Raw genomic sequence first — 115343 nt, 5'->3', positions numbered from 1 at the left:
TAGAACTAGAAATAATACTTGATGCTAAACAAATAATTGATAGTGCTGAATATAGGAAATAAAAATATAGTCAGCTCATTATAAGTATTAATAATCGAGTAAATTAGTCTACTTGGGGGACTATGAAATATATTCTGTATTTGGGCACCTGGAATATATGGAGTCAATGGTGCAACCCACCCTTAATAATATACGAGGGGGAAATTATTATGAACAAATTTATGAACAAAAAGACTATTATGGGTATCGCTTTAGCAGGAGTTATAGCTGCTGGAGCAGGAACAGCTACAATGGCTGCCTACAAAAAGAACTTTACATCTGCAAATACCATTACTTCAGCAAAGTTTACAGTTAACTCTGATAAATTAACTGATAAACGAAGCACTACTGCACAAAAAGAAGCAATATTAACTTTAACGGGCTCTGCTCTAAGGCCAGGAATCGGTGGAGAATCAAAAACATTTAACATTACTAAGCAAGGCACAGAGTTACCTGTTAAATATGACATAAGTATCACTGGTACCGGAGATTTATTTGCAGCAAATACTCCAATACAACTTAAATTACTAAGATGCACAAACCCAACTGAAACTGTTGAAAGCAACAGACAGTGGCAAGTAATGCCTTCATTAAACCCTACTTTGCAAAGAGATGAGGTAAAAGATACAGAAATATTTAAGCTAGCATGGAATTGGGTTGAAAATGATAATAATGATATTTTATTTCAAGGACTTTCAGGACTTGTTAACGTTGGTTTGGTAGCCACAGGATTAAATCCAACTCAGGAGGCTACTATAACTGATAAACATGAATTAGCCAGTGCCCAATGTACTTTTACATGGGATAACAGATTAGGCGGCTTTGGAAAATTCCCTAATATTGAATACTATAAATCCAATGGAGTTAAGACTTTAAAAGTTGGGGATATGCGTATAGTAGGAACTAACGCTGCTACTCATAAAGATTCTATATTTGAAGTTAAAAACCTATTGCTTACAAAAATAGAAGGTACAAATCAATATAAAGCCTCCTGTGAAGGTATGTGGGATGGAAAAATATTCACTTATACTAATAATAGTGGAGGTATGGGAGTTTACTATGCTGACTTTAAGGTAGACTATGATCATAGCTTAAGAATTCAAACAAATAACGATGTTGCTAGTTGGTTTCAAAATTAATAAGCTAAACAGTAACATATAGAATTATTGGGGGACTGTGAAGTATATTCTATATCTGGGCACCTGGAATATATGGAGTCAATGGTGCAACCCACCCTTAAATAAAAAGGGGGAAAATATCATGAAAAAGAAAAGTGTTGTTGGTGTTTTACTAGTAGGAGTACTTGCCTTTGGAGCAGGTTCCGGAACTATGGCTAAGTATGTTAAAAACTTTAATAGTCAAAATAATACAGTAAAAGCAGCAAAATTCAATGTTAAGGTAAGCGGAGATGGAAAAGAGTTTAAAGACAGCGCCTTTGCTCTAGTTGGCGCAGATTTAAAGCCTGGTACAAACAAAAAAGTCTATGATTTTGAAATCACCAAAGAAACTGAGGTTCCAGTGGAGTATAACGTAGTGCTTGCAAAGGAGGGTGAATTATTAAAGCAAGGTTCCCCTGTTAATATCACATTGCAAAGATATATTGATAATAAATGGGAAACTGTTGATCTGAATTATAAATGCAACCCAAAATCAGATAATGATAAATTTCAAGTCCTACTTAACTGGCCAGAAGAAACAACAGGCATAAACGATGTAGATTTTGCCGGCAAAGAAGGTAAGATAAATATTTCAGTTACTGCAAGTCAAGTTATTGAAAAAGTAGGTCCTACTGCCCCATTAGTAATAGAGGATCTTTTCTTAACAGTTGGACCTCGTTGGTCATCTGCGGTTAAACACGCAGGTATATATCATAATACTCTTAAATATTATAAAAATGACAAGGGGTTAAAGGTTGTTCAAATAAGCGATTTATACAATGATTTATTCTCAGTAGATTTGAAAAATGTATTATTGACACAAAAAGAATTAAATTCTAATGAATTTATTTTAACTTGTCAAGGAACCGTCAGCGAAATTGAATATGCTGTTAAGACATTGAAGGTCACTGTAGACCAGCACACATTCGAATTTAAAGGTGTAGAAGATTCAAAATACGCTTTAGAGATAAAAAGTTGGAATATATTAAATAAAAAAAATGGTCCGGAACTTCTTAATTGGCTAAGTAAATAATTTATACTATTAGATTTATGATACCCTCAAAAGAAATTAAATCAATTGTTTTTGAGGGTATTTAAGTGCAGATAAAAAAAATAGTAATCATTATGGACACCCTTTAGGGTAGTCCAAAACATACAAGGGGGAAAATATTTTGAAAAAGAAAAGTGTTGTTGGTGTAATGGTGCTGAAGGAACCCCTGTTACTGTAACCGCAATTAAAGAAGGCGATTTTATGGGATATCTAGATCAAGGAAAGGTAAAAAATGGTAAGTGTGAGTTTAAAACTATATTAGATACGCCAGGTAAATATGTTGTTACAATGAACGGTTCTAAGGGAAAAGTTGTTTTTGAGGCTTTTGAAATAAAATAATTGAGCACCTGTAACCTATTAAGCTAGTGATGCAACCCACCTAATTTATTAATGGGTGGGTTTTTATCTTAACGACATACACTTATGATTAGAAAGGGGATTATTAAAATGAAAGCTTTAAAAACTATTTTAAAATGGATGGGAAATATATTTTTGGGGTTACTTGTTACCTTTGTACTTATTTCAGTTTATTTAAACATCCAATCAATAAAAAATCCAGATAAAATCCCATCAGTATTTGGTTTAAGAAATTTTACTGTTTTGACAGGTAGCATGATGCCTTATATTTCCCCAGGAGATATGATTGTTTCAAAAGAGATTACACCCTTGTCAATAAATGTAGGCGATATTATTACATATAAAGAAAATGATACTATTATAACCCATAGAGTTATAGAAAAAAAACTTGAACTTAAAAATTATGTATTTAAAACAAAGGGAGATGCCAACAATATTGGAGATGAAAATTTTATAAAAGAAAATCAGATAATTGGTAAGCAAGTATTTAAAATCCCTTTCATAGGCCATGTAGTAAGCTTTATGGGAAGTAAACTAGGGATAATCTTCATAGTAATTATTCTAGCTCTAATGTTTGGACTAAGTGAATTTAAAAGTAAACCAGGCATAGAAGATAAAATTATTAAAGAGTAAATTCTTATAGGACATTTTTCTTTATTATATTAAAGTGATATTACCAATAAATACAAAAGGTGGTAGATAACAAAATGATATCAAAAAAATTGAAGAAGGTAATAATTGCAAGCATGATACTATCAGCTGTTATTTGTTCAGTAAAAATTTTCACTCCTACTAATAGAGAAACATACTGTAACTTTAATGCTAGAGCAACCAGTTCTGGCAGTGTATCAGTAATTGCTGCAGAGGACATGTTAGAATTTAAAATAGAGGAATATAAGTACAATTTTAACCGTAGCTATGGAAAAGATCAGTTTATTGTAATTACCCCAAAAAAAGAATTAAAGGATAATTCAATGTTTTATTTTGAAGTTGAAGGAGAGATAGAGCCCTATATCTTGCACATAGATCCTGTAGAGCTTTCAAAATATTCCACTGAAATACAGCTTAAATCCTCAGCCCAGCAGCTAAAAATCAATGGTGAAAAATGTTTTATATCTTCAAATGAACAATATTTTGTTTCAGAGAAAGAAGAAAAATACTATGTACCAATATCCGCAGAGGTAAACTTAATAAATAAATATTTTAACTTAACATCTAAGCAGGATTTCCTTGGAAATATAACATTAAAATATTTAAATCAATTTATTGTAGATAAAAAACCCATGTCATTAGATAAAAACTATTTAATGCAGACTGGTTTATATGGAAGTAACCAAGACACATGGAAATATATAAAGGAACAAATGTTTAAAAATAATAGGTTGTTTTACTCTTTAGACAGTGCAGCAAGCAAAATTAATTTTGAAACTGTAGACATAGCTCCCAATATGACGGATAAACCATCTTATATGAATTTCGACTCAGATACCACTATTCTTAATGGTCAGCAGCAAACTATTATAGATATTATAGCAAAAGGATATACGGGTTATGTGAGCAACCTAAAAGAGTACATTCTAAAACTAGAAAACAATAAAAAAGAATTAGAGTATAAGAATAATCAATTAGATGCGAAAAATAAAGAATTAGAAACTATGGTTTATGAATTACAAAATAGATCTATGGAGTTTGAGAATAACACAAGTAATATTCAGTCTGAAAATAATAAACTTAATGTAGAAGTATCAGAATTAACTAAAAAAATTAATACTTTAATATCAAATCAGAATAAAGTCCCAAAAGTAGATATTCCAGCTCCTGTAGCTGATACAAAAGCAAAAGTAGAGCCTGAACCAAAAACAGAAATACTTATACCCCTTCCAACTGAGATTCCAAATAAATAATTAACCCCAGCGGTGCATAACACCCCTGGGGTTAACCCATTTCTTAATGATTAGTTGTTAAACCAATTTATCTCCGATTCTGTTGCCTTAAAATGAACATTTAATTCGGAATTGTTGGAACAAGTAAACGTGATATTCATAAATCGATTACCACTAGGTTGACTTATACTATCTTTTACAATAATTTCGAATTCTTTACCCTTCCAATCTCCAGCTGTGGAAGAAACCACATATGTTTTGGAACCAGCTTCTTTTTCAGTAAATATTACATTTTTCATATTCACTTTTTCTTTTGTACTATAGTTATAATTGAACTCGTAATCAACATCTCCTAATTCAAATACCTTAAGATCTTTTTCGTTTTTATAATATTTTATTTCCTTATTTTTTAAATTAAACACTGGATTTACGTCTGTCCCTCTATAAAAAACCTGACTATGCATATTCCAAGTTAGTGATATATCTTTATTTGCTTTTATTTCTTGAGGAACAAATGGTGGTTTAATCGCACCTTTTACTTGTTCAGCAGCAAATGCTACATTAAAATCACCTGTTAAACCTTGATATGCTGTATCATTTTCATCATTCTTGCTATCCCATGAACATACTAATTTAAATTCTTCAACTGATTTTGGTTTTAATGATGTATCTGCTTCATTTAAATCATTGAGTTCAAATGGTTTATTTTTGAAATCTTCTACTACTGTTATATATTGCTCTCCTACTTTTCTTTGAAGTTTAAATTTTATTGGAGAAGTATATTTATCTTTATCCATAAATATTGCATTTTTAGTTGCATCAGTTTTTAATGAAAGTGTATATTTTGTATCCACGTTAGTTTTATTTTTGTTTACTACTATTGGAAATTCCATTACCTCGCTCATAGGATTAAGCTTGTCCACATTAAATTTTGAATTAGCAAATGAATCTCCTGTAGGGCTGATATCAAAATACGATGCACAAATTGTGCTTACAGCCTCATGCCTTACTGCATATTTTGCATATGTTCCAACTCCTGCTGTACAAATTACTGAAGCTGCTAGTACAGCCGCTAGCATGGTTTTCATACTTACCTTTTTCATATAAATTCTCCCCTTTAAATTTATTTTTTGGTAGTTAATGTTTTTTGTTATATTCTATATTTATATTTTAAATAGATATATTTTTTATCTAAGGCTATTTATAAAATAAATTAGACCCAACCTTTTTAATAATAAAATTCTATAACAGCAAACAATTGTAAATAACTTCCATAACTATTATAACCCTTTTACCATTTATTGTAAATTAGTATTATATATTATTTACCGCCACTTTTCCCTATATATTTAAACATATATTCTCAACTTATTTTATTTCTATTGCATCATATTCTTTTTTATAGTGAACGAAAAAAGAGAAGAACAGTTTAAACAACTGTCCTTCTCTTTTTTCCATATTTAATTGTATTCTAACTCTTTCACTTTGACTTTTGAGGTTACCCCTGAGATCTATTTTACACAAAATATTTCATTCTAATATGAAAAAAATACCTCATGATGTCAACCATAAAGTCAACACATGAGGCATCTTCCCACTTATTTCACTATAATTCTAGCTTATAAGGTAACGTTTCGTTTGTTTTTATTAAAGGGCTGCTAATGCTGCTTGAGCAGTTGTTAATGTTGTTGCTGCTGTTGCTGCTGTTGCAGTCGCAGTTGTTAAATCAGTAGCTGCTGTTGCTGCAGTTGCAGTTGCAGTTGTTAATGTTGTTGCTGCTGTTTCTGCTGTTGCAGTTGCAGTTGTTAAATTAGTAGCTGCTGTTGTTGCTGCTGTTGTTGCAGTTGTTAAAGCAGTAGCCGCTGTTGCTGCTGTTGCTTCTTTTGCTATTAATGCATCTGGATCAGTACCATCATCATTTGTTACAGCTGTATCAGCTGCAGTTTTAGCAGTTGTAGCTGTTACTACTTCCGCATCTGCAGCCGTTTTAGCAGTTGTAGTTGTTACTACTGCTTCATCCGCAGTTGTTTTAGCAGTTGTAGCTGTTACTACTGCTGTATCCGCAGTTGTTTTAGCAGTTGTAGCTGTTACTACTTCTGCATCTGCAGCTGTTTTAGCAGTTTGAGCATTTGTTACTGCTAATTGTGCTGCTATACCTGCAGCATTTTCTACTGTTAAGTCATCAGTAGTAATAGTAACTATATCATTAGCATTATTTCCAGCGATATCTTTAAGAACTACGTTATCTGCTAATGTGATTGTATAGTTTCCTACATAATCAACTGTTGCAGGAGCAGTTAATGTAATAACTACATTTTTACTTGGAGCTGCAATAGCAGTAGCAGGTACTGATACAGAATATGCAGTAGTTGCTAAACGAACGCCATCTTTATTCTTAATTACTAATGCAGATTTGATTTCATTAGCATCTGCATAAACATTTTCATCAAATGCTAATGTAATACTGTTATTAGCATCATTTACATCAGCTTTTCCATTAACAGTAGCAACGCCAGCTGTTAATGCATCTGTTAATACGAATGAAGCCTTAGCTTTATCAGTAATGCCACTAACGAATGAACCATTTGTTAATGCTTGAATTTGACCTTGTACATTCTTAACTCCATCAGCTGTTAAACTAAATCTTAAAGCAGAACCTATAGCTATATCTGTTCCAACTACTTCTTTAGCAAGAGTATCAGTGTTTAAGTCACGGCTCATTTCAACTGTTACTGAACCATCTGTATTGTAAGATACAACACGAGTTGCTTGTGCGTATACTGTTGTAGTATCTGTATCAATTACTTGAATGTTGTTCAAGTTAACTGAAGCAATTACATTTGTTCCAACTGGCATAATCTTAACTTGATTTTTAGCAACTAATTGTACAGTATTTATAATTGTATTAGTAGCAACATAATTAGAAGCTGGTAAAATTGTGTTGAATTGATTTACCATATTACCTGCAACATCTTTTAAACCTAATACTTGAAGTGTACTTTGACCAGTTACAAACGTTAATTGTGCACTTGGAGCTGTTCTATTAATAACTAACTCTACTGATTTTCCGTCTTGAGCAGGATTAATTGTAACACTTGAATCAATTGGTGCATTATTTATTAAGTAGTTTCCAGAGTTTTGAAGTGTTGCTCTATCCATTACTTCATCAAAGAAAATAGTTAATTTTGTATCTAAAGCATCAGAGTCACTATTAACAGTAACTACACCATTTTCTAAAACTTGAACAGGATTAGTTGCATTAGGCTTAACTGCATCTAAAGTAGAGAGTGCAAATGTTTGCTCTATATTTGTATTTTTACGAATTGAAAAATCATTCACAGATTCTTTTTTAAGTTTCAAAGAATAGTTTCCACCAACATTTACACTTGAAGCTAAAGTAACATCGTAAGCTTTTTTACTAGCTACGTTATTTACAACTACAGGCGCTAAACCAGTAATTCCTGATGATACAAGTTTGCTATCCTTATCATAAAGCTCTAAGTCTGCAGTTGTTAATCCTTCAATATCCTCAGAGAAAGTTAAAGTAACAGTGTTATCATGATTAAGAACACTAGAAGTTACAGTTGGAAGTACAGTTTCATCAATAGCTTTGAATGAAAATGTTTTTTCAGTAACAACAGAGTTATTGTAGAAATCTTTAATATCTTTGTATTTAAGAGAAGCATCTACAACAGCGCCTAGGCCTAAAGCAGAATTAAGTGTTAAATCATAAGATTTTTGATCTCCTGCTACTGCAGCAACTGAAGCAACAGTTATAGTAGAACCACCAATAGAAAGTGAGAAGTTTCCAGCTACTGGAGCATTTATTACTTCATCAAATGTAACACGAACTTTATCATATTTTATAACTGAAACAGCTGCAACTGATGGTGCTATTGTGTCAGTTGCTAAAGTTGCTGTAAATTCTTTTTCTGCAATTGGGAATCCAGCGATATCTTTAAATCCCATTACTTTAATTGTATGTGTACCTGAAGTAAGTGCATTGTTAAGTCTTAATTGCATTTTACCAGTAGAGTAATCCATTGTAATGTCATCAACATAAGCATTTACTCCATCAATTTGTACTAAATTTGTCAATACACCAGCAAAGTTATCCATTCCTGATGAAAACATGCTGCTTGTTACAGTTTCATTGAATCCAATTTCAATAGTCTTTGGTGAAGTAATACTAGCATTGCTAACAACAGGAACCATAGTATCTAGTGCTGTAAACTTGCTATCATATTTTGTAACCGCTAATCCGGCTACTGATTTAGCTCCTTCAATTTTTAATGAATATTCTGCGCCTTGTGTGAATTGTCCAGCAGCAGCAAGAGTTAATACTTTACCGTCTGCAGATAATACAGTACCTTGAGTTGCATCTAGAGCAACTGTGTTAAGTAATGAATCTTTAAGAGTGATAGTTCCTAGAGCATCTTTATCAACAGCTACACTGAATGTTATTTGTACAGTTTTAAGGTTAATAGCACTTACTGATGTAACCGCTGCAGTAGTTACTACATCTGCATCTTTAGCATCAAATTTAGTTTCTACTCCAGTAGCACTTTTATAAGTCACAGCTGGTATAACACTTGCATTCACTATTAATCCTGTAGTATTGTCTATCCAATTACCTTGGAAATCTTTAACGTAAACTACTCCACTAGCAACTATTGCATTAGTGATTTCTTGAGCATTTGTTGGATCATTAGCATAAGCTAAATCAAAAGCTTTATTTCCTATCACCACTGTACCATTAGCCATTGCAGCAAAAGCTGAGAAAGATGTTGTTCCTGCTATCATTACAGCAGCAAGAACTGAACTTGTAATTTTCTTGTTCATATATTTATACCTCCATCTAATTTAGTTTTTTTAAACATTATTTTATTAACTACCCTTAATCAAATATTAATTAAGGAAAAAGTTCTTTTAAAAGTTATTATTATTACTCAGCAGCTACTAAAGTTGCTTCATTTGTACCAATTATTGTTCCAGCTGCATTAAATGCTTTAACTGTAATTTTTTCTCCAACAACTTTTCCTGGGAAAACTGTTGTAGTTTTTCCTAATTCAACTATAGATGATATAGCATTTGTGCCATCAAATACTTGGTATTTAACTGCATCCTTTTGTGTTGAAGTAACATTAACTGATGCTCCAAATGTAGCAGCTTTTACTGTAGCTTTAACTTCTACTGTAGTTGGATCTACTGGTACTATTGGTGCAACTTCAATTGTTCCTGATTGTCCTAAAGCAACTTGAATTACTTTAATTTCTTGTGTATTTGCATCAAATAATTTAACATTAACTTTATCGCCAGAAACTTTAGCTGGGAAAACTGTTGTAGCAGTTCCTAAATTACTCATAGCTGATATAGCGCTTGTACCATCAAATATTTGATATTGTGTAGCTGTAGCAAAGTTTTTAACGCCATCTGCTGTCATAGTTACATTTACTGCTGCTCCAAATGTAGCTGCTTTAACAGTAGTATCAAATACCTTTACTGTATCTTCTGCTTTAACTTCTACCTTTATTGTTTTCCAAGCCTCATATGTTCCATATGTTGACTTTTGATTAGCTACTGTTTTATCTTCTGCAAGATAGTTTTTCCAAGTTGTTGATTTTGCTGTATTGGCATGTACAACAACCATGTAAGTACCTGGTTTTGTAAATTTGTATGAAGGATTTTCAGTATACTCTGTTACTCTTTTTGTCCATCCATCATTTGTTGCTGATACTGCTGTTGGATCAAATATGTGTAGTCTGTATGAGTATGGGCCTGCGATTCCGCTCATTCCTTCTACTCTATTGAATGTTAAGTTCATTCCATTAACTACGTAAGTTGCTTCTCCGTTTGCATATACTCTGTTGTCATTGTCTTTAGCTACACAATTAAGTGCTGATACTAAGTAACTATCAAAGTCACCGTTTTTGTTTGATTTAATTCCTGTTTCTCCAGCTCTTTTTACCCAAACTGAAAGTTTGTATTTACCAGCGTCAAATTTTGCTGTTTCTGGTAATACATATGGTGTATTAGCACTTACTGCTACTTGGTTATATCCTTCTGTTAACTCGCTCCATTTATTAGCTTTTTCATTATAAAGGAATGCTCTGTATTGAACATCACCTGTATAAGTTGAAGTGATTGTAAATTTCTCAGTATCTCCTACTACTAGTGGTGAATGTTCTACTCCAATATAATTTATTACTGGAACAGTTACCTGTGCAGCTTTTACTGCAACATTACCTAAAACTCCAGCCATTACAAATATTGCTGCCATAAATACGCTTAGTGATTTTTTGATTTGTTTCATATGATTTATACCTCCCATTAATATATACTTTTTATTTTTTTAAAAATAAAAACATAATTATAATTGCAGTCTCCTTAAAAGAGTACAATTCTATCTTCTTTAACTACACCCCCTGGGGAGCTATTTTTTTGTTACTATAAAACCATGGATTTAGTTTTAAAGTAACATAGTAATTAAAGACTTGATTTTCAAGTTTCACAGTATTTTTTAATTAAATTATTATTTCCAATAGAATAATAATAGTAATTATAACAAATTTATATAATATTCATGTTATTATTCTATTATATACCATCTTTCGGCAAATTTCAAATTTCAACCATTTAATGAAATACTTTCTTTCAAAGAACAAAATAAATTTTAATTAGATAGTTTATTATTGTTTTACATGAAAAGTAAAATCGTTGCATGATTAATCGCAGAAAATCTTTCATAATAATTTAAAGCTTGTACCACTTAATAGCTTAAAAAAATTCTATTATTCTATTTCACTTTTCAAAGCTTGTCTTAACATTTAACCTTTCAACATTATATATCCTGTAGAATATTCTTCAAAACATTTTGTATTTAATTGTTAAACTAATTGTATTATACTGCTAATTTGTCGAATTGCAACAGGTAAGATAATACATATTTTAAGGTAATTTAATCCATTATTTCACAATGCATTAATCAAATTAACTATATTTAAAAACTTCTCCAAATACCGCTCGAACACTGTCGAAATAGCAAATTACGATTCCATTATTATTTTTTATATAAATGGGATGTCAATACTAAATTAAACTATGTTGTTAAAATATTGCACATGAATTTCAAAATGCTATTTTAATATTTGTTTTTATGAAAAGTAAAAAAAATACCATTATAGCTTTAATTCTAAACGGATTTTTCATGGCAAAATCTGAGTTTTTAAAAAAAAGTAGTAAGAAGCAATTTACAACCAATCTAATTTCTTCCTATAAATCTCTTATTTTATATTTTCGACACCATTCGCCTTTTGCCTACAGTAATTTAATTTAATTAAAAAAATAATTATATTTTTTTTTTTATATTTTGATTAATTACAGCTATTTATCTATATATTTTAGTTTTTATTTTTTTATCGTTAATATCTACAAAAATATTTGATTCTGATTTATGCTCTTTGTTTACAATGTTTATTTTTTTTGCAAATGATTATACTTGCATCAAATAGTATGAAAAAAAACCTACATAGTTTATCTATATAATGTACCCTAGTCATTCTGGATAAGTGAATTTTTATAGGCTGTAACATGAAATATAGTTATTCACCTGTAAATATGTTGCTTTTAAACCCTAAAACAATCAAGAAAGACTCTAATGTCTCCTGTATAGCTCTCTAAAGTTTTAGGTACTTTACATCTGAAACTAGTGTTTCTTCAATTTCTATTTATCTTAAATCTTAATTTTTCTCCACCAGATTCAGATTTGTTATAAAATTGTATTTAACGATTAAAAAACTACCCAAATATATTTGGGTAGTTCCTCTCCCTGGCTATCGCCAAGTTTTTTTCTTTTCTTTTCTCATTCCCTTGCTCCGCTTTGTTGTTCACATAATGTTCACAATACCCAGGCGTCCTTGCGAAAGGACCGTGAAGGACTTGAGCTTGCTAATTATAAACTTCGCAGATTTACTAATAAGCATTATGTGGTTTTACTTTTACAAATTGCTCTCCACCATTTTGTTTAAAGAAATTAATTACATCACCGCATGTATCATTATTAGTCTGATGACCTATACCTTTATATGTTACAAATTGTATTGGGTATGGAAGGTTTTTAAATATCTCTTGAGTTTTATTCCATCTATCAGGCAATTGATTTTTTCCAATTAACTTATATATAAGTTGCCTTTCTGGTTCATCATACCCATCGAAATAAGGAACATCATCGTTAGTATCTAATTCACCCATATATATGTACTGTTTTACTTTTTTATATGCTTCCAGGTTAATATCTCTTCCAAGTATTTTTTTAGCATCACCAATTCCTACAGGATATATCAAATTTTGTCCTTCAAGCATTTCTAAAGGTAGAATAGGATTTGAATTTATTCCTCCCGTAGCTACAGCTTGAACTAATTCTGGATGCAATAATGCAAACCTGTTAGTGAATCTTGCAGATGCTGAAAACCCTACCATGAACACTTTTTCTTTTACAGAAGTTATGCCCTCTTTATTTATAACACTTTTTGCATCTTTTATCATGTTTACTAATTGATCATCTATTCTGATCTTTTCATTATCATTCCCTAATATAGTGTCTCTATCCAATTCGTGAGTATAAAGATTTCCATTTTTCTTTCCTTCTGCAGTTACCCCTCTTGGAAAAACAGGCATTAAAATTATAGAGTTCAGTTGTCTATTTATATCAGCAGCTAAAGACCATTCATTTAAAATCTTCTCTTTAACCAAATAATCTTGAGCCTCTACATTTCCTGTTTTCCCACCATTATTAGGCTCTACAATTATGTTTACATTTTTTGAAGTCACTAAATCACTGGGAATACTTAAATAATAAGGATAAGAAAATCCACTATCTTTTCTTGGATATACCTTTATAACTTTATCTTTTGACCTCTCAGTAAATTCATATTCTATATTTGAGGCAGTAAATTTCATAAAATATTTTTTACCGTTACTTAATAATACTTTAAGTTTATACTCCCCTTCTAGAAATGGTTTTACTGGTGTTATATAAACATTACTTGAATCATAACTTATATCCACAGCTACAAATTTATTATTTTGTTCTATAACAATTGCATCAATATTTTTTTCTGCTATATCCTTTGTAAGTGCAACCGTAATAGTTTTATTAGCAGGAATGTTATCCATCCTTTTAAACTCTACCCACTGATTTAATGTGTCTGCTTTAGCTATAAATACTGGATTAAAACTTAGTAGAAATAATAATGTAAATGATACTATTTGCAGTATTTTTTTTTGCATATCTAATCCCCCTATTTCAATTAATATATTTAAAGTAATATAACAAACAAGCACCCACAATGCTTAACGTTATAACTTGCTTTTTAATTATAGCCACAATACCCATTGTTGTCAATAATGTCCAGTGTAAGAACAAGTAAGAGCCTCGCGGCTTTGGGTTAAACGTGAGTTTGCTAATTATTAAAATTGTAATTTAAGTCTATTAAATAGCTGTACAACCGCCCTATGAGCATCTTATACACGTTTTTGACTTTTTGTAATAATAAGATGTTAATATAAAATAGGTTTGTGCAAACTTGGACATAATACAAAAAAATGTTAGTTAGGTCATAGTAATTATTAGTTACTTATAGATTTTGAATTATATACTATGAAAAAAGAAGGGAAGCGTCAAAATGAAATTTTTTATAAATTTAAGTGTAAGAAAAAAAGTTATGTTGGTATTTTCAGTGGTTTGTATTTTTATAGTTTTAATAGGAGTTGAGGGTATATTAAGTTCTTCCAAAATAAGTAAAAGTGCAAACAAAATGTACAGTAATAACTTAATATCTATTAGGGATTTAGAAGAAATTCGTGGTGGTATAAATGAAACTAATGCTAGTCTGCTAAAAATCATTTTTGAAAGAAATAGAAATACTTTAGATGATGAGATAAAAACTATTGATGATTCAGATAAAAAAAGCGAAAAATTTATAAAGGAATATGATAGCCTAACTACAATATCAAAGGAAGAGGATGAAAGTTACGTTGATTTTAAAAATTATTTATTGAAATATAAAGAATTAAGAAGTAAAGCAATAGAAACTGTAAAATCTAATAATTATGATGAGGCCACTAAAATCTATAATTCGGATATAACTTCGATAACAAGTACTATGCTGGGAAAACTACAAGCATGCATTGACATAAATGGAAGATCCGCTGAGCAAGAAAATTTAAATAACATAGCTCAGTTTAACAAGATTAAAAATCTGATTATAATTTATACAGCTATAGCATTTTTACTTATAATTTTTATGGCATACATATTAAGCAAAAATATAATGAATCCACTAAACAAAATAAAAGATTTAGCTAGTAGGTTATCTTGCTACGATTTTTCAACTTCAATTACTATTTCAAGGAAAGACGAATTTGGACAAACAGGTTTAGCTTTAAATACCGCCCAGGAAAATATGAGTAGCTTAGTAAAAATAATCATGGAAAATTCACAGGATTTAAGTGCGTCCTCAGAAGAACTATCAGTAACTGTTGAAGAATTATCTTCTAAAGTTGTAACTATTGATGAAGCAATAAATGTTATTACTTCGGGCGCTGAACAGTCCAGTGCCTCCTCTGAAGAAATAAGTGCTTCTGTTGAAGAAGTAGATTCAAGTATTAATATGCTTACTTCAAAAGCTATGGAAGGAAACAATAATGCAATACAGTCTAAAGAAAGAGCTCTAGTAGTTCAGACCAGTAGTCAAAAAGCTTTAGATCAAACTCAAAAAATATATGTTGAAAAACAAAATAAGATGTTAAAGGCAATTGAAAATGGAAAAGTAGTAGACAGTATAAAATTCATGGCAGATACCATAGGAAACATAGCAGAGCAAACAAATTTACTTGCATTAAATGCTGCAATAGAGGCAGCTAGAGCGGGAAAACAAGGCAGCGGCTTTGCTGTTGTAGCAGACGAGGTAAGAAAACTTGCAGAAGAATCTTCACAAGCAGTAACAAGTATCCAAGAAACTATTGTAAAAGTTCAGCAGGCATTTAAGAGCAGTATAGATACAGGTACTGATATACTAGAGTTTATTAATACAGATGTAAAATCACAATTTGATGCCTATGTAGAAATAGCTAATCAATATTATAATGATTCGGATTTTGCAAGTAAAATATCCCAGGAAATTGCCGCTATGTCTGGAGAAATCACAGCTACGGTTGGACAAGTAAATGGCGCTGTTCAAAACATGGCGCAGACATCGCAAAGATCCAGTGAAGAATCAGAAACGATAAAAGAAAGCATAGATGAAACTACAGAAGCTATACAACAAGTTGCATTAACAGCACAAAGCCAAGCCGAACTTGCTGAAAAACTTACTGAAATAATTCAGAAGTTTAAGATATAGTCCTATTTTTCAACCATATGAATTGCTTGAAAGAATGCAGACTACTAATTTTCTTATTAATAGTCTGCATTCTCATAGTTATTCTGGATAAGTGAATTTTTATAGGCTGTAACGTGAAATATAGTTAACTTCACCTGTGAAGATGTTGCTTTTAAACCCTAAAACAATCAAGAAAGGCTCTAATGTCTCCTGTATAGCTCTCTATAGTTTTAGGTACTTTACCATCTGAAACTAGTGTTTCTTCAAAGTCACTTACTCTTTTTTTCGCTAATGTTAAATTATCATTCATGGCTAATCCGCTTTGGTCGTTCACGTTCTGTTCACTTTCACCGAGGGGCCTTGCGAAAATATATAACTTTTTCTAGTAATGTTAAATCATCACCTATCAATTCTGTACTATCCTTTTTAATATTTACTGCTAACTTACTCCTATGTTCTAATAACAGTTGTGAAGGTTTTAAATATATTTTAGCACCTTCTTCTATTAACCTATTTGTTCCTATACTTTCTTTACTATAAATACTATTGGGAGCCGCAAATACTTGTCTATTTTGCTCCTTTGCAAATGCCGCAGTCAAAAGCGACCCACTTTTTTCTCCAGCTTCCACCACTAAAAGTTTTTTACACCAAGCACTTATTAATCTATTCCTCATTGGAAAATGATTAGCGTCCGGCTTTGTTCCTGGTGGATACTCTGAAATAACCACACCTTTTTCTATAATCCTATGCATAAGTTCTATATGTTACTTATAGCAAAACTATTAACTACTGCTGCCATTTACACCACCTCCTTGCACCCCATCAACATTTATTTTTATAGCACTTTCTACAAATTTTCTGTATAACTCTTTATTGTTATCTCTCTTAAAGTAAGAAAGTATATTTTGTGAAACCGTAAATCGTTCCTTAACTAATCCTATAAATATACCATAACTGCTCCATTTATACTCTGCTGGTTTATTTACCATATTGGCTCTCACGGGGTTCAAATGAATGTATCTACTAGTAGTTAACATCTGTGCATCATTCTCAATAATTTCTGTATGATATCTGTCTTGATATAAATGTCCTATATGATTTTTTATAAAATTGTATTTAACGATTAAAAAACTACCCAAATATATTTAAATATATTTGGGTAGTTCCTCTCCCTGGCTATCGCCAAGTTTTTTTCTTTTCTTTTCTCATTCCCTTTACTTTTCAATCAGACTTCTCTTCTAATTAATCCGCATCAGATGTTTCATCTTCGCCTTGTTGTTCACGTAATATTCACAACCCCCGGGGGTTTTTGTTATTATTTACTCATATCTCGCCCTTCGCGCTTTGTTCACGCCCATTAGGCTTTTTCCGAAGTGACTTTGCTCATTGATTGTTTTTACATATTCCCCCAAGGGTCTGACCCTTTGCGAGGAAAATATGACTGAGCTTGCTTATTTTATGGCTCTATTTTCAATAATTACATTACCTATTTTGTTAATTGTTCCTTCTGTATGTGCAACTTTATAAGTAATATTATCAATCTCTGCTTTATGTGTAGTATTACTGTGTTCAATAGCCTTTACAACAGAAAATATTTCATCTTGCCTTATTTCCATGTTTTTTTGTCTTTCTTCCATGACCTTTTGGCTTTCTTTCATTTCCTTTTGGCTTTCTTTTATTTCCTTTTGGCTTTCTTCCATATTGTCTAATTTATTCATCAACATTTCAAACATTTTCTTTGTTTCATTATCCATCTCAAACCACCACCATTATTTAATCTTCAAGTAAAATAATTATAACATCTTCAAACTTCTTTATCAACCTATAAAATTTCACATCTTTCCAATGTCGTGCAACCTAACCTTCCCGACGAAAAAACTACTCAAACATATACTCTTCTATATGTTTGAGTAGTTCCCCGACCTGGCTATCGCCAAGTTTTTTTGTTTCTATTCTCTTCTCATTCCCTCTACTTTTCAATCAGACTTCTCATCTAATTAATCCGCATCAGATGTCCCATCTTCGCCTAGCTCCGCATTGTTGTTCACATTTCGTTCACGACCCCCGGGGGTCCTTGTGAAAGGACCGTGAGGGACTTGAACTTGCTACGCTTTTCTCTCAACAGAAAAAGAGAACCATCATTTCTGACGATTCTCTCTTTCTCAATTTGCTTGTCTTTCTTCGTTCGCGCTTTGATCACGCCCGTTAGGCTTTTCCCGAAGTGACTTTGCTTATTGATTACTACATTTCTTTCGTATCGGCACCTTTTAGGTTACCCCTGAGGGCTTTGCGAAGGAAGTGAGTTTTCTAGTTTTTAGCTACAGTAATTGGATCAACTCCTGTAACTGGTATAGTTACTGTAAATGTTTGAGTAAGAACTGTTGCTCCTACTGTAATTGTAGCTGTTAATGTTTCAGTTTGTACTGCTAATGTTCTAGCAGGAGTAGTATATACTATTCCTACTAAATTAGCAGGAACTGAACATGCCCAAGCTATTTTTGTATTAGCTGCAGGTGTAATTGTTGATGTAGCTGCTGCAGGTGTTGCAACAGTTAATGCAAGTGTTGCTTTAATGCCTGTTGCAGTTATAAGATCTTGTGCTGCTACTACTTTCGCATCAACTAAATCTGTTCTAACTTTGAATGCATTTATGTCACTAACTGTTAATCCTGTTGTAACTATAGTAGCTTTTGCTTTCGCTGCATCTACTAATGTTTGTGTTGTTAGTATTAGACCTGCTGATTCATATGCTGCTACTTTTGATTCTACTCCATTTTTTAATGTAGCATATGATGCTGCTTGGTCTGCTGTTGTTTTACCTTCTGTAATAGTTATATCAAAATCTCTTGTTAGTGTTGTAATACCTTTTTTAATTGTAGCTGTTAAAGTTACTACATCATCTTTATTATCAGCAACACTGTTTTTTATTGTTGCTACATTTCCACTTACACTAACTAAATCTAAAGTATCAACTTTTTCAGCCCAAGTTACTGTTGAATTATTTGTTGTAACTATTGGAAGTACTAGAGTAGATGCAACACCATTATAAGTTACTGATAAATCGGCTGCATCGCTTGTTATATCAAGTTTATCTTTTTCTGCTACTGTAACTATTCCACTTAATTTAACTTTTAAAGCTTCTTTAGATGGTGACTCTGGCAATGCAGTTACTAATAATTGTGCTGCATCTATATCAACTACTAATTTAGTAGAAACAGCTTTATTTACTGCTACTGTTGCTTCTAATAATTTAGCTACTGCTGCATCTGATATTAAATTTTTGTCAAACGCAACTCTAGCTGCCTTTATTGTAGTATTAGCTACATTAATTTTAGCAGTGTATAATATTTTGTAATCTCCAGCTACAAGTTTATTTACTGCAGCTGTTGCAATTATTACTTCATTTTCTGCTGCTTCTAAGTCAGCTTTTAATTTTAAATCTTTTGCTGGTGCTATTGTTGCTTCTAATTTGTTTACTGCTGCATTTGCAAGTATTACTAATTCTGCTTGAGTAGAGTTATCTACTGCTCCGTCAAGAACTCTGTTTTCATTATACATAGCCTCAGTATATAATACTTTAATTGTTTCAATTACTGGTTTACTATCAACCATTTTAAATGTAACTTGAACTGCTGCATCTTTTGCTAAAGCAGCTACAAGTTTTTGATTAGCTGTTTTTCCTAAAACATCGTTAGTTAATACTGTAGCTTGGTTAAAGTCATTAACAGTAAAGTCTTTTGATGTTGTTGTAACTAAACCTGATGAAGCAACGCCTGTACCAACACCTGTAGCAACTGAACTAATATTGAAGTTTATATATCTGCTTCCAGGAATGTTAAGTTGTACTTGACCTGCTTTATTAACAGTAGCATCCAATTTACCAACAAATGTACCTGCTGCTATACTTGCTTCTACACGAGTTACTGCATCAAATGTTGCTCTAGCTGAAGAAGTTGATGTGAATTTACTTAATAAAGTTCCATCTACATTAAATATTTCAGCACTTGCTGTAACAGTTGCTGCTGCTCCAGAAGTTGAATTTGTACTCTTAATTAGTAATGTTGGTTGTGCTGAATTAACATTACCAGCGATTGTTCTATATTGACCTGGTTTAACTATTACTGATGTATCTGCAGCTGTATCTTTTTGATCTACTACGATTTTACCTGCATTGAATACATTTAAGTTAACAGTTATATCATCACTACCTGTATTAGCTACAACATAATTCATTCTTGCTGAACCTACAGGACGTGGATTTGTTAAATCATTAGTTTGATCATATAAGTTGAAAATAAATGATGCGTTTTCAATTTTTGAAACACTATCACTAACTTCAGTGTTATCAGTAACAGTAAGTTTTCCATCATTGATAAATGAGTTTACAAAAGTTACTTTATTAAGCTTTTGAATTGTATCTAAAGTTGCATCATACTGTCCGTTAGTCTTTCCTGTATACATTGCTGGTGTATCTCCATCAATCCATACAACAGGAGTAGCTACAGTATTAATTCTATCACTTGCTAAAACAAATGTAGCTTGACCTTTAGCATCAAGTATTATAGATGTTTTAGTTGCTTTACCTTCTCCGTCATTAACTGTACCTGATAGAACATTATTTGAACCATTATTGAATGTTATTGGTGTTGTAGTTGGGTTACCTGTTGCAGTTGCTATTATACGAGCTCTTGAATCGTAACCATTTAACAATTCGTTTACTCCTACATTAATAGTTCCACCAGCAAATACTGTTCCATCTGCTTTATTTACAGTAATAACATATTTTTTTCCTCTTGTGAACGCTGTGCTTGAGCAGAAAGAATCAACTGTTACATCTGATGTAATTTTATAAGCAGAGTTAGTAAATGCTGCTGTTGGAGCTACTGCATTTAATTCTCTTGCATCAAATCTTTCATTGTTATTTCCAGCGAAAGAAGCTAAGTATTGGCTTGAATCATAAAGTGAATTTGTATAGAAAGTCTCTTTATCATAGAACACTATTGGAGTTACACTTTCATGGTTTCCTGTAACTGTAAACTTAGCGATTCCATCTGCATTAGTTGTAAGCAATAATGTATTGTTTTGACCATTAACGTCTTGGAATAATCTTTTTGCTTGGAAATCATTATTACTTGTTGCTGTTGCACGAGTTCCCTCTGCTCCAATGTTTTCCTTGAAGATTACTCTTAATTGTCTTCCAACCATTGCTTCGCCTATTACAGGGTTACTAAGTTTAGCTGTATAAGTTACTGTACCACCACTTACAGGAGTAACTGTATCTGCAGTAACTGTAAGTATTTGTTTAACACCCCAGTATACTTTAGAAATTTCTGTTCTGATTGCTGAATTTTCTTCAGCATATGCTACTATTGTATCAGCATCTGCTGCATTTCTTACATAAGCTTTTCCATCTTCGTTTGTAAGAGTTGCAACACCATCTTTATCAGCTACAACTGTAACTTTATATTGTTTGTTTTGGCTTTGAAGTGGTGTAGTTACTTCAAATACAACTTTTGCTCCTGGTACAACTTTGCTATCTTTATCAGTAGCTACTGCTGTAATTATACCTCTTGTACCAACAACTGCTTGAGATGATACTGAAGAAGTTAATTTAATTGAACTTACTGTTGAAGCTGCAACTACATCTGTATCTTTAGCATCAAAATTAGTTTCTTTTCCCTTAGCATCTTTATAAACTACTGCTGGTATAACTGATGTTTCTACAGTTTTTCCTGAAGTATTGTCTATCCATTTTCCGTCGAATCCTTTAACATAAACTACGCCACTTTCAACTAATGCTTTACCGATTTCTTCAGCATTTTTTACGTCATTTGCATATTCCATATCATAAGCTTTGTTTCCTATTACCACAGTACCACTAGACATTGCAGCAAAAGCTGAGAAAGATGTTGATCCTGCTATCATTAAGGCAGCAAGAGCTGAGCTTGTAATTTTCTTGTTCATATAATTTATACCTCCATTTTTTTGGTCAATTTTTTTTATTATTTTATTAGCTATCCTTAATCAAATAATGATTAAGGATTAAAACTCTTTTAAGTGTATTATTTAGCAGCTACTAGAACTACTTCGTTTGTTGCAACTACTACTCCAGCTGCATTTAACAATTTAACATTAACTTTAGCTCCTGCAGATTTTCCTGCTGGAATTGTTGTAGCTTTTCCTAATTCAGTTGGAGCTGAGATAGCTTTTGCGCCATCATATATTTGGTATTTAACTGCGCCTTCTTGAGTTGCAGTAACTGTTATTGCTGATCCAAATGCTGCTTCTTTAATTGTTGCTTTAACTTCTGATGTAGATGGTTCTACTGCTTTAATTGTAATTGTTCCTGATTTTCCTAAAGCAACTTCTATAGTTTCAATTAATTTATCAGTTGAATCTAATAATTTAACGCTTACTTTTTCACCCTCAACTTTTTTAGGGTAAACTGATGTAGCTGTTCCTAATGTAGCTATAGCTGATACAGCTTTTTCGCCATCAAATAATTGATATTTTGCAGCTGTAGCAAAGTGTTTAGCGCCTGCAACTGTCATAGTTACATTTGCAACTGGTGAAACTGTTCCAGCTTTAATTGTAGTGTCAAATACAGTTAATACTTCTTCTGCTTTAACTTCTACCTTTATTGTTTTCCAAGCTTCATATGTTCCATAAGTTGACTTTTGGTTAGCTACTGTTTTATCTTCTGCAAGATAGTTTTTCCAAGTTGTTGATTTTGCTGTATTTGCATGTACAACAACCATGTAAGTACCTGGTTTTGTAAATTTGTATGAAGGATTTTCAGTATACTCTGTTACTCTTTTTGTCCATCCATCATTTGTTGCTGATACTGCTGTTGGATCAAATATGTGTAATCTGTATGAGTATGGGCCTGCGATTCCGCTCATTCCTTCTACTCTATTGAATGTTAAGTTCATTCCATTAACTACATAAGTTGCTTCTCCGTTTGCATATACTCTGTTGTCATTATCTTTAGCTACACAATTAAGTGCTGATACATAGTAACTATCAAAGTCACCGTTTTTGTTTGATTGAATTCCTGTTTCTCCAGCTCTTTTTACCCAAACTGAAAGTTTGTATTTACCAGCATCAAATTTTGCTGTTTCTGGTAATACATATGGTGTGTTAGCATTTACTGCTACTTTGTTGTATCCTTCTGTTAACTCGCTCCATTTGTTAGCTTTTTCATTATAAAGGAATGCTCTGTATTGAACATCACCTGTATAAGTTGAAGTAATTGTAAATTTCTCTGTATCTCCTACTACTAGTGGTGAATGTTCTACTCCAATATAATTTATTACTGGAACAGTTACCTGTGCAGCTTTTACTGCAACGTTGCCTAATACTCCGGCCATTACAAATATTGCTGCCATGAATATGCTTAGTGATTTTTTGATTTGTTTCATATAGTTTGTCCCTCCCATTAATATATACTTTTTATTTTTAAAAAAAAATAAAAACTTAGTTATGATTGTAATCTTTTTAAAAGAGTACAATTCCATCTTCCTTAACTACACCCCCTAGGGAGCTATTTTTTTGTTACTATAAAACAGACTAATTCAGTTTTAAAGTAACTTAGTAATTAAGGACTTAAATGTGCTTGTGATATTTTTAGAATATATGGTTTTTGTTTACCATATTATGAAATGCCATGACATACTTGTGCTACTGTTAATTGTTTTACACAATATTCATGATATATGTATTATATAACTCTTTTGGTTAAATTTCAACTTTTTATTAAAATTTAACTGCATTTCATTTATTTTCACATCTTACACTTATATAACGTTTATGGATATATTTTAGTTGCAAATCTCGGAAAACTTTTTTACTTTTTCTTACTTGGTTTAATTTTCACATATAAAATAAAATTCCCCTTATTTCATATGTTTTCTTGTTTAACACTTATATAACGTTTATAATCTTATTTTAGTTGCAGTTTTTTTAATTTTTTTACTTTTTCTTACTTGGTTTAATTTTCACATATATATTAAAGTTTCCTCTAATTCATATGTTTTCTTGTTTTACTCTTATATAACGTTTATGGTTATATTTTAGTTGCAAGTTTTTGAAAACTTTTTTTACTTTTTTTACTTGGTTTAATTTTTACATATATAGCAAAGTTTCCTATACTTCATATGTTTTCTTGTTTTACTCTTATATAACGTTTATGATTATATTTTAGTTGCAGGTTTTTGAAAACTTTTTTATAAATAAAATTATAGAATACCCCTCTATACTTTAGTATATTTTTAGCCCTTTATATGTTTATTACAATTAAACATTACTTATTCCAATAAATTTTAGTAACCTTCTAGTATTTCTCTTCATATATTAATATAGTAGAAATATTTGAAGGGAGCCTTTTATGTTCTATTGTCCAGAAAATGTTTATAATCCTTATTCTCTATATAGGGAAAGCCCTTTGACTTCATATTTAAGAATTCTTCACGCTTCTCCTAAATCCCCTGCTGTTGATGTATACATTAATGATATGTTAAAATTTAAAAACCTTGCCTATGCTGATTTTACAGATTATATAGAGGTTATAACTGGTAATTACAATATAAAGCTCTATGCAGCTGGAACTAAAACTTCTCCAGTACTTAATAAAAACCTTTTTGTTCCCCCTGAAAAAATTTACACCATCGCTGCCATTGGAATATTGCCGAGCATTGATCTGCTACCCGTTCCTGAAACTAAAGTCATGCACCCTACTGATAATGTATATATTAAATTTGCTCATTTATCACCTAATACTGGCCCTGTGGATGTTGTATTACCTGATGGCACCATGCTCTTTAAAAATATTAGTTACAAAGCATTTACGGATTATATACAAGTTCCTCCAGGAACCTATACTTTAGAAGTTAGACCTACTGGCACCAAAACTACAATTTTATATGTTCCTAATATAAGACTAAAATCTCAACGTTTTTACACCGTTTACGCTATAGGTCTGCTCAAGGGTCAACCAGGCCTTCAAGCATTAATCCCACTTGATGGCAGTTCTTATTTAGAAGTACGAGAAGACTAATTTCAAGGTGGTGCCACCCACGTGGCAAGTGGCATGTTTAAAGACATTTCAAAAGGCTTCTATAATACAGCAATGTATTATAGAAGCCTTTATTTTCATGCCCCATGCTTTTTCTCTCCGCCTTATTGATGTCTTTATAAGGAGATGTTATAATGTTGTCAGTTTACACATGTATATACACCAGTATATATTTTATTAGGAGGAGATCTCATGGAAAAGTTTAAAATTTTTATAAAAAAAGCCCTTAAACGATATTTTCTAGATGCCTTAAGTGCCATGGCATTAGGGTTATTTGCTTCATTAATTATTGGACTAATACTAAGTCAATTATCAAAAGTCCCTGGACTAGCGTTCCTTAAAGAGTTTACAGCAATTATTTCAGCTAAATCCCCTGTAGTTGGCTCGGCTATAGGTGTAGCTGTAGCTTGGGGCCTCAAAGTTACCCCACTTGCCATGTTTTCCTCTGCTGCAACTGGCGCCTTCGGATATATGTATATGGGAGGTGGCCCTGTAGGAGCCTTTGTTGCTGCAGTAATAGGTGCAGAACTTGGAAACTATGTGTCGGGAAAAACAAAACTTGATATTGTTATAGTTCCCATTGTTACCATTGTTACTGGAAGTATAGTAGGTAAATTTGTTGGCCCTTATATTTCAGTCTTTATGACAGATTTAGGTTCAGTAATAAATTCCGCTACAACGCTTATGCCTATACCAATGGGGATTGCTGTATCTACTTTAATGGGCCTTGCCCTTACCGCTCCAATTAGCAGTGCTGCCATAGCAATTTCGCTGAATATGTCTGGCCTTGCAGCCGGTGCTGCCACTGTAGGTTGCAGTGCACAAATGATAGGCTTTGCTGTTGCCAGTTATAGAGAAAATAAGATGAGTGGTCTAATATCTCAAGGACTAGGCACCTCCATGTTACAAGTACCTAACATAATAAGACGTCCTCAAGTTTGGATACCCCCAACCCTGGCCGGTGCAATCCTGGGACCTCTTTCTACAACGATTTTCTCCATGAAAAACAATTCTCTAGGTGCAGGTATGGGCACCAGCGGCCTTGTAGGTCAATTCGGAACCCTAGCAGCCATGCAAGGAAGTGAACCTACTTCTATAATAGTTTTAAAAATATTACTTCTACACTTTATAGCCCCTATAGTTTTAACCTTAATCTTCTCAGAGTTTATGAGAAAAAAAGGCTGGATTCGCGAAGGAGACTTAAAGCTAAAGCTTTAAGTCTCTAGTGCCACCCACGTGGCAAGTGGCATGTTTAAGGTTTACAAAGCGTCTATGATACATAAGTGTATTGTGGAGGCTTTTGTTTTTCCCTTCTATTATAAGCGATACTTATTTTCAAATATATTTTAGGCGGTAGCCTGCTTCATTTTTATGATTCCAGGTCCTATTATCATTTTTCCTGCTAACACATATTCAACAACCCATAATATTATAATTGATATTAAAATAATGTGCGTCAGTGCCTCTCATACTCTCTGTTATCTATATTAGATGAATAAAGCATATAGTAAGTATTAAATTTCATTGGAGTGGCCTTCAATATGAAGTGCTGTAAGATTTTTCTGAGACAACAGAAAAATCTCTGCTTAATGCGGAGATTTTTTATGAATATGGTATACTATAATTACAATAATTCAAAAAATTAGAAGGTCTTGAATATCTCCTCATAAAAAATAACCTTTAATTTAAAAGGTTATTTTTTATTTTAGTAACTAATTTTCAATTAAAATTTCTTAGTGGAATTTCTAGTTTCAAGCCCCTTTGCAAGGCACCCAGGAGAAATCTAATAATTTGATTATCTGTTTGACCTCTAATTCTTCCCCTCCATATACTGTATAGATAATCTCTGGTTCCACCCACGTGGCAAGTGGCATGTTTAAAGTTTATAAAGCTTCTATGATACATAAATGTATTGTGGATATTTTTTTAGTTTTAACGTTATTTTAAAAACTAGTGTAAACAAAAAATTGATATGATATAATTAAAGTAATTAACGAAGTACAAGGAAGTGAATAAATCTTGGAAAAGAAACATGATTTTGATGCAGCGTGGAAAGCAATTTTGGAAGCATTTGAGATAGAAATAGTCGAATTACTTTTTCCAGAGATATTTAATAAAATAGCTTGGGAACTCGGAACAGAATCATTAGATAAGGAACTACAAGAAATACAAAAGGATATATTTGATAAAGATAGTAGTGAAAAAGTAATATCGGATAAAATAATAAAAGTGAGATTAAAAGATAAGAAAAGCAAGATATTATTTATACATGTAGAAGTCCAAAGTTATGGCAGTGGGCATGAAGTTTTTGGGCAAAGAATGTTTAGATACTTTTATAGGATATGGGACAAATTTAGATATAAGTATAACGATAACTCCGAAATAGTAGCTGCTGCAATTTATACCTATAAAGGTGACCGTGGAAAGGATAAAAGCTATGTATATAAATTACCAGAGATAGAAAATACCATACTAACATATAACTTTAAAACTATTGATGTTGAAAAAATAAAGCTTGAAAAAATTAATGATGATAACCCCTTGAAATTAGTTTTTAAAATGGCGAAAAATTTATTAGAAATAGGTGCAAGAGATGAAGATATATTAAAAGCAAAAATAGAATTAGGAGAAGAATTATCAACTTATGATAAAGTTAAAAATAGTGAACAAATAAAATCATTAGTTGATTTTTTAGAATACTTATTTTTAATCCAAGATCCGGAGTTAGAAAAGAAGTATGAAGATTTTAAAAAATTAAGAGGAGGTGCATTTAAAATGAGTATAGAAGAAATTAGGAAATTGCACTACAAGGAAGAGGGGAGAGAAGAAGGAATAGAAGAAGGAATAAAACAATTAATACTTAAACAATATAAAAAAGGACTTTCTATAGAATATATTGCAGAAATAAACGATCTTGATATTGAATATGTAAAAAACATATTAAAAAACAGTCACCAGTAGAATATCTCCTCATAAAAAATAACCTTTAATTTAAAAGGTTATTTTTTATTTTAGTAACTAATTTTCAATTAAAATTTCTTAATGAAATTTCAAGTTCCCAGCTCTTATTGCAAAGCACGCAGGAGAAATTTAATACTCTCGACTACCTTCTTACCCTCTAACTCTTCCCCTCCATATACTGCAACTTATATAAATTACTATACAACCCTTGCTTTTCAACTAATTCCGCGTGGTTTCCTATTTCTCGTATCCTCCCTTTATGCAAAACTATTATCTTATCCGCATTTTTAATAGTAGATAATCTATGGGCCACAATAATTGTAGTACGATTTATTGTAAGCTTATTTAATGCATCTTGAATTAAGCTTTCAGTTTCTGTATCTATATTAGAAGTAGCTTCATCCAGTACTAGGATTGGTGGATCAAAAGCTATAGCTCTTGCAAATGCTATTAACTGCCTTTGACCTTGTGAAAAGGTTGACCCTCTTTCATTAACAGGGGCGGAATATTTCTCTGGCAATTTTTCAATGAACTTATCAGCATTCACATATCTACAAGCTTTTACTATTTCCTCATCAGAAATCTTTTCATTGTTTAACCTTACATTGCCTTTTATATCCCCTGCAAACAGGAATACGTCCTGTAGCACTGTAGCTATGTTTTCTCTCAGTTGCTCTTTCCTCATATGCTTGATATTATGTCCATCCACCAATATTTCGCCCTTTTGAATGTCATATAATCTAGTTATAAGGTTTATAATAGAGGTTTTTCCAGCACCTGTAGCTCCCACAAAGGCTATTTTCTCACCTTTTTTAATGTTAAAACTAACGTCCTTTAAAACCCAATCTTCCTCTTTATATGCAAACCAAACGTTTTTAAACTCTATATTACCCACAAGTCTATCCACTTCTATTGGATTTTTAATATTATTAATTTTATCCACATTATCCAAAAGCATAAAAATTCTTTCTGAGGATGCCATGGAGGATTGAAGTATATCATACTTTTCTGTTAGGTCAAATATAGGCTGGAAAAACTGCATTAAATAACTTATAAAAACAAATAGCACACCTAGCTTTATATTTCCATCAATTGCTCTTATTCCACCAAACCATAGAAGTACTGCTAAGGTTAAGGAGGAGAACAAATCCATGGTAGGCCTAAAGATTGCAAATACTTTTATTTGCTCCATGGTGGCTTCTCTATAAGATTTATTTACCTGGCTAAATTCCTTATACTTTTTCTCCTGCTTGCCAAAGACCTGAACAGTTTTCATACCAGATATATTTTCTGATATGGAAGAATTTATTCTTGCAAGTCTGGCTCTTACTTTTCTGTAAGCTTGCCTATCATATTTCTTGAATAAATAAGCCGTGAAAATTACAAAGGGTAGTGCTCCTACAGTAATTAGCGCTAATTTAACATCTAGTATGAACATTGCTATAACTATTCCCACTAGCATAAACAAATCTTTAAATAAATTAACAAGGACAGCTGTATACATTTCATTTAGCGTTTCCACATCATTTGTTACCCTAGTCACAAGGCGCCCCACAGGGTTTTTATCAAAAAATGATAAAGATAAACTCTCTACTTGCTTAAATACCGCTTCCCTAATGCTAAACACAATCTTTTGCCCCGTATATTGCAATATGTATATTTGAATATAATTTAGTATAAAGATTAGAATAGCTATTATAACAATATATACTGCAGTTTTTATAACCTCCCGAGCATCGGTTTTTCTTAGTATTTTCAGATCTGCAGACTTTATAATATCTGCTTTATAGGTAATGCCTCCTTGCGTAAACTTATCAACTTTTATATTGAATTCAGTGTTTTCTTGTACTTTTCCATGGATTATATAGTAACTGTTATTAAGATATACCATAGAGCAGGGTTCACCATCTTTAATATCGCCTTGCACTAAATACTTATCACCTAGAAGAATACTATTATCCAGAGGTTTAGCTACAATGGTGTAGGCTTTATTGTAGCCCATTAGATTGTTATCTATAACATTCTTTATGAGGTATGGTCGAGCTAAATCCATAGCTGTTACTATTAGCATTATGAATATTACAAGTAAGATGTACCACTTGTATGGTTTTGCAAATTTTAGAAGTCTCCTCATAAGCTTTGAGTCATATTCCTTAGTTATACTCTCTTCTTCATTATTATAGTTTTCCATTAGTTTCCACCTCCTCTTCTGACTGGATGCGCTCCTCTATAAGCTGCTTTTCATAAATGTCTTTGTATATACCAACTTCATTTATTAGATCTGCGTGGGTTCCTCTTTGAATGATTTCTCCCTCTTCTAGCACAATTATTGCATCTGCATCTTTCACTGCAGAAATTCTGTGGGATATTATAATAGAGGTTTTTTCCTTCATTATTCTGTTTAGGTTTTGAAGAATTTTAACTTCCGTTTTAGCATCTACTGCAGATAAACAATCATCTAAAATCAATATGTCTGGATTTTTGATAAGAGCCCTTGCTATAGAGGTTCTTTGCTTTTGTCCACCGGATAGTGTTACTCCTCTTTCTCCAACAATGGTTTCAAAGCCCATAGGGAAATCCATTATATTATCATATATGTCTGCGTCTTTAGTGCTCTGAATTATTTTATCCATGTCTAGCTCTTCAAAAGCTAAATTTATATTCTCTGAAATTATATTAGAAAATAAGAAGGAATCTTGAGATACAAAGCCTATGTTTTCTCTTAATGTATTTAGTGGAATCTTATTTATATCTTCATTATTAATGAAAATTTTACCTTCTTCTACGTTATAAAGCCTTAGTAGTAATTCAACCAAGGTAGTTTTACTACTGCCTGTGCGACCTACTATACCTAAGGTTTGTCCTGACTTTACAGTTAAACTAATATTAGTTAAGGCAGGCTTTTCCATAGTTTTGTACTTAAAACTCAAATTACGTATAACAATATCTCCTTTGAGTGTTGCTGCCTCGTTAGTATTTACATCAAAAATTTCTGGCTTTTCTTTTAGAATTTTTTCTATTCGCTCCAGTGACGCAAATCCCCTTTGAATAAGATTAATTACCCAACCTATAGCCATCATTGGCCAAATTAGATTTGCAAGATACATATTAAAAGCTATAAAGTCCCCCAGAGAAATATTTCCGTAAATTACATACACTCCACCTAAAGCTACTAATAGTACCAGGCCTAGAGATGCAATAAATTCAATAAGTGGTGAAAATAATCCCCATATTCTAATAAGCGACATATTAGCTTTAAAATTATTAGTGTTTTCTACATCAAACTTTTGAATCTCACTTTCTTCTTGTGCAAAGGATTTAATAATTCTTATGCCAGAGAAATTTTCTTGAACCATATCCGTAAGCTTAGCGAAGGCTTCCTGAACCTTGGTAAATTTTTTATGCATTATCTTACCAAACTTAAGTGATACTATACTTACAAAAGGAAGTGGCAAAAGTGATAATAGCGTAAGCCGTACATTTATGCTAAGCATAATAATAATAGTGGCTATAGTTAGAACTACAGCATCTATAATCATAATTACACCCTGTCCTAGTGCCATTCTCACTGCATTAAGGTCATTAGTTGCTAGAGCCATAAGATCTCCTGTTTTATTTTCATCATAAAAGTCTGTAGATAGACTTTGCAAATGGGTGAAAAATTTGTTTCTTATATCGTATTCCACATATCTTGAACTACCAACAATAAAAATTCTCCACACGTATCTACCTATTGCCATAAGGGCTGCAACCAAAATTATGAACAATATGTATTTTAGCAGTAAACCTTTACTTGCTGTACCTTTCGAAATATTGTCTGTTATAAATCCTATTAATTTTGGTGGTATTAGCTGACATATATCAACTATTATTAAAAATACAATTCCAAACAAATACCTTTTTCTATAATCGTAGGTGTACTTAAAAAGTTCTCTGATTTTTTTCATCCTTTCCCCCTCTTTCTGGCTGGTGCCCTTACTTGGTTGTCGTGAGCGCTGGCCTGGTTGGCCCAGTCGCTCGCCTGGTGCCACCCACGTGGCAAGTGGGTGGCACCTATGACATTGAATTATGTTTAGACACTCTAATTAAATTTTATATGTAATATATTCTATATTTTTCTTTAAATTCCTTCTAATTTTGTAAAATTTACTATAAATTTCTTTTAGACTATATGATTAACATATATGCTGGATGTAGAACAAACTACCGAAGTATTTCGATAGTTTGTTCTTTGTTTATTTAGAATAGATAAATTAGATTTACTTTGAGTTATTTTCAAAGAAGTGCTTATTCCAGAAGCAGTTTATAATGTATTTAATTTCGATTTATTATATTATTAGTAAACTATTTCGTAACTAATATATAGAAAATATGTTATAATTTCCTTATAGACTATATATAGTTTAAAAATACGATACACACAGCATTGGATAAAATGTTATGTAAATATTATCTTATATTTGGAGGAGGATTAACTATGAAAGATATTTATTCATCGAAAAAAATCTCGATAATATGTTATGGAGTTTCTGCCTTAATTTTTTTGGCAATTTATACTTTTGGAGTATTTCTGTCTACGGGTGACGAAATGGGCTATTCTTTGCTTAATTTTTACATTGTAATGCCTTTAACAACGCTAATTGTTTCCCTTATCATTAGTATTAAAAAAGGATATCTATTTTGGTTTTATCCTGTATTTGTTGGTGTGTTAGGCATAATAATTCCGTTTGTAATATTTAGCACATTTGAAATGCTAAGTTTACTATTTGCTTTTATTCCTGCATTGATTGGACTTATAATTGGTAGGATTATCAGAGTTAAAACAAAAAAATATGAAACAAATTAAAGTTATTAACAGAATGAAAAGTTAAACACGAATATTCATAGTTTTGTTTAATAATTAAAGCAGAAGGTTATCTTAAACCTTCTGCTTTTTCTATTGTTAAAATACATGCTATTTGGTGTGATAATTGGTACATATGCACCTCAAAAGTGAACCCGTTGTCAAATTCACCTGCAACTCTTTATTTTAAAAAATATTATTTGTATAAATCATTATAAATTATCTTAAATACTTCTAAAGCTTCTTCTATTTTATCTTGCAATAGGTATTTCTTATTTTCTAATTGCATTATACCCACATCGGTGATTTTATAAATTTTCTGTGCTTTCTTCGCGTTACTCCATTGACCAACTACCAATTTTTCCTTTTCTAATCTTTTTAAAAGAGGATATATTCCGCCTGTACTAGGAACCCAAAGACCATTGGTTCGCTCTCCTATTTTATGAGATATATCATTTCCATTAGTTTCGCCTAAACTTAGAATAAATAATACGTACAGTGGCAGTAATCCTTTTGTGAATACTTGCCCCACCGCTTCTTTTTCCTTTTGAACTTTTCGCAGTTCTAAAAGTTTTTTCTTATATTCTTCATAAAGTCTCTTTTCTTCTGCCCTAATGTCTATCTCACTTGCTTTAACCACTGTATCATCCATTTATATTTAAGGTTCCTCTATACAAATCATTCCTACTAAACCTGGTCCACTATGAACTCCTGATACAGGGCTTATATATCCACCAAATTCTATAGACATAACGTTTGGATGAGGACGTATACTCTCCATTACTTTTTTAGCCTCTTCTTCTGCTTCACCGTGAACTATATAAACTTTACACTTCTTTTTATCCAAAATATTGTTTGTAAGTTCTACAAGCTTATTAAGAGATTGCTTTCTACCTCTTACCTTTTCACATGTAATATACTTACCATCAGTGTCAATGGCGATTATAGGTTTGATATTTAAAAGCTCTGCTATAGTACCTGAAACTTTTCCTATTCTTCCACCTCTTTTTAAGTACTCTAAAGTACCTACTACAAAATATAGGTGGATTCTCTTTTTAATAGATGGAATAGCAGCAACAACTTCTTCGAAGCTTTTTCCTTCTTCTATGAGTCTTCCACATTCAGTTACTATTAGTCCTTCGCCAAGGGCAATGGATTGCGAATCACATAAGTGAGTAATAATACTTGGGTGATTTTCACTTGTAAGTTTTATAGCATTAAATATACCCGATAACCCAGTTGACAGCGTTATTGTTATAGCATGCGTATATCCCTGCTCTTCTAATTTCAAAAACAGCTCCTCCATATCCTTCATTGATGGCAATGAAGATGTAGGTACTTCGGTTTCCATATTTTTATAAACTTCTTGTGGTGTAATATCTACATTATCTAAATATTCTCTATCAGAATAGATAATCCTAAAGGGTAATACATTAATATTATATCTCTCTATGACTTCTCTACTTAAATCGCTTGTAGTGTCTGTAATCAAGGCTATTTTGTTCAAATTAACTCCTCCTATATTGCATTATATTGTCATTATATCACTATAGATTATATGTATCAATAGTGATACATACAACAAAAATATTTATTTATGAGGTGTATGTGGGTTATGCGGGGACAGTTAACAACTAATTAACTTTTATATGTGGGGACGGTTAACAATTAATTAAAATTTATAGATTTACGCTCAAATTAGTGCGCCCAAATTAGCGGGGACTAGCGGGGAACTAGCGGGGACAGTTAACAACTAATTCAACTAGATACACAAATTGTGAGGACAGTTCAAACAACAAAGAACACATAAAAAGAACCCACTTTAGCTACTATAACGCTAAGCAGGTTTATTTTTCAAAAAACTAATCTAACTCCATGTATTCTCCTATAATATCTAATAAATCTTCACACTCTTCTGCCTCAACTAATTTCCCATTTATTCTAGCAATTAGAGCATTCCCACATTTATCACAGGCACCTATGCATTTATTTATGGTAACTGTGCACTCTGGGTACTCATTTCTAACAGCTTCAACAACTTCTTCTATTCCTTCATTATGCTCACAAAAACTAATCTTCATCTGTGTAATCTCCTTCTGTAAATTTTACTAAATCTAAAATATTTTCTACTAATGTATTGTACCAAACAATTGGAATAAAAGGAATATAGTTATTCTTTTGCCTGTCACCTATTTAAATATCTCCTTAAACCATTCTAAGTTGCCAAAAAAATGCACATGTCCATAGGCTGCTAAGGTATTTTTCAAAGCATATCCACATTTCCAATTTTTCAAGCTACCATCATAAACCTGTTTAGAAAGTTTGAATACCTTTTCTGCCTCCAGCTCAACAGTAGATTTATGAAATTCCTGACAGTTTATGCTCATGTTTTTGGATATAATATTATTTTCTACCTCTACCTTGATTTCTGCATATCCAAAATTTTGGAGTGTTTTTGTCAAGGTATAATAACCTTCAAAAAAACCAACTGCATTATGTGATATTTGCTCTTCCACGCCTCGTTTTTCCTCTTGAGGTTTTTCTCCCTGCGTGAGGTACATTAATCCTCCACATTCCGCATAACAACACAGTCCATTATTAAGAGCTCTTTTTATACTATCTAGCATAGATGTATTTTGAGATAACTCTTTTATAAACACCTCTGGATATCCTCCACCTATATAAAGAAAATCAATATTACTTGGAAGCTGGACATCCTTAATTGGACTAAAGTATATGACTTCTCCCAGTTCCTCTAAAAGCTCTAAATTTTCTTTATAATAAAAACTAAAGGCTTTATCATAGGCCACGGCTATTTTTTTCCCCTTATTCTCCACATGAAAATTATCTACATACTTTTCACTTTTTTTAAATACATCTAACAATAAATTCATGTCCAAATGTTTTTCTAATAACTGGGCACATATTTCAATTTTCTCTTCTAAATCCTCTACTTCACTGCTTTGAATTAACCCTAAATGCCTACTTTTTAAATCTAATCTATCATCCCTCGGAAGATAACCTAAAACCTTCAAGTTACAGTTTTCTTTAATAGCGGCTTTAAGTAAATTGTAATAACCTTCTGTTACATTGTTTAGTATTATGCCCTTTATATTAGCGTCTTTGAAATTCACTATTCCATTTATTTCTGCACAAAAAGTTGCTACCTGAGCCTTTGGCGACAATACAAGTATTATAGGCAAGTCTAAAACCTTTGATATGTGATAAGTAGAATTGAATGTATCTATACCTTTCCCATCATATAAACCCATAACGCCCTCAACTACTCCTAAGTCCCCATCTCCCCTAGAAAAGCTAGCCTTTACTCCTGCCTCTCCCATAAGATATAAATCTAAATTCCTTGAATCACTACCGGTTATCTTTGTATGAAAAGCTGTATCTATATAGTCAGGTCCTACTTTATAGCCCTGTACCTTAAATCCTCTATTTTTTAGTGCTTTCATAATTCCCAGTGTTACTGTTGTTTTACCACCACCACTACAATTCGAAGCTATAACTATACTCTTCATTTTTGCTCCTCACTCCCTTATTTGCTAAAGTTAAAATAGTTGTTACCTGTCCCCACTTAATTAACCTTTAAATCTCAAACTTTCTAGCATTGCCACCAATTTTTCATTACTACTCCGATCCTTAATAGCCAGCCTTATATACTGTGTATCAAGTCCCCTGAAATTGTCTGCTTTTCTTATGACAAAGCCATGTTCTAGGCAAATCTTATAAAATACCTCTGAATTTAGTCCTTTTTCAAAGGCTAGTCCATTTAATTTGCAAAGCACATAATTTCCATAGGTTAAAAACACTTTTTCTATAAAGTAAATACTTTTCAATGATTTTAGGAACCTAGGTCTTTCCTCCCTTATCCACTCTTTGCTTTTTTCAATGTATGCACTATCCTTTAACACATGAAGTGCTGCAACTTCTGCAAAGCAGTTTATGTTCCAGGGGTTTTGTTTTTCTTTAATATTTTTTATTAAAGTAGCATTACTACTTACTCCATACCCAAACCTTATACCAGGCATTGCAAAAAATTTGGTTAGTGCCCTTATTATAAATAAACACTTGTACTTTTTAACTTCCCCTACAAAACTATGCTCAGAATCTCCCGTAAATTCAATAAAAGCCTCATCTATTATTATTACTTTATTATTACTCTCACAATACTCAAGAATTTTTTGAAACTCACCTCTATCAACGATATTGCCATTAGGATTATTGGGATTACCTAAAACCATGGCTTCTACCTTCTGTAATTTACTCAAAATATCTTCATAATCATAGGAAAGCTGAGCATATTCAATATTTAATGAGTCCTTGTAATTAATATCCTCTTTTAAATATGAATACTCTATATTACAACCCCACTTTTTAGCATCAATTTCATACTCTACAAACGAGGGCACAACAATCAGTAAGCTTTTATGACAAGCTATAACCAAGTCAATTATTTCTGCAGCCCCATTACCTAAAACAAAATACTCTGACCGGCAATTATTATATTCTTTTAAACCCTTTAAAACATTTCTATATTGAATATCTGGATATCTTGTTAAGGCATTTATTCCTTCATTAATATTATCAATGAAGCTTTTAGGAACCCCTAATGGATTTATGTTAGAACTATAATCTATTAATTCTCGGCCCTGAAGTAATCCATCAGTATAAACATCTCCACCATGTATCATTAAATACCTTCCTTTCTATATTATAGCTTTTCAGAAGTCGCCCAGCTTATTCCATATACTATTTTTTAAAAACACAAAAAAAAGTAGTAAGCTTAAGATAGCGACTACTTTTTAATTAATTCATAATTAAATTAACTATATTAAAAAGCTATTTCCCTCCGAAATCTTTGTTAACATCATTTAGGCAGGTCTCCTGGCTTTTGAAGAGCTATCCTCAATTACAGTAGCGGGGGCTGCTGCGGATTTAAACCGCATTCCCTTTTCACCTATTAAAAGGCACCTAAAATTCTATTCTATTTTAGCTATAGTTTATTATAATTACAACCTGCTGTCAATATTCTAAAAAGCTTGGGGACAAAAAGCATGGGGACAGTTAACAACTTTTTAACCTATGAATATCTTCATCATCCAAAGGCAATAATATAAAAAACTTTGTGTTGAGAGGTGATTTTTCATGGCAAGAAAAGCAAGATTAAAATCAAATGACTCTATATTTCATATTATGTGTAAGAGTATCAGCGAGGTAGATTTATTCAGGGATGATGAGGATAAGCAAATGTATTTATGCCTTGTTAAGAAGTATAAAAATCTCCATCATGTTAAAATTTACGGTTACTGCCTTATGGATAACCATTCACATCTGCTAATTGATGCTAATGGTGCAGATATATCTAAAGTCATGCATGGAATAAATTTTTCTTATGCAAGGTACTTTAATAGAAAGTATAAAAGAGAGGGTCATCTTTTTAAAGACAGATTCAAAAGCAAAATAGTTAATAGTGAAAGATACTTGAGGACTGTATCACTATATATACATAATAATCCTACAGATATAAGTGGATTTAAAGATTGTCCTGAAAAATATACTTTTTCTAGTTTGGGAATATATATTGGAAAAAGACGTGACCATTTCAACATAGTTGATTACGGATTTGTAATGGGCTTTTTTGGTAAGGATCTTGAACTTGCAAGGAATTACTACTATAGCCTTGTTTTTGGATGCACCGACGAAAAATTAAAAGAAGAATTTGAATTTAGAAATGAAGCAACAAAGTATAGCAGTGTAAGGACAATCCTAGTAAGAAACTTTAAAGCTGAAGATATCATAGAATTTATAGCAGTAAAGATGAATATATCAAAGTTTCAACTTCATATGAAATACAGTAGAAAACTTGTAGAAGCAAGGGCATTAACAGTTGTTTTAATGAGGAGTATCTGCAATTTTAATTTAAGAGATATATCCAACCTACTTGGAAACATTACACCAGCTAGAGTATCCAAATTAAGCACTATAGGTATAGAGTTAATTGGAACTAACAAAAACTATGAAAATATCCTTGAAGAATTTATTAAATGTTACACCCGATAAACTTAATCCTTGATTGTATATATTTTACTTTTTTAAAAAAATTACAAAATAATATAAAACCATTTTTAATTTTAAAATTAGGACAAGCCCCCTAGAAATTTAATAACTAATTAAGATATACAGTAAAAATACTGAAACCAAGTACTTAAAAAATCCTTAATTACTTAAAAAGTACAAGGCTTCATAAAAACCTTGTACCAAAATATAGTTCAATTAATTGTTAACTGTCCCCTCACATAGTTCAATTAATTGTTAACTGTCCCCTTACTCTCACCCTCACCCTCATCCCCACATATGCTTGCTTAATTCATAGCTACAAATAAAATCATAGTTAAAATTTCAACTAATTCATTATTAGCCCCTAAACTATCTCCTGTAAGTCCAGTAATTTTGCTTTCACAAAATTTATTAAATAATAAAGTTAAAATGAGCCCAGATGCTATTAATATAACACTTTTATTAAATCCTATTAGTAACGTCACAAGTATAATAGTTGTAATACCTGTAATTCCAATCCTTTTAACATCTATATTGCCAATAAATATATTACCTGAGCCCTTTTCTTTAGCATTTTTTCCAATAAAAGATAAAAACACTACAGAAAATCTTGCAATTATTGGTGTTGCAATTAATATAAGTGGCAAATTTAATTCTATTATAGTAAATACCGCAGCATATCGGGCTAACATATCAAATACTATAGCAATACTTGCATAAGTACCTACTCGACTATCCTTCATAACTTCTATTATTTTATCTTTATCACCTTTTAAGGAAAAGAAACCATCACAGGTATCTCCCAGTCCATCTACATGTAATCCACCAGTAATAACTATTGGTATAATAACTACAAATACTGATGTAATATTTATTGGTAGCGCTTTTATTAATATATAATAAACTAGCCATTGTACAATTCCAATAAATAATCCCACCACAGGAAAAAATATAGCTCCTCTCCTAAAGTTTTGTTTTTCACATTTTAAATTTATGTTTATAGGTATACGTGTAAAAAACTGAAAAAACAGTAAAAAATCATTTAAGTATTCTCTCATTTTATTTGCTTGCAAAGACTTATCCTTGCAAACTTCACCTCTTTCCTAAATATGCGTTATGCATAATGGTATCAATATATAAATTACCATATTCATATTTTATAACGCTTATATCTCCATTTTTACAACCAAATTTCCAAAATAAATCTATGTTCTCATTCATAACATAACAATATATAGCTCTTATGACTCCAGAATGAGTACAAATTAAAATATTATCACACTCTAATTTTTTAATATCCTCCATAAATCTCTTAACTCTTTCACACAGCTGAATATAACTTTCACCTCTAGGAGGTACAAATTCCATCCAATTATTTTGCCAGCAAAGACATTCCTTGGGATAGAACGTCTTAATTTCCTCGTAGGTTTTCCCTTCAAAATCTCCGAAATTAGTCTCATTTATTCTATTATCCTGTATAACCTGGATTTCCGCTTGTCCTAAAACTAAATTAGCCATCTCTGTGGTTCTTTTTTTATCGCTAACATATACTCTATCTAATTCTATATCATTAAAGAAAGCATTAGCTTTATTTCCCTGACTTATGCCAATTGCATTTAGACTTATATCCAAATTACCATAATAAGAACCTCTTCTATTTTCTTCCGTCTGACCATGCCTTAACAAATAAATATTCATAATTTCCCACCTAATCTTACCCTAGGGTATTATCCCTTATATCTATATACTTTTTGCTATCCAAGGTTGCCTCTTCAAATGTTCCCATATTATCCATTGTGAATAACGCCGCCTCAATTATATTAAAAGCAAGAGGGCATCCTGAGCCTTCTCCCAGTCTCATATTCAAATTCAGCATAGGTGCAAGACCTATTTCCTTCATTATAACCGCTGCTCCCGGTTCCGCAGATAAGTGAGATGCAAATATATATTCCTTTACTAGAGGGTTTAATTTATAAGCACAAAGTGCAGCTGCTGATGCAATAAAACCATCAATAACAATAGGCACTCTATTTTTAGCAGCTGATAGGAAGCACCCGCATAATCCTGCAATATCGAATCCTCCAACTTTTGAAAGTACATCAATAACATCATTTTTATCTGGTTTATTTACTTCAATAGCCTTTTTAACTACTCTTTTTTTATTAGTAAATTGCTCTTCCGTAATTCCTGAGCCTTTACCTACCGACATATCCACATCAAGTCCTGAAAGAACACTTAGAATTGCTGCACTTGTGGCAGTATTTCCTACACCCATTTCCCCTGTACCAAATAAATCGTAGCCTTTACCTGCCAAATCATCAATTGTTTCTATACCAATTTCTATAGCTTTAATTGTTTGTTGCCTAGTCATTGCGGGCCCCTTAATCATATTCATGGTGCCATATGCAATTTTTCTATTTATAATTTTAGGATTATTAAAATCCGCATCAACACCCACATCTACAACTGTTATATCGCTTCCAACAAATTTTGATAAAACATATACTCCGGTAATTTTTTTAGTAAAATTGTTAGTAACTGTAGCCGTTACGCTTTTAGGGCAATTAGATACTCCTTCTTCTACAACTCCATTATCGCTGCACATTATAACCACATTTTTTTTATTAATTTTGTTATGTATCTCTCCAGTAATACCTGCCATCTTGGCTATAATATTCTCTATTTCACCAAGACTTCCTATAGGTTTTGTTAAACTATCAATTCTATCCCAGGCCTTTTTCATAGCTTCTTTATTTGCTGGTTCAATGCACTGCAAAGTGCTTTTAAGAATTTTCATAATGCTTATCCCCCTGTTCTGATCTAAGTCTACCCTCTAATTTTAACACATAAACCTTAAATAGTGTTCAATAGTTACATTAGTTTAATTAGTTGTTAACCGTCCCCACTCGCCTTAGTTTAATTAGTTGTTAACTGTCCCCTTGGACTCACCCGACCTTAAAAAAGCAGGGACAACCTAATGTCCCTGCCTCCTAATAGATATCGTTATCGTCTATAACTGGTAAACTGTCTAAATTATTGGATTTCTCTCCATCAGGTAAACTTCGAAGGAATTCTTCCCCTCTTTTTGAAGTAGATATAGATACTCCGCCAATATTACCTTGCTTAGCCAAAAGGACTGCTTGTTCTTTTGAAACTATATCCCCATTTTCGAATTCATAGGCTGTTATTTCTCCACTATTGTCCTTAACTACTTTACTAATCATATGAGTTGAGCTTTCCCTATTATTCATAATTACACTTCCTTTCTTATTTCATTATTTAATATGTTTATATATATAAAGTATTCACCTACACATACAGTTTTACCAATTACATAATTATTTATGTATGGTGGAGTAGTGCCATTCACGTGGCAAGTGGCAAAAGTGACAAGCTCTAGCCTATAGATGTTATCCTCAGCCATTTGCGCAAGCTATTTTCTATATAATAAAAAAAAACTATAAAAGGTATTTATACCTTTCATAGTTTTTCTAGAAGTTGCACATATATATTCACACTTTTTTATAAAATCTTTACTTCGAGTAGCATCTTCTCATCATATTTTTTTCTTCCCATAAGCCTAAAAATAATATCCGCTTTTTTAATGCCTTTATCATTAAACTTGCATTCCTTAAAAAGTCTTTTAATCATACCCTTATTTATATTGAGCAGTGGTTCTAATTCCTCAATGAGATAAACTTCCTTTATTAAAATATTTTCAAGTTTTCTCTGCATATTGAGCTTATATTCTAAATCTAGTATTCTGTTTTTATGAGGTCCAGTGTTTCCTCTATGATGAAGCGAGCAGAGGTATCTAAAGTTAAGTGGAAATTCAATACCACCTTGGCTTTTATAAACTATATGATGTTTATCTGCTGGCTTTCCACAAACTTCACACTGAAACAAAATTTTACCCTCCTTATAGATTATGAGGCAAAACAATTATTAGTTGTTTTGCCTCATAGTCTTTACTAGAATATATAATTTTTATTCGAATTTAAAATCCTTAAATTTATCTTTTAATATATCTCCTAAAGTTAAGCCTTGTTCTTCACCATTATATTGTGAAAGATCACCATAACTTTTATCTAATGCTTCTTTAATACTTAAGCTTATTCTTCTATCTTTTTCATTTATATCACCAATTTTAACTTTTACAACATCTCCAACTTTTAATACATCAGAAACTTTTTCTATACGATCTTCTGATATTTCTGATAGATGAACAAGTCCATCTATACCTGAAGGTAGTTGAACAAAAGCACCAAAGTCCATTATTCTTACTACAGTTCCCTCAACTATATCATTTGTTTTATATGTGCTTGATATATTATTCCAAGGATTTCCTGCTGCTGCTTTAAGTCCTAGAGATATTCTTCCTTTTTCTCTATCAAGATCTATTACACGAACTTCCAATTCTTCTCCAACAGATACTACCTCTGATGGGTCTTGAACTCTTTTCCATGATAATTCTGAAATGTGAATAAGACCATCAACGCCACCTAAATCTACAAAAGCACCAAATTTAGCGAGTCTAGTTACAACGCCTTTTCTCATATCGCCTTTTTTAAGTTCATCCCATACTAAGTTTCCCTTAGCTTCGTTTGCTTCTTTTTCTATAGCTTTTCTAGATAGAACTAATTTTTTGTTTTCTTTATCTAATTCAATTATTTTAACTTCCATAGTTTTTCCTTTGAAATCTTGTAAATTTTCTATGTAGGCACTTGACATTTGTGATGCAGGTATAAATGCTCTAATTCCTTCTACATCAGCAGTAGCTCCACCTTTTACTATTTCATTAATTGTAATTTCTAAAGTTTTATCTTGATCTAAAATTTCTTGTAATTTACCCCATATTTCTTCAGCATTGTCCTCACTGTTAATTGGAACCATAGTTTCATCGATACTGCCCATTACGTCGTTCATTGTTACTTCTTCTGTATTTTCTGTTGTTAAATTTTCTGTTGTCATATAATACACTCCTTCTATTAAATAATTATTATTAAAACTATCCTTGAACTACCTATATAGACTAGTATTCATTCTATATATGCTTATTCAAATCATGGTTATTTTGATGATTTCATAGACCGTACATAAAATCAGTTTTGCTTATCTGATTTTCTTATCATTGTTACCATTTAAATATCACACTATCCATTATACACAAAAAAATCATAAAATACAAAGTTGTTTGAAATAATTCATAAAATAGTTGGGGACGGTTAACAACTTTTTGAACTATTTGCAATTAAAAGTGCATTAATTGTTAACTGTCCCCCCTGATTTCCCCCATGATTTCATGATTTTAAAAGTGCCAGCAATTTTAACTATTTTCTAAACAGTGCATCACTGGCACTTATCTTTCTTCCCTAAAATAAGCATTAGAAAGTCCAGCCGGCGGTGAATTTTTGCTAGATTTCCTCATAGACACTATTACTAATATAATTATTGTAACTACGTAAGGTAGCAAATCAATAAGATATTGAGATACTGTGAAATTAGGTAAGCCTTGAAGTCTAAAGCCTAATATGTCAAGACCACCAAAGAGATATGCTCCTATAAGTGCTCTGTGAGGCCTCCAAGTTGCAAAAATTACTAAGGCCACCGCTATCCACCCTCTGCCTGCAGTTACATTTTCTTGCCAGGCTGGTACATATACAAGAGATAGGTATGCCCCACCAAGACCACAAAGAGCTCCGCCTATTAAGGTATTAACATACTTATATAAATTAACATTTATACTAGCTGCGTCAGCTGCTGCAGGATTTTCGCCCACTGCCCTGGTGTTTAAGCCCTTAGCTGTTTTGTATAAATATATGTATATAAGTAGGGTTATAACATATCCAAGATATACAAATGCATCTTGATTAAAAAATATATCACCTATAAAAGGTATATCTCCTATTAAAGGAATTCTTTTAGGTACAAAAAACCTTTTAATTTTATCCGGGGTAACTTGCCCAATCAATATTTTACCTACCATACTTGAAAACCCAGTTCCGAATATAGTTAGTGTAAGTCCACATACAACTTGATTTGCCCTTAGTGTTATAGTTAAGAATGCATAAATAAGCGCCCCAAAGCCTCCTGCAATGGCTGCAGCTAACATTGCTATAATTGGACTTCCTGTACTTAAACCTGCCATAAATCCAATCACAGAGCCCATAAGCATCATACCTTCTACACCCAAATTAAGATTTCCTACTTTTTCAGTTAATATTTCACCTAAGGTAGCAAAAAGTAGAGGCGTACCAGCTACAACCGCAGCGGCTAAAAATGTTGTTATACTATTCATTTTTATTTGCCTCCTTTTTTTGAAAATTTACAGCTCGAAAGTTTATTTTATATCTTGTAAAGAATTCGCTACCTAATACGAAAAACAGTATAATAGCCTGTATTAGTTGTGCAGCCGCTTGAGGTATTCCAAATGCCGTTTGGATAAATGAAGCTCCCTCTAAAAGTGCAGCAAAAAGTATAGATACTATTACTATAATGGGTGCACTTAAGGCTGATAGCCAAGCTATAATTATAGCTGTAAATCCAGCACCACCTGCCACTTCTACAGTCAAGGTTCTACTTACTGCTGATGCTTGAATTACACCGGCAATTCCACATAGAGCGCCGCTTAAGAATATAGCTATATACATGGTTTTTTTAATTTTAATACCTGCATATATAGCCGTTTTTTCACTTTCCCCTAGCACTGCAATTTCATAGCCCTTTTTAGTATATTTCATGAAAATATAAACTAGAATAACAAGTATAATTGCTATTATCCATCCCATGTGTATACCAAAAACCTCTGGAAGAGTTGCATTTGGTGAGAAATTAGGTATTTTAGGGAAGCCCATTGCTCTTTTGTCCTTCCAAGGCCCATATTGCAAATAGGTAATAAATTTTAAGGCTATGTAATTTAGCATTAAGGTTACAATTGTTTCATTAGTTTTCCATTTTCCTTTAAGCAAGGCTGCAATTAATGCCCATAAGCCCCCACCGAGTATTCCTGCGCAAAACATTAGGAGTAATAGCGGCAATTTATCCATATGAGGAAATTTTAATGCAAAAAAGCTAGCAGCAAAAGCTCCCATTACTATTTGTCCTTCTCCACCGATATTCCAAAATTGCATTTTAAAGGCTATAGATATTCCAAGTGAAGTTATAATCAGTGGTATTGCCTTTATAAGTGTTTGCTTAATACTATAAGTAGAGCCCAGGCTACCCTCTATTATTGCAGCATATACGTCTATTGGATTAAGTTTAATTACTATCAAAAACATGCCTAATACCAAAAGGGATAGGAGGATTGCAATACATCTAATTTTAAAATTGTCAGTTTTACTTATTTCAGCTCTTTTAACAATGTGCATGATTATATCGCTCCTTCTTCAACTGTTTTTCCAACCATCATCATGCCAATTTTTTCTCTTGAAGCATCCACTGCTGAAACAATGCCAGTTACCTCACCATGACAAATTACCATAATCCTATCACATAATTGAATTAATACATCCAAATCTTCTCCAATGAATAATACCGCCGTTCCTTTTTTCTTTTCCTCACTTATCAGGTCGTAGATTGTATAACAAGTATTAATATCCAGACCTCTTACGGCATATGCCATAATAAGTATTTTCGGGTACATGCTTAATTCTCTTCCCACTAATATTTTTTGAATATTTCCACCGGATAAATATTTTATAGGATGATATATGTCTGGTGTTTTAATTTCAAACTGCTCTAACATTTTTTTCGCTTTATTTATGACTGGTTTTCTATCTATAAATAGTCCTTTTTGTTTATGGTAATCCTTTAATAAAAGGTTATCCACCATATCTAACGACGCCACAAGACCCATGCCTAATCTATCCTCTGGTATAAAACTCATGCTTATACCTTTATTAATAATGTCTCTAGGAGATTTGCCTACTAAATTCTCCCCTTCAAAGAATATTTCGCCACCAGCTACCTTCTCAATTCCTGCAATGGCCTCGCATAATTCCTTTTGTCCACTGCCCGCAATTCCTGCTACACCAAGAATTTCACCGCGTCTTAAGCTGAAACTCATACGTTTAATTATTTCTGCCTTTTCAGCATTTAACACTTTCAAATCTTTTACTTGTAGCAATATTTCTCCTGGCTCTTTATCTACACGATTTATAGATAAATCAGCCTTGCGCCCCATCATGAGCTCAGTTAACTCTTTTGGATTAGTTTTTTCTTTTTCCACGGTTTTTATAGCTTCACCTTTTCTTAAAACAGTAATCCTATCACAAATCTCCATTACTTCATCCATTTTATGGCTTATGAATATAATGGCACAACCTTGCTCTTTCATCTTTTTCATTATTTTAAATAATTTGGCTGTTTCACTTTGCGTAAAAACTGTAGTAGGCTCATCTAATACTAAAATGTCAGCACCTCTATATAGTACCTTCAATATTTCAAGATTTTGCCTCTCTCCCACTGCCATATCACAAACATATTTATTTATATCTATCTCTAACTGAAATTTTTCACATATATCAAGAATTTTTTTAATTTCCAACTTGTCTTTAAAAAATATGCCACTATTTTGACCTAGTAATATATTTTGCTTAGCAGTCATTTCCTCAACTAATTTAAAATGTTGATAAATCATTCCTACTCCGGCTTTTATAGCATCCTTTGGGCAAGTGAAATTCATATTTTTCCCATGAATAAAAATAGAACCGCTATCAGGGGTATATACCCCTGATAGCATGTTCATAAGAGTGCTTTTACCTGCTCCATTTTCACCTAAAAGCGCATGAATTTCTCCACCCTGCACCGTTAAATTCATATTCACATTAGCTATTACTTTTCCGAAGGTCTTACTAATATTTTCTATAAATACATAAGGGATTTTATCCATATTTTAGTTCTCCTGTCCTTAATATTTTCTTATTTTTCTATTTTTCCTTCTACACCTTTAACAAACCATTTAAATTGTAATAATTCCTCATCTGTCATACCTTTACCCTTTGCAACTTTAACCGCTCCACTTTGATCTTTTAGTGGACCTACAAATATCTTGTTTTTACCGCTTATAATAGCTGCCTTACCAGTTTCTACAGCATCCTTTGCTCCAGTTGGTGCATTTTCTGTTAGTGGTGCAAGAGAAACAATTCCAGACTCTAATCCCTTCCAATAACTTCCTGATTTCCATGTGCCTGCTTGAATAGCTTTTATTTGTTCAACATAATATGGTGTCCAATTCCAAACTGGTGATGTCATATATGCTTTAGGTGCTTTAGCTTTCATATCCGTATTATATCCAATAGCCGATATTCCAGCTTCTTCTGCTGCTTGTAATGGCCCTGCAGTGTCTTGATGCTGAGTAACTACGTCAACGCCTTCAGCAATTAGTGCTTTTCCTGCCTCTTTTTCTCTAGCTGGGTCATACCAAGTATTAGTCCATTTCACCTTCACTATTGCTTCTGGTTTCACAGATTGTACTCCTAGTGCAAAAGCATTGATCCCTCTTATTACTTCTGGAATTGGATGTGCTGCTACATATCCTATTTTGTTAGTTTTAGTCTTCATTCCAGCAACTTTACCAGAAAGATATCTTGCTTGGTACATCCTTCCAAAATAGTTTGACATATTTTCTGAAGTTTTGTATCCAGATGCATGTAAATATTTAACATCAGGGTGCTTTGCTGCTGACGCTTCCATTCCGTCCATAAAGCCAAAGCTTGTTCCTACAATAACATTCGCCCCTCCATTAATCATTTCTTCACATACCTTTTCTACTTCTGCTAAATCTTCTTTTACTGATTCTTTAGATAATGTCTTTACTCCTAGCTGTTTTTCAAGCTCTTTTCTTGCCACGTCATGAGAATAAGTCCAACCTTCATCCCCTATTGGTCCTACATATATAAATCCTACCTTTATTTCCTTTTTCGCAGTATCTTTAGTCTCAGTTTTTTTCTCACTACCACATCCAACTAAGGCTATAGACATAATTAGTGTAAATGCTATTAGTAAACTTCCTAATTTTTTCTTCATTATAAATTCCCCCTTTATTTTTCTTTTGTATATAAATAATAATCGGGGACAGTTAACAACTATTTGATGTTTAAAGCTGTCCCTGCTGGTTTAAAAACTACTTAAAAACTACCTTGCTATCTTTTATAGATTTTACTATGGCCAGTGACTCTACTTTAATACCTTCTTTTTCTATGCGGCTACGTCCATCTTGAAATGCTTTTTCAATTACAATTCCCACTCCAACAACTTCAGCGACCGCCTGACGTACAATTTCTACAAGTCCCATGGCTGCATTTCCATTTGCTAAAAAATCATCAATTATTAAAATTTTGTCTTCGCTATTTATGTATTTTTTACTGGCTCTTATTTTATAGTTCTTATTTTTTGTAAAAGAAAATACATCTGCTTCATATGTTTCGCTATCCATATTAGTGGCTTCGTGTTTTTTTGCAAATACTACAGGAACATTACCAAAATATTGTGAAACAATACATGCTATTCCTATACCCGACGCCTCAACTGTTAGTATCTTTGTAATTTCATGCCCAGCAAATCTTTCTTTAAATTCTTGTCCGATTTCATTAAAAAGATTTATATCAATTTGATGATTCAAAAAGCTATCTACCTTTAAGATTTCACTACCTATTATCGTTCCCTCAGATATTATTTTATTCTTTAATGTCTCCATATTTTTTCTCCTTTATTCATTAAATTTTTAACATGTTTAATACAACAAAAAAACTCCTTAGTTAAATTTAACTAGGGAGTTTATAATAAAAATTATAAACCTAAATTTACAAGTATAAAGAATATTTTCTTTATACTTTGAAATAAAGGCAAGTACAATAATCTTCTTAAAATTATTGCATTATTTTATTAAAACACCCATAGTCAAGTATTTTACGGTTACTTGGTAGAAACGCTTAGTCCATATCTCTAAGCATATATGAGTTTACGAATATTAAGTTTTGTTTTTTTATTAATCGTTCGTATATGTATTCTTTATAATAATATTACAACATTTAATTTATTAATTCAACATTTTTTTTATTGATTCGACTTATTAAGATAAAGTTAAGATAAATGGGGACAGTTAACAACTAATTAAAATTTTAATTAGTTGTTAACTGTCCCCACCTTGAATCCCCTCATGAACCCCCCAGAAATCCCTTCATGAATCCCATCATGCCCCCCCAGAATCCCGTCATGAATACCCACATAAATCCCCTCATAAAAAACAAATAACAAATCAAGTATGCCAGCTTATTGGTAGCTAACATAATGACTTGTTATTTGTTAAAATCCATAATTATAATTTAATGCTAACCGCTGGTGTATCCCAAATTTCTTTGGCATATTGTTTAATGGTGTTATCACTGGAGAACATTCCAGACCTAGCAATATTTATAATGGCCATTTTTTGCCAAGTAGACTTTTGTCTAAATAAAGAATCAATTTCACTTTGAGCTCTTACATAAGAATCGAAATCTTTAAGTACGAAGAACTCATCATTGTGTGGAATCAAACTATCATATATACTCATAAATTCCATTTTATCCGTTTGTAAAAATCCATTTACTAGCTGATTTATAATGGTATTTAATCTAGCATCGCTATTATAAATGTCAGAAGCTCTATAATTTTTATTTTTATAATATTCTATTACCTGCTGGGAGGTTAGTCCGAATAAAACTATATTTTCTTTTCCAACTGCATCAAATATTTCTACGTTAGCCCCATCTAAAGTGGCTATTGTTATAGCCCCATTCATCATGAATTTCATATTACCAGTTCCAGAAGCTTCTTTAGACGCAGTAGATATCTGCTCACTAACATCAGCACAAGGAATAATTTTCTCCGCCAGTGATACTCCATAATTTTCAAGGAATACTATCTTTATTTTACCACGGGCTATAGGATCATTATTTATCTTTTTAGCTAGTGTATTAATGAGTTTAATAGTTTGTTTTGCTAAATGATAACTTGGGGAAGCCTTTGCACCAAATATAAAAGTTCTTGGCACTATATCTAAATTTGGATTTTCCCGAAGCTGATTATATAAATGCATTATATTGAAAATATTTAAAAGTTGCCTTTTATAGGCATGCAGTCTTTTTGCGTGAACATCAAATATAGAATTCGGATCAATTTCTATTCCATAGTTTGTCATTATATAGTTTGAAAAAGTTATCTTATTATTTGTTTTTATATCTTGTATTTTCTCTTGGAAAGTAGCATCCTCTGCATAATCCATTAATTTGCAGAGTTCATTTGGAGACTTTATCCAGGTGTCACCTATAGTTCCAGTTATAAGATTTGCTAGATCTTCATTAGAATTTAATAACCATCTTCTATGAGTTATGCCATTAGTTTTATTATTAAATTTTTCTGGAAAGAATTCATAAAAATCCACAAGTTCTTGGTGCTTTAATAATTCTGTATGCAATTTTGCAACTCCATTAACAGAATGACTTCCTACAATAGCTAGATACGCCATCCTAATATATCCATCTTGAATAATGGACATTTTATTAACCTTGTTCCAATCTCCATTGTACCTATGGTAAATTTCATTACAAAAACGTCTATTTATTTCTTCTATAATCATGTAAATACGTGGAAGTAATTTTTTAAACATCTCTACAGGCCATTTTTCTAGTGCTTCTGCCATAATTGTATGGTTAGTGTAGGCCATTGTACCAGTTGTAATAGTGAAAGCCTCATCCCAAGTAAATCCATGTTCGTCCATTAAAAGTCTCATCAGTTCAGCCACAGCTACAGCTGGGTGGGTATCATTTATCTGTACCGCCACATGCTTATGAAATTCACTAAGTGAAATATTCATTTTTTTATAGCTTTTTATAATACTTTGAATCCCAGCACTTACAAAAAAGTACTCTTGCTTGAGCCTTAGGAGTCGTCCTTTTTCAAAGCTATCATCTGGATATAAAACCTGTGAAATAGCCTCCACTGAATATTTATCCTCACCTGCTTTTGCATAATTCCCTTGACTAAAGGATGAAAAATCAAAATCTTCTTCCATAGTCTCGGCACTCCAAAGCCTTAGGGTATTTACAGTATTATTTTTATATCCTTTTATTGGAGTATCATAAGGTACTGCCCTTACAGATTGATAATTTTCATGGATAACTTTCATTTTGCCATTTTCTTCCTTTAAATATATATCTCCAGAAAATCTTACTTCTACAGCCTTATTTTCTTTTCTTATTTCCCAAACATTACCGTTTTTCAGCCAATTATCAGGAACTTCTACTTGATAGCCATCTTCTATTTTCTGTTTGAATAGTCCATATTTATACCTTATACCACAACCATGACCGGGCACCTGCGTAGATGCCATGGAGTCTAAAAAGCATGCTGCCAGCCTTCCAAGTCCACCATTACCAAGTCCAGCATCCAGTTCTATATCCTCTATATCTATCCAACTAATTCCGAGATCTGCAAAGGCCTCCTGGCAAACATCCTTTATTCCTAGATTAACTAAATTGCTATTGAGTAACCTTCCAACTAAGAACTCCATAGAAAAATAATACACTTGTTTTGTTTTACTTTTCCCGTATTCTTTATTGGTTTCTATCCAAGATTTAGAACAATAATCTTTTATTAATGCACCTAGTGCAACATATTGATGCAGCCGTGATGCATCCACTGCCTCTTCTGCAAACATAGTCTGTAATTTTTCTATATAATCTACTTTGAATTCTTCTTTATCTATTACCACAATATTCACCGCCTAGAAGTTTTAAAATTTACTCTAATAAATCACTATATAAATCTATATAATTTTTAGCTGAATTTTCCCAACTATTGTTTGAATTCATGGCATTATTAACTAATTTATTCCAGGAATCTTTGTCCTTATATAAATCTAGAGCCCGAGTTATGGCATCCATCAATTCATCACTACTGTAATTTTCAAAAGAAAAGCCATTCCCATTACCAGTATATTTATTATATGGTGTAATGGTGTCCTTTAGCCCCCCTGTTTCACGTACAATTGGAATACTTCCATATTTTAAGGCTATAAGCTGACCAATACCACAAGGCTCAAATAAGGAGGGCATTAAAAATATATCTGAAGCAGCATATATTTTCTGTGCTAGCCCCGCATCAAAAACAATGTTTGTGGATATCCTGCTTGGGTATATAGACGCATAATATTGGAATATATCTTCATAGTAGCCATCACCATTGCCAAGCAAGACTATTTGAATAGGAAGGCTTAACAGTTCTTGGAGTTTCTCAACTATTAAATCTAAACCCTTTTGCTTCACTAGTCTAGTGACAATTCCAATCATTGGTATGTTTTCATTTACAGTGAAACATAGTTCATATTGAAGCTTTAATTTGTTTTTCACCTTTTGTTTTAAAGAGTTTGCATCAAAATTATAAAATATTTTTTTATCCACTTTAGGGTCGTAGAGATCATAATCTATACCATTTACTATGCCATATAGTTTTTCTGATTTTGAACATAATAATCCGTCTAGTCCTTCCCCATAAAATGGAGTCTCTATTTCCTTTGCATAAGTTTTGCTTACAGTAGTTACTGCATCTGCGAAAACAATTCCACCCTTCATAAAGGATATAGCATCATAGAACTTAAGTGCATCATCGCTAAAATACCCCTCATCTAAATTTAATAACTCACCGAGTATTTCTTTTGGAAATACTCCTTGATATTTTAAATTATGGATAGTGAATACACTTTTTATTTTACTGTACATTTCCTCCTCACTATAGGAATCTTTAAGGAGTGCTGGCAAAATTCCAGAGTGCCAATCATTGCAATGAATTATATCTGGCACAAAATCTCCCATGTGTTTTATAGATTCTAGTACAGCTTTTGAAAAGAAAGAATATCTCTCTCCATCATCATAACATCCATATATCTCAGGTCTATCAAAATAATATTCATTATCTACAAAATAATACGGGATGCCCTCATAAGCTAGATATTGCAAACCACAATATTGATTTCTCCATCCAACTGGCACAGTAAAACTAGCTACATTTTCTATACAATTTTTAAAGGATAATGGAATACCACTGTATTTGGGCATAATTACTCTTACATCAATACCCATATTTCTCAATGCTTTAGGTAGTGCATATGCTACATCCCCAAGCCCTCCTGTTTTTATAAAAGGATACGCTTCCGCTGCCACAAATAATACTTTCATACTAAACCTCCTTTAGCCTTTTTATTATTCCAAGCTGGATTTTTTCTCTATAACAACTGGGAAATCTTCATCCCCTTTTAATATTGTATTCTCATTTATAATAGTATTTTTATCAAGAATAACATTAGTTAATTTACATCCTTGTTTGATTTCACAATTTTCAAATATTATGCAATTTTTAAGTTCTGCACCAGCATGAACTGTGACCCTTCTTGAAATTATACTATTCTCTATACTTCCTTTTAAAATACATCCATTGGATATCAGTGCATTTTTAACTTTTGACTCATTAAAGTATTTAGTGGGTGCTCCGTCTTTACTTTTTGTATAAATTAACCCATTATTAAAAAATAATTCCTTGGTTACTTTTCCATTTAGCATATCCATACTAGTTTTGTAATAATTTTTTACAGAATTTACGCATTGAACATATCCTTTGAACTCAAATGCATTTACATTAAGCTGCGAAACACTATTATAAATAGCAGCTTTTATTGAATTATGATAACCTGTCTGAACCGCCTTGTTTATCATATTTATAAGAGTGCTTTTTTTCATTAGAAACATTTCCATAGATATATTTAGTTTATCCTCTGCTCCAATGTTTTTCCCTATGCTCAAAACTTGATTTTCCTCATTAATATATATAGTGCTACAATTCAAATAATGTTTCTTCCCATTATTTGTTCTTTTATATAGCAGGGTTATGTCGCTACCTGATTCTTCATGAAACTTAGCCGCCTCATTGTAATCCATGTTACATAACATATAGGAAGAAGATATTATTACATAGTCTTGCTTTGTTCTATGAATATATTCCATATTATCACTTAATATATCTATATCTCTTAATTGAGATCCATCTGTTGTGAAATTAAATAAAAATAGCCCGTTTATTTTTCTATCTAAATCCCAAGATTTACCTGAACCTAAATGATCTACTAGGGATCTAGATTTTGTGTTAGCGAATATACCTATATTATGGATACCTGAATTAACCATATTTGAAAGAACAAAATCAATAATTCTGTATCTTCCACCTATAGGTATAGATGCTATAGGCCTTGATTTTGTAAGACTTTTAATATTATCTTCATTTTCATTTAGCATTAATATTCCTATATAGTTTTTAAGCATACTAGCACCCCCTTAATTTATGATTTAGTTGATATTTTAGAATCAACTTTAATGTCTTTTCCTTGTTCTATAACAATAATATCTTCTCCATTGCCAATATGCGAATTACGTCTTATGCAAACGTCACTTCCAATAATCGCTTTATCAATAACCACATCATTTCCTATTTTAGTATTTGGCAGAATAACTGAATTGGTTATTTTTGTATTTTTCCCTATATGCACTCCTTGGAAAAGCACACAATTATTTATCTCTCCAAAAACAGTGCAACCCTCATTTACCATAGCATTACTTATCTTCGCCTCAGGTCCAATATATTGAGGTGGCAACATAGCATTAACTGTATATATTCTCCATTTAGTGTCATGTATATTCAAATCATTATCTTCAGATAGTAAATCCATATTAGCTTCCCAAAAGCTTTCAATAGTACCAACATCTCTCCAATATCCACTGAATGGATAGGCATATAACTTCTGATTATTTTTTATCATTTTTGGTATTATATTTTTCCCGAAATCATTATCGGAATTTTTATCAAGGTTGTCCTCTTTTAAAAGATGTTTTAAAGCAGACCATTTAAAAATATAAACTCCCATAGATGCTAAATTGCTTTTTGGGTTTTCCGGTTTTTCCTCAAATTCATAGATAGTATTATCTCCACGAGTATTCATCATTCCAAATCTACTAGCTTCCTCCTTTGATACTTCTAATACTGCAATAGTAACATCGGCAGCTTTTTCTTTATGATAATCTAGCATTTTGGAATAATCCATTTTATAAATATGGTCTCCTGATAAAATAAGCACATATTCTGGATCATAGCTATCAATATAATTTGTATTTTGATATATAGCATCAGCAGTACCATTGTACCAATTTCCACCATCTTCACTTTGATAAGGCGCAAGCATGCTCACGCCACCATTTCTCCTGTCCAAATCCCAAGGTGCACCTATTCCTATATGAGAGTTTAAAGCCAAGGGTTGGTATTGAGTAAGAACTCCTACAGTGTCTATATTAGAATTGGAACAATTACTTAGTGAAAAATCAATAATTCTATACTTTCCGCCAAAGGGAACTGCTGGCTTTGCTATAATTTTAGTTAATTGTTTTAATCTTGACCCTTGACCGCCTGCGAGTATCATAGCTATCATTTCTTTTTTTATCATGCTAGTTCTCTCCTTTCTAAACCCTAGTGTATGCCTAAATATCTCCTATCTCTTAATAAATAAAATTTAAAACCCATATCTATAAAAAATAAATGTTCTACATCCTTTAAATTTTTAATAATGAAAATCAAACTTCCTTTTCTATCATTTGTTAGAATATTTTTAATAATACATTTAATAATATGTTTAAAATTATAGCATATAAATATTGAAAAACGTTTAAAAAACCGGAAGTTTTTATTTTTTCCAATTATATTTAATTAAACCATTTTTTATTTAGAATATCCAGGTATTGTTTCGCATTTTTTGTAAAATTATAGTCTTAATAAGTTACTAGCTTAGAGCCCTTCAATAAGCTATAATTTATAATAGGAATACATATATAAACTTGGAATTTTACTAAAACTTTAACAGGAATAGGAGAATAAACTATGAACGATCTAAATATATCATCTAGATTTAAATTTATACCTTCACGTATACGCGCAATCATTAAATTAAATAGTAAAACCATTCTTAAAATAACTTTTTCTATACTTATAGTTCTTTTGATTTATTTTGAAGGTAAAAAAGAATTATCAAACCTTAATTTAGCAGATTCCCTTTCCCTATTAAGAAGTTTTAACCCTATAAAGCTTCTGTTATTTTTCATTGCAGGTTCTGCCGCTGTAACCTGTATGACTCTTTATGATTATTTTATAATTAAAAATTTAAAATACAAACTATCACTTTTAAAAACTTGGAAAATTTCTTGGATTTCCAATACCTTTAACAATTTTCTAGGTTTGGGCGGGTTAACGGGAGCTGGCATTCGTACCATGCTCTACAAAGAAGAAAATGCGTCTAACAAAGAGTGTCTATTTATAAATGTTTTAGTTGTTCCAGCAACTACAACTGGTCTATCAATACTTGCCTTACTTGGTATATTTAATATATTACCTATAAAGCCTATTTTATCGGAGCATAAATGGTTTTCCATAGCTGTAATTTGTTTTGCTATATACTTATTCATATACTTATTATTATTTAAAATTAAATGGATAAGAGATAAAGTATTACCTGAAGGCATCTCGGTTGCTTCTTCAGCTCCTTTAAGAATAGAATTAATTTTCGCTTCAATTTTAGAATGGGTTGGAGCTGGTTTATTCCTTTGGTATATAAGTTCAAACTTTATAAGTAATATTAACCCACTTCAAGTGTTTCCAATACTTACAGTTGCAGCTTCTGTAGGAATATTAAGTATGGTACCTGGAGGCCTTGGCTCCTTTGACTTAGTTACTATTCTCGGTTTTAAATTAATTGGTGCATCACCTAGTGAATCTCTTGCAATATTATTTATTTATCGTGTTTTCTATTATCTTATACCTTGGATTTTGGGAGTTATAATGATTATTATCGGTATGATTACTAAAAATAAACAGAATGATGTGTCAGTGCCTTCACTATTTAATAAGTTTCTTACCTTTACTAAATGGAAATGTTTTCTTAAGTGATTTAGGTGTATGGCTCTAAAAAAAGCTAATAAAATAATTCTTATTAGCTTTTCCCTCTTTTATTTTTTATCCTAGTGCATTTCTCTGCCTCTTGTCCAATTATAATTATACCTTTTTCGATATCTTCAGCGGATACTCTAGAAAACCCCAATCTTATAGTATCACTACCGCTATCATCCGTATAAAATATATCTCCTGGAGCAAATATAACCTCTCGCCTGTAACATCTATCTAATAATTCTCTTGCATTAATTTCATCTAATTTTATAAATATATATAGCCCACCATCACCTAATATGTATTTATGTGGTATGTATTCTTTAACAAGTCTTGTAATTAACTCATATTTTTCTTTATATATGTTTCTTGCTTTTTTTACATATCTTTCAAAACTTCCACTTTTCATATATTCATATAAAACTGCTTGATCTATTGATGAGGTGTGAATGTTTCTGCTTCTTTTTACACATTCTAATACATCTATTAGTTTTTCATCAGCAAGAATCCACCCTATCCTTATTCCTGGAAAAAGTATTTTTGATAAACTTCCTATATAAATCACTGAATTCTCCTCACCACTAATGGATACTATAGGAGCAATATGAGTCCCTAGATGCTGAAGTTCCTCATTGAATCCATCTTCAATTATTGGTATGCCCTGTGATTTCAATAATTTATAGATATCTTCTCTTTTTTTATAAGGCATCACCATTCCAGTTGGATTATGATAAGATGGAACAAGATAAGCAGCTTTTATATCCTTGCTTTTAAATGCTTCTTTTAACTTATTTGTGTTTATGCCATCCTTATCAACCTCAATACCTATTATATCTAACTCATGAAGTTTCATTAACTTTATGGCTGTATTGTGGGTAGGGTTTTCACATATTATTTTATCTCCACTTTCAGTAATTGAAGATAAAACAATATCAAAGCCTTCTGTAAATCCATTAGTTATTAAGATGCTTTTATTAGTTGTGTTAACTCCCTTTTGTCTCATATACTCCAATAAAAAATTAATTAGAGGTTTATATCCCTTTGCATAACCATAATTAAGAATTTTTTCACCTTCCTTTGAAATTGTGTTTAGGAAAGCCCTTTTAAATTCTTCAACATCAAACAAACTTTCATCCGGTGCTATAGTTTTAAAAGAAATCATACCTTTTTTATATAATTTTTCATGCTTCATAATATCTAGTTTTTCAGCATAACTGGCATACCTAGTAATATTATTTTCCCATTTAACATTCCACTCATTATTCTTATTTATATCTATCTTAGAGACAAAGGTGCCTATGCCATCTACAGTGTAAGCCAAATTAGAATCGCAAAGAAGTTCATAGGCTCTCATTATAGTAGTTCGGCTTCGCCTCATAAGCAACGCCATCTCCCTGGTTGAAGGTAGCTTGCTTCCAGAGGGAAGCATGCCATCTTCAATCATTTCCTTAATATATTTGTAGACCTGAACGTAAATAGTCTCATGTTTGTTAAGTTTTATATCAAAAAACATTAGTGCACCTTCCATCCATAAAGATATAACTTAATTGCTTTATTATTACTGGAAAATTTCTTATTTAATTAACGAGTACTGGATTATTTCATCTAAAAGCTGACTAAAATTTAGTCCATAAGCCTTAGCGCTTTTAGGAAAAAGACTGTTTTCAGTCATACCCGGGAGAGTATTTATCTCTAGCACATATACCTCTTCACCCTTTATTATCATATCTATTCTAGCATACACCTTTAGTTTAAAGGTATCCCAGGATTTCAAGCAAATTTGTTCAACTTTATCTCTTAGCGTTCTAGGCAGTTGAATAATTTTTTCTTCAGCGCCACCCCTATCATATTTTGAACTATAGTTAAAAATTTCTGATTTAGAATTTATAGAGATTATTGGAAGCACCTCCCCATTTAATATTGAGCAGGTTATTTCTTCGCCTTTTATATATTCTTCAATTATAATTTCATCATCATATTTTAAAGCTTCGTAAACCCCTTCTTTAAGTTTCTCTCTGGAATATGCCATTATAGTCCCAATACTTGAGCCTCCACTATTAGGTTTTACTATTATAGGGTATCCTATATTTTCTACTAAACTATAATCAATTTTATTTTCATCTTTTACTATTATCCACTTTGGGGTTTTTATGCCTTCTGATACCAACAATTTTTTGCTTATATTTTTATCCATGCATAATGCACTTGCTAAAACACCACAACCTGAAAAAGGTACTCCTAGACTTTCTAGTATGGCTTGAATACTTCCATCCTCACCGAATCTTCCATGAAGTGCAATAAATGCAAACTGCAGTGATTTTACACTATCTATAAACTCCTCTTTGCTATTTATTAGTATAGGTACAATCTCATATTTATCACTATCCAAGTTTTCAATAATCTGCTTTCCAGTCTTTCGTGATACTTCTTTTTCCGCTGATATTCCACCCATTATAACTCCTACTTGCATACACTCACCCCTAAATTTATTTTCTTAATATTATTGTATGTGATGTATGCTGTTAACGTAAGAACCACTACATCGTAAATTTCATGATGTAGTGGTATCTATGTTCAATATATTCATAATTTTGATCCTATGTATTTGAATGTTCCTTATATGCTTTTCTGCCGCAATATCTAGCAAACATCAAAATCAACATTTTCTTCCTCAGCAGTTTCAACTAATTTTATATTTGCACCCAATGATACCAAATCTTTAACAATATCCACATATCCACGTTCAATATGTTCCACCCCAGTAATATATGTCGTACCTTCTGCAATTAATCCAGCTAAAATAAGAGATATTCCAGCTCTTACATCTGAAGCATTTACCCAAGCTCCTTTTAAGGAGCGATTACCAGGAATTATTGCACTTCCTTCTTTTATAATAATATCTGCTCCCATGAGATTTAACTCATGGCAATGATTAAATCTTCCTGGATAAACAGTATCAATAATAACGCTATGACAGTTTGCTACTAACAGCATGGCAGTTAGTGGCTGTTGCAGATCCGTTGCGAATCCGGGATACATAGTAGCCTTAACATTTATACCCTGAATTTTTTCCTCCATATGCGCTCTTATAAAATCATTACCTTCTTCAATACATACCCCTGCTTCTTCAAGCTTTGCTGTGCAAGAAATCAGATGCTCAGGTATTATGCCGCAAACTTTAATATCCCCTCCGGTTATAGCCGCTGCCATTAGATATGACCCTGCAATTAATCTATCTGGTATAGCGCAGTGAGTACCTCCGCCTAGTGCTTTTACACCTTCAATAATAATTATGTCTGTTCCTGCACCCTTAACTAAGGCTCCCATTTCATTTAAAAATATAGCCACATCTACAACTTCTGGGTCCTTTGCTGCATTTCTTAATATTGTTTTGCCCTGCGCAAGTACAGCTGCAAGCATTATATTTATGGTAGCACCACTTGATATTACATCTAAATATATATCTGCTCCAATAAGTTTGTTTGCCTGGACCACATAATAATCTTCATAGAAATCAAACTTTGCTCCTAATGCTTCAAGTCCTTTGATATGTTGATCAATAGGTCTTGACCCAAAATCATCGCCTCCTGGATATCCTATAGAAACCCTTTTATATTTTGCAAGCAATGCTCCGGCAAAATAATAAGAGGCTCTAAAGTGAGCAGATTTATTATGGTCTATAAGTGAATTATTAATATTAGATGGATCTAGTATTAACCTATCTTTTTTAATTATTATCTTCATCCCAATATCCTTAGCAATATCACATACTAAGCTAACATCAGAAATATTAGGTATATTTTTTAATACAACCTCTTCATTACATAAACAGCACGCAGCCAGTAGTGGCAATGAGCTGTTTTTTGATCCTGGTATAGTGATACTACCTGTTAAAGAATTACCCTTTGTGATTTCTAACCAACGCATGCACGACTCCTACCTTTTTTGTTTTTTGCTTTCATTATATCATTATTCCTTCTATTTTGTTTATGTTTCTCCTTTATTTTCCTTAATATTTTCTTATATTTAAAATATAACAAAGAGTTTTATGACCTTTCTGATTAAATTCCTCAGTTTCTATAATTAGGGGCTCTGCTATCCACAAAATATCCCTACAAAGACACCATCTATGAAATTCATTCCCTGCGGTTCTGAAATGTGGTTAAAGCAAAAAAATAAGACTTCAGTGGGAGTATTAATACCCTTTTGAAGTCTTTAATTAAGCCATTTTAGTGAATTCTAAAAAAATCAACCATTAGAAATATCCATACCATAAAATATTTCCACCATTTCTTTTTTTAATTTCTTTATAATATCACATTTTTCATCTTGGTTTAGATCTTCTTCTTTAATCTCGAATAAATAATTATCAAGTTCAAAATCATTTAATATCATTTTTGTATGAAATATATTAGATTGATATATATTCATATCAATTAAATTGTATCTATTTATAGTCTCACTGGCAATATAATTTTGTATAGAATTAATTTCATGATCTATAAAATGTTTTTTACCATCCATATCTCTAGTAAAGCCACGAACCCTGTAATCAATAGTAATAATATCAGAATCAAAGCTACCTATTAAATAGTTTAGAGCTTTTAATGGGGAAATAGTTCCACAAGTGGCTACATCTATGTCCACTCTAAAGGTGCTTATATTATTTTGAGGATGGCTTTCAGGATAAGTATGTACTGTTACATGGCTTTTATCTAAATGAGCCACAATATTCTCACGAATCGGAGTTAAAACCCCTCTATTACAAGACGGATCTACCATATATAGTGGAATTTCTTCCTCTGAAATAAGTAATGTTACACTTGCTCCTTGAGGGTCATAGTCTTGCTTCGCAATGTTTAATACGCTAGCGCCTATTATTTCAGTAACATCAGTGAGGATTTTTGTTAACCTCTCGGCATTATATTGTTCATCAATATACTCTATATACTTCTTGCGGTCTTCTTCCGTTCTTGTATAGCAAATATCATAAATATTAAAACTTAATGATTTTGTTAAATTGTTAAACCCATATAACTTTATCTTATTTTTATCATTTTTAGCCAACTTTATTCCCCATTTCTCTTAGACATCTTCTAAAAAAATTATATATCTTATGGCACCATTGTCAAGCATAAATTTATGTACATATCTATTCTATATAATTATTTACTTGAAGTATATACTTTTTAACATTATAATCATTAATAATAGTAAGCTTTATATAATTTTATATTTATTACTATTACTATTACTATTACTATTAACTTTATGACTTAGATATGAATATATATAAATATAGCATTTATATTTTGAAACAAATGTATATCATTAAAATATGGAGGTATCAATACAATGGATAAAAAATTAAAAGTTGGTTTATTAGGTGGAACTGGATTTGTTGGTCAACGTCTTGTTACACTGCTAGCAGATCACCCTTATTTTGAAATAGCTGTTATTGCTGCTAGTGAAAACTCTGTGGGTAAAACTTATTTTGAAGCAGTAAATAATAGATGGAAATTAGATTTACCTATGCCAGAGTGTGTTAAAAATATAGTAATAAAAAATATAGATGAGGTAGATTTAATAAGCAGTGAGGTAGATTTTGTATTCTGCGCTGTTAATATGCCAGCAAATGAAATTAGAGAAATTGAAGAAAAGTATGCAAAAGCTGAAACTCCTGTAATTTCAAATAACTCTGCGCATCGACATACAGAGGATGTTCCAATGGTTATTCCAGAAATAAATGCTGACCATTTTGAATTAATTAAGGCTCAACGCAATCGATTAGGCACTAAAAAAGGTTTTATTGTTGCTAAACCTAATTGTTCAATTCAAAGTTATGTTCCTGCTATAAGTGCACTTATGCAATATAAACCTAAAAAAATATTAGTTTGTACCTATCAAGCTATATCCGGCTCTGGAAAAATATTTTCAGACTGGCCAGAAATTAGTGATAATGTAATACCCTATATAGGTGGAGAAGAAGAAAAGAGTGAGCAGGAGCCTCTAAAAATTTGGGGCCATATAGAAAATGATAGTATAGTTAATGCCGTGGATCCTATTATTTCAACTCAATGCATACGTGTTCCTGTATCAGATGGTCACTTGGCTGCAGTGTTTGTTTCCTTTGAAGATAAACCATCTAAAGAAACTATTTTACAGCATTGGGCAAGTTTCCAGGGAAAACCGCAACTTTTAAACCTCCCAAATGCCCCTAAGCAATTTCTAACCTACTTTGAGGAAAATGATAGACCACAAACTAACCTAGATAGAAATATTGAAAAAGGCATGGGCATAGCAATTGGTAGACTACGAGAAGATAGTTTATTTGACTATAAATTTGTTTGCCTATCTCATAATACTCTACGTGGTGCAGCCGGTGGTGCTGTGCTTACAGCTGAACTTTTAATGGCTGAAGGGTATTTGACTTCAAAATAGAAATAAAAATATAAATATAGGCCCCCTTATTATTTCAAGATAATTTTCATTTTGAAGTAATAAGGGGGCTTTTAATTTAAATGAATAACAACGAAAAAAGCAGGGGGACGGTTAAGAAAAGTACGGGGACAGTTAACAACTAATTAAAGTTTGGGAAAAAAGTACGGGGACAGTTAACAACTAATTCACTTTAAAAAAACATGTGAAAAAACACGGGGACGGTTAACAACTAATTCACTTTTAATTACTTATCCACCGTTAAATAAATAAATTGTAATTTTATCCACAAGTTGTTGTTAAATACTCACCAAAAGAACATTCCTATTAAGTATAATATTACTAAACAAAACATTGCCCCATACATTAGCTTTATTGTATCGATTATATGTTCCTTACCTAACTCTTTTATTTTATTTCCTATGGTGGGTTTGTACATTATTTCTCCAAAATATACATTTGTACCACCTAGTTGAACTCTCATAGCACCTGCTGCTGCACCTTCTGGATAAGCACAGTTAGGGCTTTTATGATTTTTTCTATCTCTTATCATTACTTTCATACTACTAGCAATATTCCCGCCAACCAGCGGTGCTGCTAAACAAATTAAAAATCCAGTTACTCTTGCAGGTATAAAATTAAACAGGTCATCTGTTTTCGCTGGAAAGAATCCAATATATTTATATTTTTCATTCATATATCCAAGCATTGAATCCATAGTGTTTATGCCCTTATACATCATAGCTAAGGGTGCTCCCCCCAATATTGCGTATAGGATAGGTGCTATAACACCATCTGCTGTATTTTCTGCAATGGTCTCCACATCTGCCCTTACTATTTCATATTCACTAAGATTTTTTGTATCCCGGCCTACAAGGTAAGATATTTTAACCCTTGCATCATCAATATCATTTTTAACTAAGGAGTCATATACTTTTTTGCCTTCTTTATGTAGGCATCTAGTAGCTATGGTTGTCCAAAGCAATATTATATTGAGGATATGGTATAACCAAAAAATCTCACTAGAAATCTTTAAAATTATAAAAGGCACTAAAAAACTAGCGGATGCTACTAAAACTACAATAATTCCTCCAAAGGATTTAATTTGCTTATTGGTTTTACATAGCTTTCTTCCCATCTTATCTAACGCAGATATAAGTTTTCCTATATAAATCACCGGATGTGGAAACCAATATGGATCTCCAATTAATAAGTCTAGGACAACTGCCAATATTAGATCTAATACATTCATCGCAAATAGAATTTCCATGTTAATTCCTCGCTATCTTATAATGTTTTAATTTTTGATAAAGTTGTTAACTGTCCCCAACTTTTTTAGCTTAGTTCAATTACTTGTTAACTGTCCCCAACTTTTTAGTTTAGTTTAATTAGTTGTTAACTGTCCCCAACTTTTTTATTCCCATGATTTTGTAGATTGAATCCATGTCTATACTATCTCTCACTATATCCGCTAGCTTGTCTATTTCTTTTTCCCTTAGACTTTCGTAGGGCTTAGATTTCTTAGGCTCCATAGCTTTTTTTATTCTTAGTGTATTTAGTATATATTCTCTAAATTCTACTCCATCTAAAATCCCATGAATATATGTACCCATGATATTTCTACCTTCATTAATTGCTCCGTCCAATAAAGATTCTTCACCTTCTAAGTAATCGGATTCACCATTCTTTTCATATATTTCAAAAAGTGGTTTTGCCTTATAACCGTATTTACAAATTCCCATATGTATTTCATAACCATAGACATCAATACCATCAATACTCGTATAGATGCTGCGAGCCTTTACTCTTGTAGTTATTTTTTCATCTTGGAACACTGTATCTATGTCTAAAAGCTTCATACCTTCTATTTTTTCTAAATTTGTTTCTACACCTTGAGGATCATTTAAGCTATTTCCTAGCATTTGATACCCTCCACAAATGCCTAATATGTTACCTTCTATGCTATATTTCACAATGGCATCCGCAAGTCCGGTGGCTTTTAAGCTCATTAAATCCTCAATTGTGTTTTTAGTTCCGGGTATAATAAGTAAGTCTGGATTTCCTAATTCTTCTTTAGTTGTAACAAATCTAACTGATACATCTTCTTCAACCTTTAATGCATCTACATCTGTAAAATTAGATATATGTGGAAGCCATATTACAGCAATATCAATAGGTGCCGTGATTTTTTTGTTAAATTCTACTGTGCCATCTTCATCTTCTAAATCTAATCTAAAGTATGGAACTACTCCTGCGCAAGGAATATGTATAATATCCTCAAGCATTGTAAGTCCTGGCTTTAAAATTTCTATATCCCCTCTAAATTTGTTTATAATAGTGGCTTTAACTCTTTTTTTCTCTTCATCATTTAATAAAAGTAGCGTTCCTGCAAGGGACGCAAATACCCCACCCTTATCTATATCTCCTGCCAGGATTACAGGGGCATCTATAAGTTCTGCCATTCCCATATTTACTATGTCTCTATCTCTTAAATTAATTTCTGCAGGGCTTCCTGCTCCTTCCATTACTATAATATCAAATTTTTTCTCTAATTCCTCAAACTGCACCTTTAACATATCCTTAAATTCCACTTTCATATTATGATATTCCATAGCTGTACTATTTCCAAAAACCTTTCCATTAACTATAACTTGGCACTTTTGATCTGAGGAAGGTTTTAATAAAATTGGATTCATAAATACCTCTGGCTCAAGACCCGCTGCATAGGCTTGAAGCACCTGCGCACGTCCCATTTCTTTTCCATCCAATGTAATATATGAATTCAATGACATATTCTGTGACTTAAAGGGACATACAGAAAACCCATCTTGTTTAAAAATTCTACAAAGTGCTGTTACTAATATGCTTTTCCCTACAGATGAAGCAGTTCCTTGAACCATTATTTTAGCCATTATTATTCCTCCTTTTATGCTTTTTTGTGCAAAATAAAAAACAGCAAGCTCTCGCACCTGCTGTTATGTGCAAAATTTCATCGCACTAACTTAATCTCTACAAGTTCTTTCCCGCCGAAAGTTTAATATTACTGTTTTAGGCAGGTCTCCTGACTCTTGAGTCACTCTCCCCTTTCCCTTCCCCTTGCAGGTGGTTATAAAAGGTTCGTCTTCAATTACAGTAGCGGGGGCTGCTGTGGAATTACACCACATTCCCTTTTCACCTTATTAATTAATAAAAGGCACCTAAAAATATCTATTCATTTTTCTACTAAAATATTTACATAAAATTAAATTTAACAATTCCAAGATTCAATGTATTTCTATATAATTAATTTTATAGTATTACATTAATTATGTCAATAATTAAGAATTTCATATGCGTTTCCTATTTAATTATATAAATACTCATTATTCTGTTTATCTGTTTTTTCTGTTTTATTTACTTTAATTATTGGTATTACAATAATTTCTCCACTTTTAACATCCTTATATTCTCGTTCCCCTAGTGTACCCTCTATATTTACCCAAGTGCCTTCAGCGAGTATTTCTCCCTTAGAATAATCACACAAAATACCAACTAATTGAGCATCTGCCGCACAACAACTTACAACAATTCTAGATAATATAAATTCAGCTTTATTAAGTCCTTTTTGATTATATATGAACCCCTTCATATTAATGGTTCTACCAACATACTTGTGGGGATTTCCATATATATCTTCATAAGTATTTATAAAATTTCCACTGGTCATATTTATATGGTTTTCTTTTAACAGTGATCTACTTTCTAAAGACTTTTTTAATGAGACATTAGCATTTTCAACAAAATGAGTATTTTCTTCGTTATGATCACATACCTCTGTTCCATCCTCTAAAACAGTATGTTTATGCTTTAGGGCATTAATTTTCAATTGTGAAGTTAATGAAAACCCCTTATTTATAGCGCCATCAACACTCACCCCCACCGGTTTTAATAGAAATCCTAGAGTAAGTGGGATTAAGAACATAATATATCCAAGCTTTAATGTTTTAGCTTTTTTTAATGTATAAATATTCTTTCCTTGAAAAATAACCAAAACAATAAAAAAATATAATGCAAACTTTACGTATTTAACCATTTTGGGATGTACAAATAAAGTCAATTTATTTGTGCTAATAATCCTGTAAAAATAACAAGTAAACCCAATGAGTATAAGAAACCATATTAATTCATTTAAATTTAATTTCTTTTTCAAACATCTCCTCCTAATAGCTCTCTGTAAATAGATAGGAATAATTAATTTTTAAACTCATAAACCAAAAGCATTACTTAACGCCGCAAGTGGAAATATGTTCGCTATTACAGCTAAAATAAAGCAAATAGTAATTATAAGAAAAACCAGTTTAGCTACAAAACTTAATTTAAAACTTCCACAAAGCATAATTGTATTTTTTATGTCTATCATAGGACCTAAGATTAAAAATCCTAAAATAGAACCGTTGGTAAACTGCCCTAAAAAACTTCTAGCTATAAATGCATCTGTTTCTGAACAAACTGATAATACAAAGGCCAGCATCATCATCACTATTATGGAAGATAAAACACCCCCACCTATAGATAAAATAAATTCCTTAGGTATGAAAACTTGCATACAAGTTGATAGGAATACTCCCATTATAAAAAATCTACCTATATCATATAACTCTGCACTAGTATGTGATATTATTTCCTCTATATTCCTTATAAACTTATTGCTATGATTGCTATGATTATGACTGTGTCCACAAGAACAGCTACCATTATTTTCATCTATGTGACTATGATTATGTTTAATAACATTGATATTTTTATTGCTTTGTACATTATGATGTCCATTACCACAACTTTCTTTATGTGCAGTGACTCTAGGCTTTTTAACTACTTGCCTCTTAAACGGACTATCTTTATGCAGCATCCCTATAAGAACACCTATTGCAATAGAACCAATCATGCCAAACATAGCTCTTGCTATTACCATATATGACATTCCCATGAACGCATAATGTGTTGACAATAAAACCACGGGATTCATTATTGGCACCGATAGCATAAATGTAACCGCAATACTTAACGGAACACCTTTTTTTATAAGTCGCCTAGTTATAGGCACAATAGCACATTCACATACTGGAAAAACAAGTCCAACTAAGGAAGCAATTAAAACCCCTACAAACTTATTTTTAGGTATTATTTTGGCAATTGCTTCCTCTGATACGAATATCTGAATTATAGAAGAAGCTAATGCCCCAATTAGAATAAAGGGTATACCTTCAAAAATTATACTAAGAAAAATTGTAGAAAAATCATTTATAACTCTGAAATCAAATTTAATAACCCCGGTACTCTGTGTAAAATATATTCCCAATAGTAAGACTATGATGATAATTAAAATTTTTATTAGGTTAATCTCACTATCATATAGTTTTTTATTTTCCTGGTTCAAGTGCCCAACTCCTTGCTATTAATATTTATACGTTCTGAACTATTATATTATCTTAAACTGGTTACTATGCTACTTATGCTATTGTACTTATTGATTTTTAAATTATCTTTATATTGTTATAACTGTTTTGAATTCTATTGATTTAAGTCGAGAAATAATTTATTATGTTATATGTTGGTTAAATTTAAAAGGGGCGATTATATGAATTTAAAAAATTTTAAAATGAACAGTATTCGTACTAAATTAATTATTAGCTTAGTAGGAATTTGTGTAATTCCATTATTAATAACAGGTTTTGGCTCTTACACTCAGTCAAAGGCAATCCTTAGTAAGAAATTAACACTTACAAGTACACAAACACTTACGGAAATAAATCATGGATTGGATGATTACTTTAAAGGATTTTCCAAAACAATTTCAATGACATCAACTAATTATAATTTCGTAAATGTGGATACAGGTAATAACTCTAAATATGTACCTGATATATTGAAAAGCGTAAAAGAAAGTGACAAAGATATATTTGATATATATTATGGCACTACCTCTGGTAAGTTTTTAACATATCCTATAGAACCACCAGACCCAAGCTATGATGCAACCACAACAACTTGGTATAAACAAGCTTTAGAACATAAGGGTCAAGTTATAATAACTCCTGCGTATAAAGATAAGGTAACTAAAAAAAATGTTGTTACACTTGCACAAACTGTAGAAAAAAGTGGACAAGTAGTTGGCGTTATTGGAATGGATTTACCATTAACTACACTTGCACAGCGAATATCTACAAAGAAGATAGGTAGTACAGGCTATGTGTTTATTTCGGAGGTATCAGGCAACGTTTTAGCTCACCCACAGAAAGAGCTTATTAGCACAAAAGCAGCCTCTATATTGTCTTTTTGGGATAAAGCAAAATCAGATAATAGTGGTTTTGTTAATTATGAAGATAATGGTACGAAAAAATTTGGAGTATATCAAACAAATGAATTAACAGGTTGGAAATTAGTAGCTACGTTAGCCGAAAGCGAACTATCCAGTGATACAAAGTCTATTTTACAAACAACTTTTTTAATAATATTAGTAATGGGATTAATTTCAGTATTTATGTCATTATTATTAAGCAAGGGGATATCTCATAATATCCTAAAGTTAAAAGAAGTATTTGCGAAGGCATCAAATGGAGACTTAACTGTATCAATTAGTGCTTCAACAAAAGATGAATTTAAAGATTTAGCCATATCCTTTAATTTAATGATAAAAAATATATCAGATCTTATGCATAGTGTTACAAAATCCTCTAAGACGGTACTAGACACATCAACAAATCTTGCCAGTATGTCAGAGGAGGTAACCTCTTCTATAAGTGAAGTAGCAAGCGCAATAGAAGAAGTTTCTGTAGGCGCAACGCAGCAAGCTCAAAATGCTCAAAACGGTGCTTCTCAAATGGAGGACTTATCAAACAGAATAGATAAAATTAGTATTAACTCTAATGAAATGGACAAAATTTCAAGTAATACTAAAGATTTAGGATCAAAAGGCCTAGTCATGGTAAATACCTTAATTGAGAAATCAAATAAAACTAAAATAGCTACTACAGAAGTTAACAATATAGTGCAAGATATGAATGAAAGCACTAAGCAAATAAATGCCATCTCTGAAACAATAGCCAATATAACAGAGCAAACTAATCTTTTATCATTAAACGCAAGTATTGAATCTGCACGTGCAGGTGAAGCTGGCAGAGGATTTGCTGTAGTTGCAGACGAGATAAGAAAACTTGCTGACCAGTCAAAAACTTCAACTGAAGAAATAAAGGCAATTATAGCAAGCATACAGAAAAAGTCAGACATAGCGGTAAATGCTATCAAATCCACTGAAACTGTAGTAAACGAGCAAGACTTAGCCGTAGTTCAAACTCAAGAGATATTTAGTGAAATTCTAAAATCAATTGAAATAATGATTACTAAAGTTGATGAAGTAAAAATATCTATTATTGATATAAATGAGAAAAAACAATCTACAGTATTAGAGATTGAGAATATTTCAGCTATATCGGAACAAACAGCCGCTTCTTCAGAAGAAGTTACAGCTTCTACAGAAGAAATAACAGCTACTATGGAAGAGTTTACAAAACATTCAAGTGAGCTCCAAATATTGGCGGAGGAGTTAGGGACTGAAATAAATAAATTTAAAATCAATTAATCCCACTCACTTTTCACAAATAAATTCATTGAAATTTTGCTGTAACTATGCAGATTAGACATAGTTATTCCTAAGTATCCCTAAAATAAAAATTATCCACACTAAAACCAAATTTTATGGTTCTAGTGTGGATAATTCTGTTCATAACTATAACTATATTTACATTTTCAAAATTTTATTTATTGTCTACAATTAGTCTAGCTCTCAAAAACATAGCCTTCATACCAAGGCTTGCAAATTTAGCTTCGTATTCTGTAACTACATTGTCTTTAAAATCACTATTGTGCAAGTCATAGGTTGAAAATAATATTTCAAATCCGCATTCTTTGAAATACTCTACTGAGTCTTCAAATAACTCTGTGTTATCTGTTTTAAACCAAACTTCAGATCCTATTTTTAAGAATTTCTTATAATTCGTCAAGAACTTAGTGTGTGTTAATCTTCTTTTATTATGTCTTTCTTTTGGCCAAGGATTACAGAAATTTATATAAATTCTACTTATCTCATCTTTTGAAAATACATCATCAATAAGCATAATATTTAAAGGCATAAGTCTTACATTTATATTTTCTGCCTCCTTAACTTCTCTTACGCTCATTACTTTTCTAAGGGCAAATACTAGCACCTCATCCTTTAAATCTATACCTACAAAGTTAATGTTAGGATTTTGCTTAGATCTTTCTGATATAAATCCACCCATGCCGCAGCCGAGTTCTAGATGTATTTCATTAGTATTTTTAAATTGGTCATTCCATTTTCCTTTATGAGCATAATGGTCTGTTACTACAATATGACTAGACTCCAGCTCTGGCCTAGCCCAATGTTTTTTTCTTAGGCGCATATATTTTCTCCTTTTATTTATAATATTAAAAAATTACTACATAATTTTTTTCTCAAATTCACTTTATTATTATATCACAGGAATTGCGCTAAACAAACTTTATACTTCTAAAGTTACATTAGTTATTGCCTGTTTCCACCCCTAAATGTCAATTAATTGTTAACTGTCCCCAACCTTTCCGTTCCTTAAACATCAATTAGTTGTTAACCGTCCCCAACCTTTCCGTTCCTTAAACATCAATTAGTTGTTAACCGTCCCCAACCTTTCCGCTCCTTAAACATCAATTAGTTGTTAACTGTCCCCAGCTAAATGAACCTTTCCACATTTCTATCCTTTTTCATTTTATAAACTGAGATTAAAAAAAATGTAACTGCGAAAGCTAATAATACTCCTATATTGCCTAATATATCTTTAAACTGCGCTCCTGTTTGAATCCTTCTTATAGCTCCTAGTGCCCAACTTTGTGGAATAAAATCTGATAGTCTTTGCATAAATGGTGGCATTACAGAAACTGGCCAAAAACAACCTCCTAGCATACAAGTAGGAGTAACAATTAAGGTGGAGAGGCTACTTGCCGATCCAGTAGAATTAGAGCATACTACTATTAAAAGCCCCATTGCTACAGCTACTATGCCAAAGCTCATTAGTATAATTAACAACTGCATAGCTGGTATATGAGTGTTATAGTTTAAAACTTTAGTAGTTAAAAACAGAACTATAGTAATTTGAATAAACACAATAAACAGGTTTACTATTACGTTGCCAAGTATATACTGTTTTGAACTTACAGGTGAAGCACATATCCTCTGGTAGGTGCCATCTCTTTTTTCTTTTAAAATCAATGTAGAAGTTGTACCTGAGGCAATTAGCATTACCATAATGAATAATCCCATTGTATTTTGAGTTGCATTTGTTCCCTTTGTATTATCTGTTACAAATTCACTTTGAAATTTTAATTCTCCATTTGAATAGCCTTTATATATTTTATTAAAAGTTACTTCTTCTCCATTTGAAGCTTTTGATATACTCATTAAATTTTTCATATACATGTCTATATAATTTTTTATCCATACAGTGGCATCTTCACCTTTTATAGATATTATTTGGATATTGTCGGTGTTTTTGCTTAATATTTTTTGTTTCATATTTTCAGGAATTATTAATGCAAATTGCACATCTCCACTGACTACACTATCCTCTAAATTCTCTTGGTTTATTGGTACAATTTTAAATTTCTTAGTAGACTCTAAATATTTAAGCATATCCGAAGCTATTTCTGTTTTGTCTTTATTAATAACTCCCATTGATACTTTAGACCCAGAAGAAGGACCTTGCAAACTCATAAAAATCGTAACTAGTGCTATAGGTAATATTATATATACTATTACATTAGATCTTTTCTTGAATATAAGCTTAAACATATTTTGTGCTATTAAAAAAATATTTCTCATATTATGCTCTCTCCTTTCTAAATATCAAAGTAGCTATAGTTAAAAATACTGTAGCTGCTATTAAATTAATAGCAATAGCAGTAAATACATCACTAAAATTCCCACCATATATTACTTTGAAAATAGTGTCATTTGCCCATTTCACTGGAGAAAGCACAGCTATCTTAAATAGAAGTTCACTATTGAACTGCTCTAATGGAACATATCCTCCACCAAGAAAAACCATGAGTGGTATTAGAATATTTAATACTCCTGACATCGTAGCTTCCGTTTTGAAAATAAAAGCAGCGCCTATTCCAAGGGATGTTGCCATAAAAGCTTCCGATGCCATTATTAAAAATACTACTCCTGGACTATTTCCCCAGTCTACATTTAAAACATTTCTACTGAAAATTATCACTATTAATAATTGAAATATTAAACTTACAAAAGCTCCAATATTCTTTCCTATAAAATATTCATACTTTTTTATAGGAGAAGTTAATATTCTATTCCCTGTTTTCCTTGTTTTTTCTCCATAAATGGCAAAGCCCCCTGAAAAACATCCATACATTATAATTAATGTTGTCATGGTTATCCCATAATAGTCAATTGCTCTTGGCTGTTTTTTTCTATCAATGGATTTTACTTCTACGTACTTTTTAGAATCTTCTTTTAAAACTTCTTTTACGGAAGCTGGATTAACCTTTGCTATTTCAGCTACAACATTATATTTTTGTACAAATGCTTGAAAAACTACTTCTACAAATGCGGCTTCAGAATTATATCTTTCATTTTTAAAAAGCTTTATTTTATTTTCCTTTTCATTAAAATCAATATAGCAAGCATACTCTGTTTGTTTAACACTATTGATTCCACTATCATATCCTTGTATCCTTGTAGCCTTTATCCCAAGTTTTTCTACTTCTTTTATAAACTCTTCAAAAGCCTGCACCCTTTGGCCTTGACCCTCAATAGAATAAGCTACCTTTGTATTATCAAACATTGATGAATTTCCATCCATTCCACCAGAGAACGCTGTTCCTAAAATCCACATAAGAACTATAGGAAGTGCTATCATTATAATCATTATTTGCTTATTTCTTATATTATGCTTTATTTCCTTCACTACTATATTAAAAATTCTCATTATTTCCCCCTTTTATGCCTTATAAGTACATAACTGTTATAAGCAAGTTATGCCCCCAGTATTCCTTATATTCACATAACTGTTATGAAAATTGCCTGCCTAATCCCTAAGTTTCCTTCCTGTTAAAGTAAGGAATACTGACTCTAAATCCGGATTTTTACTTTCTATATTCTTAATAGAAATATTATTGGAAGTAAAATATATTATTATCTTATCTAAATTAGTAACATCTTTTTTGCTTTCTATTTTAATTTTCTCATCCTGGACTTCTATTTTCACAACTCCCGCTATTGCCTTAAGTTCCTCTATATTCAACACTTCTACATCTTCTACAGTAATCTCAACGTAATTTACATCTGTAACTATAGACTTTAACTCCTCCACAGTTCCTTGTGCAATTACTTTTCCATGGTCCATTATAGCTATATTCCCACATATAGCTTCTACCTCTTCCATATAGTGAGTAGTGTAAATTATAGTGCATCCTAATGAATTTAATTTTTTTACAGATTGTAATATATGATTTCTTGATTGAGGATCAATTCCTACTGTTGGTTCATCCATTATAATTAACTTTGGTCTATGAGGTATAGAGCATGCAATATTTAATCTTCTTTTCATTCCACCGGAAAAACTTTTTGGGTACTGTTTTTTCTTGTCTAAAAGTCCAACAAACTCTAGTGCTTCCTCTACTTTCTCTTTAAGTTCAGACCCTTTTAACCCATAAAGACTAGCAAAAAACTTAACATTTTCATAGGTTGTTAAATCTTCATAAATAGCAATTTCTTGAGGCACCACACCAATATTTTGCTTAATATAGGTACTTCTAGTTTCAATGTCTTTTCCTAAAATTTCAATTGTACCCTTATCCATTGTAAGTAATCCACATAATATATTTATAATAGTACTCTTCCCTGCTCCATTAGGACCCAGTAACCCATAAATTTCGCCTTCTTCTATAGTCAAGCTTACATTATCTACTGCTATCACATCTTTGAATTTTTTTGTTACTCCATCAATTTTAACTATCTTCATATATAACACCTCTTTATAATTTTTATTATTTAAGTACATTTAAGTAACAAGTCAATAGGCTAATCTGTTTTCATGTACCTTATATTTCTATTATATAAAAAAAATGACTTTCTAATAAGTATTGAAAGTCACCTTTTCTATATGACTAAAGTCACATAAGACACATGAGAATAAATAGACTAAGCTGCTAGTCCATTTATTCTCATGTGCCTTATCCTATATTTCGCCTTTTAAATAATATATTGCAATTTGAGTTCTATGTTTCAAAGCAGTTTTATTCAAAATAGAAGTGATATAGTTCTTAACTGTCCCCTCTGATATATAGAGTTTACCAGAGATTTCTTTATTAGAAAGACCTTCTGCAATGGCTTTTATTATATCTATTTCTCTTTCGGTAAAAACATCTTCCTTTGGAGCTTTATCAAGCCTTGTCATTTTGAATCCTTGTGTAAATTTATCTAGTACAACATCTTGCATAACAATATTCCCACCAAAAACAGTCTTAATAGCATCTTTTATTTTATCCGGGGAATTATTTTTCAAAAGATACCCTCTTGCTCCATTTTTTAAAGCCTCGAATATATACTCATCCTCATCAAATGTAGTTAAAATCAAGGTTTTAGTTGTAGTCTTTATAGTTATTTCACTTACTGCTTGTACTCCATTCATAACTGGCATTCTAACATCTAATAATGCTACATCTACGGTTTGTGCAATACACATTTCTAAGGCTTCCAATCCATTTGAGGCGCAACCAACCACTTCAAATTCGCTATCCAAACCAAGTATAATTTTCAAGCCTTCTCTTATAAGTATATCATCATCAGCTATCAAAACCTTAATTGCCATACTCCTAACCCCTTATTTATTTTTTATTCCTTCTTCCTAATTAATAAATGTGCATTAGTTGTTAACTGTCCCCCACTTTTTCACTCTTCTAAATGTGCATTAGTTGTTAACTGTCCCCCACTTTTTTCACTTGGTCTAATGGAATAATTGAGATAACTGAAAAACCTTGGGCTCCGTCGACAATAACCTGTCCGCCTTCATTTCCTATCCGTTCTTCCATGCCAATAATACCTAGGCCCTTAATAACATTACTGCAGCCTATTCCATCGTCCTTAACTTCTAATTTTATGATTTTATTGTGAATTTCAATATTTACATTAACCTTGGAAGCTTTGGAGTATTTTATTGTGTTAGTTAAAGCTTCATTAATATTGTCGTATATTAGTCTCCACTGCCTTGTAGTTATTTTTTTTATGTTTCCATTATAAAGAAAATTAGACATTATACCACTATTAAAACTAAATTCCTCGATTAATAGTTTAAGTTTGTTTATGCCTAATTGTTCTGAGGGTGGTTTAATGTTTTTTAAAGTAATTCTTATATTGTCCAGGCCTTCACGTAGTACATTAATGGTGCTTTGAATCATTGTTTTTGATTTAGGTATATCAATGTCAAGCAAAAGCTTAGCTGCTTCTAGTTGCATAATACCTCCGGACAACGTATGTCCAATTTTATCATGTATTTCCTGGGCTATTTTATTTCTTTCTTCAAGCTTCGACATATATTTAAATTGTTTTTGGAACTGCACATCTTTATTTAGTCTATCAAATAGTATAGTATTCTTATTATTTAAGCTTTCATTTTCTTCTGTAAGCCTTTGAATTTTATTAAAGCTACTATTCACTAACATATATACTAAATAACCTAATGTGGCCACTAATATATATTCTTGTAAAATATCATGTTTTATAAAATGTACACTAATGATAATAGCTAATGCATTTGTCCACTTATGCTGGTTACTCTTACCTATTAACATATAAATATTAATAGGTAAGAGTAATATTATTAATTTATAAACATAAGCATATTGGAACAATATTAGTATTAAAGTCACTATCAATATAATACTCTTGAGTTTAGCTTTACTAAATATATAATAACAAGTCTTAAGGCATATATAGGATAAAATCATGAATATAGCAAAAGTGGAATTTTCCATTCCACTTTGTACGTAATTGCTTATACAATAAATCAAAATAGAAAATTCATAAAGAATAATCCATCTTTCCATTTAAATCATCACCTTCTGAATATCATTAAATCATCCTCTTCGAAGAAGAAATGTAGTTAAATCATCCATACAATATTTGTGAAAAAATTAAATAACGATGATCCTGGTACATGCACAAGATAATAAAAAACTGATTGCCCACCAAATAGTGGCAACATTAATAAAATAAATATTGGGAATTGATACCTAGTAATTGAATCTGATAAATCATAAAAAAACTTAGGAAATAAATCCCTAACTATATGAAATCCATCAAAACCTGGTATTGGTACTAAATTAAGAAAAAACAAAACACAATTCAAGGACCCTGTAATTGCTAGTATAGTATAAATTATTTTACCTAGTTCACCATGAATTGGTGAAAACTTTGCAAATAATACAGTGAAAATTGCAAATACAATACCTAGAATCAAATTAGCAATTGGGCCCGCCACAGAAACTTTCAAGTCATCCCTATAATAATTTTTATAGGCACTGGGATTTGTCTCAACGGGTTTTGCCCATCCAAATCCTACTAGTAAAATCAAAATAAATCCCATTGGGTCTATATGCGCAATTGGATTCAGTGTAATTCTTCCTTGGAATCTTGGAGTTTTATCTCCTAACCTATCTGCTGTGATAGCGTGCGCATACTCATGAAAAGTAAATGCTAATAAAATTGCTGGTATCATTAAAATTTTATATAATATTTCCTCTTTACTCAAATTTATACCTCCTAATATTCCTACAGGTTAGATATCAACTGCTAATTGTTACTTACAATGTAGGGCATCTTTAACTTTTATTTTTTTAGATGTCTAATATATCTATTATAGCAAAGTTTATTGTTATTTTGAATGCATTATTTTAAAACAAAAGAATATATTTCTTAAGTTGTATTTCTTATGCTTAATTTATATTTTTATGTAAGGCATCTTTTTTAAAGAAACTAGTGAGTATGCTAGTATGTTCTATTTAAAATGCCACCAAAAAAGACCTTATCTTTAACAGATAAAGTCTTTTTTAATTCAAATACTAAAGTATTTCTACAATTGTGCTGTTTCTTCTTCATCCACTGCTAAAGATAGTATTAAAATACCGTATAGACAATATATTACTATACTGTCTACACGGTATTTTATTGTAAGATTCTTTTTTAAGCCGCAGTTACCAGCTTAGCCGATGTTGCTTTTGTGTAAGCTTTGTAAATATAACCTACTTTGCCATTGTAAGTAATTTTATACCAACTAGCAGTTTCTGAAGTAACCTGAACTACTGTGCCATATTTAACTACTCCAAGTTTCTTTGAAGATGATGAACCTGCTACTCTGAAATTCAATCCATTTTTAGCTGTAGTCATAACATATTTTACCTTAACAGGTAATACTGGTAGTGTTACTACTGGTTTTGTTACTACCGGTTTTGTTACTACTGGTTTTGTTACTACTGGTTTTGTTACTACTGGTTTTGTTACTACTGGTTTTGTTACTACCGGTTTTGTTACTGCTGGTGCAGTACCTGAAACAAGATTATTATTGTTTTTAACTGATATAGCCTTAACTTGTTTTAATTCAGTTACTAACGCCTCTCTTATTGGAATCATTGTATCTAGTTTATTTGTTGCACCTGTAAAGTCAAATTTATCTCCGCCTGTAGCCATAAAATCATTAGTTACAACTGTATAAGTTTTGTCCATTTCAACTGGAGTTCCATTTTCTAAGACCATAGCTGTAATTCTATTACCAAACTCAGCTTTTTCATTATAGTAAACTTTAACTCCGCCTACTTGAACCCAACCAATCTCTTTATTGCCTATTCCATTTTCAATCACTCTCTTTAAATCTGAACCCTTAAGCTCCATTTTAAATAAGGTATTATCAAATGGCATAACTTCATACATATTTCCCATTGTAATGTTTCCAGCAGCTACTGGAACTCTTAGTCCACCACCATTGGTTATACCAATTTGTGTTCCAGCTACTTTTCTCATAACATCAGTTGTCCATTGTCCAAGTAATGATGTTCCAGCCACATTTCTATCATGAGGCAATTCTTTATCTGTTTTTCCTATAACTTCACTAAGTATAGGTTGTAAATCTTTAGTATATTTATCAGCTATTGCTTTTACAGTAGCATCTTCTACTAAAGTAGTTGGTCTCTTATATAAATCATCTACTGAAGGTACTATTCCTACTATTTTACCACTAACATCCATTTTAATTGTTAATCTTCCTAAAGTTCTTCCTGCATTATATGCCTGAATTACAGGAATCCCATTAACCATTCCACTTACAGTTTGGTGAGTATGAGCTGAAATAACTGCATCTATATTTGGAATTCCACAAAGCTGTGTGGCTTCTCCAGTAATTTTACCACCCTTATCTTGGAAAGCTCCTAGATGAGTTAATGCAATAACTACATCTGCGCCCTTATCTTTTGCAACTTTAGCCCATTCTTTAGCTGAAGCAGCGGGCTCCTTAAATTCTAAATTTTTAACATTTTCTGGTTTAGTTTTAAATTCTGTTTCTGGTGTTGCAATTCCCACAAGGCCTATTTTTACTCCACCCTTTTCAACTATCATATAAGGCTCAGCCCATGTTACTGGCTTACCAGTTGTTTTATCATAGATATTTGAAGCGAGGAATTTGTATCCACCCTCTTTTGCCCACTTAGCTATTTTATCAGTACCCCAATCAAATTCATGATTTCCTACAGCTGAGGCAACTACTCCAACTGATTTCATCATTTCATTTACTGGTTCTCCATAAGTTAAGTTAGACATTGCACTTCCTTGATAGCTGTCTCCACCTGATACTACTATAGTATTAGGATTTGTATTTTTTATTCTATTTATTTCTCCTGCAAATTTAGCTATGCCTGAATTTTTGTCTGTTGCTGATGACTGTACAACAGCACCATGGAAGTCATTAAATGTAAGAACATTAATTTCTTTTTCTCCTGTAACTTTTACAAGTTCACTATAATTTATAGATGATACGTTTGGTGTTCTTCCATCTTCAGATTTTGGTAAAGATAATTTACCATCATTAATAGCTTTTACAGCGTTAGCTCTAGCTTGTAGATCCCAATTATTTCCGATTATTTTCCAATTATTATCTACCTCCGGAGTTATAACTCCCTTCTTTTCTTCAACAATATATTTTCTTATTAAATCTCTTATACGTCCATCGTCTCCTAGAGTTTTAAATGAGTCATATAATGTTTCTACACCTTCACCCTTAAATAATCCTGATGTTTCATTAAGAAGTGTTGTACTGGCTCTGTAATTATTAACTGCTAATTTAATGACATCTGTATCTTTTATTTGTGTTCCATCCGTTCTAGTTAAATTAACAATTCTTTTCCCTTTTTCCTTTGATACATCAACATCATATTTTACTCCTGAGAACATATCATAATTATATCCTCTTACATTTTGATCAAAGGAAACTGTTAAATCTCCTGGTTTAAAAGTATTGTAATAGCTTGCTGACCATTCCATATATCTCTTTAACTGCTCTCCATTTACCTTAAGAGTTATTAAAGTATTATCAAATTTATATATATCAGCTGTACCAGCTTTATTTATTTTACCTTGTTTAATATTTGCATCATTTTTAAATGCTGCTGCTGAAGATACGTCAGCCCCACCATAGAACATTTGAACTTTGTTAATTAAGTCTATCATTGCTGTATCTTGCACTTGCGCTGCTGGTATCCCTTTAATCACATCGGCTGGAACTAAATCTCCGCCTTTAAGTTCTCCAATAACAATTTTAGCCTCTGCAATAGCTCTATCGCTATAAGGTTGTAATTTAGATGAAAGATCTGCATCTGCTACCGCTGCTTTTCCACCTTTAGGAGTTACATAAACTAAATCTGATTTAGCATCTACTACAGAATACTTACCATCAGCTTTTTTAGTAAGTTTAACATCAATTTTTGATAATTGAGCTGCTCCTTTATTAGGTTCAGTAATAATAACATTTCCTTCTTTAACTTGAGTTATAGTTGAGTGAGCATGTCCAGCTACAATAGCAGTTAATTCTGGGCAAGCTTTAGCTACTTCTCTAGCACTATCGCCATTTCCATACTCTGCATTTTCGCCTGCATGTAGAGTTACTATCATAACATCAACTTTGCCTTTAAGTTCATCAACAACTTTTCTAGTTTCTTCAACTGGGTTTTTCACTGTATATCCTACTAAATTAGGTCCGTCCCATTTTGTTATATGTGGACTTACCATACCAATAATAGCAATTTTAACTCCATCTTTTTCTATTATTTTATAAGGCTTGCCTAAAGACTTGCCATCTTTATCAAAAACATTACCACAAAGAACTGTTCCAGTGAATTTAGATGAAATTTTTTGTAATGTAGGTATTCCATAGTTAAATTCATGGTTTCCAAGTGACCAAGTATCATATTTCATTTCATTCATTGCAAGTACCATTGGATGTATTTCGTCATTGTTAAATAACGATGATGAATTATCTTGAATAGTATCACCATTATCTACCAAAATAGTATTTGGATTTGCTTTTCTTAATTCTTTAACAATTGTCTGAAGTTGAGCCATACTTCCTGATGTGTCTGCTGCATTAACAGCGTAGTCATAAGGCATAAATCTACCGTGCATATCACTAGTTGCCAGTATTTGTAAATTCATTTCCTTGCTTTCTGCTCCAAAAACATTAACTGGTTGAACTAAAGTAAACACCATCATTAATGTTAATACCCATGCTGTCAATTTCTTGCCCCTAAAATTATTAAACAAATTAACCCCTCCATTCTTTAAATACTAATTTCATCCTATAATTTTTATATTAATCTATATTATGCATTAACATGAAAATTTTAGGACAAGTCAGTAAACATATTATAATACTAAAAAAACTTTTTGTAAACGATTAATATTTTTTTTATAATATTTTAATTCACTATAATTTGTAAGTAACCAAAAAAAACCATGCCAAAGGCATAGTTTAAAATTATTATTAACTATTTATATGAAGATACCTACCTATTTAAAAGGAACAAAGGATATTTTAGTACCCACTAAAGATACAACACCTTCAGTATATATTTGTAAAAACTTTCCTTCATAACTAGTTTCTGTTCCAGAATTAATTTCTTTTACTACACCTTTTAACGTATCATTTTGATACACCTTACCATCAGTGGAAACGAATAAAGCATTTCTTTCACAAGGTGTTTGTAACTCAATAGATTTCCAGTCTGTAGTTTTATCTGCTGTTTTACCGTAATAAATTTTGCTTACTAATTTATCCTTTAATTCTCCAAGATACACATTATCATTATTATCAATACCAACTATTGTAAGCTTGTCCACACCTTCAACAGTTATAGGTTCTTCACGACCTATAGCATATATTTTATTATAAACTGATCCTTCGTACACCAGATTATCTTCATGACGTGCTAATACGATATTACTCACATAACTAGGTATTGTATCAACTTTTGTTACCTTTTCTTCAGTAACTGCACCCACCATTCTTTTAAACCTATATATATTGCTTCTCTCACCTTCACTTGCAACATTTACGTATAAAAATCCTGTTAAAATTGAGAATTGAATATCTTTTACTTCGGATTTTGCATTAGCCCAGGCTAAATCTTTAATCTTTACTTTTTCACCTTTTGATAAATCATAAGAATATAATACTAATTTACCAGACTCATCATCACTGTTTTTCTCTACTAAATACATTCTATTTCTATCTGGAAGCCACTTATAAAAACAAATTTTGCTTCCTTCTTTTGTCTCTATTTTTTTAACTTTTCCATCCTTACAATCAACAATTTTTAATTGCTCGTCTTCATAATAAGATAAATATTCAGCATCATAGGAGGCCAATATCTTTTCTGCGCTCTCTGGTACCGTAATATCGATTTTTTTTGTTTTTTCACTTTTATCTTCAACAATTTTTTTTGATTCCACTTTTGAATCAGTAGCTAAAAAATAATGATCTATATAAAAGAGGACTAAACATTGTAAAGATAAAGATACTATAATCCAAATACTTATTCTTTTCTTCCATTTCATAATGCTTTCTCCTTTAATTTAAAATGTAATACGCTAAGTTTTAACCCTATTATCTACTCTCAACATAAACAATTGAAGGTATAGATCTTTCTCCATAACTGTCACTAGGATTACTTATAACTTCATTTTTGTAAAACATTGTAGCAGAAGAACCTCCATCTAAGTTACTAGCATGATAAGCTTCATACTTATACAAAACGTCTTGAACATCTTTTAAAGTAGCCCCTAAACTACCTATTTGTCTACCGTCAATAACTAATAATATTATTGCGCCATCTAGCCTTTGTGCAATAGCTGTTCTAGGTGCAGGGCCCTGACCCCCATCATTCCCCTCATTAACTATAGTTTTCTTTCCATTAACTATAAGTGCCGGTCCAAAAGATACGGCTTCTGTTACCCCCCGTTCTTTCATTTCTTTAATGCTATGTTTTCCAACTAACAGGTCTCCAGCTTTAGTTATTGCAACAACATCTGTTTCCTTATTTTCATTTTTTATATCATTAAAAACATCTTTTCCATCAGTCCTTATAATTCCCACGGGCTTTGCTCCCGTTCCTGCCCATTCTGCTCCAGCCGCTTCATCTACGAAGGCGCCACCATTAACCGCCGCAATTGCATTATTGGTTTTAGCAATTTCACTAGTGCGCTCGCCTTCCTTAAGTTGCCCAGGTTTGTTAAGCAGTTTACTACTGTAACCTACTCTTATCCTAGTTGGATCCTTAATTATTAACACATATCCTTTGTATTTGCTATTCTTTACTTCATATCTTTCAATACTATTATCATTTTTACTTTCTACCTTTACACCACCATTTACGCCACCTGGTTTTTCTTGAGCTATAACAGCTACTGTTTGGCCCTTCAAAATTTCATTTATTTTCGCATCAGATAAAAACGCTTTTGCTAGCCACTGTACTGTGAGCGTACTCATTGCTGCACCCACTACTGCAGTCTTCGCCTTTTTAAATGGACCATAATAAAGCATATATGGGCCTGTAATGGTTGTGAAAACAAGTTCAAATACTATAAATAATATAACTAGCTTGCTTGTACTTATTTTTTTCTTCTTACATTTTTTTGTTTTTCTCATGCTTCCCATCCTTTTTCTTATTAGGTACTATCTTATTGTACAATAAAACTTTATATTTTAAAACAAATTTTTAATGTAATTTTTGTAAACTTAATTGATAATTTGATAATTTCATACAAAAAGAGAGTATAAATCCATATACTCTCTTCTAGAAATCAACATATTTATAGTTTTTTTGAGCCTTCATATGCTAGGGGCGATCTCTCACATTCATCATATTTTAAAGTCACCTGATAACACAAATCACTGCCCTTCATTTTTTCAGCGGCATAACACAACCCATTTGATCTTGAATCAAGAAAAGGATGATCTATTTGTTCAGGGTCACCTATAAGAATTAGTTTAGTACCCTCACCAACTCTAGTTATAATTGTTTTGACTTGTTTTGGTGACAAATTTTGTGCTTCATCAATAATCACCCAATTTTTAACTATGGACCTCCCCCTAAGGTAAGCAACAGCTTCAGTAGTTATAATTCTCCTATCAAATAAGTCTTTTATCTTATCTGTTAATTCCTTTTCATTTTTATAGCGTTCTTTTTCATCTGTATCCACAAGTATCTCTAAATTATCAAATATGGGCCTCATAAAGGGCGATATTTTTTCTTGCTCTGTACCAGGCAAAAAACCTATTTCCTCATCCATGGTAACATTCGGTCTACAGACTAAAATTCTTCTGTAATGCTCGCTATTCTCATTTAATATTTTTTGAAGTCCTACTGCCAGGGAAAATAGCGTTTTAGCTGTTCCCGCAGGTCCTTTAACAATTACTAAGGGTGCTTTTATTGCATCCAGACTTAGCGCTTCTAGCATAAATCTCTGCCCAACATTTCTTGGTATAACTCCTAAGGGTTTACTTTCCTTACTGTAAAGTGGCACTACATTTTTGCCATCATATCTACCCAATGCAGTTTGTTTAGGATTTTCCATAGAATGAATTATTAAAAATTGATTTGTATATAAAATTGGTGTTATATACTCTTGTAAATTCTCATCATAATTAAGTAAAGCAGCAACTTCCAAACTTTTTTTGCTATAAAACTCCTTAAGTTTTTCTGAAGATACCAATACTTCTGCTCTTCCTGTATATTGATTGTCATATTCTGGCACAAATTTTTCATAAAAATCTTCTACATTAATATCTACAGCATCTGCCTTGATTCGCTGAAATATATCTTTGGTTATTAACCAAACATCTTCCCCTTGCTCTTTAAGTCCTTTACATACCTGTATTATTCTATTATCAGCCTTTTCTTTGCTCCAAGAAGTAGGAATTTTGATATCATAGTGATTCATTTCTACCCTAAGTCTTCCCCCATTTGCCAGCTCAACACCCTCATTTAGTTTTCCCTCAAGCCTTAGTTTATCAATTAGTCTAGCTGCATATCTAGCATTAGCCCCTAAATCACTTTTATCTTTTTTAAAACTATCTAATTCCTCGAGTACCACTTCAGGTATTATTACATCATTATCTCCAAAAGATAATATAGCACTGGGCGCGTATAGAATAACATTGGTATCTAATACATAGGTTTTTTTCAAAATATCAGCCCTCCTCTCTATATTACTAATATATGTTTCTTATTCTATAAATGAATTAAAAATTCAATATAAAATTTAATTTTCATCAGTATTAGTAGTATTATTTGTATAATTTGCTTTGACAAGTAATAGTTTTTATTATATAATAAGTTTTATAACGATTAATTACATTATAGGATGGTGTATATGGATAACATTACGACAATTTTTAGAGAGAAAAAGTTAAAACTAACACCTCAGCGTATTGCAGTTTATAAATATTTAAAGTCCACAAAAGAGCATCCTTCAGCAGAAGTGATCTACAAAGCCTTACAACCAACCTATCCTACTATGAGTTTGGCTACAATTTACAAAGCATTAAAAACGCTTGTTGGAGTTGAATTGATAATAGAGCTTAATGTAGGTGAAGGTAACTTTAGATATGATGGCAACATGGCTTCCCACCCTCATGTACAATGCATAAGTTGTGGTAGAGTTGATGACATAGAAGGCATATGTTTTTCAAATCTAAATGAAGATGTAAAACAATATACTACTTACGAAGTTTTAGCAAATAAAATATATTTTTATGGATTATGTGAAAATTGCAAAAAATGATTTATTAAGTAAAAAAAAGAAGTATAAAAATATACTTCTTTTTTTTATTTAATAAATCATTTGTATGATTCTTTTAACAATTCTTCCCATTCTTTAGAGTTATACCCACCAGCTAAAATCCTTGTCAAAGCTATCGATACATTCTTTTTAATCTTATCAGGTAAATTATATAATATAAAAATACTATTATCATTAGCCTTATACATATGTTGAACCATTATTTTTCCGATACCTGATACTTTATTATTTGCAATTTTATTTCCACTTATAATTCCTTTTTGCACAATTCTTGCTTGAACCTCATCACTATATATATATTTAATAAAAGCGTTAGCATTATCCCCATTTTTTGCATTTAGAGGAATACCTACTAGAGAATTAATTATAATAGGCATATTAGAACCATAATTTGAGTTATTATCATAATCTCCTATTATACCAATATTTGTTCCATTAAGTTTAGAATTGTAATAGGAAATACATGCTAGAAGCGCCGCATCACCATTATTAAAATTAATAATACTTTGTTCATTCCCAAGTTCAAAAGACCCTTTAGCAATTCCACTACTTTTTGTTAGTGAATTAAATTGATTAAATATCTCTTGCATGGCTTTAATTTTTTTATATGATTCTATACCACTGTCATAACTTTCTTCAAGATCATGCATATTTACCACTTTGTTAGCTATTAATGAAAACAACAATCCATTAGTATCCATATCCTCAGTTAACACTATTGGAGTTTTTATTCCCTTACCATTAATTTGCTTCAAAACATTTAACCATTGTTCTAGGTTTTTAGGATTAGTTATTTTTAATTTTTCCAAATTAGCTTTATTATATAATAGCTCAATAGAATATGGTACCACCCCTATGCCATAGTATTTATCCCCTACTCTACCATAGGAACCTACGATATCATAATATTTTTCACTTATACCCAATTTTTCATAAACACTTTTCATATCACTAAGTACTCCCTTTTTGCTAAGCTCAATAAGAGTATTCCTATTAGTGAAAAGCAGGTCAATTTCAGTACCAAGATTAATACTCTCCATGATATCACTTTTATCACCTAATACATCATTTAGTTTTATTTCGGTATCTGGATTTGTTTTTTTAAAATCCTCAATTAAAAATTTAATTACACTAGAAGAATATTTATCAGTTGTATCTAGGAATATATTTATTTTTTTTTGCTTTTCACTTTTATCAGATTTACAGGCTGAAAGTGTAAATATCATAATTAAAATTATAATAAAACTTAATAGATTTTTTAGTGTTTTAAATGGTTTTTTCATAAGTTCACCTCTTAATAATAATAAATATGAATTTTTTATTTTTTTTTATATAAATTAATTAAATGTATAATTGTTACATATAATTTAAAGGGGGTGGAATATATGAAATTGCAGATATTTTTTTTAAAGAAGAAATTTATTTACTATACTTTAGCATTTGTTGTTTTTTCAACAACACTTATCTTATTCTTATTAATCAGAAACAAGTCATTAAGTACATTTAATATTATTACTGAAAACAAAATGATGCAGGCTGATTTAACAGGAGATGGCACTAAGGATATTCTCTACATAAAAACAGAAACAGATAAATATCATATTCAAATAAATTCACAGGATAAAAGTTATTACCTGGAACCTTCTAAAAAAATTAACACTGTGGGAAATTATTATACGGAGTGGCCAATGCGACTTACTTTAATGGACATATCTAGAAATAACACACCGGAAATATTTACCCAAGCCTCTGTAAAGGGTACATCGTCCATAAATAATAAAGCTGTTCAGCATATATTTCTTTGGAATATTGATAAATTTGATGATATATTTTGCAGCACCAATAATATTTTAGGTTTTGTAGATAGTAAAAATAATAAATCACCTAAAGTTTTATCTGGAACTATTAAAGATGGTAAAATGACTTTTATGAGTTATATTTTTGTTAAAAATTGTTTAAAATCTTTTGACTATAACTATGATGATAATTATATGGGTAAAAACACCATAACAAGTTTCATAAATCTTATGGCAAGCTCTCCACTATCAGAATTAGATATATCAAAAGAACTTTTCTCACCTAATTTAAATGGTAATGATATATCACTATTAAGCAATTTATGGAGCAAAAAAATATATTTTCAATTCCAAGATGCTGTTTTTAAAGATTATAACTGGGACAAAGAAGGCAATGCCAGTGAAATTCTTTGGACTATAAACTTTAAAGGAACTACTGCCAAGGATTTAAAAGACACAAAAAACTATACCATAGAACTAATTCTTAAACCTATACCTAATGTGGATAGTGTTTCTACATTGAAGATTAGTTCTATAAGTATTAAGTAATAGCATACATTTTTAATTAGATAGTTAATATATAGAATATTAATATAATTACGGATTAAAAAGGGACCGTATTATCGGTCCCAAGGGGGATGGGGGGGTTCCGCATAAAATAATTAATTTTATGCTAATGGAGATTTAACTCCGATTACATTTATAATATTAACCTTTTTGCATAGTTTTATTCATTATAAATGATATTTTAAATTTTTTTTAAGAAGTTATTACTATTTAGAAATATAAATTAATTTAACATTGGAGGAGTGTTCATATGTTTAATAATAAGGAGAAAGACGTAAATAGAATTGAAACTTTAATTGGAGACCAATGCTTTATAATTGGTTCTTTAAATGTTAATGGATTAATAAAAATAGACGGTTCCATTGATGGAGACATATTTTGTGAAGATGATGTAATACTCGGCGAATCCGGGCATATAAAAGGTAATACGATATGTAATAATGCCTCTATAAACGGAACTCTTAATGGAAATATCTGTTGTAAAAGCACATTGTCCATCGAAAGTTGTGGCAAGGTCAAAGGAGATATTTCGGTAAAAAAATTGATGATATCTGAAGGCGGAATTCTTGATGGTAAATGCACTATGGTAAGTTATGAAGATCCTAATAGTGATAGTGATAATTTATAAGACAAACACAAAAATAACAGGTCAAACATGCACGCATATTTGACCTGTTATTTTTGTAATGATTGACATAAAAAATATTATCATTGCAATACACCTGAATATAAGCCTTAATTATAAAAATTCTAATGCATCTAATTAGAATTTTCTTCTACAATCTTGTTGAGCAATTCAAGTTTCCTATCATCTACTAGATGAGCTAATATATATATTAACTGTCCCATATCCTCATCTTCTAAGTTTTTCACAATACTATGTGTTCTTTCTTTAGGGTCAGTATGTTTAAATTCAACATCATTGCTTTCAATAGAATCATTATTCAAGAGAGAATTATTATTAGACAATGAATTTATCATGTCACTAAGGTTTGCATTATTTAAATCTAAGTTATTTAGATCTATTCCGGCTAGCATATTTGAGATTTCACTTAAGTCTATACCGCCCATACCTGAAAATATATTTGATAAGGTGCTATCTTTATCATCAACATTAGAATTTATTGAATCACTATTTTCACTTAAATTATTTTTATTATTTTTTACAACACTTGATGTTGACTTTGAATTTGAATTTGAATTTGACTTTGAATTTGAATTTGACTTTGAATTTGGCTTTGAATTTGAATTTGAATTTGAATTACCCAGGTTTAAATTATTCGCTAAATTTCCTAGTATGTTATTACCCTGACCATTTAAATTACCCATCAAATTTGCTAACATATTGTTATCTTGGCCACCTAAATTACCCAACATATTTCCTAACATATTATTATTTTGACCGCCTAACCCTGAAAGTAAACCTTCCAGCATATTGTTGCCACCACCATTGTTGCCAGAAAGAAAACTAGATAATAATGCCATCATTGGATTGTCAGAATTCCCACCTAGCATTTGTGTTAATGGATTATTGTTAGAATTATTATTTCCGTTATTATTACCATTACCGTTACTATTACCATTATCGTTATTATTATTATTATTATTGTTATTTCCATCATTCATATTATTTCTATGGTTCTTGTGATGTTTTGACACATTATTCACCTCATTTATAAATGGGAGAGCATAAGCTCTCCCTGATTTTTATGACTAACAGCAACATCCATGTTTTTTAACTGGCATAACTGGTACAACTGGAGCGCTTCCACCTTTACAACAACAACAAGCCAAGTATATTAGTATTAGTAAAAATGCGTTATTGTTTTGAAGTAGACACGTTTTTTGAAGTATAATTAATATTATCACTGCACAAGCTGGATTTGCACATAAACTTTGAATCCCACATGAATTTACAGGTTGAACTGCGCAACATGAATTATTACAACGTCTTCTTTTTGACATATAAAACCCCCCTTTCTGGGCATGTTTCAATGCATTACATATTTTAACTAAAGGTAATTAATAATTTAATTTATCAAATGTTCACTTATAATCCACTACCTAGTTTATTCGTCACAACAGTCGTTATTGTTTGAGCAGCATCCTTTGTTTTGATTGCCGCAGAAGCATACAAGTAATAATATTATTATCCACCAGCAACCGTTTCCTGAACCTAATCCACCCAGTCCACCAAATCCACCGCATCCACCAACATTACTTGAGCCACATCTACATAATTCTTTGCAGTGTTTTGGGTCGCATCCACAAACAGTACCACAATTTTGTCCTTGACCACCAAATCCTCCACAGAAACATAATAAAATGATAATCCAAATTATTCCTCCGCCGAAGATTCCGTTGTTGTTGTTGTTGTTGCATCCACATTGGCCTCCGCCACCATGTCCGCTACCACCTGAGTTCCCTTGAGAACTCGCTAATCCGCTTAGTAAGCCATTCATATCCACTTTACTTCCCTCCTTTTATTTACTATTAGTTAAATAACAAATATTAATTGTTCTCTTCCTCTGTTTAACTCTTAATTTTAAAAACCTTTTTCTTTTGTTTTCTAATATATACTATTCTCATATAAATAAATTGACACTGAATTTTCAATTAAAATACAAAAAAAATAGACCTCATTATATCGTGCAATAAGTACTGTTTTGCACGATATAATGTAGGTCTATTTATTTATCACATTATTTTTATTCTATAGTTTCAGAGTGGCTAAATCATCATCTTCAGTGTCGTTAAATCATCATCTGCGATGCTGCAATTAACGACTTCAGAAGGAAATTTAGACTCCCACCGAAGTTTTCTTTTTGTTGTAACATGTACCTCCACTTATAGAAGTGGGAGACTTCCTTCTGAAATGTCGTTAAACATATTTCCGAGTAGCTCTTTGACACCTATTTTTTTTAGCGATGAAATATTGATAATTTCTTCACTATCCTCTAAATTCAATGTTTCTCTAATTAATTTATTATTTTTTACAAGTTCTGCTCTATTTAATTTATCTTTTTTTGTTGCAACTATTACAACTTCGTAGCCAAAATGTTTTATCCATCCGTACATTAGAAGATCATCTTTAGTTGGCTTGCGTCTACAATCCACCAATAATGCTACTTTTTGAAGCTGAGGTCTTCGGATTAAATAGTCCTCCATCATCTTACCCCATTTAGCTTGTTCAGTTTTTGATACTTTGGCATATCCGTACCCTGGTAAATCAACAAAATAAAAACTTTCGTTTATCAAAAAAAAGTTTATAAGTCTTGTTTTTCCAGGTGTACCACTAACTTTAACCAATTTACGTCTATTTGTTAAAGTATTTATTAAAGATGATTTTCCTACATTGGACCTGCCAACAAAAGCATACTCTACTCTATTATCTGTAGGATATTGAGCAGGTTTTACTGCTGAAATTATGAATTCAGATTGTTTTATCTCCATTATTTATCTCTCCAATTAATGCATTTTCAAGTACATCTTCTACTTTACTTGCAATTATAAATTTTAGTTTATCCTTAATACTCTTTGGTATCTTTTGTATATCCTTTTCATTATCTTTTGGAATTATAATTGTATCAATGCCTGCTCTATAGGCAGCTAAGGATTTTTCCTTAAGCCCTCCAATAGGTAACACCCTTCCTGTAAGAGTAATCTCACCTGTCATTGCTACGTTATGTCTTACTTTTCTGTTAGTTAAGGCAGATACCATTGCAGTAATCATGGTTACCCCAGCAGATGGACCATCTTTAGGCACTGCACCTTCTGGTACATGAATATGAATATCCTTATTTTTATAAAAGTCACTATCAATATTATATTTAACTGCATTAGCTCTAATATAGCTGTATCCAGCTTTGGCAGATTCTTTCATAACATCGCCTAACTGGCCAGTAAGTTCAAGCTTACCAGTTCCCTCCATAGCACTTACCTCTACAGGCAAAGTAACACCGCCAACTTCAGTCCACGCAAGGCCAGTCACAACGCCTACTCCATCTTCCACATCTGCTTTATCATAGGTATATATAGCAATCCCTAAATACCTTTTAACGTGGGCCGTTGTAACATTAACATTTTCTTTACTTTTTTCTACCATTTCTGTTATTGCCTTTCTGATAACAGAAGCAACTTGTCTTTCAAGATTTCTAACACCTGATTCCCTAGTATAATTTTCTATAATACAATTTATTGAAGAATCTGAAAAACTTATTTTGCTCTCCTCCATATTATGTTCTTTTAACATCTTTGGAATAAGGTGATTCTTAGCAATATGGAATTTTTCTTCTGATGTATACCCAGATACCTCAATAATTTCCATTCTATCTAATAATGGTCTTGGAATTGTATCTAATTTATTTGCAGTAGTTATAAATAAAATCTTTGATAAATCAAAGTCCAGTTCCAGGTAATGATCCCTAAAGGTTGCATTTTGTTCACTATCTAAAACTTCCAGTAGTGCGTCTGCAGGATCACCCTTAAAATCACCACTCATTTTGTCAATTTCATCCAATAAAAATAATGGATTTTTAGCTCCTGCTTGTTTCATTGCATATATAATTCTACCTGGGATTGCTCCCACGTAAGTTTTTCTATGTCCTCTTATTTCAGCCTCATCTTTTACTCCACCGAGAGACATTCTAACAAAATTTCTATTTAATGCATTAGCAACAGACTTTGCTATAGATGTTTTTCCAACTCCTGGCGGTCCTACCAAACAAAGTATAGGTCCTTTAAGGGTTTTGCTGATTTTTTTAACTGCTAAATATTCTATTATTCTTTCCTTAACATCCTCTAGACCATAATGTTCTGCTGCAAAAACTTCTCTAGCCTTGTTAATATCAATGTTATCTTTAGTGAATTTATTCCAAGGCAGTTCTAAAATCCAATCTAAATATGCTCTTATTACTCCACTTTCAGCAGAATAATTCCCTGCACTTTTTAACCTGTTTAGCTCATAAATCGCTTTTTCTTTTGCCTCTTTAGGAAGTTTTGCCTTGTTTATCTTAATTTCATATTCATCTGTTTCTCTTTTATTCTCGTCATCTTCTCCTAATTCTTCTTGTATAGCTTTTATTTGTTCTCTTAGATAATATTCCTTTTGAATTTTATCAATTCTACTTTTAACCTTTGTTCCAATTTTCTTTTCTATTTTTAATACTTCAACTTCATTTTTTAATATAAACAGTAATTTTTCCAATCTTTTAATAACGTCTAATGTTTCAAGCAATTTTTGTTTTGTTTCTGGTTTTAGTATTAAATATGAACTTACAATATCACAATATCTTCCTGGCTCTTTGGTCTCTTCCAAACTGAATAGTGCATCGGGAAAATTATTAGCTGACAAATTTATGTATTCTTCAAAAGCTTTATCTATAATTCTAACTAGTGCCTTACACTTCTTATTATCTACCCAATCTTCATCTTCAATAATTTCTACTTCTGCCCGTACAAAAGTTTCATCATCTTTGTACTCTGAAATCTTCCCTCTTTTTAATCCTTCAACTAGTACCCTAATTGTATCTCCTGGTAACTTTAATATTTGCTTTATATTACAAACAGTACCAATACTATATATATCCTTTTCCTCTGGTTCTTCAATTTTTGATATCTTCTGTGAAACCAGAAAAATCTCTTGATTATTTAGCATAGCATCTTCTAGTGCCAGTATAGATTTTTCTCTACCAACATCAAAATGCAACACCATATATGGAAATATATTCATACCTCTTAGTGGAATTAGCGGAAGAAGTTTTGTATTTTTATCCATTTTCTCCCTCTTTTCTAAATTAATATATAGAAACTATAAATATTAATTTATTATATTTTTATAAATTTTTAGCAAAACCACTATGCTTTTTTGCTTGTGGCTGAATGCTTTTTTAAAATTTAATACTTAACCTATTCAACCTTCTTGTCATGTTTACAATTCACTATCCCATTTGGACAATTGACAGCAACCATAATTATAGTTGCTATAATTATAGCACCATTACTATAGTATACCTATAATACGATTAATTTTCAATACTAGAAAATTTAAAATAAATTTTAAGGCACATAAAAACAAATAACAAGTCAAATATATTATCATACTTACTTGTTATTTGTTTTTATTAGATTTTTAATGCTTCCGCTGCTATAACATCAACATCTGACTCAAATGCAATTAAAATGTTTTTAGGGCTCTCCTGGATCAAAGCTTCGCGAATTACCTCCGTAATATTACTCACTGGTATAATCAAAAGGTTTTCAATATTTTTAAAGCTATCCTGCCAATTATCCCTGGGAATAATAACCCTTGTAGCTCCTGCTTTTTTTGCAGCAGCAATCTTAGCATTAACACCACCTATAGGCTTTACATTACCATGAATTGATATCTCTCCTGTCATTGCAACCATGTTATCAACTGGTATACCTTTTATCGCACTATATATTGCAGTTGTTATGCTTATGCCAGCAGATGGTCCATCCACAGGTGATCCACCAGGAAAGTTTACATGAATATCATAATCATCACAATCTATGTTAAAATACTTTTCCAGGACTGTAATCACATTTTCAACTGAGGATCTTGCAGTACTTTTTCGTCGTAGCTTTTTATTTGTACTACTTATTTCTTCCTCTTCAATAATTCCTGTAATTTTAAGTATACCTTTTCGGAGCTTTACTTTTTTAGCAGAAGCTTCAATCTCCATTACAGCTCCCATATTAGCTCCATAAACAGCTAGACCATTTACATATCCAATTTGTGGTTTATCTGATATTCTAGACTCGGACCTTGGCGAATACTGTCCATTTTCTATAACCCATTCAATATCTTCAATGCTTACTTCATTTCTTTCATCATTAATGGCAATTCCACTAGCTAACTGAATTAAATTAACAGTATCCCTTCCATTACTAGAGTATTTACCTACAAGCTTTAATGCTTTTTCACAAATTTTAAGTCCAATTTTATTTATTGCGTTTTCTGCAATTATCTGCAATTCTTCTGGAAGTAATTGTCTGAAAAATATTTCTACACACCTGGACCTTATTGCTGGAGTTATTTCTTCTGGGCTTCTCGTAGTTGCTCCTATAAGCCTGAAATCAGCTGGGAGACCTCCGTCAAATACCTCTTTTATATAAAGTGGCGTATTAGGATCTTCTCCATTATAATAAGCACTGTCTAAAAATACTTTTCTATCCTCTAAGACCTTAAGAAGTTTATTCATTTCTATAGGATGCAGCTCTCCAATTTCATCAATAAACAGAATTCCCCCATGTGCTTTTGTAACGGCTCCAGGTTTTGGTTGAGGCACTCCAGCTACCCCTAGTGGTCCGGCCCCTTGATATATGGGATCGTGAACAGATCCAATAAGTGGGTCTGCTATACCTCTTTCATCAAATCTCACTGTGGTTGCATCTATTTCTATAAACTTAGAACCTTCATTAAACGGTGATCGTGCTCTTTTTTTAGCGTCTTCAAGTACTAATCTTGCTGCTGCTGTTTTACCTATTCCTGGTGGACCATAAATTATGACATGTTGAGGATTAGGGCCACATATTGCTGCTTGCAGAGCTTTAATTCCTTTTTCTTGTCCTATTATATCTTCGAATTTTGTTGGTCTACTTTTCTCTGTTAGCGGTTCAGTAAGGCTTATGCTTTTCATTATTCTTAATTTTTCCATTTCTTTTTTGCTATCTAAATTAACAGACACCTTTCCATTATGGTGACTTTTTAATGCATTAAAGACATATATCCCAATAACTACTGTAAAAAAAAGTTGTATTATCATTAAAATTTGCATAGTCATATTATTAAAAGTTTAATACCCAATTGCATTAAACTAATCCTCCTTTCTAATTTTATATAACAAGTTTTAGTATGTATTCTATCATTTGATATTATGCTCAAGTTGTATTTAATATATTCTTTTTCTTCCAAATAATAATATCCTAATTTACCAAAAAATAAAAAAGACAGATACGTAATCCGTCTTTCTAATATATTTATATTTTATTTTTATGCTGTTTCTATACCTTTTTTACTTTTAATTTTTTTTGTTAACTTTAATTTTTCTCTTTTCCCACTTTCAGCTAAAATTAGTTGTGGGTTTCTAGTTTTAATAGTTTCTTCGTTAACTATTACTTTAGCTACTTCTTCATTCGATGGAATATCAAACATAATTTCCTTCATTGTATCTTCTATAATAGATCTTAGTCCACGAGCTCCAGTTTTTCTTTTAATAGCTTCTTTGGCTATAGCTTTTAAAGCTAGCTCTTCAAACTCTAACTCTACGTTATCCATCTCAAACAATTTCTTATATTGTTTAATAAGCGCATTTTTAGGTTCACTAAGAATTTTAACCAATGCCTCTTCATCTAAAGCTTCAAGAGTGACTACTATAGGAAGCCTACCTACAAACTCTGGAATTAAACCAAATTTCAGTAAATCTCCTGGCATTATAGATTTCAATAGTTCCCCTACATTTTTTTCTTCTTTAGATTGTATTTCAGCTCCAAAACCAACTGAAGTAGTTCTAGTTCTTTTTTCTATAATTTTATCAAGTCCATCAAAGGCTCCTCCACAGATAAATAAAATATTAGCTGTGTTTATCTGAATAAACTCCTGATGAGGGTGCTTTCTTCCGCCTTGTGGTGGTACTGATGCTGTAGTTCCTTCTAATATTTTAAGTAATGCTTGTTGAACACCTTCACCAGATACATCCCTAGTTATGGAAGGATTTTCTGATTTTCTAGCAATTTTATCTATTTCATCTATATAGATAATACCTTTTTCTGCCTTTTCTACATCATAGTCAGCATTTTGTATTAATTTAAGCAAGATATTTTCCACATCTTCCCCTACGTAACCTGCTTCAGTAAGTGTAGTTGCATCTGCTATAGCAAAAGGTACATTTAAATATTTTGCCAAGGTTTGAGCAAGAAGTGTTTTCCCGCAACCTGTAGGTCCAAGTAGTAAAATATTACTTTTCTGAAGTTCAACTTCACCTTCATTAATATTTGAATTTATTCTTTTGTAATGATTATATACTGCCACAGCCAAGGATTTTTTAGCGGTATCTTGACCAACTACGTAATCATCTATATACCTTTTTATTTCTGCAGGTTTTGGCAATGTACCTAGGTCTAATTCCACATCCCCCTGAAATTCATCTACAATTATTTCAGAACATAATTCTATACACTCATCACAGATATATACTCCCGGTCCTGCTATTAATCTTCTAACTTGGTCTTGGGTTTTACCACAGAAAGAACATTTAAGTTGTTTTTTTTCATCATACTTTGGCATATTTTCACCTCAATTAATGTTATTTCTTTTTACTTATAACTTCATCTATTAATCCATACTCCATTGCCTCTTGCGCACTCATGAAATAATCTCTTTCAACATCATGTTGAATTTTCTCTATTGATTGGCCAGTTCTTTCACACAATATGTTATTTAACGTAACTTTAGTTCTAAGAATTCGTTTTGCATGAATATCAATATCCGTTGCTTGACCTTGGAATCCACCCAGGGGCTGGTGTATCAAAATTTCACTATTAGGTAATGCAAATCTTTTACCCTTTTCTCCAGCTGCTAGTAAGAAAGCTCCCATGGATGCTGCCATACCTGTGCATATAGTTGAAACTTGTGGTTTTATATATTGCATTGTGTCAAAAATAGCCATTCCTGCTGTAATTGATCCACCCGGACTATTTATATATAAATAAATATCTTTATCAGGGTCTTCAGACTCCAAATACAATAATTGAGCAACAATTAAACTAGCAGTAGTATCATTCACTTCTTCACCTAGAAAAATTATTCTTTCTTTTAGTAATCTTGAATAAATATCATAGGATCTTTCTCCCCTATTTGTTTGTTCAACAACCATTGGTACCAAACTCATATAATTCCCTCCTCTTGTCTATTAATAGAACTACTTCCACCGGTAATTCACCTGTAATTCTATCCTATATAATTGATTTTTAACCATATAATTTTATCCTATATTTAAAATTAATTGCCAGAAAGATATCTGGCAATTAATTTCAAAGTATATTATGCAATAACTTTAGCGCTATCAACTAACATTTTTATTACTTTTTCATTTACAACATCAATTTTCAGATATTCTTTTTGTGCTTTCAGAATTAAATCTGCTGTTTTATCTATATCTTTTTGTCCATATTGCGTAGCAACTTCTTTAGCTTTTGCAAGCAATTCTTCATCAGTCGCTTCAACTTTTTCTATTTTTGCTATTTCTGTTATTATTAAATCTGTTTTAACCCTTTTTTCAGCTGCTTCTTTCATGAATTCTCTAACTTTTTCTTCTGTATTATTAGTATACTGATAATATTGCTCAAGATCTAACCCTTGATATTTTAATTTCGTTTCTAAATCTTTGAGCATTACATCAGTTTCTCTTTTTATCATAACTTCTGGAATGTCCATTTGAACATTTGAACAAACTGCATCTATTACTGCTTCTTCAAATTCTTTAACTTCTCTATCTTTACTTGATTTTTCAAGGTTTGTTTTAATGTCATTTCTTAGTTCTTCTAAAGTATCAAATTCTGATACATCTTTAGCAAATTCATCATCAATAGCTGGTAATTCTTTTACCTTCATGCTTTTAATAGTTACATTAAAAGTTGCAAGTTTTCCATTTAAGTCTTCTCTTCCATATGCTTCTGGAAAATTAACTTTAACTTCTTTACTTTCTCCTGCTTTGAGTCCCACTAATTGCTGTTCAAAGGTATCGATAAATGATCCTGAACCAATTTCAAGTTCAAAGTCTTTTCCTTCTCCGCCATCAAAAGCTGCCTCTTCAATAAATCCTTTAAAATCTATAACAGCTATATCGCCCATTGCAACAGTGCCATCAACCTTCTCTTCGATTCTAGCATTTTTTTCTTGCATACCTTTTAGTTGGTTTTCAATTTCATCATCTGTTACATTATATTCAGTTTTCTTAGCTTCAAGTCCTTTGTACTCTCCAAGTTTAACTTCTGGAATTACTGCTACAGAAGCAGTATATACAAAATCTTTTCCTTCGCCTATTTCAATAATATCAATTTTAGGATAATCCAATGGACTTATGTCATACTCTTTTAAAGCCTCTGGATATGTATCATCACAACAGAAATTTATAGCGTCTTCAAAGAAAACACCTTCACCATACATTTTCTTTATTATAGACATTGGTGCTTTACCTTTTCTAAATCCAGGTATGTTTATAGTCTTTGAGTTTTTTGCAGAAGATTTTTTCAAAGATTCATTAAACCTTTTTGCTTCCACTGTTATTTCTAATTTAACAATATTTTTTTCTAATTTTTCCATTTTAACTTTCATTATATTACTCCTCCTAATCACCACAAATGCTTGTTAACCTTAACATTATAACATAAATTTTAAGGTCTTTACAAATATTATTAAGCATCTATACTTATATAGTCTAATATTACTGATTATAACCAAATTTTTTATAATTTACAACATAATTTTAGTAATGTTATAATCTATTAACATTTTTCAATTACATAATACTCCAAATATTCTATTCTATTGCTTGCCCAGTGGGAGTTACATATAACACATTACCATCTATAAGTGTGGTAAGACCCTTAGGAGTGATATTTTTAAAAGTGATATTTTTACCAGATGCTGGTTTTACCTGCGTATGAACATTACTTTTCAAATTCACCTTCCATATATATTGTACTGCGTTTTCGTTTATCCAAGGTAATTCACTAACATATGCAATGTTATCTTCATCAATGAACTTAGGCGTAATTGACCAAATGTAGTTTTTATGTGTTTTAAATAGTCCATCCTTTGAAAACATTTGACCTTTGCTAGATTCATGTGTTTTTTTTGTAATGTCTTTGCTAACTTTGTTTACATCAACGTATAGCAAATCCTGATTGTTTTTACTCTGTATAACTATTGATTTCTTACTTGGACTTATATCATATGAAATATTTTTATCATCCGTTACACCTTTTATAGTTTTCTCTGCTGCCTTAACACTAAATTCAATACTTATTTTTTGCCCATCAGATAGGTTCACAGCAAACACTTCATTTTTCAAAGCTACTTCCGCTTGAACCGCTTTGCTCTTTTCTGAATCTAATTGTTTTTTAACAACTTGCTGTTTTTTTTCAACTTTCACTTCACTACCCTGCTTGTCTTTTGATTTATTTAATAGGATGTTATTTACACCCTTCTTAATACTTATCCCAGTATTTTTTAGCGCATTAAAATCTGTAATCAAAAATATAGTTAACCCCATTATAGGGACAATAATCAATAGTGCTATTTTCCTTTTTCTTTTTTTTATTTCTTTCTTATAATCCTTGCTAAACATGCTAGGTTTTCTCATATTTTTAAACCTCCATTATAATAATACATTATACCAATACATTATTATTATAACGCATTATAAATGAAAAGAATATTAATTTTTATAGATTTATTATGTCTTTCCCAAATACAATTTTTTTTCAAATTTCAATCTGAATATTTCCTTAAAATTAAAGTGGTATAAATTATTGTATCTTTAAATATTTTACATATGCCCCAATTAAAATCAATATAATATCCTGTTGTTTCGCATTAAAATTCTTCTGTTTCATTGTTTATTTTTATATTTTTTTACTGGTAATGCCTTTAATATCAGTGCTTATATAATTATTGTAATTTTCTAAATTTTGCAACTTTTATATAATCACTTGAACTGTTTCATTTTTAATATTACAATATATTATATTAACAGATTAAGTTTTAATAACATATATGGCTGTTAATTATTTTATTAATCTTATATGAATTTTACTTTTGTGCATTAACAAATATAATAAAATATTGTGTGATGTTTTAAAGCAGTATTCAATATCAACTAATATTCATTATTCGACATGTTTTACTCATTTAATTTTAAGGTTTAAGAATTAATCTAAAAAACGGCCTAAAATTAGTGTATTATAAGGAGGAAAAAAAATGTTTAAACAATGGAATGGCTTTAAAGGCGACGAATGGAAAAACGGAATTGATGTAAAAGACTTTATTCAAAAAAATTATACTTTATATGAAGGTGACGATAGTTTTTTAGTAGGAACAACAGCTAAGACTGATAAAGTTTGGAATAAAGCTAATGCACTTATTATAGAAGAAATAAAAAAAGGTATTATAGATGTAGAAACTAATGCAATTTCAGGAATAGATAATTTTGCTCCTGGATATATAGATAAAGAAAACGAAGTAATTGTTGGACTACAAACAGATGCTCCATTAAAAAGAATAGTAAACCCATTTGGTGGATTTAGAATGGTAGAACAATCACTAGAAGAATACGGCTACAAATTAAACAGTGATATAGAAGAATACTTTCCTAAGTACAGAAAAACTCATAACGAAGGAGTTTTTGATGCATACACACCTGCTACGAAAGTTGCAAGAAATGTAGGACTCCTAACTGGACTTCCAGATGCATACGGTCGTGGAAGAATAATAGGAGACTATAGAAGAATAGCTCTTTACGGAATAGATTTTTTAGTGGAGCAAAAGAAAAAAGACTTAAATGAATTAACAGGACTAGCTACTGATTCACTAATAAGACATAGAGAAGAATTAAGTATGCAAATAAGAGCCCTTGCTCAAGTAAAAAGCATGGCTTCAAAATACGGTGTTGATATTTCAAAACCAGCTACCACAGCTTGCGAAGCTGTTCAAGCGGTTTATATTGGATATCTTGCAGGAATAAAAGAAAACAATGGTGCTGCAATGTCTTTAGGACGTACTACTACTTTCTTAGATATTTATTTTGAAAGAGATTTAGCTGCAGGAACAATAACTGAAGATGGTGCACAAGAAATTATTGATCAATTTGTAATTAAACTTAGAATGGCAAGACATCTTAGAACACCTGAATACAATGAATTATTTGGTGGAGATCCAAATTGGGTAACAGAATCAATAGGTGGAGTAGCTCTTAATGGTAAAGCTATGGTTACAAAGAATTCATTTAGATTCCTTCACACATTAACAAATTTAGGATCAGCACCAGAACCAAATATGACTGTGCTTTGGTCAGAAAAATTACCTGAAACTTTCAAAAAGTACTGTGCTAAAATGTCCATAGAAACGGACGCAGTTCAATATGAAAATGATGATATTATGAGACCAATTTACGGAGAAGATTATGGCATAGCTTGTTGCGTTTCTGCTATGGAAATAGGTAAGAGAATGCAGTTCTTTGGAGCTCGCGCAAACCTTGCTAAATCATTATTACTATCACTTAACGGTGGTGTAGACGAATTAAAAGGTAAGCTTGTAGTACCTGGAATTCCAAAGAATAATGATGAGATTCTTGATTACAAATCAGTTAGAGAAATGTATTCAAAAGTTTTAGCATATGTTGCTGAAATGTATGTAAATACAATGAATACTATACATTATATGCATGATAAATATGCTTATGAAGCTGGTCAACTTGCTTTTCATGACACTGATCTTAAATACTTCATGGCATTTGGTGTAGCAGGGCTTTCAGTTGCAGCCGACTCTTTAAGTGCTATAAAATATGCTAAGGTTAAGCCAATAAGAAATGAAAATGGTATAACTATTGACTTTGAAATAGATGGAGATTTCCCTAAATACGGTAATGATGATGACAGAGTTGATGATTTAGCTGTTAACCTCGTTAAGGAATTTAGTGATGCTCTTAAAAAACACCCAGCTTATAAGAACGCTGAACATACCTTATCAGCACTTACTATTACTTCTAACGTAGTTTATGGTAAGAAGACAGGATCAACTCCTGATGGAAGAAAACAAGGTATAGCACTTGCTCCAGGGGCAAACCCAACTCAATGTCACGATGTAAATGGGGCACTAGCATCATTAAATTCAGTTGCTAAAATTCCTTATAGAAATTATTGCCAAGATGGAGTTTCAAATACTTTTTCAATAGTACCAGAGGCTCTTGGAATGGATGAAGCTACAAGAATAAACAATTTAGTTTTCCTTTTAGATGGTTATTTTGCACAAAGTGCACACCATTTAAATGTAAATGTACTAAATAGAGAAGTTTTAGTTGATGCTTATGAGAATCCAGACAAATACCCAACATTAACAATAAGAGTTTCAGGATATGCCGTTCATTTCAACAGATTATCAAAAGAACAGCAGCTTGAAGTTATTAGTAGAACTTTCCACAAAAAAATCTAATTAAGACATAATTTTATATAGTATGAGAGGCGCTTATTCTTATAAGTGCTTCTCATATTATATATAAATAATAATTTCATTTTATATCAAAGCAAAAACATTTTTTAATTTTTGTTTTAATATGAAATGAATATAGTTGTTTTATATCAAAGCTGAGGAGGAATATATATGGTAAAAGGTAAAATTCATTCTATAGAAAGCATGGGACTCGTTGATGGTCCCGGAGTAAGAGTAGTGGTTTTTCTTCAAGGTTGTAAACTAAGATGTGCCTACTGCCATAACCCAGATACTTGGAAGCTAAATGGTGGCATAGAAACGACTCCAGAAGACCTGGTTCAAAAGATTGTTAGATTTAAACCATATTTTAGTAGATCTGGCGGCGGAGTTACTTTCTCTGGTGGTGACCCATTAATGCAACCAGAATTCTTACTCCAGTGCTTAAAATTATGTAAACAAAATGGCATTCATACTGCCATAGATACCTCTGGTTTTGGTAATGGTGACTATGCTGAGATATTAGAATATACAGATTTAGTGCTTTTAGATATAAAACAGACAACTAGTCAAGGATATGTTAATTTAACTGGTAGAGATACATCAGATCTTAATTTATTTTTAGAGGCTTTAAGAAAATCAAAATCTAGAGTTTGGGTAAGACATGTTGTTGTACCAGGAATTACAGATTCTGTGGAACATATAACTAAACTCTCTAAAATTATTAGCGAAGAAGTTCCAAGAGTTGATAAAGTTCAACTTCTTCCCTATCATGTTCTTGGAGTAAGCAAATATGAATCTCTAGCTATACCATATAAATTAAAAGGTGTAGAACCAATGGATAAAGATAAAACTAATGAGCTTCAAACATTAATAAATAATTTACTTAATATCAAATAAAAATTCAAAATCACATACATCACAACATTTTATATGGTATAAAGGCCTCTTTTTTCTTATAGAATGCTATAAGAAAAAAGAGGCCTTTAATTATTTAATATTTTTACTGCCAAGTTGTGAAAATACCAATGTGCTATTTATAGTTTAAAATTTCATTTACAGGTGTAAGCAACTCAATAATTCATGATCATAATGTCCTTTTAGAAATAATATAAGATAGGTAATTTATCCGAAGTGACTTGCAATACGAAACGCAGAAACTATTGAAATGGAATTTCTAGTTTTAAGTTCGTTTGCAAGGTACGCAGGAGAAATTTCCTATCTTTTTTATCATGTGATTATTTTATATTTCTACTCCCTGGTTTTATATAAGCTGTTCCTTCTTTGCAAAGTGGGCAATCGGCCGCATCATAGCTTTCAATATCTAACTTTATAGCGCTGTAAATAGGATAGTCAATAGTACTACTCCCTCTATCTACAATACAGCATATTCCAACTACCTCTGCACCAAGTTCCTTTAAAACCTCTATTGTTTCTAATGAAGATTTTCCAGTAGTTACTACATCCTCTGTAATTAAAACCTTCTGGCCCTTTTTAATTTCAAATCCACGTCTAAGTTCAAAGGTACCGTTAACTCTTTCAGTAAATATAGCAGGCTTTCCAGTTTGTCTACCTACTTCATAAGCTACTATTATCCCACCCATAGCAGGGCCTACTACCACATCAAAGTCTATGTCTTTAATTTTTGCAACTGCTACACTGAGCACTTTCTCAGCCTTATCTGGATACTGAAGCAATTTTGCACATTGGCAATATCTATTACTGTGTCTTCCTGAGGATAACAGAAAGTGACCCTCTAGTAGTGCACCTGATTCTTTTAATATATCTAAAACATTAATACTCATAATTAACACTCCTTTTTTTTAGTGAACAGTTAATAGTCATCTTTTTCGCAAGGAAAAATTTCATCAATTCTAAACTCTCAATTGTATTAAATGATCCCTCTAATTTCACTTAAATCTTTAATACCTTGGCGTGTCATATAATCTTCAATCCCTTTTATTATATCATTACAAATATCCGGTTTAATGAAATTAGCAGTTCCAACTTGAATTGCTTGTGCACCCACCATTATAAATTCTATGGCATCCTCAGCGCTGCATATACCACCCATACCTACAACTGGTATATTTACAGCTTTACATACCTCATGAACCATTCGGAGTGCCATAGGCTTTATAGCTGGTCCTGATAGCCCTGCATATATATTATTAAAAACTGCTTTACCACGGTGTATATCCACTGCCATGCCTTTAAAAGTGTTTACCAATGATAATGCATCTGCCCCAGCTTCGCAGCAACGGCATGCCATATCCACTATATTCTCTGCATTTGGTGATAATTTTACCATAAGCGGTTTCTTGCAAATACTCTTCACTTCTCGAACCATTTCATAGGCTACCTTTGAATTGATTCCAAAAGCCATTCCCCCGCATTTTACATTAGGGCAAGATATATTCAATTCAACTATATCTATAGCTTCATTATTTAATCTTTGTATGGAGGCCATATACTCTTCTATATTGCCTCCTCCAACATTTGCAATTATAGCTGTGTTATATCCACGCATCTTTGGAAGTTCTACATTTATAAACTTTTCAATACCCGGATTTTGAAGCCCTACACTATTTAGCATTCCACCTCTTGTTTCATAAATGCGTATACCATCATTACCTTGTTTTTCATTAATTGTAAGGCCTTTAGAGCATATGCCCCCTAATTTTTCTATATCGAAATATTGCTTATATTCTTCTCCAAATCCAAAAGTTCCAGATGCCGCTATTACAGGATTTTTTAAATTCACACCACATAATTCTACATTAGTCATTAAAAATCAAATCCTTCCCAAGAAAAACTGGACCATCCTTGCAGGTTCTTTTATTTCCACCCACTGTTTTACAAGTACATACAAGACATGCACCTATTCCACAGGCCATGTGCGTTTCCATTGACACATATACAGGCACTTTAGCATCATTACATAAATTTATAACTTTTTTCATCATAATTTCTGGTCCGCAACATATAACTGTTCCATATTTTTGTGGATTTATTATATCTGTTACGTATCCCTTATGACCTTTTAGACCACTTTCTGTGGATAAATAAACTTTATTTACATATTTTTCCACAGTATCCACAGAATAGTCCACAGTCCTAAACCCTGAATACAAATCTATCTCACAACCAGTAAGCTTTTTAATCAAATAAATAAGTGGCGCTATTCCAATTCCTCCAGATACTACAGCAATTTTCCCTTTTATTTTCTCTACATCAAATCCATTTCCCAAAGGTCCCATTATCTGAACTTCCTCATTTTCCGAAAGTTTACTAAGAAGTTTTGTACCTTTACCTACTATTCCATATAAAAAGCTTATTTTCTCTTCGTCTACATCATAAACACTTATAGGTCTTGGTAATAACGGTTCCAGATCACCTACCTTTAACATAAAAAATTGACCCGGCTTTACGTTAAACTTGCCCTTTATAGAAAGCATATACACGCCTTCACTTATTTCAACATTTTCATATATTTTCTCTACTGAGCATATCAACTATATCCCTCCAGTATTTCATGAAAAATCACGGATTATTTTATCTATTTCCCATTATTCCTATTTTTCATTTATTATGCTTGCCGCTGCTCTTATTTCATCTCGCATTTTTATTGCCTCTTCTCTAGCACACTCTTCAAAAGGACTTCCGACCTTTTCTGCTTTCTTATATGCAAGTAAAATACTTCTAGAGGCATTTACCACTCCGCCATTTCCATTTTTCAAATATATGGCCACATCCTCAGCCCCGCCACCTTGTGCTCCATAACCTGGTATTAAGAAAAACATTTTTTCCAGTTCTTTCCTCATCTTTAATCCTTCATCTATATGAGTACAACCTACAACTCCACCCAGCGAACTATATCCACATTCGCCCATAAATCCACTTCCAATTTTTAATAGTTTTTCCCCTACAATATCATAAACCCTTTTATTTTCTTTGTTTTCTATATACTCTATATCTTCTGCCCCACTATTTGAGGTTCTTACTAATGAAAATAATCCTTTTTCCTTGTTTTTTAAATAAGGAAGATAAGGCTCTATACTATCCATGCCCATATATGGATTTACAGTTATAAAATCACTTTCAAAATCTCCTTCAAAATGAGCTTTAGCATACATTTCTGCAGTTTTTGCAATATCTCCTCGTTTGATATCTGCAATAACAATGCCACCTTTATTTTTTATATATTTTAAAGTATCTTTATATACTTTTAAACCTTTTAGTCCAAGAGCTTCATAATATGCTATTTGCACCTTATAACAAGCTGCTACATCAAATGTGGCATCAATTATTTGCTGATTAAATCTATATAAGGCATAATCCTCATATACAAACTTATTTTTAAATTCTGTTGGTAAGTATTCCAATGCTGTATCAAGACCTATGCATACATGACCCTTCTTTTCTACACTTTTAAATAATTTATCTATAATCATCAGTTACCCCACCTTTACTATTTTATTTATAAATCAACTTCTTTATTTAAAGCTCTTATCTTTATAAACTATATTTCCTGCCTTAATGGTGCACATCACTGTGCCTATTACACTCTTTCCATCAAAGGGAGAATTTTTTCCTTTTGATAAAAACTCCTTAGTATCAATATTATATTTAGTTTTAGTATCTAAGAGCACCAAATCTCCATCAAATCCTATTTTAATTTCGCCCTTGTTTAGTCCCATAATTTTAGCTGGATTTTTTGACATAAGTTCGGAAAGTTTATTTAGGGTAATATGTCCCTCACCTACGAGTTTAGTAAAGCATACTGGAAAAGAAGTCTCTAGCCCTGATATGCCAGGAGCCCCTTTTATTTTATCTTCCATACTATGTGGTGCGTGGTCAGTGGCTATAACATCCACAAAACCATCTTTTATAGCTTCGATTAAGAAATTCACATCTTCTGTTTCCCTCAGTGGTGGATTTACTCTATACTGAGTTTCCGAAGTTAATGCTATATGATGTGGTGTAACTTCACAGGTTATTCTTGCTCCCTGTTTTTTACCCACTATAATGTCATTCATAGCTTCGCTTGTACTAACATGAGCTAAGTGAAGCTTACAACCTGTGAATTTCGAAAGTGTTATATCTCGCACCGTCATGAGATTTTCAGCAAGTCTAGTATCAATGTCTACCAATTCTTCATTTTCAGCATGAGATATAATTGTTAAATTCTTTTCCCTGGCCACTACCATTGCCTGAAGCATTACAAGACTACTAGAAACTCCTCTGCCATCATCTGATATAAATCTTACTTCATTAGTCAGCTCACCTAGGTGAGCTATAGATTGCCCCAATAAATCCTCTGTAATAGATGCACATTGATGAATATCTACAAGCTTTATTTCTCTAGCTTTTTTTAATACCATATTTATGGTGTCCATGTCGCTACATACTGGCTTTGTATTTGCCATAAGATTTATGGCAGTATATCCACCACGCAGCGCCGCCTGAATTCCAGACAATATATCCTCTTTATAGGTATATCCCGGTTCTCTAAAATGACTGTGAAGATCTATAAAAGAAGGAGCTAAAATATATCCCTCTCCATCTAGAACCTCACAGTCTTTTTCTAATTTTTTTCCTATTTCATATATTATTCCACTATTTATATATATGTCCCCTATAAAATCCTGTGATGAATCAACTATTCTTGCATTTTTAATTAGCAATTCCATAATTATCCCCCTTCTTACACTAGATTGTGGCACAGGTCAATATACTTTTATTGACCTGTTATTTATTCCAATGCACCTAATATTTATATGTAGAATCTAAATCACAATTTAAATCCTGCATGTTTTATAATTTACTAGTCGGGTTGTTAACCTCATCACAATATATACATCTGTACTCGCCATTTTGCCTATCTGCTAAATAGAAACTATGCAAAATTTCTTGCTCTACAGATGTGATACATCTTGGATTATCGCATTTTATAACATGCTCAATTTTATCTGGCAATCTTAGTTTAACTTTATTTTCAATTTCTTCTCCAGATATTATATTTATTGTTATGTTAGGATCTATAAAACCTAGCACTGCAAAATCTATATCAATTTCATTCTCTATCTTAATTATATCTTTGCGGCCAAGCTTCCCACTAGTTGCGTTCATAATAAGAGCCACTGTATAATCTGCATTATCAAGGCCTAGATACTTAAATATTTTTATTCCAACACCGGCTTTAATATGATCTATTACTATTCCTCTTTTTATACTATTAATTGTAACCATTATTTATCCACCCCCAAAAGCTTAGCAATAAGTGCCATTCTTGCGTACATACCATATTTTGCTTGTCTAAAGTAGCAAGCCCTTGGATCAGTATCAATTTCTACAGCTATTTCATTAACTCTAGGAAGTGGGTGAAGAATTATCATGTCTTCTTTGGCGCTTTTCATTTTCTCTTTATCTAATATATAACTATCTTTAAGCCTTATATAATCTTCCTCATTAAAAAATCTTTCCTTTTGTACTCTAGTCATATATAAGATATCTAAATTTCCAATAACCTCTTCCAATTTTTCAACTTCCAGAAACTCTATATTATTTTTTCCCAATACTTCTGTTTTAATGTACGTAGGAATTGTTAACTCATTTGGTGAAATTAGTACGAATTTGATGTTTTCATATCTTGACATGGCTTTTATTAATGAATGAACTGTTCTACCAAACTTTAAATCCCCACAAATTCCTATGGTTAAGTTTGATAATGTTCCTTTTATATTTCTTATGGTTAAAAGATCTGTTAGTGTTTGAGTTGGGTGTTGATGTCCACCATCGCCTGCATTTATTACTGGCATTTTTGAATTCATAGATGCAACCTTAGGAGCTCCTTCTTTTGGATGCCTCATAGCTACAATATCTGCATAACATTCTACTGTTCTTATAGTATCTGCTACACTTTCTCCTTTTGCTGCTGAACTTGATTTTGCCTCAGAAAAACCTAGTACCTGGCCTCCAAGTCTTAACATTGCTGCTTCAAAGCTTAATCTTGTTCTTGTACTTGGTTCATAAAATAATGTTGCCAAAATCTTTCCATCGCAAATATGCGAAAACTTTTCAGGACTTTTAATTATCTCATCTGCATAATCAAAAATCTCCTCTAGCTCTAGTAGTGTAAAATCCATTGGGTCAATTAGGTGTCTTCCTTTTAACATATACATCCTCTCCTTCTCAGCCTCTCCGGACTAAATTTAAAGGTACTAAAATACTTTTAATATTAAGTTTATTTATTTCATTATTACTATCCAAACAAAAAACGCCATCTCTATTATGAGAAGGCGTAGCAATACCACTTTAAAACATCTACTTCCTTCTCAGCCTCTCGGACTAAATTAAAGGTGATTTATTATTTATTCTTTTATTTATAATACTATATATGCGCATTCCTGTCAACCTAATTTCACAAAACAATTCCTTGTTTTATTTACTTATTTGTTGGTTTATGAGATAATGATTCCATTATTAATTCTTTTAATAATTCATACTATTAAAATTTTAAGGGGGCATAAACATGGGACAAAACGCTAAATTATTCCAACAATTTATAAATGAAAATACTATACCTATGCTTACTAATAACAATATTGAAGGATTTACAACTTTTGTTATTCCTGAAGAACAATCAATTAAAGATGCCAAAGTTAAAGTTGTAGTAGCTATAACGGATGATGATGCCTACGCTGATATGTACATATACGATATTGCTAATATTATTAACGATGACACTATAAAAGCAAAATTATATAAGCTTTTAAATGATCTTAATAGTACTTACAAATTCATATCTTTTTATGAATTGGGCAATGTAATAAATGCTAAATGTTGCATACCTTTTAGTGACAATTTTGATGCAAAGTTAGTTTTTGATATCCTTTCAGTTCTATCACGTGCTGTAGAAGATGAATATGATAACATAATGAAAACGTTGTGGGATAAATAGTATCAAAAACTTTTCAATTTAATAAAAAAACGTCATAAACAATAATAGTTTATGACGCTTTTTTTATTTAATAGGTAATTCTGTAGAAACCATTTTCATTATATCAGTAAAGTTAAATGAATTGGTTGCGTTCACTTTTGGTAATAAAATATCAACTTTTCCATTGATATTAGTCCTATCAGTATTAAAATCCACAGCTATAGTATATATACCAGTAGGGTCGCTTAGGCTGCTAGCTTTTGAAGTGTTTCCAGCTAATTTAATTATGCTAGGTAAATCAACAACAAACTCAGCATTTCCTTTTTCATTTATAATATAACCATCCTCATTAACAGTATATCTAATTTTTATTCCATTATCCCCAAGAATTTTTAGGTTATCAATAGAATCTAGAGATTTATTTAAACTTGCAAGTCCTTGTGGCCATTGAGTTGTTAAATTATCAAATGCTTTATTCATTTCATCCTTACTACTTTTATCTTCCGCATCAGTTATATTATAAACTGACATTATAGCTGTCATATACTCCTTAACAAAGTTCATAGCATCCGTGTTTTTAGCAAGATTATTCACTGTATAATGCATTAACTCCTTAAAGGACTTGTCAGTTAATTTTATTTCGTAAGTATCTGTAGATTTCATTTTATTATCTTGTAAAAAGCTTTCACTACCTACACGTTTAATATTATCTGTAATTGGATTAAATTGTTTTGCATACTTAACCATAAAATCAACAAATTTAGGTTGAAATTCTTTACTAAAAGACATAAGTTTTTTATAATCAGTTCCAGGCATACCTTGAGCACTTGTCATATCAGCTAAATTCATTACCATATACTCTTTACCCTGTAACTCCTTCGGAAATTGAGAAATCATTAATTGAGGAATTTTAATTACTTCATTAACTAATGGTTTATCTCCAGTCATATCCACATCAGCCCAGACACTCATGTTTACAGATTCAGGCATTTGACCTAATTTTAAAACCATATCACTTTGAACTTTAGTAATTGTTTTTTCTTTATTCTGATTAGTTTTAGTTAGCATAGATATTTTCATTCCATTTATCATAGGCAACATTGCATTCATCATTTGCTGTTCCTGTGCTGACATATTAGAACCTGAAACTTTTACAGAAATATCAGTTTTAGCCTCCATAGAATTTATTGTTTGAGATTTTCCAAAAGCATTCATAAGCGCTAGTCCACTACTTGAACATCCAGTGAATACTGAAGCTGTCATAATCAAACCAACACTTAATGCTACTACTTTTTTAATTTTTATCATTTTGTTCCCCCTATTGATATTATATTTTAACATTTTTAATTTGTACTAATACCTATTACTAATATATTTCTTTACCCCCTACATTTATTACATAGACTTATACTTTTAATTATATTATATATATGAAATTTGTAAATACATTCTTTCCAAACTATACAAATACTTGACTCAAATGTCATTTCATATGTTTAACTTTTCTGCTACTTTATCCTTCTTTAATCAAATCAGTCAAATATCCCGTTTTAAGCATTACATTGATATACCCTAAGAAACGTGGAGTATGTTTCTCAATATCATCTTCACTTATACCCATAAAAATATAGCAAGGTTTACATTTCTGTAAACCTTGCTATATCAACGCTTTTGGTGCGCCCAGGGGGAGTCGAACCCTCGACCTTCAGATTCGAAGTCTGCAACTCTATCCAACTGAGCTATGGGCGCAAAAAAATAATTTTTAAAAAAGTCTTTAGTATAAATACTAAAGACTTAAATTGGAGCGGGTAGAGGGAATCGAACCCTCGTAATTAGCTTGGAAGGCTAACACTCTACCATTGAGTTATACCCGCGTATTTGGAGCGGGAGACGAGATTCGAACTCGCGACGTTCACCTTGGCAAGGTGACGCTCTACCACTGAGCCACCCCCGCATGTTGTTTTCTTGTAAATAGCATTTTACTTGTAAATAGTAATGGTGCAGGTGAAGGGACTTGAACCCTTACACCGTGAGGCGCTAGATCCTAAGTCTAGTGCGTCTGCCATTCCGCCACACCTGCGAATAATTACTATT

General features: G+C 31.7%; 91 protein-coding genes, 4 tRNA genes and 5 riboswitches (1 of these 100 running past the window's edge). Of the genes, 21 read left to right on the top strand and 74 right to left on the bottom strand.

Annotated elements, in window-relative coordinates:
• The 6 genes from ACREV6_RS09250 to ACREV6_RS09225 all read left to right on the top strand — a co-directional run.
• Positions 1–62: the 3' end of a TasA family protein gene (locus tag ACREV6_RS09250; protein ID WP_431577725.1), read on the top strand. It extends 535 nt beyond the left edge of the window; 62 of the gene's 597 nt are visible here — the last part of the coding sequence; its start codon lies beyond the left edge, outside the window; it ends in the stop codon at positions 60–62.
• 44 nt (positions 63–106) lie between these two features.
• Positions 107–190, top strand: a riboswitch (cyclic di-GMP riboswitch).
• 19 nt (positions 191–209) lie between these two features.
• Positions 210–1178 (top strand): hypothetical protein, encoded by a 969-nt coding sequence (locus ACREV6_RS09245; protein ID WP_431577724.1) that lies wholly within the window; start codon positions 210–212, stop codon positions 1176–1178.
• Positions 1179–1199: 21 nt separating this feature from the next.
• Positions 1200–1283: riboswitch (cyclic di-GMP riboswitch) on the top strand.
• Between the two features lie 16 nt (positions 1284–1299).
• Positions 1300–2229: a hypothetical protein gene (locus ACREV6_RS09240; protein ID WP_431577723.1), complete on the top strand. Its 930-nt coding sequence runs from the start codon at positions 1300–1302 to the stop codon at positions 2227–2229.
• Positions 2230–2448: 219 nt separating this feature from the next.
• Positions 2449–2586 (top strand): hypothetical protein, encoded by a 138-nt coding sequence (locus ACREV6_RS09235; protein ID WP_431577722.1) that lies wholly within the window; start codon positions 2449–2451, stop codon positions 2584–2586.
• Positions 2587–2694: 108 nt separating this feature from the next.
• Positions 2695–3237: a signal peptidase I gene (locus ACREV6_RS09230; protein WP_431577721.1), complete on the top strand. Its 543-nt coding sequence runs from the start codon at positions 2695–2697 to the stop codon at positions 3235–3237.
• A gap of 74 nt (positions 3238–3311) precedes the next feature.
• Complete coding sequence (locus ACREV6_RS09225; RefSeq protein ID WP_431577720.1) at positions 3312–4508, top strand: hypothetical protein; 1197 nt, start codon at positions 3312–3314, stop codon at positions 4506–4508.
• A 50-nt stretch (positions 4509–4558) separates the two neighbouring features.
• Here ACREV6_RS09225 and ACREV6_RS09220 read toward each other — a convergent pair whose 3' ends face one another.
• The 4 genes from ACREV6_RS09220 to ACREV6_RS09205 all read right to left on the bottom strand — a co-directional run bounded on the left by ACREV6_RS09220 (position 4559) and on the right by ACREV6_RS09205 (position 13775).
• Entirely contained in the window at positions 4559–5590 is a 1032-nt protein-coding gene (locus ACREV6_RS09220; RefSeq protein ID WP_431577719.1) for a hypothetical protein, read from the bottom strand.
• 544 nt (positions 5591–6134) lie between these two features.
• Positions 6135–9329: a hypothetical protein gene (locus ACREV6_RS09215; RefSeq protein WP_431577718.1), complete on the bottom strand. Its 3195-nt coding sequence runs from the start codon at positions 9327–9329 to the stop codon at positions 6135–6137.
• A 103-nt stretch (positions 9330–9432) separates the two neighbouring features.
• Complete coding sequence (locus tag ACREV6_RS09210) at positions 9433–10800, bottom strand: hypothetical protein (protein ID WP_431577717.1); 1368 nt, start codon at positions 10798–10800, stop codon at positions 9433–9435.
• Positions 10801–12458: 1658 nt separating this feature from the next.
• Positions 12459–13775 carry a hypothetical protein gene (locus ACREV6_RS09205; RefSeq protein WP_431577716.1) on the bottom strand — a complete coding sequence of 439 codons (1317 nt, stop codon included), beginning with the start codon at positions 13773–13775 and terminating at the stop codon, positions 12459–12461.
• A gap of 395 nt (positions 13776–14170) precedes the next feature.
• On the opposite strand from ACREV6_RS09205, the gene ACREV6_RS09200 reads away from it, so the two are divergent.
• A complete protein-coding gene (locus ACREV6_RS09200; protein ID WP_431577715.1) occupies positions 14171–15889 on the top strand; it encodes a methyl-accepting chemotaxis protein in 1719 nt (572 codons plus the stop codon).
• Positions 15890–16040: 151 nt separating this feature from the next.
• Here the strand turns inward: ACREV6_RS09200 and ACREV6_RS09195 are convergent, their stop codons facing one another.
• The 6 genes from ACREV6_RS09195 to ACREV6_RS09170 form a co-directional block, all read right to left on the bottom strand.
• A complete protein-coding gene (locus ACREV6_RS09195) occupies positions 16041–16178 on the bottom strand; it encodes a hypothetical protein (RefSeq protein WP_431577714.1) in 138 nt (45 codons plus the stop codon).
• A gap of 37 nt (positions 16179–16215) precedes the next feature.
• Positions 16216–16620 (bottom strand): DNA-processing protein DprA, encoded by a 405-nt coding sequence (locus tag ACREV6_RS09190; RefSeq protein ID WP_431577713.1) that lies wholly within the window; start codon positions 16618–16620, stop codon positions 16216–16218.
• 30 nt (positions 16621–16650) lie between these two features.
• Positions 16651–17007, bottom strand: a complete 357-nt coding sequence (locus tag ACREV6_RS09185) for a transposase (RefSeq protein ID WP_431577712.1) — start codon at positions 17005–17007, stop codon at positions 16651–16653.
• A 312-nt stretch (positions 17008–17319) separates the two neighbouring features.
• Positions 17320–17622, bottom strand: coding sequence for a M domain protein (locus ACREV6_RS09180; protein WP_431577711.1), 303 nt, complete (start codon positions 17620–17622; stop codon positions 17320–17322).
• Between the two features lie 553 nt (positions 17623–18175).
• A complete protein-coding gene (locus ACREV6_RS09175; RefSeq protein WP_431577710.1) occupies positions 18176–21832 on the bottom strand; it encodes an immunoglobulin-like domain-containing protein in 3657 nt (1218 codons plus the stop codon).
• Positions 21833–21930: 98 nt separating this feature from the next.
• A complete protein-coding gene (locus tag ACREV6_RS09170; RefSeq protein WP_431577709.1) occupies positions 21931–23289 on the bottom strand; it encodes a hypothetical protein in 1359 nt (452 codons plus the stop codon).
• A 965-nt stretch (positions 23290–24254) separates the two neighbouring features.
• Between ACREV6_RS09170 and ACREV6_RS09165 the strand changes: the two genes are divergently transcribed.
• The 3 genes from ACREV6_RS09165 (at position 24255) to ACREV6_RS09155 (ending at position 27902) form a co-directional block, all read left to right on the top strand.
• Complete coding sequence (locus ACREV6_RS09165; RefSeq protein ID WP_431577708.1) at positions 24255–24923, top strand: DUF4397 domain-containing protein; 669 nt, start codon at positions 24255–24257, stop codon at positions 24921–24923.
• Positions 24924–25133: 210 nt separating this feature from the next.
• Positions 25134–26159: a PTS sugar transporter subunit IIC gene (locus tag ACREV6_RS09160; RefSeq protein WP_431577707.1), complete on the top strand. Its 1026-nt coding sequence runs from the start codon at positions 25134–25136 to the stop codon at positions 26157–26159.
• Positions 26160–26960: 801 nt separating this feature from the next.
• A complete protein-coding gene (locus ACREV6_RS09155) occupies positions 26961–27902 on the top strand; it encodes an Rpn family recombination-promoting nuclease/putative transposase (RefSeq protein ID WP_431577706.1) in 942 nt (313 codons plus the stop codon).
• Between the two features lie 157 nt (positions 27903–28059).
• On the opposite strand, the gene ACREV6_RS09150 is transcribed toward ACREV6_RS09155, so the two are convergent.
• Together ACREV6_RS09150 and ACREV6_RS09145 are read right to left on the bottom strand one after the other, a co-directional pair.
• A complete protein-coding gene (locus ACREV6_RS09150) occupies positions 28060–30093 on the bottom strand; it encodes an ABC transporter ATP-binding protein (protein WP_431577705.1) in 2034 nt (677 codons plus the stop codon).
• Positions 30080–31849 carry an ABC transporter ATP-binding protein gene (locus tag ACREV6_RS09145; RefSeq protein ID WP_431577704.1) on the bottom strand — a complete coding sequence of 590 codons (1770 nt, stop codon included), beginning with the start codon at positions 31847–31849 and terminating at the stop codon, positions 30080–30082. Before ACREV6_RS09145 ends, ACREV6_RS09150 begins: the two co-directional genes overlap by 14 nt.
• A 530-nt stretch (positions 31850–32379) precedes the next feature.
• Between ACREV6_RS09145 and ACREV6_RS09140 the strand changes: the two genes are divergently transcribed.
• Positions 32380–32748, top strand: coding sequence for a hypothetical protein (locus ACREV6_RS09140; RefSeq protein WP_431577703.1), 369 nt, complete (start codon positions 32380–32382; stop codon positions 32746–32748).
• 193 nt (positions 32749–32941) lie between these two features.
• On the opposite strand, the gene ACREV6_RS09135 is transcribed toward ACREV6_RS09140, so the two are convergent.
• From ACREV6_RS09135 to ACREV6_RS09115, 5 genes are all read right to left on the bottom strand, one after another.
• The gene (locus tag ACREV6_RS09135) at positions 32942–33397 is read right to left on the bottom strand and encodes a PadR family transcriptional regulator (protein WP_431577702.1); all 456 of its coding nucleotides are present in this window, start codon (positions 33395–33397) and stop codon (positions 32942–32944) included.
• Positions 33398–33403: 6 nt separating this feature from the next.
• Positions 33404–34252: a DegV family protein gene (locus ACREV6_RS09130; protein WP_431577701.1), complete on the bottom strand. Its 849-nt coding sequence runs from the start codon at positions 34250–34252 to the stop codon at positions 33404–33406.
• A gap of 355 nt (positions 34253–34607) precedes the next feature.
• Positions 34608–34826, bottom strand: a complete 219-nt coding sequence (locus tag ACREV6_RS09125) for a DUF1450 domain-containing protein (RefSeq protein ID WP_431577700.1) — start codon at positions 34824–34826, stop codon at positions 34608–34610.
• A 108-nt stretch (positions 34827–34934) separates the two neighbouring features.
• On the bottom strand, positions 34935–36275 hold the full coding sequence (locus ACREV6_RS09120; RefSeq protein ID WP_431577699.1) for a cobyrinic acid a,c-diamide synthase CobB: 1341 nt from the start codon (positions 36273–36275) through the stop codon (positions 34935–34937).
• A gap of 60 nt (positions 36276–36335) precedes the next feature.
• On the bottom strand, positions 36336–37448 hold the full coding sequence (locus tag ACREV6_RS09115) for a pyridoxal phosphate-dependent aminotransferase (RefSeq protein ID WP_431577698.1): 1113 nt from the start codon (positions 37446–37448) through the stop codon (positions 36336–36338).
• Between the two features lie 166 nt (positions 37449–37614).
• Positions 37615–37747: riboswitch (cobalamin riboswitch) on the bottom strand.
• Positions 37748–37902: 155 nt separating this feature from the next.
• Between ACREV6_RS09115 and ACREV6_RS09110 the strand changes: the two genes are divergently transcribed.
• The gene (locus ACREV6_RS09110; protein ID WP_431577697.1) at positions 37903–38817 is read left to right on the top strand and encodes a transposase; all 915 of its coding nucleotides are present in this window, start codon (positions 37903–37905) and stop codon (positions 38815–38817) included.
• 302 nt (positions 38818–39119) lie between these two features.
• Here the strand turns inward: ACREV6_RS09110 and cobS are convergent, their stop codons facing one another.
• The 15 genes from cobS to ACREV6_RS09035 all read right to left on the bottom strand — a co-directional run bounded on the left by cobS (position 39120) and on the right by ACREV6_RS09035 (position 56338).
• Entirely contained in the window at positions 39120–39872 is a 753-nt protein-coding gene (gene cobS, locus ACREV6_RS09105; protein WP_431577783.1) for an adenosylcobinamide-GDP ribazoletransferase, read from the bottom strand.
• 34 nt (positions 39873–39906) lie between these two features.
• A complete protein-coding gene (gene cobC, locus ACREV6_RS09100; RefSeq protein ID WP_431577696.1) occupies positions 39907–40512 on the bottom strand; it encodes an alpha-ribazole phosphatase in 606 nt (201 codons plus the stop codon).
• Positions 40513–40528: 16 nt separating this feature from the next.
• Entirely contained in the window at positions 40529–41611 is a 1083-nt protein-coding gene (cobT, locus tag ACREV6_RS09095; RefSeq protein ID WP_431577695.1) for a nicotinate-nucleotide--dimethylbenzimidazole phosphoribosyltransferase, read from the bottom strand.
• Positions 41612–41804: 193 nt separating this feature from the next.
• A complete protein-coding gene (locus tag ACREV6_RS09090; protein WP_431577694.1) occupies positions 41805–42065 on the bottom strand; it encodes a DUF3892 domain-containing protein in 261 nt (86 codons plus the stop codon).
• Positions 42066–42336: 271 nt separating this feature from the next.
• Positions 42337–42720 carry an HNH endonuclease gene (locus ACREV6_RS09085; RefSeq protein WP_431577693.1) on the bottom strand — a complete coding sequence of 128 codons (384 nt, stop codon included), beginning with the start codon at positions 42718–42720 and terminating at the stop codon, positions 42337–42339.
• Between the two features lie 81 nt (positions 42721–42801).
• Positions 42802–43785, bottom strand: coding sequence for a 30S ribosomal protein S1 (rpsA, locus tag ACREV6_RS09080; RefSeq protein WP_431577692.1), 984 nt, complete (start codon positions 43783–43785; stop codon positions 42802–42804).
• Between the two features lie 388 nt (positions 43786–44173).
• Positions 44174–45112, bottom strand: coding sequence for an ABC transporter permease (locus tag ACREV6_RS09075; RefSeq protein WP_431577691.1), 939 nt, complete (start codon positions 45110–45112; stop codon positions 44174–44176).
• Entirely contained in the window at positions 45105–46187 is a 1083-nt protein-coding gene (locus tag ACREV6_RS09070) for an ABC transporter permease (RefSeq protein WP_431577782.1), read from the bottom strand. The genes ACREV6_RS09075 and ACREV6_RS09070 overlap by 8 nt, the downstream gene beginning before the upstream one ends.
• Complete coding sequence (locus ACREV6_RS09065; RefSeq protein ID WP_431577690.1) at positions 46187–47707, bottom strand: ABC transporter ATP-binding protein; 1521 nt, start codon at positions 47705–47707, stop codon at positions 46187–46189. Before ACREV6_RS09065 ends, ACREV6_RS09070 begins: the two co-directional genes overlap by 1 nt.
• Before the next feature lie 29 nt (positions 47708–47736).
• Entirely contained in the window at positions 47737–48843 is a 1107-nt protein-coding gene (locus ACREV6_RS09060) for a BMP family ABC transporter substrate-binding protein (protein WP_431577689.1), read from the bottom strand.
• A gap of 97 nt (positions 48844–48940) precedes the next feature.
• Positions 48941–49513 carry a xanthine phosphoribosyltransferase gene (locus ACREV6_RS09055; protein WP_431577688.1) on the bottom strand — a complete coding sequence of 191 codons (573 nt, stop codon included), beginning with the start codon at positions 49511–49513 and terminating at the stop codon, positions 48941–48943.
• A 180-nt stretch (positions 49514–49693) separates the two neighbouring features.
• Positions 49694–49795, bottom strand: a riboswitch (purine riboswitch).
• A 339-nt stretch (positions 49796–50134) separates the two neighbouring features.
• Positions 50135–52567: a glycogen/starch/alpha-glucan phosphorylase gene (locus ACREV6_RS09050; RefSeq protein WP_431577687.1), complete on the bottom strand. Its 2433-nt coding sequence runs from the start codon at positions 52565–52567 to the stop codon at positions 50135–50137.
• A 28-nt stretch (positions 52568–52595) separates the two neighbouring features.
• A complete protein-coding gene (glgA, locus tag ACREV6_RS09045) occupies positions 52596–54029 on the bottom strand; it encodes a glycogen synthase GlgA (RefSeq protein WP_431577686.1) in 1434 nt (477 codons plus the stop codon).
• 24 nt (positions 54030–54053) lie between these two features.
• Entirely contained in the window at positions 54054–55166 is a 1113-nt protein-coding gene (glgD, locus tag ACREV6_RS09040) for a glucose-1-phosphate adenylyltransferase subunit GlgD (RefSeq protein WP_431577685.1), read from the bottom strand.
• A 17-nt stretch (positions 55167–55183) separates the two neighbouring features.
• Positions 55184–56338 (bottom strand): glucose-1-phosphate adenylyltransferase, encoded by a 1155-nt coding sequence (locus ACREV6_RS09035; protein WP_431577684.1) that lies wholly within the window; start codon positions 56336–56338, stop codon positions 55184–55186.
• A 431-nt stretch (positions 56339–56769) separates the two neighbouring features.
• On the opposite strand from ACREV6_RS09035, the gene ACREV6_RS09030 reads away from it, so the two are divergent.
• Entirely contained in the window at positions 56770–57831 is a 1062-nt protein-coding gene (locus tag ACREV6_RS09030) for a lysylphosphatidylglycerol synthase domain-containing protein (RefSeq protein ID WP_431577683.1), read from the top strand.
• A 43-nt stretch (positions 57832–57874) separates the two neighbouring features.
• On the opposite strand, the gene ACREV6_RS09025 is transcribed toward ACREV6_RS09030, so the two are convergent.
• From ACREV6_RS09025 to speD, 4 genes are all read right to left on the bottom strand, one after another.
• Positions 57875–59341, bottom strand: coding sequence for an aminotransferase-like domain-containing protein (locus ACREV6_RS09025; protein WP_431577682.1), 1467 nt, complete (start codon positions 59339–59341; stop codon positions 57875–57877).
• 60 nt (positions 59342–59401) lie between these two features.
• Positions 59402–60298 (bottom strand): D-alanine--D-alanine ligase, encoded by an 897-nt coding sequence (locus tag ACREV6_RS09020; RefSeq protein ID WP_431577681.1) that lies wholly within the window; start codon positions 60296–60298, stop codon positions 59402–59404.
• Between the two features lie 170 nt (positions 60299–60468).
• Entirely contained in the window at positions 60469–61755 is a 1287-nt protein-coding gene (gene murA, locus ACREV6_RS09015) for a UDP-N-acetylglucosamine 1-carboxyvinyltransferase (RefSeq protein ID WP_431577680.1), read from the bottom strand.
• A 321-nt stretch (positions 61756–62076) separates the two neighbouring features.
• Positions 62077–62895, bottom strand: coding sequence for an adenosylmethionine decarboxylase (speD, locus tag ACREV6_RS09010; protein ID WP_431577679.1), 819 nt, complete (start codon positions 62893–62895; stop codon positions 62077–62079).
• Between the two features lie 288 nt (positions 62896–63183).
• On the opposite strand from speD, the gene asd reads away from it, so the two are divergent.
• Positions 63184–64269: an aspartate-semialdehyde dehydrogenase gene (gene asd, locus ACREV6_RS09005; protein WP_431577678.1), complete on the top strand. Its 1086-nt coding sequence runs from the start codon at positions 63184–63186 to the stop codon at positions 64267–64269.
• A gap of 304 nt (positions 64270–64573) precedes the next feature.
• On the opposite strand, the gene cbiB is transcribed toward asd, so the two are convergent.
• From cbiB to ACREV6_RS08985, 4 genes are all read right to left on the bottom strand, one after another.
• A complete protein-coding gene (gene cbiB / locus ACREV6_RS09000) occupies positions 64574–65536 on the bottom strand; it encodes an adenosylcobinamide-phosphate synthase CbiB (RefSeq protein ID WP_431577677.1) in 963 nt (320 codons plus the stop codon).
• Between the two features lie 118 nt (positions 65537–65654).
• Positions 65655–67178 carry a cobyric acid synthase gene (locus ACREV6_RS08995; RefSeq protein ID WP_431577676.1) on the bottom strand — a complete coding sequence of 508 codons (1524 nt, stop codon included), beginning with the start codon at positions 67176–67178 and terminating at the stop codon, positions 65655–65657.
• Positions 67179–67300: 122 nt separating this feature from the next.
• Positions 67301–67482: riboswitch (cobalamin riboswitch) on the bottom strand.
• A gap of 127 nt (positions 67483–67609) precedes the next feature.
• Positions 67610–68455: a TIGR03943 family putative permease subunit gene (locus tag ACREV6_RS08990; protein WP_431577675.1), complete on the bottom strand. Its 846-nt coding sequence runs from the start codon at positions 68453–68455 to the stop codon at positions 67610–67612.
• Positions 68456–68509: 54 nt separating this feature from the next.
• Positions 68510–69682: a permease gene (locus tag ACREV6_RS08985; RefSeq protein WP_431577674.1), complete on the bottom strand. Its 1173-nt coding sequence runs from the start codon at positions 69680–69682 to the stop codon at positions 68510–68512.
• Between the two features lie 201 nt (positions 69683–69883).
• Between ACREV6_RS08985 and ACREV6_RS08980 the strand changes: the two genes are divergently transcribed.
• Positions 69884–71884, top strand: coding sequence for a methyl-accepting chemotaxis protein (locus ACREV6_RS08980; protein ID WP_431577673.1), 2001 nt, complete (start codon positions 69884–69886; stop codon positions 71882–71884).
• 175 nt (positions 71885–72059) lie between these two features.
• Here the strand turns inward: ACREV6_RS08980 and trmB are convergent, their stop codons facing one another.
• The 11 genes from trmB to ACREV6_RS08925 form a co-directional block, all read right to left on the bottom strand.
• Entirely contained in the window at positions 72060–72725 is a 666-nt protein-coding gene (gene trmB / locus ACREV6_RS08975) for a tRNA (guanosine(46)-N7)-methyltransferase TrmB (protein ID WP_431577672.1), read from the bottom strand.
• A gap of 305 nt (positions 72726–73030) precedes the next feature.
• Positions 73031–74176, bottom strand: coding sequence for an ABC transporter permease (locus ACREV6_RS08970; RefSeq protein WP_431577671.1), 1146 nt, complete (start codon positions 74174–74176; stop codon positions 73031–73033).
• 1 nt (position 74177) lies between these two features.
• Positions 74178–75305 carry a SagH family ABC transporter permease subunit gene (gene sagH / locus ACREV6_RS08965; RefSeq protein ID WP_431577670.1) on the bottom strand — a complete coding sequence of 376 codons (1128 nt, stop codon included), beginning with the start codon at positions 75303–75305 and terminating at the stop codon, positions 74178–74180.
• A 99-nt stretch (positions 75306–75404) separates the two neighbouring features.
• Positions 75405–76340 (bottom strand): ABC transporter ATP-binding protein, encoded by a 936-nt coding sequence (locus tag ACREV6_RS08960; protein ID WP_431577669.1) that lies wholly within the window; start codon positions 76338–76340, stop codon positions 75405–75407.
• Positions 76341–76556: 216 nt separating this feature from the next.
• Entirely contained in the window at positions 76557–77189 is a 633-nt protein-coding gene (locus ACREV6_RS08955) for a response regulator (RefSeq protein ID WP_431577668.1), read from the bottom strand.
• 106 nt (positions 77190–77295) lie between these two features.
• A complete protein-coding gene (locus ACREV6_RS08950) occupies positions 77296–78423 on the bottom strand; it encodes a sensor histidine kinase (protein ID WP_431577667.1) in 1128 nt (375 codons plus the stop codon).
• 56 nt (positions 78424–78479) lie between these two features.
• Complete coding sequence (locus ACREV6_RS08945) at positions 78480–79094, bottom strand: site-2 protease family protein (protein ID WP_431577781.1); 615 nt, start codon at positions 79092–79094, stop codon at positions 78480–78482.
• A 464-nt stretch (positions 79095–79558) separates the two neighbouring features.
• Positions 79559–83179: a 5'-nucleotidase C-terminal domain-containing protein gene (locus tag ACREV6_RS08940; RefSeq protein ID WP_431577666.1), complete on the bottom strand. Its 3621-nt coding sequence runs from the start codon at positions 83177–83179 to the stop codon at positions 79559–79561.
• Between the two features lie 246 nt (positions 83180–83425).
• A complete protein-coding gene (locus ACREV6_RS08935) occupies positions 83426–84472 on the bottom strand; it encodes a hypothetical protein (protein WP_431577665.1) in 1047 nt (348 codons plus the stop codon).
• 49 nt (positions 84473–84521) lie between these two features.
• On the bottom strand, positions 84522–85562 hold the full coding sequence (locus tag ACREV6_RS08930) for a phosphodiester glycosidase family protein (RefSeq protein ID WP_431577664.1): 1041 nt from the start codon (positions 85560–85562) through the stop codon (positions 84522–84524).
• 164 nt (positions 85563–85726) lie between these two features.
• On the bottom strand, positions 85727–87103 hold the full coding sequence (locus tag ACREV6_RS08925; protein ID WP_431577663.1) for a PhoH family protein: 1377 nt from the start codon (positions 87101–87103) through the stop codon (positions 85727–85729).
• A gap of 186 nt (positions 87104–87289) precedes the next feature.
• Here ACREV6_RS08925 and perR point away from each other — a divergent pair, with 186 nt between their 5' ends.
• Positions 87290–87700, top strand: coding sequence for a transcriptional regulator PerR (gene perR / locus ACREV6_RS08920; RefSeq protein ID WP_431577662.1), 411 nt, complete (start codon positions 87290–87292; stop codon positions 87698–87700).
• A 56-nt stretch (positions 87701–87756) separates the two neighbouring features.
• On the opposite strand, the gene ACREV6_RS08915 is transcribed toward perR, so the two are convergent.
• Positions 87757–89001, bottom strand: a complete 1245-nt coding sequence (locus ACREV6_RS08915) for an ABC transporter substrate-binding protein (RefSeq protein ID WP_431577661.1) — start codon at positions 88999–89001, stop codon at positions 87757–87759.
• Between the two features lie 102 nt (positions 89002–89103).
• On the opposite strand from ACREV6_RS08915, the gene ACREV6_RS08910 reads away from it, so the two are divergent.
• Complete coding sequence (locus ACREV6_RS08910; RefSeq protein WP_431577660.1) at positions 89104–90063, top strand: VCBS repeat-containing protein; 960 nt, start codon at positions 89104–89106, stop codon at positions 90061–90063.
• A 268-nt stretch (positions 90064–90331) separates the two neighbouring features.
• Positions 90332–90709 (top strand): bactofilin family protein, encoded by a 378-nt coding sequence (locus ACREV6_RS08905; RefSeq protein ID WP_431577659.1) that lies wholly within the window; start codon positions 90332–90334, stop codon positions 90707–90709.
• Positions 90710–90840: 131 nt separating this feature from the next.
• Here the strand turns inward: ACREV6_RS08905 and ACREV6_RS08900 are convergent, their stop codons facing one another.
• The 10 genes from ACREV6_RS08900 to ACREV6_RS08855 all read right to left on the bottom strand — a co-directional run bounded on the left by ACREV6_RS08900 (position 90841) and on the right by ACREV6_RS08855 (position 102467).
• Positions 90841–91740: a hypothetical protein gene (locus ACREV6_RS08900; protein WP_431577658.1), complete on the bottom strand. Its 900-nt coding sequence runs from the start codon at positions 91738–91740 to the stop codon at positions 90841–90843.
• A 54-nt stretch (positions 91741–91794) separates the two neighbouring features.
• Positions 91795–92046, bottom strand: a complete 252-nt coding sequence (locus tag ACREV6_RS08895; protein ID WP_431577657.1) for a hypothetical protein — start codon at positions 92044–92046, stop codon at positions 91795–91797.
• Between the two features lie 104 nt (positions 92047–92150).
• Entirely contained in the window at positions 92151–92549 is a 399-nt protein-coding gene (locus ACREV6_RS08890; RefSeq protein WP_431577656.1) for a hypothetical protein, read from the bottom strand.
• A 379-nt stretch (positions 92550–92928) separates the two neighbouring features.
• Positions 92929–93534 carry a ribosome biogenesis GTP-binding protein YihA/YsxC gene (gene yihA / locus ACREV6_RS08885; protein WP_431577655.1) on the bottom strand — a complete coding sequence of 202 codons (606 nt, stop codon included), beginning with the start codon at positions 93532–93534 and terminating at the stop codon, positions 92929–92931.
• A complete protein-coding gene (gene lon, locus ACREV6_RS08880) occupies positions 93515–95857 on the bottom strand; it encodes an endopeptidase La (RefSeq protein ID WP_431577654.1) in 2343 nt (780 codons plus the stop codon). Before lon ends, yihA begins: the two co-directional genes overlap by 20 nt.
• Positions 95858–96203: 346 nt before the next feature.
• On the bottom strand, positions 96204–97886 hold the full coding sequence (lonB, locus tag ACREV6_RS08875) for an ATP-dependent protease LonB (protein WP_431577653.1): 1683 nt from the start codon (positions 97884–97886) through the stop codon (positions 96204–96206).
• A gap of 209 nt (positions 97887–98095) precedes the next feature.
• Complete coding sequence (clpX, locus tag ACREV6_RS08870; RefSeq protein WP_431577652.1) at positions 98096–99388, bottom strand: ATP-dependent Clp protease ATP-binding subunit ClpX; 1293 nt, start codon at positions 99386–99388, stop codon at positions 98096–98098.
• Between the two features lie 19 nt (positions 99389–99407).
• Positions 99408–99992 carry an ATP-dependent Clp endopeptidase proteolytic subunit ClpP gene (gene clpP / locus ACREV6_RS08865; protein ID WP_431577651.1) on the bottom strand — a complete coding sequence of 195 codons (585 nt, stop codon included), beginning with the start codon at positions 99990–99992 and terminating at the stop codon, positions 99408–99410.
• 152 nt (positions 99993–100144) lie between these two features.
• Complete coding sequence (tig, locus tag ACREV6_RS08860) at positions 100145–101437, bottom strand: trigger factor (protein WP_431577650.1); 1293 nt, start codon at positions 101435–101437, stop codon at positions 100145–100147.
• 205 nt (positions 101438–101642) lie between these two features.
• Positions 101643–102467: a hypothetical protein gene (locus ACREV6_RS08855; protein WP_431577649.1), complete on the bottom strand. Its 825-nt coding sequence runs from the start codon at positions 102465–102467 to the stop codon at positions 101643–101645.
• Positions 102468–103084: 617 nt separating this feature from the next.
• On the opposite strand from ACREV6_RS08855, the gene pflB reads away from it, so the two are divergent.
• Both pflB and pflA read left to right on the top strand, forming a co-directional pair.
• Positions 103085–105313, top strand: coding sequence for a formate C-acetyltransferase (gene pflB, locus ACREV6_RS08850; protein ID WP_431577648.1), 2229 nt, complete (start codon positions 103085–103087; stop codon positions 105311–105313).
• 168 nt (positions 105314–105481) lie between these two features.
• Complete coding sequence (pflA, locus tag ACREV6_RS08845) at positions 105482–106207, top strand: pyruvate formate-lyase-activating protein (RefSeq protein ID WP_431577647.1); 726 nt, start codon at positions 105482–105484, stop codon at positions 106205–106207.
• 338 nt (positions 106208–106545) lie between these two features.
• On the opposite strand, the gene pyrE is transcribed toward pflA, so the two are convergent.
• The 7 genes from pyrE to pyrB all read right to left on the bottom strand — a co-directional run bounded on the left by pyrE (position 106546) and on the right by pyrB (position 112485).
• Positions 106546–107112: an orotate phosphoribosyltransferase gene (pyrE, locus tag ACREV6_RS08840; RefSeq protein ID WP_431577646.1), complete on the bottom strand. Its 567-nt coding sequence runs from the start codon at positions 107110–107112 to the stop codon at positions 106546–106548.
• A gap of 86 nt (positions 107113–107198) precedes the next feature.
• Positions 107199–108095: a dihydroorotate dehydrogenase gene (locus tag ACREV6_RS08835; protein ID WP_431577645.1), complete on the bottom strand. Its 897-nt coding sequence runs from the start codon at positions 108093–108095 to the stop codon at positions 107199–107201.
• Entirely contained in the window at positions 108088–108765 is a 678-nt protein-coding gene (locus ACREV6_RS08830) for a dihydroorotate dehydrogenase electron transfer subunit (RefSeq protein ID WP_431577780.1), read from the bottom strand. The genes ACREV6_RS08835 and ACREV6_RS08830 overlap by 8 nt, the downstream gene beginning before the upstream one ends.
• Before the next feature lie 117 nt (positions 108766–108882).
• Positions 108883–109761, bottom strand: coding sequence for an orotidine-5'-phosphate decarboxylase (pyrF, locus tag ACREV6_RS08825; RefSeq protein ID WP_431577644.1), 879 nt, complete (start codon positions 109759–109761; stop codon positions 108883–108885).
• Between the two features lie 42 nt (positions 109762–109803).
• Positions 109804–111000 (bottom strand): dihydroorotase, encoded by a 1197-nt coding sequence (locus tag ACREV6_RS08820; RefSeq protein ID WP_431577643.1) that lies wholly within the window; start codon positions 110998–111000, stop codon positions 109804–109806.
• Positions 111001–111124: 124 nt separating this feature from the next.
• Complete coding sequence (locus ACREV6_RS08815) at positions 111125–111559, bottom strand: aspartate carbamoyltransferase regulatory subunit (protein WP_431577642.1); 435 nt, start codon at positions 111557–111559, stop codon at positions 111125–111127.
• Entirely contained in the window at positions 111559–112485 is a 927-nt protein-coding gene (gene pyrB, locus ACREV6_RS08810) for an aspartate carbamoyltransferase (RefSeq protein WP_431577641.1), read from the bottom strand. Before pyrB ends, ACREV6_RS08815 begins: the two co-directional genes overlap by 1 nt.
• A 356-nt stretch (positions 112486–112841) precedes the next feature.
• Here pyrB and ACREV6_RS08805 point away from each other — a divergent pair, with 356 nt between their 5' ends.
• On the top strand, positions 112842–113270 hold the full coding sequence (locus tag ACREV6_RS08805) for a hypothetical protein (RefSeq protein WP_431577640.1): 429 nt from the start codon (positions 112842–112844) through the stop codon (positions 113268–113270).
• 63 nt (positions 113271–113333) lie between these two features.
• Here the strand turns inward: ACREV6_RS08805 and ACREV6_RS08800 are convergent, their stop codons facing one another.
• The 5 genes from ACREV6_RS08800 to ACREV6_RS08780 all read right to left on the bottom strand — a co-directional run bounded on the left by ACREV6_RS08800 (position 113334) and on the right by ACREV6_RS08780 (position 115329).
• Complete coding sequence (locus tag ACREV6_RS08800; RefSeq protein WP_431577639.1) at positions 113334–114557, bottom strand: hypothetical protein; 1224 nt, start codon at positions 114555–114557, stop codon at positions 113334–113336.
• A 364-nt stretch (positions 114558–114921) separates the two neighbouring features.
• Positions 114922–114998 (bottom strand) — tRNA-Arg (locus tag ACREV6_RS08795).
• A gap of 51 nt (positions 114999–115049) precedes the next feature.
• A tRNA-Gly gene (locus tag ACREV6_RS08790) sits at positions 115050–115123 on the bottom strand.
• Between the two features lie 5 nt (positions 115124–115128).
• Positions 115129–115203, bottom strand: a tRNA-Gly gene (locus ACREV6_RS08785).
• Positions 115204–115245: 42 nt separating this feature from the next.
• A tRNA-Leu gene (locus ACREV6_RS08780) sits at positions 115246–115329 on the bottom strand.
• Positions 115330–115343 lie beyond the last annotated feature (14 nt).

This window comes from Clostridium sp. (genome assembly GCF_050717515.1).
Lineage (GTDB): Bacteria > Bacillota > Clostridia > Clostridiales > Clostridiaceae > Clostridium_AD.
This window is presented reverse-complemented; position numbering and strand designations above follow the sequence as displayed.

Coding starts and splice junctions, on each gene's coding strand:
- ACREV6_RS08910 (WP_431577660.1), top strand. CDS start 89,104: ATGAAATTGCAGATATTTTTTTTAAAGAAGAAATTTATTTACTATACT.
- ACREV6_RS08820 (WP_431577643.1), bottom strand. CDS start 111,000: ATGGAATTGCTAATTAAAAATGCAAGAATAGTTGATTCATCACAGGAT.
- ACREV6_RS08955 (WP_431577668.1), bottom strand. CDS start 77,189: ATGGCAATTAAGGTTTTGATAGCTGATGATGATATACTTATAAGAGAA.
- cobC (WP_431577696.1), bottom strand. CDS start 40,512: ATGAATATTTATTTGTTAAGGCATGGTCAGACGGAAGAAAATAGAAGA.
- ACREV6_RS09065 (WP_431577690.1), bottom strand. CDS start 47,707: ATGGATAAAATCCCTTATGTATTTATAGAAAATATTAGTAAGACCTTC.
- ACREV6_RS08800 (WP_431577639.1), bottom strand. CDS start 114,557: ATGATAAAAATTAAAAAAGTAGTAGCATTAAGTGTTGGTTTGATTATG.
- ACREV6_RS08915 (WP_431577661.1), bottom strand. CDS start 89,001: ATGAAAAAACCATTTAAAACACTAAAAAATCTATTAAGTTTTATTATA.
- ACREV6_RS09110 (WP_431577697.1), top strand. CDS start 37,903: ATGGCAAGAAAAGCAAGATTAAAATCAAATGACTCTATATTTCATATT.
- sagH (WP_431577670.1), bottom strand. CDS start 75,305: ATGAGAATTTTTAATATAGTAGTGAAGGAAATAAAGCATAATATAAGA.
- ACREV6_RS08815 (WP_431577642.1), bottom strand. CDS start 111,559: ATGGTTACAATTAATAGTATAAAAAGAGGAATAGTAATAGATCATATT.
- ACREV6_RS09075 (WP_431577691.1), bottom strand. CDS start 45,112: ATGAATAGTATAACAACATTTTTAGCCGCTGCGGTTGTAGCTGGTACG.
- ACREV6_RS09195 (WP_431577714.1), bottom strand. CDS start 16,178: ATGAATGATAATTTAACATTAGCGAAAAAAAGAGTAAGTGACTTTGAA.
- glgA (WP_431577686.1), bottom strand. CDS start 54,029: ATGAAAGTATTATTTGTGGCAGCGGAAGCGTATCCTTTTATAAAAACA.
- ACREV6_RS09215 (WP_431577718.1), bottom strand. CDS start 9,329: ATGAACAAGAAAATTACAAGTTCAGTTCTTGCTGCTGTAATGATAGCA.
- rpsA (WP_431577692.1), bottom strand. CDS start 43,785: ATGACAACAGAAAATTTAACAACAGAAAATACAGAAGAAGTAACAATG.
- ACREV6_RS09200 (WP_431577715.1), top strand. CDS start 14,171: ATGAAATTTTTTATAAATTTAAGTGTAAGAAAAAAAGTTATGTTGGTA.
- tig (WP_431577650.1), bottom strand. CDS start 101,437: ATGAAAGTTAAAATGGAAAAATTAGAAAAAAATATTGTTAAATTAGAA.
- ACREV6_RS08945 (WP_431577781.1), bottom strand. CDS start 79,094: ATGATACCAGCAATTTTATTAGCATTTACTTTTCATGAGTATGCGCAC.
- ACREV6_RS09240 (WP_431577723.1), top strand. CDS start 1,300: ATGAAAAAGAAAAGTGTTGTTGGTGTTTTACTAGTAGGAGTACTTGCC.
- ACREV6_RS09115 (WP_431577698.1), bottom strand. CDS start 37,448: ATGATACATGGTGGAGATGTTTATACTGATGGATTACTTCAGGGCCGA.
- ACREV6_RS08980 (WP_431577673.1), top strand. CDS start 69,884: ATGAATTTAAAAAATTTTAAAATGAACAGTATTCGTACTAAATTAATT.
- ACREV6_RS09170 (WP_431577709.1), bottom strand. CDS start 23,289: ATGAAACAAATCAAAAAATCACTAAGCATATTCATGGCAGCAATATTT.
- ACREV6_RS08830 (WP_431577780.1), bottom strand. CDS start 108,765: ATGCTTTCTATAAAGGGCAAGTTTAACGTAAAGCCGGGTCAATTTTTT.
- ACREV6_RS08970 (WP_431577671.1), bottom strand. CDS start 74,176: ATGAGAAATATTTTTTTAATAGCACAAAATATGTTTAAGCTTATATTC.
- ACREV6_RS09020 (WP_431577681.1), bottom strand. CDS start 60,298: ATGCAAGTAGGAGTTATAATGGGTGGAATATCAGCGGAAAAAGAAGTA.
- ACREV6_RS09060 (WP_431577689.1), bottom strand. CDS start 48,843: ATGAAGAAAAAATTAGGAAGTTTACTAATAGCATTTACACTAATTATG.
- murA (WP_431577680.1), bottom strand. CDS start 61,755: ATGCGTTGGTTAGAAATCACAAAGGGTAATTCTTTAACAGGTAGTATC.
- pyrE (WP_431577646.1), bottom strand. CDS start 107,112: ATGAGTATTAATGTTTTAGATATATTAAAAGAATCAGGTGCACTACTA.
- lonB (WP_431577653.1), bottom strand. CDS start 97,886: ATGACTATGCAAATTTTAATGATAATACAACTTTTTTTTACAGTAGTT.
- ACREV6_RS08905 (WP_431577659.1), top strand. CDS start 90,332: ATGTTTAATAATAAGGAGAAAGACGTAAATAGAATTGAAACTTTAATT.
- asd (WP_431577678.1), top strand. CDS start 63,184: ATGGATAAAAAATTAAAAGTTGGTTTATTAGGTGGAACTGGATTTGTT.
- ACREV6_RS09135 (WP_431577702.1), bottom strand. CDS start 33,397: ATGGATGATACAGTGGTTAAAGCAAGTGAGATAGACATTAGGGCAGAA.
- yihA (WP_431577655.1), bottom strand. CDS start 93,534: ATGGAGATAAAACAATCTGAATTCATAATTTCAGCAGTAAAACCTGCT.
- cobS (WP_431577783.1), bottom strand. CDS start 39,872: ATGAGAGAATACTTAAATGATTTTTTACTGTTTTTTCAGTTTTTTACA.
- ACREV6_RS09145 (WP_431577704.1), bottom strand. CDS start 31,849: ATGAAAAAAATCAGAGAACTTTTTAAGTACACCTACGATTATAGAAAA.
- trmB (WP_431577672.1), bottom strand. CDS start 72,725: ATGCGCCTAAGAAAAAAACATTGGGCTAGGCCAGAGCTGGAGTCTAGT.
- ACREV6_RS09210 (WP_431577717.1), bottom strand. CDS start 10,800: ATGAAACAAATCAAAAAATCACTAAGCGTATTTATGGCAGCAATATTT.
- ACREV6_RS08935 (WP_431577665.1), bottom strand. CDS start 84,472: ATGAAATGGAAGAAAAGAATAAGTATTTGGATTATAGTATCTTTATCT.
- ACREV6_RS09055 (WP_431577688.1), bottom strand. CDS start 49,513: ATGGAGACATTAAAGAATAAAATAATATCTGAGGGAACGATAATAGGT.
- ACREV6_RS09180 (WP_431577711.1), bottom strand. CDS start 17,622: ATGGATAATGAAACAAAGAAAATGTTTGAAATGTTGATGAATAAATTA.
- ACREV6_RS08805 (WP_431577640.1), top strand. CDS start 112,842: ATGGGACAAAACGCTAAATTATTCCAACAATTTATAAATGAAAATACT.
- ACREV6_RS08855 (WP_431577649.1), bottom strand. CDS start 102,467: ATGAGAAAACCTAGCATGTTTAGCAAGGATTATAAGAAAGAAATAAAA.
- ACREV6_RS08950 (WP_431577667.1), bottom strand. CDS start 78,423: ATGGAAAGATGGATTATTCTTTATGAATTTTCTATTTTGATTTATTGT.
- ACREV6_RS09025 (WP_431577682.1), bottom strand. CDS start 59,341: ATGTTTTTTGATATAAAACTTAACAAACATGAGACTATTTACGTTCAG.
- ACREV6_RS09030 (WP_431577683.1), top strand. CDS start 56,770: ATGAACGATCTAAATATATCATCTAGATTTAAATTTATACCTTCACGT.
- ACREV6_RS08895 (WP_431577657.1), bottom strand. CDS start 92,046: ATGTCAAAAAGAAGACGTTGTAATAATTCATGTTGCGCAGTTCAACCT.
- ACREV6_RS08835 (WP_431577645.1), bottom strand. CDS start 108,095: ATGACTAATGTAGAATTATGTGGTGTGAATTTAAAAAATCCTGTAATA.
- cbiB (WP_431577677.1), bottom strand. CDS start 65,536: ATGGAAATTCTATTTGCGATGAATGTATTAGATCTAATATTGGCAGTT.
- ACREV6_RS09165 (WP_431577708.1), top strand. CDS start 24,255: ATGTTCTATTGTCCAGAAAATGTTTATAATCCTTATTCTCTATATAGG.
- ACREV6_RS08995 (WP_431577676.1), bottom strand. CDS start 67,178: ATGGCTAAAATAATGGTTCAAGGAACTGCTTCATCTGTAGGGAAAAGC.
- ACREV6_RS09125 (WP_431577700.1), bottom strand. CDS start 34,826: ATGAAGATTAGTTTTTGTGAGCATAATGAAGGAATAGAAGAAGTTGTT.
- ACREV6_RS09140 (WP_431577703.1), top strand. CDS start 32,380: ATGAAAGATATTTATTCATCGAAAAAAATCTCGATAATATGTTATGGA.
- ACREV6_RS09225 (WP_431577720.1), top strand. CDS start 3,312: ATGATATCAAAAAAATTGAAGAAGGTAATAATTGCAAGCATGATACTA.
- ACREV6_RS08930 (WP_431577664.1), bottom strand. CDS start 85,562: ATGAGAAAAACAAAAAAATGTAAGAAGAAAAAAATAAGTACAAGCAAG.
- pflA (WP_431577647.1), top strand. CDS start 105,482: ATGGTAAAAGGTAAAATTCATTCTATAGAAAGCATGGGACTCGTTGAT.
- pyrB (WP_431577641.1), bottom strand. CDS start 112,485: ATGTTAAAAGGAAGACACCTAATTGACCCAATGGATTTTACACTACTA.
- ACREV6_RS09230 (WP_431577721.1), top strand. CDS start 2,695: ATGAAAGCTTTAAAAACTATTTTAAAATGGATGGGAAATATATTTTTG.
- ACREV6_RS09090 (WP_431577694.1), bottom strand. CDS start 42,065: ATGAATAATAGGGAAAGCTCAACTCATATGATTAGTAAAGTAGTTAAG.
- lon (WP_431577654.1), bottom strand. CDS start 95,857: ATGGATAAAAATACAAAACTTCTTCCGCTAATTCCACTAAGAGGTATG.
- ACREV6_RS09120 (WP_431577699.1), bottom strand. CDS start 36,275: ATGAAGAGTATAGTTATAGCTTCGAATTGTAGTGGTGGTGGTAAAACA.
- ACREV6_RS09245 (WP_431577724.1), top strand. CDS start 210: ATGAACAAATTTATGAACAAAAAGACTATTATGGGTATCGCTTTAGCA.
- ACREV6_RS09190 (WP_431577713.1), bottom strand. CDS start 16,620: ATGCATAGGATTATAGAAAAAGGTGTGGTTATTTCAGAGTATCCACCA.
- ACREV6_RS09160 (WP_431577707.1), top strand. CDS start 25,134: ATGGAAAAGTTTAAAATTTTTATAAAAAAAGCCCTTAAACGATATTTT.
- cobT (WP_431577695.1), bottom strand. CDS start 41,611: ATGAAAATTCTTAAAAGCACTTTGCAGTGCATTGAACCAGCAAATAAA.
- ACREV6_RS09150 (WP_431577705.1), bottom strand. CDS start 30,093: ATGGAAAACTATAATAATGAAGAAGAGAGTATAACTAAGGAATATGAC.
- clpX (WP_431577652.1), bottom strand. CDS start 99,388: ATGCCAAAGTATGATGAAAAAAAACAACTTAAATGTTCTTTCTGTGGT.
- ACREV6_RS08960 (WP_431577669.1), bottom strand. CDS start 76,340: ATGAAGATAGTTAAAATTGATGGAGTAACAAAAAAATTCAAAGATGTG.
- perR (WP_431577662.1), top strand. CDS start 87,290: ATGGATAACATTACGACAATTTTTAGAGAGAAAAAGTTAAAACTAACA.
- pyrF (WP_431577644.1), bottom strand. CDS start 109,761: ATGATTATAGATAAATTATTTAAAAGTGTAGAAAAGAAGGGTCATGTA.
- clpP (WP_431577651.1), bottom strand. CDS start 99,992: ATGAGTTTGGTACCAATGGTTGTTGAACAAACAAATAGGGGAGAAAGA.
- ACREV6_RS09220 (WP_431577719.1), bottom strand. CDS start 5,590: ATGAAAAAGGTAAGTATGAAAACCATGCTAGCGGCTGTACTAGCAGCT.
- pflB (WP_431577648.1), top strand. CDS start 103,085: ATGTTTAAACAATGGAATGGCTTTAAAGGCGACGAATGGAAAAACGGA.
- ACREV6_RS09035 (WP_431577684.1), bottom strand. CDS start 56,338: ATGATAAAAAAAGAAATGATAGCTATGATACTCGCAGGCGGTCAAGGG.
- ACREV6_RS09205 (WP_431577716.1), bottom strand. CDS start 13,775: ATGCAAAAAAAAATACTGCAAATAGTATCATTTACATTATTATTTCTA.
- ACREV6_RS09235 (WP_431577722.1), top strand. CDS start 2,449: ATGGGATATCTAGATCAAGGAAAGGTAAAAAATGGTAAGTGTGAGTTT.
- glgD (WP_431577685.1), bottom strand. CDS start 55,166: ATGCTTAAAAACTATATAGGAATATTAATGCTAAATGAAAATGAAGAT.
- ACREV6_RS09175 (WP_431577710.1), bottom strand. CDS start 21,832: ATGAACAAGAAAATTACAAGCTCAGCTCTTGCTGCCTTAATGATAGCA.